Source organism: Sulfobacillus thermosulfidooxidans DSM 9293 (assembly GCF_900176145.1).
Classification (GTDB): domain Bacteria; phylum Bacillota; class Sulfobacillia; order Sulfobacillales; family Sulfobacillaceae; genus Sulfobacillus; species Sulfobacillus thermosulfidooxidans.
This window is the reverse complement of sequence record NZ_FWWY01000001.1, coordinates 3,019,011-3,134,353: the sequence shown is the minus strand read 5'-3', so window position 1 is coordinate 3,134,353 and position 115,343 is coordinate 3,019,011. Positions and strand designations below refer to the sequence as shown.

Below are 115,343 nucleotides of genomic sequence, written 5' to 3'. Positions count from 1 at the left end.
GATATTTGCCAGCGAACAAAGATTCCGTGGGAGACACTGATTAACACCTATTGTCAGGGGCTAGTGGGAACTATTCCGTCAACATCTGAAGTCGTCGTGCTAAGAGCTCACGATGACCATCGGATTTTGCGTTTTCGTTCCAATTTGGTGCCCATTCCCAATCGCCCCGATCTTATTATTACGCATTACTATCCGATTGATGTCGTCACAGAAAAATGGTGTTGGCAGGACTTTAGCGGATAGACAGCCATCTGTCCGTGAGAAAAGTCTAAGCATTTTAGGACAAGGAGATATTTATCCATGTTTCTTAATTCCCAACAAGAAAAGGCCGTAATGGACAGTCTTTCCACATTACCAAATCCGGTCATTCTTACCGTACACAGCGAGCAGTGGGAGAGTGCAAAAACGCAAGCTACCCTCGATTTGATAAATTATACGGTTAGTCTTATGCCCCAAAAAATTATGCGTCAATTGGCTAACACCGATCACGCACGATTTTTTGATCCGACGGTGACCATTAGCAATACCCAAGGTAACATCTTTGGTGTCCAATTTGTTGGAGCGCCTAGCGGCATGGAATATGCCGCTTTTGTGGAATCCATTGCCGCATTCAGCCGCGTTTCAGGGTTTGACCACCCATCATGGGAACCTCTTTTGCATGAAATTCAGCGACCAGTGACGACTAAAATTTTTGTTTCCCCAACATGAACCAGGTGTCCCCATGTCGTGAACATGGCCATTGCATTTGCTATTCGGCAACCCTTGATCCAGGCCCAAATCATTCAAGTGGAAGAATTGCCCGAGTTGGCACAAAAACACCACGTCATGGGTGTTCCCACAACGTGGTGCGAACCCGGACCCTATGTGTTTACAGGCACGGTGTCGCCAGAATATTTTGCGGCTTATCTCATTCAAGCATCGATGTCTGCGACTCCTTAACGGTCACAGGCACGGTGCGAGAAAAACCCGCTCCGACGGCACCGGCGACAACAATCAATCCTCCCTCTAATTGGGTGGCACTTAACGTCTCATGCAGCAAAAGAACCGCCAACAAGGCGGTAAAAACTGGTAATAAATTCATGTAAGGAGCCGCTGTGCCACTGCCGAGTCGGTTTACCCCTGCACTCCACATCATAAAGGCTACCACCGATGCCATGGTACTCACATACAACAGGGCCAGCCCACTATTTATGCTTAACGTCACCGGGTGGGTAGACAAATTCCATATGCCAAGCAATGCTGAGGGAATCGCTCCCCATACCGCTGCCCCGGTGGTTAACACCAAGGGGGAAAATCGGTAACGGTAACGTCTTCCCAACGCCGTATAAACTCCCCACGACAATGCAGCAAAAATCAGTACAACGGCCCCAAAAATGCTGCCCGTTTGGGTACTGGCCCCTCCACCCAGTAACAAGATTTCGCCACCAATCGAGACCGCGACCATTAGCCATTGCCACAAGCGGACTTTGTCTTGAGCAATGACAAATCCCGCGACCAGTACCGCAAGTGGGGTAAATCCTGACAATAAACCCGCTTCCCCAGCAGGCACCATCGTTAATCCCCAATAGGTCAAACTCGAAAACAAAAACATACCAATAAAACCTAAAAGCAAGAACGCTTTCCACTCCTGTAGCAAGGGGACAATTTCTCCACGCTTCCGGACGATAAGCCATAAGACGACCGCCGAAATAATCCAGCGGACGCCATTGAGGGTAAATGGGCCCATGCTAAAACGTAAAACCCGCCCAGCTAAATAATTGCCAGCCCATAAAACATTAGCCGCAATCAGATACAGAATAAATTTCCACCGCATTATTCAGCCACCTTATGCCGTACATAGACGCGCCGAATACCTAAATGCCACACTTCCACAGGAGGTCCTCCGGGATTCACATAGACTTCTCCGGTCGGCTCGTAACCCGGCGGAGGGTCATCTAATACGCGTTCATACCGGGCTTTCCATCCTATCGTGAAGGCTAAAAAGACGATGCCAGCAGGAACCAGATAATACCCGATTTGAGGGACACCAATAGCAAAAAAAATGATACCGCCCACAATAGCCAAGACCCCAGCGCCGCGGACAATAATTTGATCAACAAACATGTCGCTTTGGTCCACCTTTCTGCATGATATTCACTGTCTTCCCGTTACTTGACAACTTTCCCGGGCCATTTCATCATGCCCCCCACCATATTGCGAACGGTGAAGCCTTCAGCCCGCAATAGCCTGGCTGCTTGTGCACTCCGTCGACCTGAGTGGCACACCGTGATGATGGTGGCATCCTTTTTCAACTCATGCAGGCGCTTATTTAATTCCATCAAAGGAATCAATTGGGCTCCTTTAATATGACCACTGCGATACTCATGCTGTTGGCGAACATCGAGGATGACAACTTTCTCACCTTGTTCGAGTAGTGCCATCACTTCTTCAGGCATAATCGTAGCAGGGACTCGCGGCGTCGTATTTTCCCGCCTTTTACCAATAAGCCATTCTAACATGTCCAACCGTCCTTTCCCTTGGATTTTATTCAATCTGCTCTTTCCTATCGAATCTTTAAATCTCATTGTATCATTCAAGCAAGCGACTACGAAACGGTGCTATTATTGAGAAAACGTATCGGTATTGCCATGATTATAGAAAATGCTACTAAGATAATTACGTCCCGTATCCGGCGCAAGAGCCACGATTAAATCGCCGGGATTTAATTCCTGTGCAATCCTTAGGGCCACATGAACCATCGCTCCCGAAGAACCTCCTGCCAAAATGCCTTCTTCCCGGGCTAATCGCCTTGTCATGGCAAATGCTTCTTCGTCGGAAACTGCCATCCAGCGATCAACCACATGCATGTCCAGGGTTTGAGGATAATAATCCTCCCCCATACCTTCTAACTTAAACGGTGCTACCGGCCCTGTAAAAATCGAACCGACTGGGTCCGCACCGATTATTAAGATGTTCGGATCTTTTTCTTTCAAATAGCGCCCAATGCCAGTAATCGTTCCACCAGTCCCAGCACCAGCTACAACCGCACGAACCTGTCCTTCCGTTTGTTCCCAAATCTCAGGACCCGTTGACATATAATGGGCGTGGGGATTGGCCTCTTGTTCAAACTGACCCATATAGCATCCACCGGGAATTTCTTCCGCCAACCGCTTCGCAACATTTTGATAATTGTTTTCGTCGTCACGACCGACATCCGGAACAATTTTCACTTCGGCGCCGTAAGCTTTGAGGATCGCAATTTTATCTGCGCTCATCTTATCCGGGACAACAAATAATGCGCGGTAGCCCTTGACGGCGGCTACCATCGCTAAAGCAATGCCGGTATTACCCGCTGTGGCTTCGATTATCGTCCCGCCAGGCTTTAGGCGGTGTTCTCGTTCTGCCACTTCGATTAACGCCGGAGCAATTCGGTCTTTGATACTGCCACCAGGATTTACTGCTTCAAATTTCACGGCAATGCGTACGCCGTTGTCCGGTACGAGGCGTTGTAATGCAATCAGGGGCGTATGCCCTATTGCCCCAAGGATATTCGGTAAAATGCTGCCCTTATCAGGCATCTGTTGATTTCCTCCTTTACGTTCTTTCCCATTATACGAAATTTCCTTTTCGTCTTTGGCATTTATCCTAAAACAGAAGGACTTTTCGCCAGCGTTGCCGAATAGCCATCATAATTGTTAGAAAGGCGGCGGAACTCGTGCAACACCCTCAGCCCGTAAAACCGCGCTTGTCCTTGTCACAAAATTTAGCATTGAGCTTCTATTGGCTAACGTCGAATATTCAATGGACCGCTTTAATCATTATTGTTGTGCCGCGCGCCGTTTTGTATATTGTTGGCCGTAGTGCATCAACTAGCGTTTTGTCTTCGCTTGTCGTATTAGGCTCCCTCATTGCCACCGTCGTACAACCGTGGGCGGGTTGGATTAGCGATCGCGTACGCCATGCATGGGGCCGACGCCGCCCCTATATCCTGTGGGGCACGGCAGGCAATGTGCTCGGTCTGATTATCATGGCGTACTCCGGCCACTTTTTGCTTATTTTTGCCTTCGGTTACTTGATGGTGCAGTTTTTCTCAAATCTTGCTCAAGCCGCGTATCAGGCTCTCATTCCCGATTTGGTCTCCGAGGAACAACGAGGTGTCGCATCAGGCTGGATGGGTTTCATGACGCAACTGGCCATCATTTTTGGAGCGTTAGCCCCCAATTATTTTGGTGACCCGGCGATTTATTGGATCCTTTCCGCACTATTAGTTCTTGGTTGGGGCGTCACACAGTTTGGGGTTCATGAAATGGATTCGCGTCATTTTATCGTGCCCCGGGTAACCTTTGCCCAAGGACTTCGCCAATTATGGATCTCTCCTCGAGCCTTTCCTGATTTTTGGTGGGTATTTGTCACACGACTTATGATCATGTTAGGATTTGCGACTTTAGAAAACTATTTATTTTATTACCTCAAATTTACCGTTGGCCTGAATAAACCAGAATCCACCGTCTTTCGGTTATTGGCATTGTTAACTTTAGGATCATTGATTTCTGTGCTCACTGCCGGATGGCTATCGGATCGGCTGCATAAACGCCGAATTTTAGTCTTTGTAGGTGGGTTGTTAATGGGGGCGACGGCCTTAACGTTTGTTTTCACTCATAGCATGTTTCTTATTTTGACCATGGGGTTAGTTTTTGGCGTGGGCTACGGAATTTATTTGTCGACAGATTGGGCATTGGCAGTCGATGTATTACCACCGGGACCAACCCAGGGTCGTAGCATGGGATTATGGCAAGCATCTTTTAATTTGGGCCAAGTCGGCGCTGGTTTCATTGCCGGCCTCTTCATCGGCTCTTTATCCCATGTTATGTCCTTGGGCGAGGCCTACCGGTTACTCTTTTTAATCACGTTTCTCTATTTTGGTGCTGGTTCCATACTCATTTACCGCGTGCGTAAAGCGGCATAAAATTCCCCATACCCTAGGAAAATTAGCAGGAGTTTTGATAGACCCTCACGAATTATTTAATTCATTGTTATGCTATTGGAGGGACCGTTTTACATGACCACACGGAAACGAACATCACAGCATCTGGTGATTATGATGATGACGGCCACCCTCCTCACCTCCGTGCATCACATCGTGCCGTCAGGAAATAGCCGCACACCCCGCCGATTATTGGCCTATTCAAACCAAACCCATCCGGGTCTTTACACGATCGAATTGCGCAATGACACGGCTATTTCCAATATTTACTTACTCCAAGCGGGAACAACCGTACGTTTAGCCGGCGTGTTAAAGGGCCATACCATAAGCGCTACGCGCATTGACGTGCTTATCCATGATAAGATGGGTCAGTGACGAAAAGGAAAGACGACGGATGGAGGAGAGCATGACACAGCGTGGATGGCTTATTACGCACAAAAATTGTCTAGATGGGGCCACTGCCGCAATTGTCGGCGAGCAATGTGGTTTGACCCCCATTTTTATCGAGCCAGACCGTGTTCTTGACGGATTTGCCCTGATTACCCATGATGCGCCTATTTACTTGGCTGATGTGTCTCTTAAACCTGAGCATTATCAAGGCGTTTCGTCCCGCATTGCAAAGCTATTGGATCATCATCAATCTGCCTTGCCACTAAGCCGTTACCCCAATGTATTGATTGACCTTAGTAAATCCGGGTCCCATCTTTTTTACGCCTTCGCCGTCGATCAAGGATGGTTAAAGCCCACACCCGAATGGGAACGGCTTGTATACGCTGTCGAGCGATACGATTTGTGGAAACCTGCGCATGAACCCGGCCAAAATCTAAACCGATTGTTTCACACATTGGGCTATGACTGGTATCGGGAACGCTTTGCCGTAGGCTGGAACCCCTATCAGTCCCATGAGCAAGCCCTATTAGCGGATCTCATTTTCCGCGAAAAACAATACATGAGAGAACAACTCAAGCGTTCTGTTAAAGTCTGGTCGCCACTGCCCATGATTGCTATTGCTCTCAGTGAAGAAGGAGCCACCAATGAACTCGCCCATCAACTACTGGGGCAAGGAGCCGCCCTGGTAGTTTTCATCAAGCCCGATGGCCGTTTATCCGCACGCAGTGATGTACGGATCGATGCTGCCAAACTGATGGAGGATGTATTTTCCGGTGGCGGTCATGCCCGCGCCGCAGGCGGACGGCTCGATCTGCCAGGGCCCTACGACCAAGAAACAGCCCGAGCCGTCCTTGAACGGATTGCTAACTATTTGCGTCTTAAATCTAGGACACTGTCAAAATAATCTTCCCGACATTCTGGTTGGTGACCATGTATTGGTGGGCTAGGCCTGCCTGTTCTAAGGGAAAGGTTTTATCGATAACCGCCCGTAATTGACCCGTGGCAAAAAACGCCATGGTTCTTTCTTGAAATTCCTGAATTAAGTGCATCTTGTCATAATCCGGACGCGACCGTAGAACCGTTCCACGAATATTGAGGCGGCGACTTAAGACCTCTCGCAGGTTGATTGATGCATCACCGCCGCTCAAAGTCCCGATTATGACAAGCACCCCTCCCGTTTTCAAACTCGCTAAATTCCGGGATAAATAATCTTGGCCGATAAAATCTAATACCGCGTCGACGCCCGCGCCGTGAGACCACGCACGCACATCTTCAACGAAATCTCGTTCCCGGTAGTTAATCGCTCGTTCCGCCCCAAACTCTAACACACGTGGAACCTTCTTCGAGGAGCCCACTGTGGTGACCACGTGTAAACCGGCCCGGTGGGCAAGTTGTATCGCTGCTGAACCGACCCCTCCCGCGCCGGCATGAATTAAAACCCTTTGCCCCATTGTGAGCTGAGCCTTATCAAATAACGCATCATACGCAGTCAAAAAGGCTTCGGGTATCCCTGCCGCTTCAATATCGCTCAACTCTTCGGGAATAAGCCAAGCGTTGTCCTGAGGACAGGCGACATACTCAGCATAGGCCCCTCCTGAAACCAGAGCCATCACCCGATCGCCTTCACGAAAACGAGTCACGCGCTGGCCGACTTGCACGACAACTCCTGCACATTCCAATCCCGGAATTTGGAATTCAGGTCGAGGATCTGGCGGCGGATACAGCCCTTGACGCTCCAATAAATCGGCGCGGTTGACACCCGCGGCGTGAATGCGAATTAAGATGTCGCCTGGTCCGCATTCAGGGACGGGAATCTCTTGTACCCGTAAGACTTCCGGACCTCCAAATTCAGTTAATACGATCGCCTTCACCTAAATTCCTCCTATTCTTGGGCCCTAAGACCGGTGGTTGGCTAAGGCCAAAACAGTAGACTGATTGAGGCCCCTTGGCCTGCCATTAATGCGCCTGGTTGGCCTTTTTATTGAGTGTGCACCTTCTTGATCAAAATCCTTTACAATGCTAAGAAGAACAAAATCATAATACAGAATTTATCAGGAGGATACCATGTCCCTATCTGGCCTGGTCCTGGTAATGGCTGTCGCCACCGGGGCAAGTGTCGCTAATCTTTATTACAATCAACCCCTGCTCGCCTTGATGGCTCGGACCTTTCATGTCGGTCCGGCCGCTATTGGCGTCGTAACGATGTTGACACAAATTGGATACGCTACTGGCCTGTTGCTGTTTGTTCCATTAGCCGATTTATGGGAACGGAAAAAATTAATCGCCGCATTATTTGGACTAACAGCGATGACATTGGAAATCGTATCGGTGCTGCCGCAGTTTTCAGCATTTTTAATAGCCAATTTTGCTTTGGGAGCGGTAACGGTGGTACCCCAAGTCATCGTGCCTGTGGCTGCAGATTTAGCTCCTGATAGTCAACGGGGTCGTGTGGTAGGGATTGTCATGAGCGGGTTATTAGTCGGAGTTCTGTCGGCACGCATGATTAGCGGCGTCATCGGAGATTGGCTAGGATGGCAGGCCGTTTACCGATTCGCCGGCATATTAATGGTGCTGTTTGTGATCATCGTAATAAGCATTTTTCCCATCTCTAGACCGCGCTCACGTCCTTTGAGTTACGGACAATTGCTGTATTCTTTAGGCCCCATCATCCGTAGTGAACCAGAACTGGTAAAAGCTTCTTTAACGGGTGGTGCACTGTTTGGCACTTTTAGTGCATTTTGGACCACATTAACATTTCGTTTAAGCACGACGCCTTATCATTATACGGCGTCTGTCATTGGGTTGTTTGGCTTACTTGGTATTGCTGGGGCCAGTGTTGCCCCTATTGCGGGACGCTTGGCGGACAAACGGGATCCGCGAGTCACCATCACCGGGGCTATTGTCTTAGTGAGCGTGGCGTGGCTCTTGATGTGGCCCTTGTCATCCCATCTATGGGCCCTCATCGTTGGCATTATTCTCCTTGATCTAGGGGTCCAGGCCGGACAAATCTCGAATCAATCCCGAATTTATGCGCTGCGTCCAGATGCAAGAGCCCGGGTAAATACCGTATATATGGTCACCTATTTTTTAGGAGGATCGATAGGTTCAGGAATAGCCAGTTTAGCTTGGGCCCATGCCCAGTGGACAGGAGTCACTTTCACCGCACTAGGACTACTTAGTGTGGCGATCATTACCCATCTTGCCAGTCTAAGACAGCTTCCCCTCATGAAATCGGTATGAAGAGGGACCCCGAACATGGTACAATGAGCGGCGAAAATATGTCTTTGGAGTGAATACGTTGACAGCCAAATTCTTTCGTTTCTGGAGCATTATCGGTGTATCAGGCATTTTGGCCACCGTTACAGCCGGGTGTGGACAGCAAGCAGCCAAAACCCCCGCTCACACCAAACAGATAGCCAGCGGGCGAAATCTGCGGTGGAATGCTCCACCGAAAATGTTCATAAATCCTAATAAGCAGTATACGGCAACAGTTGATACCACCGCAGGAAAGTTTGTTATCTCGTTATTTGCTAAGCAAGACCCAGTAGCCGTCAATAATTTTGTCTTTCTAGCTGATCACAACTTTTTCAATGGTGATGAAATTTTTCGGGTGATTAAACCCTTCATGTTCCAAACAGGTGATCCGTTAAACAACGGAACCGGTGGACCAGGGTATCAATGGAATGGAGAAAAGCCCACATTTCCCTATCAACCTGGAATCGTCGCGATGGCTAATGCCAACAATCCTAACACCAATGGTAGCCAATTTTTCGTTTGTACCGGGCCAGAAAGCACCAGTTTGAATCAAGATCCCATCTACACGGAACTCGGACGGGTCACCCAAGGGTGGAATGTTGTTCAAAAAATTGCTAGCGGCGCCGTAAAAACCAATCCTATGACGGGTGAGGATTCATTACCCATCCACCCCTATTACATTACGTCAGTGACTATTTCCGTCGGTGCATCACAATAATCGCAGCAGTAAAGGACAGGTATGTGGAGTGAATTCTAAACAACCGATTCGTGTGTTATTTGTCTGTGCAGGAAACATTTGTCGTTCTCCAATGGCGGAAGCTATTTTCCGCGCCAAAGTGCAAGAAAAAGGATTAGCGGACCAATTTATTATCGATTCCGCTGGAACCGGTTCATGGCATGTTGGAGAACTCCCTCACAAGGGAACGCAGGCGATATTAAAATCACATAATATCGCCTTTGATGGCATTCGGGCCCGGCAAATTCAAGTCGCTGATGCCCGCAATTTCGATTGGATTTTGGTCATGGATCAAGACAATTGGGACGATGTGAAAGCCTTGATGCCAGAAGCCGAAAACGTTCACAAGGTCCTCGAATTTTCCTCAACCACCGAACGCAATGTCCCCGATCCGTTTTATACGGGGGGATTTGAGCACGTTTATAGCCTGTTAGACGAAGCGCTCGATAACTTTTTACAAGTGGCCGTCGACCGGGCAAGGCAAAATTAAGTCGGGACTATCATTTTGAGCGTTATTAACCTTCTTTGACACAGGATAAACATGCCATGACTTTGACACAACCGTTAACGATTGATAGGCATGACTTTGACGACCTAACCACACAGGCACCTGTTCGTCCGTTAAGACCCATGGCATCCGGTCATGTATAGACTGGATGACGCCATCAGCTTGTGTGGTGAGAAGCACAACATACCAAAAATCACGAGCGGGCGACGCGATTAAAATGCCAGCGATGGCAAAAAGAGTATCTAAAGTAAAACGGAAAGGTTGACGTGTCGACCTTTCCCACTCATAAAATCCATCCGCCGGAACAATCACTCTTTGGTGGTGATAGCCCTCACGAAAAAGAGGTTTGTTCTGCACTGATTCTCGGCGGGCGTTGATCAACAAGGAATGGTGAACAGACACTCCCCAGTGAACCCATGCCGCTTTCCATTGTCCGTTCATGCGTTGACCAATCGTCAACACCTGCTGACCGGGAGCAACATTAAAGCGTGGGCTCCATGGCGGAGTGAGGTCCTGTTCAATTGGCCACCGATTTGTTAAATCTTGCCAAGTAAATGTCGCGCTAAACCGTCCACACATGCTAGACTCTTCCTTAAAGGGTCGTGAATCACGTCGCTTAATGATGCATGTCATATTACGAATAAATCGATTCCAAAATCCGTCTTGCCTCCATGTTACACTAGAAGGCGGAAACTCCCAAGAGAGATGGAGGTGAACCATGAAAATATCGTCTGAATGCGCGGCGTGTGTATTCTTGCAATTAATGCGCACATTGGACCATCAAAAAGAGAATAACCCTGTGCCCATTCAAGCCCAGGTCATGGGTCACTTAGCTTCTAGGTGGGAAACATTAGATAATCCCGGGATTGCCGTTTATCTCATGTATGAAATTGCGCAGAAAAACACCCATGAGACGGATCCGTACCACGAAGACAAAAGAACCGCAAACACCATGGCTGAGGCTTACTGGCAACAACATCCCCTGCTCATAGATGACTTGGAGAACCGATTTTTATATGCGGCGGCCGCCAACATTATTGATGCCGGATTGGGCGATAACACCCAGCGCCTTTTTCTTCAATTAGATCAGGCAATCCAACAAGGGTTTGCTCGCAACGATATTCGAAACTTTGTCCAATCCATACCCGCATCAGGAAAAATTCTCTATATTACCGATAATGCAGGGGAAATTGTTTTTGACCGCGAATTAATTCGGAGTCTACGCCATAAGGGATGGCATGTCAGTATTCTCGTGCGGCATCATCCTTTTTTAAATGATATCACTCGTGATGATGTGAATGACATGGGGTTGTCGATGGTCGCAGACAATGTCCTCGATTTCGGGGAGGATTTTACCATGTGGAAATTATCTGATGATGACCTTCAAGCATGGCAAAAAAGATATGACGGGGTCATCATTAAAGGGATTGCGAATCTCGAAGCCTTGTCCCACCGAAATCTTCCGATCCCTGCTTTGTTTTTATACCGTGCCAAGTGTCCCCCTTCTGCCCGCCTCGCAGGGGTTGAGGGGAATACCAATGTCGCCTGGTTAAAGGAATAAATTCCCTCGATTTTGGAAATTCTATAAGGACGACTTGGTGCTTTTTGGACCACCCCGGAATCCCATACGCTTGCGTACAATTCGTGATACAATTTAGTCTTGTGTACAGGACCGATATGAAGTGACTGACGTATTACATCGAGAAAAGGATTGGATGCCAATGCAAACGCGGACTGAAAACCCAGCCATAGGTTTTACCCCTCGTCAGCGATGGATTACTGGCATTCTCGCCGTTTTGGGTGCAATGTTTGTGGCCTTGTCCGTAGCTTTGCATGCACGAATCCATAGTCGAATTAGCACCATTTCCATCAATGAAAAACAACCGGTTAAAGTTCTGGTAGGGGTTCGAGGGACAACGACGGCACCTGCCTTTATAGGTTTTTTAGCGGTCGTCAAACCAAACAGTCAAATCCTTACCGTGGTTCCATTGTCGGGTGATACGCCTATTTTGGGTCCCAATGGAAAAATGATGCCATTATACACGGCCATCAGTGGTGAAAGTCCTCAAGTGGTCACCAAAATGGTATCCGAAGCCACAGGAATTCCAATTCATCATTATTTTTATTTCACGACAAATGATTTATTGATGGTCATGAACGCACTATATTATCATAGCGATCATCATTGGCCGAAGTTGTTGACGCCTTCTTCAATGCTAGCAACCTTTGGATATCCTGATGGCGTGTCCAGTCCCCAAGGCCAGGTTAAATTATTGTCAAAAATGGTGGACACATTGCCTGAGGTCAACCCACTGGTCGCCGGAGAACTTTTGGCTATGACTAAGAATTCCAGCACAAACTTAACGGCATACCAAGTTTTTTCCCTAGCCAATTACATTCGTGGCGACGCATTACAATTAGGCTCCGTAAAGCAACTAAAACATTCCGTCAGGAGGTCGCATGGCTAAAGACCTGACATCCGACTCGGCAGTCATTGTCAATCCCAAAGCCCAACTTACGCATTTGACACCCCATGTGAAATGGCCTGTTGTTCGGCTCTTGCTTTGGCTTTTTGTCATTTCTCGGGCGTTCTTTATGGAAATTGGCGGCTTAGCTTATATCTATTTGCCACATGCTTGGATTGAATCCCCTCCGGGCACACTTCCCCCTACAGGTCAATTGCTTTATCATGTGACTTTCGGTTTGTGGGCTCACTGGGATGGATTATGGTATTTATCCATTGCCAATTTCGGATATGCCAATCGTCCGACTGCCACAGCCTTTTTTCCCCTTTATCCGTTTTTGATCCACATCTTCGGAGGTGGTGTCATTGCGGGTGTTCTCATTAGTTTAGTATCCTTTTCTTTCACATTGTGGTTTTTGTTCCGGTTGACCCAATTGGAGTTTGGTCCCCAGATTGCCTGGGATACGGTATTGGTCTTAGCCTTTTTCCCTACCGCTTTTTATGCTAATGCCGTTTACTCGGAACCATTATTTATGGCGCTCGCGATAGGGTCCTTATATTTTGCGAGAACGCGTCGCTATTTTATCGCGGGACCGCTAGCGATGGCAGCCACACTGGTAAGCATGTACGGTCTTCTCTTGTCCGCTCCGTTTTTGCTGCTTCTTTGGAAACAAGAACATCACCGGATTAAACCGTTGTGGCATACTTTATGGGCACCTTTAGGTTTAGCCATTTATATGGTATTTCTTCTCATCCGCTTTGGCGACCCGCTGGTGTTTGAACATGCACAAAGCAATTGGGGAAGACATTTTGAATGGATCGGAGGCACATTATGGGTCGCCACCATAAAAGCCTGGAAGGTTCTCGGACAGGCCCTCAACATCCATCAATTGTTTGCCACGGGAATGCCTTCATTAGATGCTAGCAATTTTTATAATTGGTTATTTGCCGTATTTCTCATTGCCATGTTCGTGTTATCTCTAAAATATTTGCCCTCTTATTTGTGGCTTTATGAGCTGCTAGCCATCGCCGTCCCGTTTTCCTATCCAGCAACGGGAAACCCGCTCATGTCCCTGCCCCGTCTCGTGATGGAAGCCTTCCCCGTATTTATCGCCTTGGGATTATTTATTAACCAAAGTCGGCTCCGGCGCATAATATATTTTGCCGTTGCCCTGCCGCTGGGGATCTTATTTGTCTCGTTATTTGCTACGGCTCACTGGGTAGCATAATGAAAAAAACACCGCGCGGACGCGGTGTTAATGGCTTCCACAACTACAACCATTTTGAGCATGGGGATTAGTCAACACAAAACCTTCTTGCATCGAATCGACTTGATAATCCAATACGCCTCCATCGATATATGGCCGGCTATTAGCATCCACCACCAGCGTCACTCCGGCTGCCTGGAACTGTTCGTCATCGGCCGATACATGCTCTTCCCACGCCATGCGGTACCCAATACGACCACAGCCACAAGCCTGCTGGGCGCTAACCCTGACATAATCCGCTTTCTTTTCCGTGCCTAATTCGGCCAGTTTGGCAATCGCTTGGGGCGTCACTTCAATTTGTAAACTCATTCCTTAGCCCTCCTTTTATCCCATCATAAAGGGCTAGTGAGGGTGTGTAAAGCCCGAACCAATTTTGTTGTAATAAATAGAGTCCAGCCGCTATCACAATCACGGTGGTCATCCACCGTGTACGTGATGATGGATTTCTAAACCGGAATAACATCCGCATGATCAAAAGCCCCAAAATAGAGCCCAGAAGAAAGGGAATGAGTACGCGCCAATCGATGCTCGCTCGTACCATATTGGGTATCGCCGACGTGAATGCAAAACTCGCAATCGTCAATGTCGAGCTACTAACCGCAACATTTTGCGGTAAACCACTCATTAACATGCTAGGAAGCGCTAAGAAAGCTCCGTTGCCTCCAAAATATCCCGCCAATAATCCAACGCCCCCACCCATCATGGCCAATCGTTTGTGGTGAATCCTCCGAGAGCGAACCAAAAACTTTGATAAGATGAGGGATAATAGAGTATTTGTCACTAATAACAGGCCGATTAAAGCCAAACGCAAACGCGTCGTCAAATCATGTGGCATGAGCTTTGTGACCATCATCGTCAAAAGTCCAGGACCTGTAAACCACAAAGCTGGCCTTATTGCAACCCTTCGTTCCTCCCGGCGCATAAGAAACAACGCGACAGCAAGAACGAACGTCAGTACGGCCGCTGTCCCGAATAATTCGGCATGGGTCAAACCAAACAAATAACGCAGCACAATGATTGATAATATAAGTGTGCCGCCTCCAGCCGCTGCTAAAAGGAAGCCAATGCTTAGACCGGTGGAAAAAGCGAGCACACTGGCAACAATGGCACCAGACAGCACCGGCGCATCCTCCCTGCATCCTCATAATCGAAGTGATGCACAATAGGATGCACGGACATCTTGAAAATCATGTATTTGGGGGACACTCCGTGGAAAATGTACTACATTTCGTAAAATTATTGATGGAACGCATGAGCCGCGACGATATGACGTCCTATGCAGCAGCTCTAGCATATAAATTTTTGTTTGCGCTCTTTCCGTTGGTCCTGTTTTTAACCGCCCTCCTAGGATTTATGCATTTGCCTACAACCATTAAGGATATCGTGGGTCCTTTGAACAGTTTGGTGCCAGCATCGGTTATAACCTTATTACGCAGCGCAATCGCTGTGGCCATTCATCATGAAAACCCCACAGTCCTGTCATTAGGGATTGTGGGGTTTGTATGGGGCATGTCCGGTGCTTTTATGGAACTTATCGATGCGTTTAATCATGCTTATGAATTAACTTACCCATTCAAACGCGGCGCTATCAAGCGGTATCTTTTAGCCGCCGGAACCGGAATCATCTTTGGACTTCTTTTCGTTGCGACCCTTCTAGTCGCCACAGGGGGCACGCTATTTACCCACTGGTTACTCAATTCCGTACTCCATTGGCCCATCGATCACGTCGCGTCTTTTTTTCTGCATTGGTTGATGTTGCTCGTTCTCCTTGTGTTTAGTCTTGACATGTTATATACCATTCTGCCTGATCTACATCTTCCCTTTAAGTTTCTCAGCCCAGGCACCATCTTGGCTACCACCGTCTTTATTGTGCTGTCCTGGGGTTTCTCTCTTTATACCAGCCATTTTGATTCCTACAATAAAATGTATGGAAGCTTGGGAACTGTCATTTTGCTTCTTCTCTATTTATATTTGTTTGCCCTGGCGATTTTACTGGGAGCAGAAGTGAATGCGTTACTATACCATCAGCGCCACAAGTCTTCTCAGAAAAAATGAATCAGCACGGCTAAAATTAAACCCACCAGGCCACCGACAATGGCACCATTAACACGAATCCATTGAAGGTCCCGACCAACGTACCATTCTAGTTTATCAATCCATTCCCGTTCGTCCATTTGATTAAGATTATCGCGAACCAGTCGGCCGATAACGGGATGGTATCGTCGCAGGAGGGACACGGTGAGGCGTTTAATCATATTTTCCAGTTGTGCTTGCTGTTCCGGATACGCACGCAATATATCTGCCATTTCATGCGAAAAATGGCCAACACCTTCCCACGTTTTAGCGTCATGCAGATGGGTTCTCACTTCCGTCATCAACCACGTCACGGCGCGGTCCCATGGCATGTGATGGGCAAGATCATTTTTGGCGTTTTCAATCTTGAGCCGGAGATCATGATCATCGCGTACCGTAATCATAATGCGCACAATGGCTAGCTCAAATTGCTCAAAGGCTTTCTCAGATTTTAACCAATCAATCAGTTGGGTCTTAACCGTTACACTCAAATCTTTATAATCAACAGTCCCCAACGATTCTAATAAACCTAATACCAGTTTTTGAGTGGTTGTTTTCGTATACTTTTCCAGCATATCCTTCAGCCGGTTTTCCATATCCTCGGTAAATTCCACACTATTTAAGACATCAACGACATGACGTGCCAAAAAGTTAAAAAGAGCCCGGTCATTTTCTGATTGCACTAACCATTTGATGAAGCGCACAATGTAATCGGAAACTTGTAAGTCCTCAATTTTTTTGGTACTAAAAGATTCTAGATAGGCAGCTATCCGGTCTTCTGGGATGAAGTCCATCATCTGATTGAGTGCCTCAGTAATTTGCTGCTGTGCGACAGGGCTCAGCGGTTTATCCAAAAACTCGACGATTTTTCTGCCAATCTGCAGTTTCTCAATATTCGCTTCAATAAATGAGACCGACAATAACTCCGTCTCCACTAGTGTTGAAATGGCATCCACAATCCGGTCCCGATTGGCCGAAATAATTGAGGTATGTGGCAACCACTTTATCCCTAGGGGATGACGAAACAAAGCGGTGACGGCATACCAATCTGCAACGCCACCGGCCAAGCCTGCTAAGGCCATCGACTCTAGATAAGGCGCCCAAAATTGGCGATGAAACGCCAGGGCAATTAAAAATAATGCCAAAGCAATTCCTAATGTGATATTGGCCCACCGTCGCTGCACACTGTTCCCTCCCGCCTCATCTTACCGAACCCCGTCATAGAACGCAAAGCATGCCTGGGGTTTTGAAGACAAATCCTCCCTCTTTGCTAATTCTGCATTGATTTTTGTAAGGTCTTCTCGCACAATGGACAAAGACACCAGCACTTGATCTGGCTACGCTAAGTTCACGCTGTTGTGTTACATATGAGAAGATCCAGGCTCAAAAAAGGAGGTCCCTATTATGGTGGTTGATGTTGTGGTAGAAATCCCTCGGGGCAGTCAAAATAAATATGAAGTGGATCATGAAACGGGTCGCATCCGGTTAGACCGGGTGTTGTATTCTCCCTTTCACTATCCGACCGAATATGGATTTGTAGAGAATACTTTAGGTGAAGATGGGGATCCCATCGATGTGATGGTACTCATGTCTCAAAGTACCTTCCCTGGTTGTATTATTCGGGCCCGCATCGTGGGACTTTTGGAGATGCGGGATGAGAACGGCATTGATAACAAAATTTTGGCTGTCGCCGCCGATGATCCCCGTATGGATGGCATTAAGACCCTTTCCGATGTGCCCGCCCACACTTTAAAAGAAATTGCCCATTTCTTTGCAACATACAAAGAGCTCGAAGGCGGTAAGGAATCGCACGTTGGCGGTTGGCGGGACCATGAAGATGGAGAACGTGTGCTTAAGGAAAGCCAAGAGCGTTTTGCCAAAACCCAACACTAACAGAAAATCGCTAAAATAGAATTTTCACGTGCTGGGAAACACTAAAGGAACTAGCAACCTGGCAGACACTAATAAGTCTTCGGTCATTTTTTCAATGTCCGCTAAAACCGCTGCCAGGTCTAGCCAATCCCCTGCCGAAACATGAATTTCTTGTAATAACAGGCGTTGTCGTTTTGACGCCTGTTTCAGTGTTTTTTCAAGTTGGTAGGCAGCATCCGGATGCACTCCGACAATGATGCGAATATAAGTCTGCAAGGCCGATCCCATTAATGCTAATAAGTCCGCCAGTTGAGTTGCAATCGATTCCGGTAACGCCAAATACGGATCCTGGGTATCGCGCTCCACGGTCACAAACAAACTCCGGGCGATGCCCCGGGCTTGAGATAAGGTATGTTCCAACACGATAGCCACTTGACGAAGTGTTTTGAGGCGCCGACGCCTTCTCACCATTAACACGTTCCATTTTAGACTTTTTTCTGCACGCCGAATCGCATCGCGTACAGTTTCCAAAGACTCATCGACATGGCGGGCCCGAAGTAAATGTTGATTGGCTTCGGCCGCACTTAAGCCATCGATTAAATCTTGACGGATGGATAAAAGGACATCGGCCACCGCATGCGCCAGCGTTATTATGGCGGTTTCTGCTGCCTTAGTGGCATCAGGAGGCCAAATTAAAGCATTGACTAAAACCGCCACCATAACACCAATTGCTGTATCGACAACTCGCACCCATGCATAACCTGACGCCGAACGCCCCACGGTCATCACCAATAATGCGGTGATAGCGGCCTGGGGAATGCCTTGAGGTCCCATATGCAACCGCGTAGCCAAAAATACAGCAATATAGACGACAATTCCAACGGACAAGGCCGACAAACGGAAAAAATGCCCGGCGAAAATCGCGACAGCAATGCCTGCCCCGACACCCGCAACCCGTTGTATCCCCTTAGATATGGAATCAGCCACGCTCACCTGCAAAGACAAAATCGCAGCCAATGGGGCAAAATAGGGACGAGGCGTCTTAAACAACCACTGAGCTAAATACCACGATGTTCCGGCCGCTATCCCTGTTTTTAAGACTTGTGCATCAATCCCCGTGGCTAATAATCTCCGTAATGAAGACCATAGGTGCTGACTCATGACTGTAGCATGAGGTTCTTGTTAATTCTCTATGCGGACAGCACATCTTGCCACATTTTTGCAACCTGCAACAGTTTTCCTTCTTGATCGTAGTTCCCAACGATTTGCGCCGACGCAGCAAAACCCTGATCATTGTGGCCGACTGGCATGGTCAACGCGGGTAATCCGAGCAGATTAAACGGTGACGTCATCCACACCAATAAGTTCCGGACATCAATCGGTTGTCCGTCGTAGCCTGGTACTTCTTGGGTCGTGAGATCAGGTGGATAAATGGGAACGGTGGGTAAAATCATGACATCGTAGCGATCCAATATCTGCTGATACATGACTTGTAATTCCTGACGAGCACGCAAGCCCTCAATATACTGAACCGCAAGATAGGAGGCACGGGAAATTAAACGTTCGCGAACATCTTCCTGATAATCTAAAGGTCGTTCCTGTAACCACTTCCAATGGTAATTGGCCGCTTCAGCACCAATGATAACCAATTGGGCTGCCCGAATACGCTCCAATTCCGGCAATGGACTCGTATCGATGTGAACACCAGGGAGCATAGATAACCTCTCTAGGGCTAGTTCGAACCGGTGCTGTAAGTCTTGGTCTACGGCTCTGCCAAGAGTACCGCTAGGCACGAGAATGTTTAACGACGAGCACGGAGCCATCATATGTTCTTGGAAGCGTTCTTCGGGAAATATGAGATCTAAAAACAACGCAATATCCTCTATATCCCGGGCCATGGGTCCCACATGATCTAAAGTCCATGACAAAGGAATGACACCTTGTCGGCTAATTCGGTCGTACGTCGGTTTTAATCCAATAATCCCACACAGGGCTGCAGGAATACGGACAGATCCTCCGGTATCCGTTCCTAGCGCGAGAGGCATGAGTTCCGTAGCGACTGCCACAGCTGATCCGCCACTCGAGCCGCCAGCCATTTTTGATCCGTCTAGAGGATGTCGAACAGACCCATAAAATGAACTCGTGCTGGTTGGACCAAAAGCAAATTCGTGAAGATTGAGTTTGCCTAAATCGAGATTAGCACCCAATTCCCGTAACTGTGACACAATAACGGCGTCATGATGGGGTCGGTAATCTTGAAGGATTTTGGACCCCGCTGTCGTCGGCATATTTGCGGTTTCAAATAAGTCTTTAAGGCCAATGAGCACACCATCTAAGACACTTAAACTTATCGCATTGCGGTAGCGTCGCCATGACGCTTCGGCCGTCATCCTCGCGCGCTCTATATCTAAATGGATGAATGCATTGGTTTGCTCCTGGACCTGACGAATTTTGTCTGTTAACTGGTCCAACCAGGCCACAGGATCATGCTGCCCCGTCACAAAAGCTTGATGGATGGCCTTTATCTGCGATGGCATCATCGCACCCCTTGCCGAGAGCTTCGCGGGGAACACGGCTCATAAGGATTCAATGCTCTGGGAATTAACCCATGAAGTAGAATCTCCATCCCAGAAGCCTTCCAAAGAGGTTGTAAACACGTTTCGCTATCGAGAAATAAAATGTCCCGTAACAGGGTCCGAACTGCCTTCTCGTTATCCACCGTCTTCCATCAACTCCCGATGTCTTGATGATTTTGATATTTTTAGTATACAATGCCAATGCTTAAGGGCAGACCATGTGCTTGTAAAAATATTCATGGAAAAGCCACAAATAATCAGGAAGGATGACAACAACAATGGAATGGACGGAGGATCTCATTGGACGATGTTCATCCCCCAAAATGTATCACATTGACCGTGACACGCTGAAACAATTTTCCCGATCCCTCGAACTCACCTATCCCCCGTATTTTGATCCAGAAGCCGCACGGTCTGAAGGCTACCGTGATATCATAGCTCCGCCGACTTTTGCGTTTACCTTAACGGCAGGAGATATTCCTGGTCTTGAGCTTCCAGACGCAGGAATCATTCACGGCGAGCAGCAATTCGAATATGCTCTACCTCTCACAGCTGGCGATGAAGTTCATGTCGTGGCCTGCATCGATAATTTGAAAAAACGGGGATTAACCGTGTTTCTGACTTTAAAGACCATTGCCCACAATTCACAAAATGAGATGGTATTTGTGTCCCGGTCGCTGTTCATCATTACTCTAGATAAGGAGTCGGCCCTATGATTCCAGAAAAACTTGGTCCATGGACAAAAACCATAAGTCGCGAACAACTCATCCGATATGCAGCAGCCTCGGGGGACTTCAATCCCATTCATTATGATACCGAGATCGCCAAACAGTACAATTTGCCTGGGGTTATTGTTCACGGCATGCTCAATATGGGTTTATTCGACAACCTCTTAACGCCGCTTTATGCTCAAGGCTTTGTGCTCCAGGAATTTTCTGCTCGTTTCCGTCAAATTGTCCGTCCCAATGAATCCCTGATCTTCTCAGGGACAGTCAAGCGCAACGAAGATGAAACGCTTCACGTGACCTTAAGCATCCAAGCGGCTGATAGCGACAAACCCGCTGTCATTGGTCAGGCAATTTTACGCCGTTTAACACGCCAGTCTTGATAAAGAGAGTGACCCAAACCCAAGAGAATCAGACCAATTCCCAAAAGCGGCCACAATAAATGGATTATCACGCTGTTAGGTGGCGCAAAAGTTGAAATCATGGCAATCACGTCCATCAAAATATGCGCAATCAGGGGCACGAGGATATCACCTGTCGCCATCATATATAGCGTCCATGGTAAAACGCTCAATGAAATGGTCCACATCGTCCATCCGCCCCAGAATGGGACATGCCATAATCCAAATAAGGCCGCACTTAAAACAGCGACACCCAATCGATTTCCTGGCGATGTGGGCCGCAGAAATTTCCAAAGCCACGCCATGGATCCAATTAACAAAAGATTTTCAACCGGAAGAACCAAAGGAAACTGCCACAATAAATGAATAGCGATTGGCCAATTCATATGTTTCATGCCTTGGGCCTGTGGGTTAAAGCCCAAAATACGCTGGGCCACCTCTCCTAATCCAATGCTGGCAATGAGCAATAAGAGGGATTGCGCTATCGTCATATCTGTCCAATGAATCGTTTTGAGCAATTGCGGTACATAAGGCCAGCTCAACGCTGTAAATAATACCGCTCCATATCCATAGCCCGCCATGCTGCTTTTGGTAACGTTACCCAAGATCAGGACCGCACAGCCCCCCATTACGGTGGCGAGAAATACACGCCAGGCTGCAATGGATGCCATGGGTTGGAGAAAGTTTTGGGCTGGCGGACTGAACACACCTGGCCAAAATTTCTGAAGCGATCGCAGTTTCTTCACAATAATTCACCCTGTACATGCATAATCTGCGGGACACGATTCTATGACAATAAACTGCGTACGGGCTTATTCCTTCACGTTGTAGGTCCGAAGGGAATCGATTAACATCCTTGGCAGAAGCTACTTTGGGGGTTGGTAGCCGCTGTACGATCAGAACGTAAGTTGCTGATCATCACGTCTCCTGATTGTATTGAGCAATCCACATCAGCGCATCCATTAAATTTACAGGTCTTGTTGTATCGACACGAAGCACAGGATAAATTGCCAGGGGCTCCCCGGCTTTTTCTATCCATTCAGAAAAATTTATACCGCCACGGATATGGCCCTCATGGCGTGAACGCATCTGACGTGCTTGGAACCGCTGTTCTGCAATAAATGGCGGGCAATCACAATAAATTTCCACCATAGGTCCTTTCAATTCAGCTAAATCGCGTGGCGCCAGATGGCGATCAAAAACACTATCAAGAATGGCATGAGGCATCGTCTTTGCAAGACGATACATTAATGTAATGCTGATCATGCCAAGCTTACGAGACCATTGCCGATCGTCTATACCCAATTCATCAAACAATACCTCTTTAAACACATCTTTTTCAAGGACCGGCCACTGTAAAGCGTGCCCTAAGGCTGCCGCTAATGTGCTCTTTCCCGATCCGGGGAGACCGTTGACGAGGATATACATTATAGTCCTCTTTCCCGAATTTAATAAATTCCGACGAATTAATGCCAAGGACAAGGGCAATTAATCTCAACGAAAACTCTGAACTTTAATCAAAAAATGTTATGGACTCCCGCCATTTAATTCGTCCGGAAGACCAGTCTCATGGGTGGAAATCTCAAACTATCTTAATTTCCGACAACTTTCTACGAGATGACTGCCTTAGTGATACGATTGCTTATTGGGGATAAGCGGGACTCTGACTCATCGCCACGCGGATTTCCCAAACAACTTGAGGCCTTGCAATTATAGATAAGTGCAGCGCTCTCCCGTTCATTCCGGAATAGGCATTGGTGAACAACCCTGATCCCGTACAAGGTCCTACAGTCGTCAAGGGCTTGATTTGGAGAACACCTCCACCGGTACAGCCCACTTCTACCATGAGCTGTGCATTATGAGCAACCAATACCGGAAGATTTCGCGAGCCATGTCCTCGTTCCACAATTAAAGTGGATACGGGATTCGTACCCTCAAGTGGTAACAGTAGAGGTAATTGAGCGGGTTGACTATGGCTTATAGAATTGGGCTTCATATGCTGTGTCACGGCGACATGATGTGCTCCGCATCCTGTTATTAGCGTGATCAGTCCTAATATTAGGGCCGCATGACTCCAACGATCAATGTGCTGTCTCATGGTTTGCATTCGCTCCCTACGCCGCCTTTAATATATTTCCGCCACGATGAGGTTCTCTTATCCCTATTTATTGTATTAAATATTTTGTACGTCATGGATTTGGTCCGAGAAGATGTCAGCATAATATTCACCAGACATGCCCCAGTGCGGCCCAGACCATGATGACAATGCTATTCCTTTTGTAAACTGCGAGAGTCTACCCGAATGAAATCGTGAGATACTCTAAGACATCAATACCGAAAAGAGCTTCTGTCTCATGCCTCTGAAGGCTCTACACTCACCAGATCTATGGTTACCTAAGAGGTCATGACCGCCAACGGATTCGGCCGGGAAAACGCTGCATGACCGGGATTGGGTAACTCTTGCAGTAGCAACCCATGATGGAACGGTATGGATGAAACACCACGATTGAAAAAACCGCGCATTGGACATACGAAATGAAAACGATCGCCCATTTCTGAGTTAAATTGCGTAAGCATCCCACGAATGGCTAAATTGAAGGAGCTGTCCCCAAAAGGGACAGCTCCGGCCGAGAAAACACATAATCGTGGCCATGATGTCAGGAATTACTGTAAAATCTGATCAATGCGTTTTAATATGTCCAGAGGTAACTCGACATCTACAGCCTTAACATTCTCTACCACTTGTTCGGGTTTAGAGGCCCCAATTAAGGCACTAGAAATTGCCGGTTGGCGTAGTACCCAAGCTAAAGCCAACTGGCTTAAAGATATTCCCAAATCGTTAGCGACGGACAACAGATCTTCCACTTTGGCAAAGTTTTCATCAGTTAGATACCGGGTAATAAAATGGCTAATTTTTTCGGTCGTTGCCCGCGAACCCGGAGGCAATGGCTGACCTTTGCGATATTTTCCCGTCAAAAGACCTTGAGCTAATGGGGAAAATACGACCACGCCAAGTCCATACTGTTCGCATAACGGTAATACCGCCTGTTCGATATAGCGGTTAAACATGTTATAAACGGGTTGACTGGCACGCAATGGATGCGTTCCTAACACACTTTGCACTTGCACAGCCTCAGCAATTTTCTCAGCTGGCCATTCACTAACCCCACCGTAACGCACTTTACCTTGCCGCACAAAGTCGTCAATCGTGCTTACAATTTCTTCCATTTCGGTATCCGGATCATATCGGTGACAGTAAAAAATATCGACATAGTCGGTGTTGAGCGCTTTGAGACTCTGCTCTAATTGACTGGTCAGGTGCTTTCGACTCAGGCCCCGGTCATTGACTCCCGGTCCCACGGGCCAGAAAGCTTTGGTCGTTAACACATAGGAATCACGAGGAAAGGGTTGCAAGGCTTTAGCCAAAAATCGCTCGGCTTCGTGCGGTGTACTACCATAGACATTGGCACAGTCAAAATGATTAACACCGAGCTCATAAGCTTGATGAACACAGGCTTCAGCTGTATTCTGTTCCGTGACTGTTCCATAAGTCAGCCAACTTCCTAAGGCAATTTCTGAGACTTTGATTCCGGCCTTTCCTAACCGCCGATATTTCATTGAATAATCCCCCTTAAGTGTCCATCAACCCGATTATGACAAATACGGCGAAACCAATAACGATGACTCATGCAGTCGCATATTCGTGTGTTTTTCTTGCAAACGTGCCAAGGTATATTCATCTTCCACAAGTAATACAGGTTGTTCATCCGCGTCTAGTACGACCCGCGCTCGGTCGAACCGACCTAGCTCAGGCAATGTCCCTTCTATCCACCGTGCAATCGAATAATTCAGGGGACGAATCGTAATATCGACCCCGTATTCCATTTTCATCCGGTATTCCAACACTTCAAATTGTAGGGGTCCGACGACGCCCAAATAGATCTGGGGCCCTAAATCTGTAGGATGGAAGACCTGAATCAATCCTTCTTCCGTTAATTCGCTGAGACCGCGTTGATATTGTTTGTGTTTCAACGCATATTTGAGTTCGATTTCAGCGAAGTGTTCCGGGCTAAACCGGGGAAAACCGGTAAATTCGAACTGTTCGCCTTCCGTTAAGGTATCTCCAATATGGAAAAGGCCAGGATCATGAAGCCCAATTACATCGCCCGCAAATGCTTCTTCCACAATAAACCGATCTTGTGCTAAAAATTGCTGAGGTTGACTTAATCGGATAACCCGTCCTGAACGGACATGATTGACGGCCATGCCGCGTTCAAAGCGTCCCGAAACAATGCGAACAAAAGCGATGCGGTCACGATGCTGGGGATTCATATTGGCCTGAATCTTAAATACAAAACCGCTGAAACCCTCACGGCTTGGATCTATAGGTCCTATCGTGCTAGGCCGTGGTGTGGGAGGCGGCGCGAGTTGCAAAAAGGTATCTAGAAAAGATTTCACGCCAAAATTCGCAATGGCACTCCCAAAAAACACAGGGGAAAGGAGACCTTGAGTGACTTTCTGTTCAGAAAAAGGCTCTCCCGCATCCATAATCAACTCTAAGGCTTCTTCCAAGGCGTGCCGTTGATCGTCGGGAATCTGATCATGCATTGCAGCATAATCCACGATTCGGTAATCCTGGTTAGCTCGGTCAAAATGTTCAAACCGCCGATGATGAATATCATAAATGCCACGAAAATCTAAGCCCATGCCTACAGGCCAGTTCATGGGATACGTTTGAATCCCCAAGACTTGCTCAATTTCTTGAAGGAGATCCCAGGGATCCCGCCCCTCCCGATCTAACTTGTTAATAAATGTAAAGACCGGAATATGACGGCTCGAGGCGACTTGAAAGAGTTTCACTGTCTGCGGTTCGACGCCTTTGGCAGCATCAATCACCATTACGACACTATCCGCAGCCAAAAGCGTCCGGTATGTATCTTCACTAAAGTCTTGGTGGCCAGGAGTGTCCAACAAGTTCACCCGGTATCCGTTATAATGAAACTGCAAGACGGTCGATGTGACAGAAATTCCTCGTTGTTGCTCAATAGCCATCCAATCGGAACGAGCATGAGCTTGTTGCCGGCGAGCTTTTACCGCCCCAGCCTCACGGATGGCTCCACCAAACAAGAGAAGTTTTTCGGTCAAAGTTGTTTTTCCGGCATCCGGATGTGAAATGATGGCAAATGTTCGCCCAGACACAATGTTATCTCGCAACGTGCTCACAATATTCCCGCTCCTTCTGATGATTACCGGTAAATTATATCATCCTAAACGCCGCTTCACACATCGACAACAAGCAAAAGTGGTTTACAATAGTCATGGCTCTTTCTGTCTACAGAGTTCAAAATCGAGGTGACAGACATTGAAAGACAGGCAGCATGATGAATTTAATGCCCGCGTTAAGACAGTTTTCGAAGGCCTCCCGATTATTTATTATCGTCTTGATGCGCTGAACTCAGAAAATTCGACCTCCATTAATACCCTTCCCTTTTCCATAAAAATCTTGTTGGAATCTTTATTACGTCAAATGGATGGTCATCAAATCACCAAAGATGATGTCTTGCGTCTAGCCCACTGGGATCCGCATAATCCTTCCGCTAGTGGTGACATTCCTTTTAAACCGGCTCGCGTTGTACTGCAAGATTTCACAGGTGTGCCGGCCGTTGTCGACTTAGCAACCATGCGTGATGAGGCGTCTCGTCTTCACAAAGATCCCACCCAAATCAATCCTTTGGTCCCGGTTGATTTAGTAATAGACCACTCCGTGCAAGTTGACGCGTTCGGTACACCCACGGCATTGCAAATCAATACAGAACGTGAATTTCAACGGAACAACGAACGATATCGCCTGTTGAAATGGGCGCAACAAGCCTTTCATAATTTCCGGGTAGTTCCTCCCGGGACAGGCATTGTTCATCAAGTGAATTTAGAATACCTCGCATCGGTCGTGGCAACCCGTAAGGATGGAGAGCAGATTGTGGTCTTCCCGGATTCCGTCGTTGGCACCGACTCTCATACAACCATGATCAACGGTTTGGGTGTTCTAGGCTGGGGTGTTGGCGGCATTGAAGCCGAAGCTAATATGTTAGGCCAACCTCTATCATTTGTCGCCCCGGCCGTGATTGGATTCCGGCTGACGGGCCAACTTCGCGAAGGCGTTACCGCCACCGATTTGGCCTTGACGATTACCCAGATTCTCCGCCAGCATGGCGTTGTCGGCAAATTTGTGGAATTTTTCGGTCCTGGTGTCGCGCAAATGAGTATTGCTGATCGCGCGACCGTTGCTAACATGGCACCCGAATACGGAGCGACTATGGGGTTTTTCCCCGTCGACGCGGAAACCATCCGGTATTTGCGACAAACCGGCCGAGATGATCAGCATGTTCGCCTGACCGAATGGTATCTCAAAGAACAAGGATTGTTCCGCACAAACGATACGCCAGATCCCGAATTTTCAGAAGTCATCGAACTTGATCTGGCCGATGTCCGTGCCAGTTTAGCTGGTCCCAAACGTCCCCAAGACCGTATTGATTTGACGGCAATGCCTGAAGCCTTTGAACAATCCCTGCGCCAAGATGTTAGCCAACGAGGGTTTGGTCTGACTCCTGACCAAATCCACAAAACGGCCACCATGACGTGGGAGGATGGGCATCAAGAAACGATTGGTCAGGGTTCTGTGGTCATTGCCGCCATAACCAGCTGTACCAATACCTCTAATCCTTCCGTCATGATTGGCGCCGGGCTTTTGGCCAAAAAGGCTGTAGAGCGTGGATTAAAGGTCAAGTCTTATGTCAAAACGTCATTAGCCCCCGGCTCCCGGGTCGTTACAGCCTACTTAAAAGCGGCTGGCTTATTACCCTTTCTGGAACAATTAGGCTTTGACATTGTCGGTTATGGGTGCACCACGTGTATTGGTAATAGCGGACCCTTACCTCCATTGGTCTCTCAAGCGATTCAAGAGCAAGATTTGACGGTAGCCGCCGTCTTAAGCGGGAACCGCAACTTTGAAGGCCGCGTTCATCCTCTTGTCAAGGCCAATTATTTAGCGTCGCCGCCTCTCGTGGTGGCCTATGCCTTAGCGGGGACCATGCGAATTAATTGGAATGACGATCCTTTGGGTTATGACGCCGAGAACCATCCCATTTTTCTCCGGGATATTTGGCCCAGTAATCACGAAATTCAAGAAACCCTGGCCAAAGCCCTCCAACCATTACTGTTTACCGAACAATATAACGAAGTGTTTGGCGCCAACCCATTATGGAACCAGTTGCCGGAAATCTCAGGCAGTACCTATGCCTGGGACGAATCCTCAACCTATATTCAAAAGCCCCCGTTTTTCGAAGCCCATGACAGCACCCACGAAGATATTCATGGTGCCCGCATTCTTGCCATTTTCGGGGACTCGGTGACAACAGATCATATTTCGCCAGCTGGAAGCATCCCTGTGAATAGCCCTGCTGGACAGTATCTGTTATCCCATCAGGTCGCTCCGCAAGATTTCAATTCGTACGGGTCACGCCGCGGGAATCACGAGGTTATGATGCGAGGGACTTTTGCCAATATCCGGATTCACAATCTCATGGTGCCAGGCAGTGAAGGCGGAATCACCCGTGTCTACCCATCCGGTGAGGTATTACCAATTTTTGACGCAGCCATGGCCTATAAGAATCAAGGCACACCTCTTGTCGTCATCGCCGGTAAAGAATATGGAACAGGTAGTTCCCGGGATTGGGCAGCTAAAGGACCCAAATTGCTTGGGGTACGTGCGGTCATTGCGGAAAGTTTTGAACGCATTCACCGAAGCAATCTCGTTGGGATGGGTATTTTGCCGTTGCAATTCGAGCCCGGCCAATCCGCACAGTCGTGGGAATTGACGGGAGACGAAACACTGGATGTGATCTTGCCATCACCGCTAACTCCGGCAGCCAAGGTCACTGTGCAGGTTCACTCCCCGCATACTCAAACGCCAAGGAGTTTTCATGTCATCTCCCGTTTAGATACGCCCGTGGAGATTGAATATTTCCATAACAATGGCATTCTGCAAACTGTGTTAAATCATCTGGCATAAAACCGAAAAAATCCGGCGAAGATCGTTATCCCTCTTCGCCGGATGCATTAGAATGGCCACAGGTAAATTGATATTGATCCACTTCACGCACAGCCTGAAAACCCGTCTGTTGATAGACACGATTAGCCGCTGGATTAGCTTGGTCAGCAAATAAATAAATGTCCGTATATCCAAGGGCGAGAAGCGCTTGACAACTAAATGCCACAAGACGACGAGCATAACCGTGGTTGCGCCAATTTGGTGGAGTATACACAGGCGCAATGCGAATCCCATGCGGGGTAGGATGAGCATAGCCAACGACACTCCGCGGAACCCCGCCGTCTCTTAAGATAAAAAACCCGCCTTCACGATAAGACCCTTGTAATCGGTTCTGAACTACTGAGCGGGCATGTTCCGGAGTCGAAACCATTTCTGGCATGGCTTCTCGTTCAAATTCAACGATCCAGGAGACTAACCAGTCGGCATCGTCTTGGTCGGTCAACTGAACCATTTCTTCCCCTAAAACAGGCGGTATAGCATGCAAGGATGCTGCCGTTAACTCATAAATCTGTTCACGTATCAGGCGTTTAGATTGACATGCCCTCAGCTCCGCCCAGGTGTCACTAAACCTTTTGGCCAATGTTACAGGACCAAGAACCCCGGGCAAATCGATATGACGCTGATAAAGTTCACAAGCTAGTTCGTAGACCGCTTGTTCGTCGCGAAAATCGGATAAAACAAGTTGATGGCCGCCTGTGCGCAGCGCCACTCCACAAATAGCACCCGTATCATCCTCAATACTCATCCAATAAGCGTTTTCCGTTAGTGAAGGGTTTCTATCCAACTGAGCGATTAATCCCAATAGTAAATTATGGGCGGATTCTGATTTCATTAAATAATCGTTTACCCGCCGGGTAAAGTCATGATACGACAGTTCTTCAGGCCCTTGAAATCTTGTCATCATCCTCCCCTTCTTTCCCAGCCAAAAATTCTACTCATTGTGGTCTCAAATTCCGATGTTGTCGTGAATCATATCAAACGATGAATCTTATAGAAAGCTTGCGATGAGCCAAAGCACAAAATACAGACCTTAATTCTACGCCACTACAACCGAACTACTCTGATAATGACGATATGAAGGATTAAGCGGTTCAAGATGATTGTGTTAGTGCGTGATTGTCCAATTGCAGAAAAAGGCCTTGAGAATGGAATGGTAAACGGCTGATTACGGAAGATACCGCGGCTGAGATATCCTAGCTGCGCGAATAGATGGCACCCGCCCTAAACGGATTTCGCGCATTTTGACTTTCCTGCAACGTATCCCAACGACATAAAATGAATATAAGGAGGCGAAATTAATGGAGCACATCACCATCAATGGACAAGAGTGGTTCTCTCGACCCGAGTCGAGTTTCAAGACTTACGCCGCGTTTATCAAGGCGAGACCTCTGAGAATTAATTCCACTGGCAACTGGTCTTCATATCGCCAAGTTTCCTTGTATTTCGCCCATGCGCCACAAGGTTTAAACGATCAAGCATGGTGGACTTGGAATGTCGATGTGGAACAGTATCTCAATCTTGGTATCGTTTTTCTCGGTATCGCAGAAATTCGATCCGGACATTTTTCCTGGTCTGGTAACTATCCCCTGTTTGTGCGCTCAAAACAGCTTTATTCGATTCTTGCCATAGCGGATGATCACAGCTATGGAGTGTGGGGCACGCCGTTTGGATGGTGGATGGGACCTTTACGAGGAATTCCCGACAGTCCTGATCAGGCGTCATGGTAATGACAATAGAGACCCCAAGTGATCTTCCCATGACTTTGACGGCTCAAGTGCGCCATTTCACATGGGGCAATGATGCCCGGAATGGGTGTCGATTTCTTACCACATATCGCCAATTGATCAAGAAAGCTCACGAAGTCTGTTGATGTTAAGACCGCATAATGGCCGTTACATTATCAGTGAACGGATAAGCCGAAATGTAAATGTGCTGGGAGATGAAATGAGTTACCAATCTTCTTCCATCACGCCTTTATTCACCGGTCGGCTGGAAAAAAACCGTCGTCAACGAAACGGCTGAAAATTCTTCTTCCTCGGCAAGAATTTCTGCACGGAATGAAGGGATAGCGCCGGCCAAGACCCGCAAGGGCAATTCGCCGCCTTCGGGAGCAGCGTGCTCTCGCCAACTGATTGGAGCATTCCAAAGAAGTTCCCACTGTCCTTGCATAAAGGCTTCTTTCGCAGTCCTTAGATATTGGCGAGCATCCTCCGGGTAACTCACCAAATCCTGATTCCATAAATCCAAACGATGAATCAACGATCCCGTCGCTATGACCAAAAGATGAAATTTCTCGGCCAATTGGTGAATTTGATGTCCCAATGTCTCGTGGACTGCTGGACCTAATTCGGGGCAAATGGAAATTGGAACCACAGGAATTTTTGCGGCTGGGAAGAGATGATGTAATGGGGCCCACGCTCCGTGATCCAGTCCCCATTGGTCTGTTACTGCGATAGGAACATCGACTTGCCGAGCTAATTGCTCTAAGGTCTGCACGACCTCAGGGGCGCCAGGTGGTGAATAATGCACGTGGTAGAATGCAGATGGAAATCCTGTAAAATCAAAGATCTGCCGCAACGGCGAAGAATTGACGAGGCCAAAACCTCTTCCTGTCACAAAATGCGGCGAAATGACCAGAATCGCATCGATGGATGACAAATCCTGAAGACGCTGGCCCAGATCTTTCAAGGCCCGTTCCGTAGCCTCGTGACGGATTCCCAGATCGCCAATCAAAGTTGGCGTGTTTGGGGCATAAATTCCGCCTAATAGTGCCATTTGCTTTCGACCTCTTTTCCCGATCATTCGTTAGAGGACCACCCGCCCAAGATCTAGCGTTATGGCTCCTATTTTATGGCATTAAGAATGCGCTCCTTCAGGATTTGTGGGTCATTAATCGCCGGATCATCATCGACCCATTGCTGTACTTGTTTTAGCCACCTGCCGACCTCGGGCCCCGGAGAGAGATGGAGCCAGCGCATAATATCCTTTCCATTGATGGCTAAGCGTGTTGGCGACGAGGAGGGACTAAGCGCCTCGTTCCAGCGGCGTTTCACCCTTTCTTCAGCGGCCCAACGCGTGTGATATCCTGCTCCAATAATATCCATTTTGCGGAGTATCCACAATTGTTGAACATGCTCGTCTCCCCATTCTCGAGCAATACGTCTTAAAGTTTTGGCTTCCACTTGTTCCCATGGATACATATGATGAGCAATTAACGCGGTTACGGTCCTAATCGTTTTGTGGTCAAAATGAAGGGATTCCAACAGGTTTTTGGCCAAAACCGCTCCTGTTTCGGCGTGACCATAAAAATGCCCGTGTCCTTTGGCGTCCAACGTATAGGTCCATGGTTTTCCGATATCATGTAAGAGCCCGGTTAATCGCAATAATGGGCTTGGACCTTCTTGAGCGGTGTATAATAAATGGTGGTTTAATATATATCGGTGATAAGGATTTCGCTGAACGAATCCTTGCGTCATTCGCCAATGGGGCCATATCACCACAAATAAGCCAAAGCGCTCCGCTTCCCATAACGCCCGTCCAAAATGCGGGGTCTGTAACAGCCGCCATAACTCGTCTCGTTGGCGCTCGACGCTGATTCTTTTCAATTGCGGCCATAAGCGCTCTATGGCAGATTGAAGGGATTGTGCCAGTTGAAAAGGTTGGCCGTGATGGTCCATTCCCACAAAGCGCACCGCACGCCAGATTCGTAATGGATCCTCAGACAAACGGCGGTGGGCATCCCCGACACAGGCAATAATCCCTCGGTCCAAATCCTTCTGCCCTCCGTAGGGATCAATCAAACGCCCTTCCCAAGTGAGGGCAAGAGCATTGATCGTAAAATCCCGCCGAGCTAGATCCTCTTCAATATTATCTGTCCAGTCAACCTGGTCAGGATGGCGCCCATCATGATACCGCCCTTCCCGTCGCAAGGTTGTGTGCTCGATAATACACTGAGGCGCACGCGGGTCATACAAGCTAACCGTGCCAAACCGCACTCCCGTAGCGATCACTCGCCACTGATGCTGATGTGCCCAAGCTATTACCTGTTCTGGCGTTCTTCGGGACGCCAAATCGTAATCATGCGGTCTCACACCGCGCAACAAATCCCTTACAGCCCCTCCGACTAAATACGTCGGCACCGAAGACTCCCGTAATGACGACCATAAACGTCTCACGGTCGAAGGAATTTGCCTGCGCCATGGCTGCTCCATGGTGCTCCTCCTTACCTTGGTCATCTGTCTTCTCATCTTATCCTCTAACGCCGCCGCATTCTAGACTTTGTTTCATCCTAAATCGTGTCCAGTTGACATCTTTAGTGTTCGCAGAAAATCGTTCTTATCGCGGTCATTGAGCGTTTGCAGTTTTTCCTAAAATCTTGTAACATTCATTTGATTTGTTGTACTAACGGATTATTTGAAGATATTACCCCGTCCCATTGGTCCGACAGGGTTGAAGGAGGGTCTATTATTTACCGACTGACGAAGGCCGCACTGAACAACGTCACCTTTATCATCCTCTTGGTGGTTATTGGTATTGCTGGAGGCATCTGGTCCCTCTTTCAGATGCCGATTGAAAGCTTTCCTAGTATTAGCGCACCCGTTGTCAATATCGTGACACAATATCCTTCGGCACCGCCGAAGACCGTCGCTGAAGACGTCACAGCTCCTATCGAAGAAGCGTTAATCGGCCTGCCTAACATCTCTTCAGTCAATTCGACATCCAGTGAGGGCTATTCGGTCGTTACCGCAGAATTTAATGTCGGCGTCAATACCTCGCAAACCGACAGTGCCGTCACGCGTGCATTACAAGGTATCGCCTTACCACAAGGCGCCTCTACACCTACCATTAATACATTAGATTTAAATGCTTTACCCATTATGATTGTGTCTTTATCCGGGCCCTCGTTGTCTCAACTCGGACAGATTGCTAACCATGTCATCGCTCCCGCCCTATCTTCGGTGAGTGGCGTATCTTCCGTGACGGTGGCTGGTGTGGACAGTCCGGCCATTCAAATTACCTTAAATCCTCAAGCGCTCCAAGCACACCATTTAAGTCCCGAAGAAATTTCCACCGATGTGCAAGATGCCTTAAAAACGTTTCCGTTGGGGCAAGCTGTAATGAATAACAAAGGGATTTCCATTGTGGCCGCCCCTGCCGCCAATACGCTAGAACAATTGGCTAACTTGCCGATTGTTTCCTCAAATCTATCACTTCCAAACACGTCCAAGATATCTCATTTCTCCCCATCAGCGAATTCATTGACACTAAAAAATCTAGCCACCCTCAACACCGTAACGGCCCCTGCAAGCACGATCAGCCGTCTTGATGGTCACCCCAGCGTCACCCTGAATGTGATCGAAACCTCTGATGCAAACACCGTCGACGTCGCGCATAATGTTTTGCAACAAATCAATACCTTGCAGTCTCAGTTGCCCAAAGGTGTGACATTATCTGTTTTACAAAATCAGGCAACCAGCATTAAAGCCTCGGTCAACGGTATGGCCCGGGAAGCAATTTTAGGAGCGATTTTGGCCGTCATTGTGATTGCCTTCTTCCTATGGAACGGCCGCTCGACCTTGGTCGCGGTTGTCGCTATTCCCTTGTCGATCTTTATTAGTATGATTGTGCTTCATGCCATCGGGATAACCTTGAATATGATGACTTTAGGCGGCATGGCTGTGGCCGTTGGACGTGTGGTGGATGATAGTATCGTGATGTTAGAAAGCGTTTACCGCAGAATGCAAGCCACGGGGCAACGAGGAGCTGACGCCATCATTCACGGGGCCAAAGAAGTGGCTTCAGCCATTACCGCATCGACCCTTACCACGATTGGCGTGTTTTTCCCCATTGGGCTGGTAAGTGGGATTGTCGGCGAATTTTTCCGGCCATTTGCCTTGACAGTGGTTTTTTCTCTCATTGCATCGTGGTTCGTGGCTCTAGTGGTCAATCCCATCCTGATCCATGTCTTTTTGGGCAAAGGACACATAGACACCAAACATGAATGGGCTCCCGCTCGTCTTTACCGCAAAGTCCTCAGATGGAGTCTTCACCACCCATTCGTGGTATTATCCTCTGCGGCTATTTTGCTGGTGGGAAGTCTCGCATTAGTTCCCACCATTGGTACTGCCTTTTTACCGCCCACGTCAACGCCTTCGCTTAATGCCAAAATGATTTTACCCGCAGGTACCACTCTCGCTGCGACCAATGCCGATAGTCTGCAGGTAGAAAAGGTGATTCGCCATTTGCCAGGAGTTCTCCAATATCAAACCACGGTAGGAGCCCCCACCAAAGCTTCAAAATCCATCGTGCAAAGTAACGTCGCCAATTTCTTCATCAGTTTGGCGCCGACGGCTGATCCTCAAAATCTTTCTACCGAACTGGACAATCGCTTAAATGCCCTGCATCTATCTGGAGCCACTTTTTCCGTCGCACCTGGCAGTTCCTTTGGAGGTGGGTCAAGCACCAATCAACTCCAAGTCTTAGTCCAATCATCCAATCCCGCGCATTTAGCGGCAGCCAGTCAAACGGTTGCCCGGATTATGCAGCAGCAACCGGGGGTTAGCCAGGTACAAAATCAATTATCCACCAATCAACCAGAAATTACGGTGCAGATTAAACCGTCCGCCGCAGCGGCCCTAGACTTGACATCATCCGATATTTTGGGCCAACTCTCCCCGTATTTCGTGAACAGTCAAGTGGGCACCCTATCTTCTCAAACGTCGACGATCCCGGTTTATCTCCAACTGCCTCATAATTCGACCATGTCTTTGTCCGCTCTTAAGAACGTGCCCATTCAAACTCCTCTTGGCCATAGGGTTCCCCTAAGCCAGGTAGCAACCGTGTCGATGCAATCGGTGCAAACCACAATTACCCAAACTAACGGCATTCCCACGGCTACAGTGTCCGCAGTGATTACAGCACAAAATGTCGGAAAGGTCACCCACTTGATTGCACACGCCATTGCTCAAGCTCATCTTCCTTCGGGCGTTTCCACCGTCATGGGAGGAGTGTCGCAATTACAATCCCAGGCATTTAGCCAGTTAGGCGAGGCCATTGTCGCCGCCATTATATTGGTCTATCTGATCATGGTCCTAGCCTTTGGCGGCGGCTTGGCCCCGCTCGCAATTTTGTTTTCCTTACCCTTAGCCGTCATCGGCGCCCTCATGGGTTTATATATTAGTCACCAACCTTTAGGCATTCCGGCCCTCATTGGGTTTTTGATGTTAATTGGCATTGTGGTGACTAACGCGATTGTGCTTGTTGATTTAGTGCAACAGCACCGCCATGAGGGTATGGCGTTAGATGACGCCCTGCTTCAAGCGGGCTCTACCCGTCTTCGTCCCATTCTTATGACCGCCTTAGCAACCATTGGTGCGCTATTACCTTTAGCCCTTGGTGCTAACGAAGGCAGTCTCATTTCGGCCTCTTTGGCGGTTGTGGTCATTGGAGGTCTTTTCACATCAACCCTATTAACCTTAGTTGTCGTACCCATTATGTACCGCATTTTGCATCACGGACGGCGACATTCTGGGAATTCCCAGATCAAAACTGCCTAAGGCTACGATCTGGCGGCTTAATTTCCGCCCTCACCGGACACTTCTATGGCTTCCGGTGAGGGCTCTTTCAAATGGGACTCTCCCAGACTAATAAGGTCTCGACTTTTTCGCCGGGTTTTAAGACGCGCCAGCCGGTGAGCTTTGGGGGATACGGCAGATGAGGGGCATTGTGAACCCAAGTATACGGTTCGACGCTAATAAAGTCGGCGGTTTTGTGAGGTCGGTATAAAACCCAGTGACCAAATGGTGCAAAGGCGTGAAGCCAAATCTTTTGATGCTGATCGGCATCCTCGAATCCCACAACATGGTGTTCGGGGCTATTGACGGTGTAACACATATCGCACACCAGATCCCTTGGATTCCATTGCGAATGCAACCATTCAGCATGGGGCAATTCGCCGGGCCTGGCCAAGCGAACGGGCATTAAATCGGGACCCATAATCCAAGCGCGTCCGGGTGGCAGCGATAACTGCCACCCGGTTGCAAGACAAATATTGAGGTGATATCCAAAACCAAATGGAATCTCTCGTCGACCTAAATTGGTAAACGATGCGCGCATCTTAAGAAACTGTTGCGTTAAGGCATATTCCACACGTACCGCTAGAGGTTGGTGCATATAGTGAGTTAATAGGGATAGGGTATCCGTCGCCGGAGTCAGAACACATTGAGTCTCTGATTTCATTTGAATGTCAAAAGGCTTATTCCATAAGAAACCGTGTAAATGATTGGGTCCCGCGGTGTCATTACGCGGCCACTGCCAGTGTTCGGTCCCATAATGGCATTGTCCGTCCGCAATGCGTCCCGCAGGAAACAATAAGGGCATGCCAAACAAATAGGGTTCACGGTCGAGATCTTGCTGAGTCAAAGGGCCCCGGATTAATGCGTGTTGGCTAGGTACGTGAATCAGTTGCCCGATAGTGGCTCCCCATTGTGGCCAGAGCGTTACTGCCCAATATGAATTTTCGAGATGAACTCGATCATGCATTCATCCATCCTCTTCTTTCTGACTCATAACACCTTATGCAACCCATCGGCTGGGCGCAAAACGGTCAATACGCGGGGTAATGCCCAGCGGTTCTCCTGGTAGCGGCGGATTAATAGGGCCTCAATGTCGGCTTGTTGTTCACAATCGCCGAGTGCCACGACTGAACCACCAAATCCAGCCCCCGTCACTCGAGCTCCTACCCCCATGTCTTGTAACCATGCCACCGTTTCATCCAGTACGGGTGTCGAGACCATGAAATCTCGCGACAAGGACTGGTGACTATCCCACAATAACTGATTAACCCGACTCCAATCGCCCCGTTCTGCCGCCTCGATCGTGGCTTGCACCCGCTGATTTTCCCCAATGACATGCCGCGTGCGCGCTTTCAGCACGGGATCAGTCAGTTGATCGATGTTTTTGTCTGAGGCAAAACGCAAGCAAGGGATGCCTAATATGTCACTAGCTTCTTTTGTTTCTTTAACGCGCTCATGATAACCACTGCCTGCTAAAGTTCTCGGTGTCCGTGTATCAATGATAAAAAGTGATTTCCCGGCTTGCGCATAATTAAAAGAGACAGGCTGTCCTTCTTCCGCAAGAGCATCGACGCGTATGGCACAATCTCTTTGTCCACACACAATAGCCAAAGGGTCTAAAATTCCTGACTCTACACCTAAATAGACATTTTCGACTTGCCGGGCGAGATGAATCAGCGTCTTTGCATCATGAGGGCGTTGGCCAAGATCGGACAAGGCGGCTAATAGCGCTAAAGACAACGAAGCCGACGACGAGAGTCCACTCGCTACGGGGAGGGTCGACATCAAAAGAATATTCGCGCCTGTTGTCACGCCTAATAAGTCCCATACTGCCACGACAAATCCCAGAAGACCTGACAATGGCGTCTTTTGGGCAAGTCGAGACACAGTCTCAAGGGGAAGATCAACCCTTTGATCGGGAAGATAGTCACTATATACATGAATTTCCTCATCAGGGCGTAACTGAGCTGCAATCCAGGTGCTGTAAGGCACTGCAATCGGTAAGGCAAATCCGCCTTGGTAGTCGGTGTGGTCGCCTATTAGATTAACGCGTCCAGGAGATTCCCACACACTTTGAGGGGGCTCCCCAAATAACTGCGAGAAGTGATTGACTAATGTTTCGGCTCTCACGGGCACTTAGTTCATCCTCTTTTCTTGATGAATCCGTTGAAAAATCGGTTCGAGGGTAGACTGGACAAATTCTGGAGTCATGTCGACAACGAACGCATCCATGGCAAGCTCTGATCCCGCCAAGTATTTAATTTTTCCCTGCCCTCGATCAATCGGCAGAAAATCCCAGCGCAAATGGTAGGCAGAGGACTTCTGCACTTCTTGATACAAGGCCATCACCAACGCGGTGCGAAGGCCAAAGTATGTGTCATAGGTGCGCACGATATGCTGCATCAGCCGCACACCCTCCCCAACTTCTTCCTCAGTTAATTCCGCGAGATGGGCGACATGCCGCTGAGGCACTAACCACAATTGATACGGCATCCGTGGGGCATAAGGCACTTCAATGCGCCACAAGTCATTGGCCATAATATAGGGACCATGAGGCTCATGAAAATGACATAGTGGGCAGGTTGACAAAAATTGCTGCCGTTCCCGCTGTAACCGGGGCGGAATATACGGATATGCATAAATTTGGCCATGAGGATGAGCGATACTTGCTCCAACCTTACTCCCACGGTTTTCAAAGACCACGATGGCTTGAATGCTCGCATCTTGCATCAATGCTTTGGTCCTATCCATCCACACATGCCAAATTAATGTCCCGTGTTCAACTGACACATAGGCTAAATCATCGTGATGGTGCGGGGAATAGACCACCACCTCGGAGGCGCCTGGGGCATGAAATGCTGGGAATTTATTCTCAAACACCGCGACATCAAACGGTACCGTTCCTACTTCAGTTCCCTCACCCGGGCAAAAAGGACAGCCCATTAGGCGTCCCGCCGTCAATGGGCGTTCCTGACGGTCAGCATTTAAACTGACCCATTCCTCAGTTAACGGATCTTGTCGCAGGACAATCATCCTGCTCCCTCCTTCGTATAACGGGATCACGTAAACTTCTTCGAAGGCCCCGGCACGAAAATTTCTACCGCCTCTCTCATGGCAGGGTCATCAATGGGCCATGAGAGTGAAGAGTCTGTCCCCTGATTTATGGTCTGGTTCAAACGCTGCCCCACCTCTTTACACGCGCGGACGACCTCCTGGGCACCTGCGGACCCGTTGATTCGATCTTCTTCACCACACCAAGGCCAGCGCAATAACGCATATGGCCATAATTCGCTTTGTGCCACATAAACAATTTGGCGTTCTAGTTGACCCATGGCTTCGGTGAACGCCTTGTTGCGCACACCAGAACATCCATTCGTGTCAGGAGTGATGATAAATAAACCACCCGTCGCCAAAGATTTAACTATCGTCATCAACATTGAGGTTCCTGACACAATTCGCTCAAAGAGTGTGGCCGGATCTTTGATATCGACCATATCCCAAGGTGCCAAATGATAAATCGTGTGAATCGTGTATTGATGACTAATCAATTCCCACACTTCGGGTGTTGTCCAGGCATTGGGCAGGCACCAGACCGGTGATTGGGCCATGGGCTTCGCTCCAACAAGAATTACTGGCTCCGACGAACCCAAAGAACGTGCTAGCTCTCTGGCCAAATGGTGGGATCCGGTTACAACTGTCGCTAGCGGTTTGCTTGGGTTAGCAGGCGCAATCGGCGGCACTGCCGTGTAATACCATATTGTCCGTCCATCCTCATGATTCTTAGTCTCACATCTCCATAATGACGTCACACATCACGCCCTTCATAGACCTCTTTGGGAGCATCTTGATCATGGCTGTTGGCCATTTCTTCTGTATTGACTGGAGCCAGAATCATTTCCACGCCTTTTTCTGCTACGCGCGGGGCAAAAAGGCGAGACGATGGACTATCACAGGTAATGATTGTCTCAATGTCCTCAATGGGAGCGATATGTGCCAAGGCTTTGACTCCCCATTTGGTCGGATCCATGACAACGACCACTCGCTCGGCATGATGGATGAACACGCGGTCAATGGCGGCCTCTTGAATATTCGGCGTGCTCATGCCTTCCTCTACATCTAGACCATGAACGCCCAGGAACAACAAATCCGTGTGTAAGTGGCGGGCCGTATATTCCGCAAAAGGTCCTACCAAAGCGTCAGATGGCGTCCGAAAATTGCCCCCTGTCAAAATAATGTGAGACCATCCTTGTTGTTGCAATTCCAACGCGATATTCGTGGAATTGGTCACAAACGTCAAATGGCGAAATCCCCGCAGAGCATGAGCAATAGCCCATGTTGTGGTTCCCGCAGAAAACGCAATGGTCATGCCAGACTCAATCAATTGAATCGCTTGTCGGGCAATCGCCTGTTTTTCGGCCTGATAGAGGCGGCGCTTAACTTCAAAGGCCAGTTCCGTGGCACTGCGCTTGACCTCAACGCCTCCTGTGACATGTTCCAATAAACGGTGCTGCTGTAGTACTCGCAGGTCCCGTCGAATGGTCATCTCGGAAACGCCCAGTTCCCGGGCTAGATCTTTGACCGATCCGCTCCCATGTTTGGCAATCCATGTTAAAACCTTTTCTTGTCGTTCACGGGGTCTCACGGGTTTAGTGCCTCCTTCGTCATATCATAACATGCTTCTAACAGATAATCACATTTTTTTGTTATTTAGTGTGATTCAAAGAATGAACCGGGCACCTATTGAGCCTTTTTGTTATCATAAAGCCATTATGACGAATTCATGGCATCTTGCATGGAACGGGAGGACAAATCGTTGAAATTTTGGTTACTCACCACAGAGTACCCCCCTTTTTTCGGTGGAGGGATTGCCACCTATGCGGGCTTGACAGCTCAGCTTTTTTCCGATTATGGCCATGAAGTCACGGTCATTGTGTATGATGAACAAGCACAGGGCAGGAAAGAACTTGTCATCGAGGGAATTCGTGTTATTCGATTTTCGTCTTTGTGGGATTCCCATCTCATGCTCGGATATCCGGCCCAACTTAGTTATGCGTATGCGAAGATTGTCGAGGATTTGATCGTCCGTGAAGGTCCTCCGGATCTCATCGAGAGTCAAGAGTATCTGGGAATTGCCGCGCATTTATTGCAGCGTAAACGCACGTTGGATCCACTTTTTGTGAACATTCCGGTGATCATCACGGCGCACAACCCAAAATTTCTTTTAGATCCGATTGACCGGGCTCCCACGTATCAATTTCCCGACTATTGGACGGGTGAGTTAGAGCGTTTTAGTTTACGAGCCGCTGATGGGGTCATCTCGCCTTCTGCGTTTTTACGGACGGCCTTAACACACAGTCTTCCTGATCTTTCGGTGGAAGTCATTCCCAATCCATATCGCGTACCGCCACAACCCGCTAAAACCTCACGCCAAGAACGCTTATTATATGTTGGCCGGCTCCAATTATTTAAAGGGATTTTAGACTTGTTAGAGGCTTTAGTGCCCTTATGGAATGACGGATTTACCTGGCCACTGGATATCGTCGGCCATGACAGTCCTTATTATCCCAAAGGTACCAGCTTTAAGTCCTATATCGACACGCGATATCAACCATATCTGCGAAAAGGGCTAATCCGTTTGCATCCGGCCATTTCTTCCGAAGAACTGGGGGCTTTTTATGCCCAAGCCGGTTGTGTGATTTTACCTTCCCGTTTCGACAATTTGCCGTACGTCTTGTTAGAAGCCATGAGTTATGAATGTGTGGTTGTCGCGACCCAAAGTGGAGGGCAAAAGGAAGTCATTATCGACGGTGAAAGTGGCTTTTTATGTCAGGCGGAACACTTAGGGCGAACCATTAAAAGGGCCACGGAACTTTCTTTGGATCAGCAATCCACAATGGGACATCAGGCCAGAACACGGGTGGCGTCATGGACCGATCCAGAGTCCATTTATGAAAAGAAAATGGATTATATCCGCTCGCTCCTTCATGGAGATCAGCCCAGGTCCTTTCCCGTGATCCGTCCTACTCCATCGTCCGAATTGATACCGGTTTCCAAACAAGGGCACCTAAGTATCGTCATTCCCTTTTATAACTTGGGGCCTTATCTTTTAGAAACTTTAGATAGTCTCATGCAACTTCCCTCATCGTTAAACAAAGAAATCATCGTTGTTGATGACGGTTCAACAGATGGTGTAAGTATTGCTACCTTGCGCAAAGCCGCCCGCACCTATCCCGATACGACAATTTATCGCACACCTAACCAAGGACTCGCTAGGGCCCGTAATTTCGGTGCCTCAAAGGCAACGGGAACTTTTTTGGCCTTTCTTGATGCCGATGATAAAGTCGATCCGCGATATTATCCCCGGGCCATCAAAATTTTACAGCATTATGATAACGTCAGTTTTGTTGGCTGTTGGGCTCAATATTTTGGAGTCGATCATCATATTTGGCCAACATGGAATCCTGAACCGCCCTATGCCCTCTTCCATAACCCTCTCAATACGAGTGCCTTGGTTTATCTTCGGGACCATTTCCTCGCCTATGGCCAAAACGATCCGGAAATGGAGTATGGAATGGAAGACTACGAAAGTCTGATCCGGATGTTGAGTCACGGATGCCATGGTGTAGCCATTCCCGAACCCTATTTCTTTTACCGGGTACGACCCCATTCCATGTCCCGTGAATTTAATCAGGCTAATCAACAATATTTATACCGGTTAATTGTGCAAAAAAACCGGACTCTGTACATGCAATATGCAGACGAACTCTTTTTTCTGTTTAACGCGAATGGTCCTCAGTATTCTGTGGATAATCCTACGGTCCCCCCTCCCCTGATGGGTGCCTGGCGTTAGAGTCCCAACGCTCCTATGCCACCATTGCCCAACAATCGCAGAAGAGAAGAAGAGAACGGAACAAAGAGGGAAAAAGGGCACAAAAAAACCGTAGACACCTCTGAGTTTAGGATGCCCCTGCCAACATGCCGGGGCAACTCGGGGGAAGGGGAATAACCCTGGCTAATAGACCGCTATTTAAATCACCAAGAATAAGGGGTTAATAATCTCCCATTTCCCGTATTGGCCGGTCCATTCTTTCTTGGCGTGTGTCGCAAAACACATGGTCAAACATAATTTTCTAAGAAAGGTTAGCGAGACACCAGGGTTAGTTGACCCAGCGTTTGCGGAAAAACCAAACGGCAATACCACCGCCACAACAAATATTGTCGCATAATCAATTGCGCCTGCGAAATATTTTTTGACGCAAACTGTAAAAGTCGTCGTTCTAAGACATAAATAATTTGACGAAAATTTCCTCGGTATGTCGTAAGCGTTCTCCTTTGCCCATGAAATAGGCATCTGTATTGATAATTGTAGAATTATTATGCCATATTTCGACGTCAGTCGTCTTGCTTTTGATGCTGAAAAATACAGGAAATTCTCGTATTCTATCTCCCGTTCTTATAATGGAAACATGCGAATCATGGTACCAATAGGAGCGTACAGTGCCTGGGCCACCATGGCTTCGTGGGCTTCCCAAGTGTTAGTGACCCGGGCGGGTTGTTGTTCAAGATAGCGTTTTACCAGTGTCGTTGGAATGTGTTTTGGATCGGTCCGTAAGGTCTGTTCGATGACTTCTAGCATTTCCACGAAAGACTCCATCATGGCTATTAACTGTCCCGCCTGGTTCGTGTTATTTGGTACACGTAACGATTTTTGCACACAGTATGTATGAAAGACCTGCAGCGCCTCGCCAAATCGGTGCAGCGCCGTCAATAGACCTGAGGCGGCCTCAACATCGACCGGTCTTTTATCTCGCCGACTTAAAACATGATTCAAAGACGATAGCGCATTGGTGCGCGCCAGCTGTATTTGCAACCGATAAAAAGCCGTTTGGTCCAACGTTAAAATATTACTGTCACAATGCATAATTAAGAATTGAAAATAGAGGCGCTGACTTTGAACGAGGTCAGCAATTGCTGTGGGCACTGACGTTCTTTGCCAGCGGGGCCATAGTAAATACGAAGCTAAAGCCAATGCCGTGCCCATAAGCGTGTCGATGACCCGTTCCTGCACCGTTTTGAGAGGAGATAAGTGATCAAAAAATGACAATAACACGACAATCTCCGCCGTCATAAAGGCACTAAACAATGTATAGTTGTAGGAAAAAACCGCGTATAATCCCACAGCCAACACCACTAAAACGCTGAGAGTCAAAAGAAGCGGATGAAAGGGCAACGCGATTAAACCACTAGCCAGCACGACGCCGGCAATCGTCCCTAAAACTCGCGCAACTCCCCGCACAACGGTTGAAAAGAAATCAGGTTTCAGAATGACTAATGTGGTCAACGGTACCCAGTATCCCCGTGGCAATGCCAATGTTCCATAAAGCCACACAGCAAACCCCAAAATCACCGCCATTCTTAGAGCATGACGAAATGCCGCTGAATGCCCCGTCAGGTTGGCTTTCAACGTGGTCACCATCGCCAAAATGGGTTCAACAATCGGCTCAACAGGCACATCAAGAACGATACTGTCATCCTCAAGAATATGATCCGCTGGCCATTTAGCCAATGCCACCAGTTCGTCCACAGCTTGCGTCACATTGTCTTGATTGGATAAGGGATGGGACGGTATTAGGCTCTGAGAAGAGGATGAGTGGAAAAGTCGCCTTGGGCCTAGGATATTATTTCTCAAGGTAGGTCGATTGAGTCGGTGATTTTGGGATTTGCGGCGAAGTTCTTGTGCCACATTGTGAAGACCTGAGATCACGCTTTCCACGTTAATCGGCGCCATAGGAAGAGCCACAGTCCCGTCTCGGACTTTAGTCTCCAAAATTTGATCCACAAACAATAAACGGATGTGTTGTATGCGGCGCAGCACATCCCATAAATATTGTCGGTAACGCGGCGAAATCAGGGAGTCACTCACTTGTCCCTCGGCCATGGCTAGGGCATAGGATAAGGTTAAATCATATTGCCGAGTGGGATGTTGAATATAGTCTGTCAGCGCCTTGATGACGGCCACCACACTGTCCGTTTCGGTGCTCTTAGGCACAATCAGCGCTAGTGTTATCATCAGTATCAGTTGCAATAGGCCGCCGGCGATCACGAGTAACGTCTGAATCCCCGCAAAATAAGGCGTGGCCGGAAATCCTGAAAAAATCACTAATCCAATCGTCGCTAAAGTTCCCACTTGTGTGGCCTGAGGAGACAGTGCGACCATCATGCCCGCAAGAAATCCGCTAGCCATGGTCACGATCATGATGCCCAGAAGGGAATGGGCCATAACACTCCCCAAGAACGACGCTAGGCCAATCCATAATACCGCAAAAGTCATCGTCCGCAATTTTTGACGGATCGTGCCGGATAAACCGGCCAGACCGGAAACCAAAGCCCCCACAGCCATCACAACGGCCGTTGAAACATGGCCTGTCAGGGTCCCGACAAGAAGCGGCAAGGCAATGCCTAGGGCGTTGCGAAATCCTGCCGAGAGGTGCAACTGGGCCGGATCATGCGTCGCCAAATTGCTTAAAATACGTTTGGTATCGAGCGTGTTCACATTGGAATCTCCTGTGTCATTTCCCTGTATGATACCAGAACCGGATAACAGCATATACTGACTGGATTGACCATTGAACGGTCCAAGGATAAACACAAAAAAACACACGCTTTAGACCAATCGATTATCGGTTAATGACCCAGCGACAGCATTAAGAAATCGCTTATCATAGTTAGTAGGGATGGATTTTCATCATATGAATTCACCAAGTTCTTACCGGTCAAAATCTTTTTAAGCGGAAAAGGGCCTAAAGATAATGGACAGGAAATTATGGTTCTGGCAAACTCCACAAAATGTATATCGCGGGTTCGGACTGGTGGTCGTGCTTGTCATCATCTGGCTATGGACTCTGCGATTATCCATAGGTCTGTTCTATCTCCATGTGCTGTTTGCGAGTCTCTGGCTCGGAACCGACACGTTCGTTACCCTCTTTCTTATCCCAGGCTTCTTACAAACACCCTTGGCCGCCCAAGCCTCTTTTTTTCGGTGGTTTTTGCCGCGCATGATGACTTTTAATCCATCGGTTGCCTTCCTAACCGTGCTAAGTGGCGTCGCGCTGAACAGCAATACGAATAGAACCTTGGCATCCCTTAAGAATCCTGACTTTGTTGGACTGGGTTTTTTACTAGTCGTGATGTTCGTAATTGGTTTTTTTAAAATTCGCCCGGTCAATCAAAAAATCCTACAGTTATGCCAACAACCATCGGTAAACTCTCAGACCATTACCACCTTACATCAGCACGTCTTAACCTTTATGCGCCTCCAACTCATAATACTGGTACTCATTTTCGGAGTCATGATATTAGCCTCTTGAACCCAGTCCCTTGGGGTCATGAGACACAGACACAGAAGCAAAGGGAAAGATGATAAGGGAAAGATGATAATTGTTGTGACGCACTGATTGCCGTGATTGGACAATCAAAATCACCCTAGAGGAGAGGTCTTTGAACATGTCACACAATTCTTCAACGGCAAGACTCATCGTCTGGATGACAATGGGATTCTTGGCTCTCGTTACGGCTAGTGGATACTGGTTTTGCTACCGAATCACGATCTCGCCTGCAATAGCCCAGCGCATCGGGAAGCGTTGGATGGGACTGTCACGTCCGGGTACCGTATTAACGCATTGGACGATTACCTGGGTCAATTACCACGGATATTTTCATCGCGACTACGAAATGCAAGGATTTTGGTGTGTCGGCACACAGGGACGGTGTTATGCAACCTATGATATCACGGTTTTTGTTAACGGCCAGTCTCCACACGTCGATCACGCCTTGATCAGCATTATCCCATCGTCTCTCACTGCGATCCAAAGGCATTCAAAGGACGGGCACTAATGTTACCCCAAAGACAGCATAGATGGTGGGGAATGGCGATAGTCCTAGCCATCGTCGGAGGATTGAGTTGGCTTTTGAATAATTTTTACTATAATGAGTACGTCATGCGCGTTCCGATTCAACCTCTTTATCACACGGTTCTCACCATCGTCCGACCTGATTTTCAGCATATTAGCCACAGTGGTTACCAGGTGGTATGGACCCAAATTTCCGGAGAAGATAACCCGGCGCAAGCCCCTTGGCATCGGGACTGGCTAATCACCATCACGGGTACCGTCAAAAATCCCTGGGGTTTGCATCACGTACATTATGACATCTATATCAATGGCCAACACGGGGGCATCGAAGGATGGTTTATTCCTCTTTCCCATCCCCTCCTCTCGTCTCATCCATAACCTCCATGCGCTACACCCTTTAAACAAGATACGACCGCTGTGCCCCGCCGTCCATTGTCAAAGATTCGGTCTTAGATGTCGGCGTTCTTTACCCTTTGGTAGCATCATGATATAGTCAAACAATGATTGACTTCGCCAAGCAGATATATCAGGAGACAGGGGATTCATTGAGCACACGGTATGATGTCATTGTGATTGGTGGCGGTCCGAGTGGGTTAATGGCAGCAATCACGGCCCAAAACGCTGGGGCCAAGACTCTATTGGTGGAAAAAGGGCACAAGCTCGGACGCAAATTAGCCATATCGGGTGGAGGGCGCTGTAATGTCACCAACGCCAAGCCCTTGGATGAACTGATAAAAAACATTCCGGGAAACGGCCGATTTATGTATTCCGCCTTGTCGCAATTCGGTAATCGTGAGATTATCCAATTTTTTGAAAACCTTGGCATTGCCTTAAAAGAAGAAGACCGAGGACGCGTCTTTCCCCGCTCCAATAAGGCCTCCACTGTCGTAAAGGCTCTAATCGACCAGCTGTTAACGGCGGGTGTCGAAATACTCCAAGACAGTCCTGTCAAAGGGTTACGGGTTCAAGACGGAAGGATTGACGGAATTGAGTTAGTTTCCGGTTCGGTTCTATTAGCCAAAGCAGTGGTCGTGGCCACTGGTGGTGCCAGCGTTCCCGCTACGGGTAGCACGGGCGACGCTTATCCTTGGGCCCGTGCTTTAGGACACCACATTGTCGATCCATATCCCACCGAAGTTCCTCTCACCAGTAATGCCACCATTATTACACAAAGGCGACTGCAAGGCTTATCTTTACAAAATGTTACTGTGCGTCTCACGGACCACAGAAAAACCTTAACCACCGAATCTGGGGATTTACTCTTTAGTCATTTTGGATTGACCGGGCCGGTAGCGTTACGGCTCAGTCATTATGTGTCCACGGCGTTGCGCCACAATCCGCACACCGCTTTGACAGCATGGATTGATTTAGCACCTCATAAGCTTGCCAATAGCCTCATGACGGCATTTTATCAGGCCAGAAATCAGGTCCCCAAGCGGCAGGTGAAGACGATTATGAACCAGAGCTGGCCGGAGAGATTAACCGAGGTTTTGTTGGAAAGCGCAGAAATTTCCAGCTCGCTTCCGGTCGCGCAATTATCCAACGCCCAAATTCACACTCTGGTGCAAACCATCAAGAACTTTCCCATCACCATAACAGGCACCTTGCCCTTAGAAAAAGCCACCGTCACCGGTGGGGGTGTGTCCATAAAAGATATCGATCCTCGCACAATGGCCTCTAAACGATGTCGCGGACTCTATTTTGCTGGAGAAGTGATTGACGTCCATGCCCACACCGGAGGTTACAATATTACTGTCGCTTTTTCCACGGGCTACGTGGCGGGTCAACATGCTGCGTTGTTTGCCCATTCCCCAGACACCGTGTTGTCATAACTTACTTGGATGATTGCCCCCAAAATTGCGCTAAGAAAATATCTCGCCCTGACGCTTGGCGGTAGCGTTGATAATGTTCGGGGTGGGTTTGATAAAAATCTTGATGATAATCTTCAGCGGGATAAAATTTTCCAGCCGGTAGAATGGGAACAACAATGGGAGCGGGAAACCGCCCACTCGCATTCAAACGGGCTTTGGATTGCTCGGCTAACGCACGCTGCTGTAAATCGTGGTAAAAAATGGCTGGACGGTAGGACGGACCACGATCGTAAAACTGACCTTGACTATCCATGGGATCAATTTGGCGCCAAAATACTTCTAAGAGTTGCTCGTATGTGATTTGACGCGGATCAAACGTAATTTGCACAGCTTCATAGTGACCCGTGGTCCCTGAACACACTTCTTCATAAGTAGGATTTTCTGTGGTGCCCCCTGTATAACCCGATACGACTTCCAGCACCCCGGGCATTTGATCAAACGGATGTACCATACACCAAAAGCATCCCCCCGCAAAAGTCGCGAGGCTCACCTGTTGCATATCACCTGCTGCCATTCACACCGCTCCTCTCTTTATGAGGTCTTGTGCTTTTGAGTATATCATGGCGACTTAGCAATAATTGCCCTGAGAATGCCCAAGGCATTCAATGTGAGCGATATCCCGATAATCCTAGACCACTGCTTGGAGGAGAGGCGAAAAGACCTCTTGAAACAGGGATAATCCCCGAATAAACCACGCTCGTAATTCCTCAAGATTATCATCGTGAATCCGCCCAGGACGGTACAGGGCAATTCGGCATGACCGTCGGTGGTCATGATCATCCCAGGTCAAGGCCCGTGGAAAATGCTGTTCGATCTCGTGACGTTGGGCCTTTAAAGCGTCAAATATCCGGTGATTAGCGACTTTATCCCCCGTGTCAATCGACAATTCGATCCGAATCCGGCCATCGCGTCCAAAGGATAGGGTATAGCTAATGCCTTTATGTCCGGAAGCGAAACTATACCATGACTGGGAAAGGGGGGTACGCTCAATGCCCATATCGCGAATCACAGCCGCCCAAAATTCCTTATATCTTTCCGCGCGGGATTCCGGCGAGGAATGATCGCGCAATTCCTCTTCAATCAAATATTGCACCGCTTCATCCATCGATAAGTTGAGCTGGCTAAGATAGACTCGAAATTGGTGCGCGAGCACTTTGGGAAGACCAATGACTATCTCTTCTTGATCCTCTGTCTGTTGCAAACGTGCATATCGCTTTAAATAACCTGCCATATCCTCTCTCTTTCCTTGTCGACCTGTGATGTTATAAAATATACTACTCATTTATTTATGACATAATTTTATATTAATTCTATCTTAATTGTATCTATCATGGTTATCATTTTTCTGTTTATATTGCCCAATCATTGTCATGATTTATTGTTCTAGCAAGAACTTATTGCAACATCCGCATTCTTTTCCCGGCACTATGCTCAAGGATACGCAGGTCGTATTCCTTGTCCATTCAAAACTCACCAATCATAAATTCATCCATGAATAATTGATGACTCCTAGCCCAACGATCAAAAACGTCCGATCAGATCCGCGTTAAGGGAGGTCCCATTTATGAGACGTGTTACAGTCCTACCCATGATTGCTAATGTTCGACATTCTTATGCTTCACCATTGCTAGTAACTGGTTAGAATCATCTCACTTATTGACTTCCAATAATGTTTGTTCATTGTCTTCATTATTCTTAATATATTCTTAGGATATTTGTTTCAAAATGTGAGAAGCCATAATGTTTCCATTATGGCTTCATGAATTTTTCTCTATAAACTAAGATAGATTGTCGATGCGGTTGATACGAAACAAAGACAAGTCATCTTCTATTGGCTCTTGCATCACCATATTGACAAGCCATTGCCCGACTAACGGCGCATATTTAAAACCCCGTCCTGAAAATCCTGCTCCTATAACGATGTGTTTACTCCCCGGCCAATAATCAATGTAAAAATTTTGATCCGGCGTCATGCTCATAATACACGGCTCATGATGTATCAAGGGAGCCCGGTCAATTCCGGACCAAATCGGTCTAATTTGATCATTCACCGTCAAGATATCCTCCACGGATATGGCACTACAGGTCTTCTCACCTGCTGTCAGCGGGACATCAGCAATAATTTTGGTTCCCCACCGTTCCTGGGGCTCCGGAAAAAATGCGATGCGGATATCTTCTAAAAGGTCGATGTTGACCATTGAGGAAAGAGGTAATGAGCTTTTAGGAACCCATAACATAAGCTGGCGAGACAGGGTGATGGGAATATTCAAGCCCCATTGGGACAGCCATGGTCCTGGTGTCACAATCGCTCGGGCGGCCGTATAATCAGTGTCCGCGGTCTTAATGGTAACATGATCAGGATGCGCTTTGACAGCTAGCACCTTCTCATTAAAATGCCATGGGATATTGTGTTCCTGGCCCCAGGCTATCATGGATCTTATGAAAGGTTCTACCGCGATCATTGCCGCACTGGGTTCCTCAATGCCGATCACATGACGGGAAATCGATAACTGAGAAAACCGTGAGCGGAGAGAAGCGGGCCCCAAAATTTTAAAGGGAACATCCAAATTCTCAGCCCATGTTTGTAGTTGAGCAATTCGGGGATCGGTTTCAACCAAAATTGTCACAGCCCCCGTCACAGCAAGCAGATCTAATGGAGCAAATGTCTGATGCATGGACCGCCATAATTCCCATGTTCTTTGTATCCATGGCAAGTACTGTTGACTAGGTTCCTGGTAGATATATTCGATGGCGCGGTTCAGACCGTGAGATGAGCCGTAACGGTGCGGAGGATGATGCTGATCAAACACAATAACGTGCAGTCCTTTTTGTCGAGCCCAATACGCAGCAAAAAGGCCGATAATTCCGGATCCGATGACCGCCACATCAAATCCTTTGATCATTTTCATGAGAGTTCACCCTGTGCGACATTTGTTGTTCTCCGTCATCGGTCTGGTTCTAACCCCAACCTTTAACGTTACCGAAAGCATGTCCTCCCGCCTACTCTACCATCCATGAAATCGTAAGACAACGCGGGTTGCCTCTTCGAGATTTCCGTCCTAAAACAATGGTTAGACTGCGAGTTGCTCCTTGAAACCGGAGCTGTACCAAAAGAAACACGATGACAGGCGGAATATCTCTGGGCGCCCAAAGGGATTTTAGTTTATCATGAAATTAATGTCGTCATTTCAGAAGACATGGAGGAAGGCGTTATGTCAGACTGGACGTTTCTCACCAACCATTCTCAGGTTCTCTTGTGTTTGGCGCGTAATGACAAGAAAGCGTTGACGGCAAGAGAAATTGCCACGATTGTCGGCATCACGGAGCGGGCGGTGCAAAGGATTCTCGACGATTTGGAAGAGGCCGGCTATATCAGTCGGTTTCGGGACGGCCGACGAAATCGTTATGAAATTCATCCCGAACTGCCCATGCGCCATCCTGCGCAGCGCGGACGGGCCGTTAAAGATCTTTTGGCAATCTTAGCTCTATCCGAAAATGGTCACGAACTGCCTTTGCATTATACGCCCCGGAAAGAATAGACCAAATGCGTGATCTAGCATGACGGCAGCAACGAGTGTTCCCAATCCCTAGGCCATGCACGAGGGGCGGGTCACATCCTGGGTTTATCATCGACCGAGAAGGTGCCCCCAGGTAATGGCAAATGACTAGGGATTATGAGAGTTCGCTGGAAAATCTTCTATAGTCGACCACAAGGCCCCCATTCAGCGAACTCTTTACGATACCGAACTAAAAGAACCGTGAGCATCAGAAGAGCGGCGTCTTATAATCCAGGGACAAACCCGGTCCTTTACTCAGCTGAGCATACGTCTGTAACTGTCTTGCCTTCGTCCTTTCCATGCAGAACCTCAACATCTAGCTTCTCGTATTGCCCACTATTTCGAATGCGCCAATAGTGACCATCAACAGGATCTCGAGCGACTAGATAGAGCCATTCATTCACGACCAGGCGTTCCACTAACGCCTGGCGGCGAAGAACCGCTGCAACCCGGGAATGAGGGGATTCGATAATCACAAAAAGACGCATAGGTTCATGACGTAACTGAGATCCATCCATCACCGATTGTCGGGGCAGACCGGTTTGCAGATCACTCTGACTTCCTTGCATGACGCCCACGAGCCCCACAACATTTTGAGTGACTTTGCTGCCACTGCCATATCCGGGATTGTGACAGGTCGAAAAGTAATATTCCATATTGATCCAATATGCGACAATCATAGGACCCGTCATGATAGCCTCCAGCGATTGTCCTTCAGCATCCTCTTCGAAATCATAGGATTGCAAAAATACTCGCCCATCCAAATCGATGTCTTCGGTGAGTGCCCGCCGCCCAATAATCATGGCCGCATTACCCGCTAATCCCCATTCGGGCTGCGTCTCTGCCCAATTTTCACTCAGGTATTGAACGGTTTGCACAGCGCGGGAACCATCTCGTCGGCTCGACGCGCCTGGCAGCGTTAAACACCGTTCTCGCGCGTTTTGTACTCCCGCCTGATGTAACGCCCAGCGTAACCGGTCAAATTCTTGACGATGGGAGTGGGGCACCGCGTCTTGATCATAAAGAGTGACCTCATCGGTGGTCGTATTATGCTCTCCCGCCAGAAATAGCGTATCATCCGGTATCACAAGACCTTGCTGTTTGAGCAAGCGGCGGACATCTGGATTATTGGCCATGGTGGCTAGAGCCCTAGCATTATTCCCGCCATGATGTCCGCCGACTGCACCACAATTCAGGGCACTAGCATAGGGGTTATTTTCCGAATGACTGCCATGCCCCATAAATAAGACCAGACGGCTAAAATTCCGGGTCATTCCCATCACGCTCAGGGCATTGCGGACCATTTGTGCTTGTTCCTCCAGGGAAAAACCCAGGTGCATACCGGGAGCCGTTGACAGATGATGACCATCTTCTCGACCCTGCCCGAGGTTCAGAAGAGTTTTTACGGGTGGATTTATCCGTTGTCCAAGCCAATCGCGCATTTGAACGGTAGCCCGAGGCCATAATGTTTTGCTAACGGCTTTAACTCCCCACGTCCATCCGCTGGCCTCGATAAATGTGAACGGGGCCATCAAATTGTACTTCAACACCGTCGTGAGACGTTCTAGCCACTGCTTGCCCCAGATAAAGTTCATATGCCGATCGACAGACTTAACCTGACCAGGTTGTGGTTCTTCGACAATCAGGGTATTCGATGACAACAAAGGCGGATAAAGATGGCGCACCTCATCTTTTGAAAACGGACGAAAGCGGATGGGCACGCCAAAAAATCCCGCAGTCCCCAGCGTTTCATACTCTCCCGTCTCTTCGAGATGACGGCGAAATCCTTCAGAGCGCACATCGATACAAAACACGACATGGGCCATAGGGCGATCCTTCGACCCCTGTCGAACCGTGCTCGACGTTGGGGGTAATCTTTGTAATAGATGATATCGAAAATGCTCTTCATAGGCTTCAAGCCATATTTGGGCCCGGGTCTCATGGTTAAAGAGCTGAATCCACGAAAGCAGTTGATCTAGCTCGTTCGTTGATAATTTCTTTATCTGGTCAAGGTCCAAATGTAGATCCTTGACTACCCGAAACACCTGTTCCACCTGCCGGAATTGCTCATAAATGAATTGTTCACGGTAAATTCCCATCGCCAGGAATTGCCATTCGTGCTCCGGTGTTTTCTTACTACGCCGATCTGTCTCTTTGCAGTGTTGGATCAATAGACGCTTCAAAGAAGGCGATGCAATCCATCTTGTCCCTTCGCGTCGATATTCCCGGCGGACATAATATTCGGCAGCATGTTTTTGAAAAAAATCCTTGATACCAGAAAGAGATCCTTTTATACCCCAGGTCTCAACACAGAGGGTCTCGACCAAGACCGCTTCATAAAACAGGCGAATCACTAAATATTCCACAAGATTGGCCGGATACTTCGTTTGCCAGACATAGTCGGATTGGTTAGCACGCCATTTAATAAAGCTCGCCCACCCAGGCAACTGACCCAAATGACGGGCTAAATAAACTGTCCAGTGTTCAGAGGGAATCCCCATTTGCATTAAAAGGGTGATCAAAGCTTTCTCGGCTTGGTCCGGCAACTGCTGAATTTTTTGTGAAAAATCACGAATTCCAACAGTCCGCCCCCAAAGATCGCGAGCAGCCAAGTCCTTCCACGCTAGATAAAATCCCTTCTCTCGGCCGGGCATGGGCCAGGCTGCCTGACCCTCATCCAAAAATGCTGCAGACCACTTGATGATTTGCGCGTTAATTTGTTCCACCGTATCCGTGTCAAGCAAGCTCTCGCACCATTCGCCAAGAGTCATTCGAGGCCCAATTTGATGGACGTCGTCTTCAACGATTTGGGCAAAGAACGCATTCCATTCTCGCCCTCCAAAATGATGATGGGACCCGTCCTCCCCGTTCTCTTTTGCCATGTCTTGCAAAAAAGAGGCAGTTCGGGAGAGCTTTTCCACAAGCACCGTCCAAAGAACATTATCGTGTTCTCCCTCAAGGGGCTGAGGGTTGCGACCTGTAGCGGAACCCGGAAACGTAACAGGTAGAGTCTCTAGGAATGAAGAATACGAAACGGGGACATATTGATTGCTGAGAATGAAAAACAATCGGCGCATCCATTCCCGAAGTCCCATGGTCGCTATCCATGGTGTATTGGCCTCATGTCGTGATTCTTGGGACAGCCGATGGTGCCACGCTTCTAAGGCGCGGTCGAGGTCATCATCTGTAATGCGTCCAGCGTGATAAAATTCCACAAATTGCTGCTCAGACAGATAACCTCGCCGTCCTAAAAGTTCGTATCCCTGATGAACCGCCTCATGAAACGGTCGGTCATCCAAACCCATTAAGGGATTACGGGCAATAAACGTGCGAATCGGCCACAACGGTGCAAGGATTTTCGCCGCCTCATCGACCATAGGGCCAATGTGCTGAGGAATATTAGCTTGGAATTCGTCCCTCGTTATGGTCTTGATTTTAGACCCACCTTTCCTGACCTGGTTTGCCATCTTGTTGCCCTATGGTGGCCCAGCCTATTTCGTGAAAAAGCATTGACATATGAAGTTTATGTCGTGAATAATAAATCGTGATTATTATAACGAAGCAGCATCACGTGAGGCAAGTACCGATAACATCCGGTCTTACGGTCTTCCGGTCTTACCTTAAGGTCAAGGAGATGGTGGCATTTTGGTTTTTGATACCCTGTGGCAATGGACCCATATTCTAGCGTTGATGATTCCCGTTCCTTTATTAGTGGCTTTTGCCATCCTGCGTCTGGTTGTGGCACCCTCGGATTTCAAGCGGTCTTCCATAGCCATCGCTGCCGTTGTCCTCTCATTCACCCTATCATGTGCCGTTTTGCTGGGGACCATTAAAGCCCCGGTCACCCTTAACGCATCTGTTTCTCTAGGTCGGTTTTTGCTGTTGCCATTGGGATTTTACGTCGATCGGTTGACAGCAGTCATGCTCTTGTTGGTAACCTTCGTCAGCACGCTTGTGCATATCTATGCCTTGCGTTATATGCGGGGCGAGCCCTACGTTCACCGGTTTATTCCGGCTCTAACCTTAACCACCTTGACGACGGTGATGTTGGTTATGGCCAATAATCTTGTCATGCTTTATGGTTTTTGGGTGCTCACCGGGCTGTCGGTCATCTATCTCGTCTCGTTAAACTGTTCGCGCCCTTGGTTCTCGTGCCGGGCAACACGCCGCATGATGGCAACGTACTTGCTCGGCGACGTGGCTTTCGGGATCGGTGTGCTAGTCATCGCGTTAACCTATAATACGGTCAATGAGCCTCAACTCTTTCACCTCGTAGACTCTTCCCGGGTTCATCCGGTGCACTTATTATCCCTTCCTCCTACCGTTCTTTTGACCCTGTCTACCCTGTTAATATTCGGCGGAATTATGGCGCGCACGGTTCAATTTCCTTTACATGCTTGGCTTGTGGACACTCTGGAGGCTCCGACACCGGTGTCCGCTTTGATGCATGCAGGGGTTGTGAATATGGGCGGATATTTGCTGGCGCGCTTGAGCCCAATGTTTGTCCTCGTCTCTCCGGTCATGTCTATTATCTTTTTTGTGGGTTTTGTGACGGCCTTTTATGGAACCAGTGTGATGTTAACCCAAAACGACATCAAACGGAGTCTCGTGTTTTCTACGATAGGACAAATGGGGTTTATGGTCATGGAAGCCGGACTGGCCGCGTACGCCTTTGTCATTTTCCATTTGGTAAGTCATGGAATCTTCAAAGCCACGATGTTCTTAGGCTCGGGTAAAGTGTCCCATCCCCATTCAAATACGCCAATGCGTCCCTTATCATGGCCTATTTGGACACTAGGTTTAATCTTTCCCGCCATCGTGTTTTACGGTATTTCTCACATTACCGGGCAAGCCATTATCGACTGGCAGCGACAAGGCATTTTGTTATTATTTGCTTGGGCAGCTATTACCCAAGCGAGCCTGAGTATTTTTCGCTTCAGCCGTTCCTGGAAACAGACGCTCGCGCTTTCCTTGCTATTAGCTTTGGTTGTAACAGCCTATCTGAGCGCCGTCAACGCTTTTCACCGTTTTCTTTCATCGACAATTGCATCGCCTTCCCATTTTGGATGGCCGGGCGGTTATGGCATGCTGGCCCTCATGATAGCCATTCTCATCCTAAGCTCATTAGCTCTCAAACTCCCTTTATCCCAGCGCTCGAGCCAAAATGCCCTCGCCTCCCAAATTGACGAACTCAAAAAGACCTTATATGTTTTTGCCGCTAATCAGTGGTATATCAATGAAATGAGTCACCAATTTCGATTGTTCACAGGAAGAATATCTTTACGTCTTGCCCCGCATCTTGGTCGACGGTCATTAACACTCTCGCCAGCCTCCTTCGGCACATCCGGGTCCAGTGCCCATACGGAGTCCCAAGAAGGAACCGATCAGATATCAGGGCTCAAATCCCGATAACAACGAAGAACGCATGCGCACAGCTCAGGCTGAAGCTACAATTCTATGGGAGGTGTTAGCGCCACGTCTACCAGAGTTGTCTTCTTTACCGGAATATGGACCGAACTGCCCCGTTTCCCGTCGTCTAACGGCCATCCAGACCCACAATCCGGGTTCGATTCCCGCCACGTCTGCCAGTTTGTAACACGTTGGTATACGTTCCCATCCTTCCGCCTACAATAGCCGTATTCGATGGTTGACAAGATCGGAAAGATAACACATGATGCGCAATAAGAAGAACGTTAAAATGAGAGAACAAAAAAAACGGAATCATTCGCTATATTCTAAAAAACCTGGATGCCATATTGATGCCACTCGCAGACTGTTAATGGGCCAGCAAGCCATTTCAGTCAATAGTCTGAAAAAAACATGCACATCTTGGTTTATCGAACATACGCCATGAGGAAGGGGGATGTGATATGCCGCCGCGCGTGGATATTCCTGAACACTTGCCGATCTCAATCGATCCTAACAGGTTGACAATCCTTTGCCGTCGCTATGGGATTCGGGAATTGGCGCTTTTCGGTTCGGTATTACGGGACGATTTTACGTCTCAGAGTGACATCGACGTGCTCTATGACGTGGAACCCACGTCACCCATCCGATCGCTGTTTGACGTGGGACGTTTGGTGGTAGACTTGGAAGAACTATTGGGCCGGCGCGTCGATGTCTCCAACAAGCAACGACTCTATCCCGTGTTGCGGGACGAAATTCTTTCGACACGGCGGGTGATTTATGCCGAAACGTGACAATTTCAGCGCGTTGACTCATATCGAGGAAGCGGTCCAACGTATCAGGCGCTGGACGGAAAGAATCTCGTACCAAAAATTTTTGGATGATGAAATCCGGCAAAGCGCCGTCATACGCCAGCTTGAAATTATCGGGGAAGCGACGGGGCGGCTGACGGCGGAATTTCTTCGTGCTCATCCTAATCTGCCATGGAATGTCATGAAAAGCATGCGCAACCTGCTCATACATGGGTACGACGAAGTCGACATCGATATGGTATGGACGACAGCCACCGAGGACATTCCCCACATTCATGCACCACTCCAGAAGCTTATATCAGAGGTGCGCAACAGCTAATCTCTTCTCGTCCACTACTCGTAGTGGATCTATGTCAATCGGTTTAACCCCCAATTTCTAGACAATAGTCCTGTTCACATGACATTTGACTGGATATCGATGCTTTGGTTAAAAATTCCAATCCAGTCAGGGGACATTTCTCCGCTTCGCTCCCCGCGTCGAGGAGACCGCCCGGCGAGCCGGACGTCCCAAGCGCGCTAGGCCGCTTCTCCGCAGCGCTTGGGACCACCTCGGCCTCCAGGCAAAACCCGCGGTCAAGAGTGAAGCGACGAGCCCGTCTCGGGCTGGCTCCTTAACACCGCACCGGGTGCATTGGTGGTGCGGTGCCCGTTTGGCACTGTGCATAATACACAGCGGGAGCCCAATTCTGCAAACTCCCATGCATGCGGCGTTCATTGTAAAAACGGATCCACTCGGCGGTCACCGTATACGCCTCCGCCAAGGTCTGAAAGACCTGATTCCGCCAACATTCCCCTTCGAGCAGACTGTGTCAGGATTCGATGTGCGCATTCTTGTTGGGAGTCGCCACCGGAATGCGTTCGTGAGTTATTCCTAAGACCTGACACCCCGCCCACCGCTGAGCCACAAATTGGGGCCCGTTGTCTCTCCCGTGGTTTCACATCCTTTCATGATGGAAATGATGCCAGAATTTTCGGCGACGATAATTGCATGGAATCGTATCGCATCACGGAGGGGATGTCTAGAAGCATTTGGGGACTTAATAGAGTCCATCACGTCTTCACACCATGCTGTCACGGACGGATCCCTTTTTTGCAGCCGATCGTGAAGCATAGCCATCGGCAGATCTTTTTCCCCGAGTCATTGTTTTAACCGTTCATTTTCGTCTACCAGACTCATGAGATCGTGGGGATGGTGCGCTGCTTTGACAGCCTCACGCACCCCACGACGCACCATCGACGGGCTGAGTGGATGGCGACGAGCAACTCATGGCGCATTTTGCGTGTCTTGAGCTTCTTGAACAATCTGTTGCTTGAATTCCGATGAATAGGTGTGATGCATCGTACACACTCTCTCTTCTGAACTGATCATGACCCTACCAGGAGAGATCGCGATTGTCTCGTCTTCTTAAGGGGCTTAAAAGATTGCCCTTTTCGTTCCGTAATACACAAACCCCTTGATTAGCCGCCTGACCATCCACCAAATGACGCCGTTAAGGGCGAAGAGACAAGGCGCTGACCCCGAAGGGGTCAACTAGAAGTGTCCTGTTGCTCGAGTAGTGGGTAATCCCATTGATTTAGAACAAGACGAAAGCAGGAGTGCCCGAAACTCGCCGACTCACGAGGGCATTCACCGCCAATCCTGACGGCGAGGCATCTCTTCGCCCCTTTGCTAAAACTTCTCGGATCCGGAACTAGACATCTCGTCGGATTCGGGTTGAAGCGGCTGAGATCGACGAACCCTCACCCCCAACAACAGCACCCCTAACCCGAAAACGACTTCGCCCATGCCACCAATCAAAAAGAGTTGGGATACCGTAATGGACGATCCCAACACCCCATACAGCAGCAACCCCACCGGGTGAGCGATGGCAAACAATAACATCAAGCTGCCTAAAAATTGAGCGCGACTCGAGGCGGGGGCCTGGGCTTGCCAATACGCTGTGAGATAAGCCTCCACGAAAAAGTTCCCCAACCCAGCCAGAAGCAGGCCGACTCCCGCCGCGAAGAACGCACCGCGTGTCAGAAAGCCGAGAAATCCGTAGCCCACTCCCATTACAATCCCCCCCGCAGCTGATCCCAAAAGGGCGCTGTAATGGGCCCCCAATTCGGATCCCAGCACTGCAATGATGTTGCCGACGGGTCGAGCCGCACTGATCAGGCTGTAGAGAGTCCCATAGGCCCCGATACGAGATCGCACGAGGGTCGGCAACCCAACCGCTAGCGGCGCAAGACTCATGTTAGCGAGCAACGCCAAGATGAGGACCCATCGCACCGGCGGGATGCGCCATAACCGTTTCAGCGTATCGAAAAAATATCGGAGATTCGGAGACGATCCTGACGGAGGGGTTTGGGCAGAGCGCCGCAACGCGGGCGCTTGTAAAATGGGTATGAGGTTGAAAAGTCCCAAAAGAAGAAGCCCAAGCTCGATGACCATGGCGGCGTGAAACCAGTCGCGGTACAGGAATAGCACCGCCGCGATTCCGAATCCGGCAAGAAAACACCCATTCTGTACCGCAAACAATCGTCCGTTGAGTTTGACCTTTTGCGCTGAACTGGCTTCCGCTGCCACGATGGCCTTACCCGTCAGTCGGACTTCTTGCCATAGCGTGGTAATCAAAAATAGAGCTCCCAGCACCAATCCTTTGACGACCACAGGATGTTGACTGAACAGGATGGTGGCCCCGATCGTCAAGAGTCCCAATCCATTTAGAACAACGAATGCCGGGGCGGGACCGGACCGATCAATCAGCTTACCGAGGTACATCAAGACGAACCGGGGAGCAACGAGACTCAGTCCCGACAACGTTATGAGCCACGGACTCGTACCGGTTCGCTGAATGGCCCATAGCGCGACGGTCGTGAAAAGACCGTCGCTCACGCCTGATATCCCATACCACATGCCTAACCACAGGGTTGGCGTTTTCATGCCCATCGTCCCCTTGCCACGATAATCATCCCGTCCGCGTTTTGTGACGAAATCCAACGCTATTTTGGGTTATTCCAACCAATGCTTCGGACCCTATGACGGGATATGACTCATTCTTAGCGTAAACTAAACGGCTTGCTTCTTCACGGACGGTATTTCGGGCAGCCTCAAGGAGTTGTTCGAATTGGGGAGAATAAAATCCGGTCAAATTCCTCGTCCCTTCGCGACAGAAGAACTCAAGAAGAAAGGCTGTCGTTATTTCCCGATACATATAAAATTAGAGGCAGTGGGAACACGAAACAAGGGGGTAACGATGCAATCTTACCCGCTCTACGGAGAAGCGAAAATATAATGTTGGGAGGCGCGCCATTCCCACCATGGTGAAAAATGAAACAGCAGAAAATCACGCTGGCTACTACGGTGGGGGCGGCGCGGTTAGAACGTAACCGCCCCATGAGGGCCGTCCACCGATTCGTGTCCACGTCCACCATAAATGCCATCGAACATGACCGAATGTGTCCTTCGGTTTCGGTTCTTGATACCCTTGCCACCGGGCTTGGCCTTCCTGTTGGTGTATGGGATGATCTCTATTTGGACCGTACAACGGAACCCAGGGAAGCTGTTACAATTTGTTATGGATTACTAAATCGCTCCGCTCCCCCGTTTGCTTGTGTAAAACGCATTGTCCGTCGATTAATTGAACTGTCTAGGGCACGGTACCAGCGTATGACGGCCGAGCTGTGTTTGTACTTGCCCATGCGGCGTGGCAACAAAATCAACCGCAACGGGCTACCTGGATTGGTCGAGCAATCGTGAAGCGTGCACTCAAAGAGGAATGGTTGGACCTCGAAATTGATACCGTGGCCATGCTAGGCAAGCAGTATCTTAAGTTAAACCGGCCAGCGCGTGCTGTGTCGGCCCTAGAAGTTGTTATAGGATTGCCAAGGCACACATCAAGGGCATGGGCCGCTGCGGCGTACAACTTAGGCGTGGCACTGTGGCGGGACGATACGACGAAGCGGAAGTAAAGTGGCGTTTCGTCGAAAGGCTAACGACGGATAGAATTCTTCGTGCTCACGTGACCATGGGGTTAGGAAACATTGCGCTTGCGCAACAACAGTATCGATCAGCCTGCAGTTGTTTCGCAAAAGCCTTTACTTTATATGCCGACATTCCATACTGCGAAACGAAGGTCATTGGTGCTCTCAACAACTGCCTCTAAGGCGATTCAGTTTCCCGGAGGTTGGATGGATCACGCGTTGTGCGACGAATGAACAGCCCGACGGTGGGTGCATGAAATCCGGCAGCTCCTTGCCCTCTTAACAGCCAAAACCCTCAAGTGTCATACACTGCCCCAGTAAGTGTGCCGGTCCAAAATACCGACACACTAAAAACTTCTATTTAAATTTATGGAACTTTTATCCACAGAGGTTTAATAACGCGCTATACTATAAAGAGTGAAAGGATTAAAAGATGAAAGAAAAATAAGGGGGTGAGAATTATGCGTTGGTGTAATATCGGTCTTATCGTGTTTGGAGCGGTGATTGGGTTTGATGTTTTGGCTATGGATCCTTTGCATCTCTTGTCTTATGTGATTTTAGGTCTTGTCATATCAGCCGCTATCACTGTTTTAAGCATTATGGCCATTATGGACAAAAAGCCTTTGATGTCCCGAAGCCTCTGGCGTGCGGCACTCGGAGCTTTATGGATGGTGTCCCCGTTATACATTGGTTTTGTGCGTTCTCCCTCGATGACAATTGTGACAGTAATGGCGGGCATTGATGTGATTAGTGTTGCCCTTTGGCAATCGCTACGGCTGTCTCATCATCGAAAACAAGATTTTACTGAAAATGCTGCCTAACGCGGTCACAAGCAGACGATATGAGAGAGCATTTTTCCCTTCGTATCTTCTTTGCTTGCCACCGCCCTCTCACTAGGGCGAAGCGTTTTAACCTTTGTCGTTTGTCCCTCACTTTTCCTCGCTTAGACCAACTTTAAGGCAATTGAACCGTCTTAGCCTCCAAACCTTTTTCTTCGCTGCGTATTAGAAAAATGGCCAAATTTTGTTCGATATGCTATGAATGGTAATGAATCACCGCTACACTATAGGAGGGGTTATGATTCATGGACCAAGAAGCGAAAAAGAAAAGTCTACGCATGATTACCTATGGTCTTTATATTCTCGCGGTGAAGGATGGTGAGGAATTAGCTGCAGGCACTGTCAACTGGTTGTCTCAAGCCTCATTTACTCCGCCGCTTATTATGGTTGGGGTCAAGAAAGATAGCCATTTGCACACATTAATTGAAAAAACCCAAAAATTTGCGATTAGTGTACTGGCACAGGATCAAAAAAATATTGCCTCAGATTTTTTCCGTCCCACCCAGCTCGATGGTGGTCAATTAAATGGCCATCCCTTCGAATTTTCACCCGACTATCAGTATCCGTTGTTAACCGAATGCCCTGCATGGTTTGAAGCAAAAGTCACAGCTACCGTGCCCGGAGGCGATCACACGGTTTATGTGGCGGAGGTTACAGATGCCGGCGTCCGGCAAGCTGACGCTATTCCGCTCATGATGCGTGACACCGGCTGGTTTTACGGCGGTTAACAACAGGTCCGACAACAACTCGGACCTGTTATTCTTTATCTTTCGGACACCAACAGGTTCCCATTTCACCCCAAAGGAGGGCGCACCGATTATGAAACTCGACACCGAGCACCACCCAACCATTACCCGTGAGTGGCTTGAAACTTTTTCAGAGCGTTATCATAAGAATCCATTACGCACGCGTGTAGCTAATGCCATCCAACAACATGGCATTCAAGCGGCCGCCCTCAATACACAACATATCACTGAGATCCCCTTTACCTTTTCCCACGAAATTTCATCTGGGCCCATCACCCATCAGCGTCAAAGTGGGCGCTGTTGGATTTTTGCTGCCTTAAACACCCTACGTATCCCGTTAATGCGACAAAATAAAATTAAAGAATTTGAAATCTCCCAAACTTATTTGATGTTCTGGGATAAATTAGAAAAAGCGAATTACTTTTTGGAGAATATCTTAGAAACATTAGACGAGCCCACGGATGGCCGTCTTATGGCATGGCTGCTCCAAGCTCCGGTACAAGATGGTGGCCAATGGGATATGTTGGTCAACCTGATTCAGAAATACGGGGTCGTGCCCAAATATATCATGCCGGAAACGTTCCATAGTAGCCAGTCCATGCTCATGAACCGTTTATTAACCCTTAAACTCAGGGAAGACGCTTTTATCCTGCGGGAAAAATACCGGACAGGGGAAGACAGTTCTCAACTCTCTGAACGCAAAATGCAAATGGTCGCGGATATCTATCAAATGCTTGTGCATTTCTTAGGAGAGCCTCCCCAAAAGTTCACCTTTGAATACCGTGACGAGGACAATCAATTTCATCAAGACGTGAATGTGACGCCCCAGGCCTTTTACGACAAGTATATTGGCATTGATCTTGACCAGTATGTCAGCTTGATTCACGCTCCAACGGCGGATAAGCCGTTTGGGCGGACGTATACGGTCCAATTCTTAGGCAATGTCAAAGGAGGGCGCCCCGTTCGCTATCTCAATGTGGAAATTTCCGTACTGAAAGAGGCTGCCAAAGCGCAAATACTTGACGATGAACCCGTATGGTTTGGCTGTGACGTGGGCAAGATGTCTGACCGGACAACGGGGATTATGGATCCGGCCCTATTTGATTACGATCTTACTTTAGGGGTGCCTTTCACCATGGACAAGGGAACGCGGCTGGAATATGGAGAAAGTCAAATGACCCATGCCATGGTACTAACCGGCGTGAATCTTTTGGAGGGCAAACCGAACCGCTGGAAAGTGGAAAACAGCTGGGGAACGGAACCGGGCAATCAAGGATTTTTTGTCATGAGTGATACGTGGTTTGATGAATACCTTTATCAAGTGGTCGTTCACAAAAAATACTTATCAGACGAACTGCGCGGAGCACTACATGACGATCCGATTGTATTACCGCCATGGGATCCGATGGGTTCGCTAGCTTATTAAGCGTAACAACTTCGTGAAGCCGTAGCAAATCGCTACGGCTCCCTCTTTCTTCCTTATTTCGAATTGGGGCGGTTCCAAAACGCATGATTAGCTTGATCGCGGGCTTCCAAAGCTTCGAGACGTTGTTGTAGTCCCGGGGTCAACGCTGCAACCTGACGAATAATGTAGTTAATAAGAACAAACGGCGCGGCATAAGAATCAAATAACGAGGCACTGGCCACGGGAACCACGACCACAGGATCGGCCAAGTGAACCGCTGGCGACACCCACCGATCGGTAAACGCAGCCACTTGAATATTTTGCCGCCGCAAGCGTTCCAACCATGTCACTAACGATAAAGGATACCGTGGAAAAACCCATGCGACCACCAGCGAATCCGGATCCGGATCGAGACCAAACGTCTCCCAAACAGGTGTATTCGGAGTCGCCATTTCCACACCGTCTTTGACCTTACTCAAGAAATAGGCGGCATAGGGAATAATCGTGGACGATGCACGGGCTCCAGCCAGAATGACCCGTTTCGCCGAGGCAATGGCTTTCGCCATCGCTGCGACATGACTATCGGCCATGAGATCAGGAAGGCCTTCCAAATTTTGAATTTCCTGTTCCACTAATAAATCTTTTTGGCCTGCCCATTCGGAATGGACATAGACGGCACGTTCTGGCGTATGCCATTCTTCCCGAACCAGCCCTTGCAACGTGCGTACAAAGTCCGTAAATCCTGAGAATCCCATGGCGACACTAAAGCGAGTGATGGATGCTTGGCTCACACCAATGGCATGCGCCAGTTCACTCGCTGTCATAAATGAGGCTTCCCGGTAATGTTCTGAGACGTACTCCGCAATCTGTTGGTTAATTGATGATGTTTGTGCTGCCGCTGCTACTTGCGCATGGAATGTTTCCAAGGTGATAGCCTTTGTCCGCACGATGTTGTCTCCTAAATGTGTTTGTCAATGCCGTAATTCATCCGCATTTATTATAGAGAGCAACCTCCATAGCAGCAATCACTGCGCATCAATTTCCCGCAAAATTTGCTGCCAATTTTCATATCGCTCGCAAGCGAATACTAAAAGGGATACTCAGCAACAGTAACAATGCCGTGGTATTGAGAGCGATCTCCGTACTCGTGTGTTTTGCTAAAATGCCTATCACGCCGACAGCCAGTGCCCCTAAGGTATTGCCCACACCTAAGGTGAGTCCTGACGCCATGCCTTTATTATCCGGAAACAGGGATTGCCCCGCCACCATGACTACAGAACCGGTCGAATACAAGGCAAATCCGAGAAGACCTATCGTAATCCAAATCCATATTCCTTGTGCATGCAAAAACCACAGCAGAAAGATCGTCGACGCCACGGCTGATCCAATAAGGACGGGTTTGGCTCCAATGCGGTCGGAAATGGCACCACCTGTCATATTTCCGAGGCTCCCCACTATAAACAGGACGGATAAGAGGGCCGCCGCTTCACTCAAGGAACGATGTAGGGAGTGCCACAAAATGGGAACCAAGGTCACCGTCGCCATGCTGGCCAAATTTCTTAACATGACCACCACCAACAAGTTTCCTGAGTGCTTTAATCCTTGTCGAAACGCCGGTGTCCAAATGTGCACGGCTCGGCTTTGAGGACGAGGAGCAGGACGCATAACCCACCACATGACTCCCGCCATAACCACCCCAGGTATCGCCAGAATCCATAGCCCATGCCGGCCCCAGTACAAAAAGGCGGTAGTCGCAGCAATAGGGGCTAAAGCCCGCCCGAAGTTTCCCCCGATCATAAAGAAACTCATACCGAGGCCTTTGCGCGATTTGGCTAATTCCCCGACCAACGCTGACGCGTGCGGATGAAATGCCGCATTACCCAGTCCTGCTACTAGCAATGCCATCACAAAAATTGCGTAGGAAGGCGAAAACGCTAAGGCTGCCGCCGAGACGATGCTGCCCACCATGAGTCCCCCAACCACGAAATACCGAGTACCCACCCGGTCCGCCCATAAGCCCATCACAGGTTGTAACAGCTGCGTGGTCAATGCAGCAATCGAACTTAAAAGTCCCGCTAATGCGACAGAGAAGTGCATAGCCACCATCAAAATCGGTAGCAACGCAGGATATAAATTGGGATAAGAATCGTTTAAAAAATGGGCAAACGTAAAAAAACCGGTTTTCCAAACGCCGCGTTTTCGACTTGGTACGGCCATCGCCCCTGTGGTCACCATGGGACCGCCTTCTTTCCTCTTTTTACTGTCATTATCAGTATACTGAACTTTTTATTTCAATCAAGTCTGGATGCTAGTATTCTAAAATTATGTTTGGTTATTTGTTATGTTGTTTAACGGACGCGCAGCATTTTCCAACGCCATTCTACAACCATGACCGCTTGCTTATGAACCATCATCCCTAACCATGACCAAGACGTTGACGATGGACACGATGATGGCAATGAAAGGATAACGACTTTTTATGATTATCAAAGAAGTCTGTACACCAGGCGAATGGCAATTGTTCCGGGAACTTCTCGAAGAGTATGCCAGCACGCTAGATTTTTCTTTGGAATTCCAAAACTTTTCGACTGAAATTACCAATCTTTCCTGTATGTACGGCCGACCCTACGGCGTGGCCATATTAGCGCTGGAAAACACTGCTGCGTTAGGGTGCGTGGCTTATCGTCAGCGGGCGCCAAAGACTTGTGAAATGAAACGGCTCTTTGTACGCCCCGCATATCGCCAACAGGGCGTAGCCCGACAGTTAATTTCAAGAATGATGACCATCGCTAAGAATGACGGCTATAATGTGATGCGCCTTGATACCGTACCGTCTATGACAGCTGCCATTCATCTTTATCTCTCGTTGGGATTTCACGATATTCCGGCCTATTATTCTAATCCCGTTTTCGGCGCTCGGTTTATGGAAATCACGCTCAATCATCAGAAACATGACGGCTAAGTCATTAGCAGGCAAAAGTTTTTGGATTTTAGCCGTGATATTCAGGAAATCTTCAGATTGTAACGCGCAAAACCCTATATAATCAAAAATGAATTTTTGATGAATTTTTGATGAAACTGTCCCGGTATCAGAAAAACAAAAAAAAGGATCGTGTACATGAAGTCTCTACGCTTATTGGCTCTAGGTATTGTGGGTACAAGCGTATTAGCTGGGTGTGGACTTTTTGCCGGACAACCCGGATGGCCCACGGTGGCAGATACCCAAATTGGAGCATTAGACTGGACAAGTTATGGACTGGGCGGCACACATAATGCCGTTATCGCACCCCAAAGTCATTTCACCGCCAATTGGATTCGACAGTTCTCTCAACCCTTAATGCAACCGGCCGTCGTGCGGGGAACGGTATATGTTGGCGGGATCGGCCAAAATCCCGCGGTGTATGCTCTAGATGCGAAAACAGGGGCAACCATCTGGAAAACACCGGTCAATAATCAAATTATGACCACCCCTATTGTCGTTCATGGCGAAGTCTTCGTGGGCTCAGGTAATCATAATTATCCGATTAGTCATGTTCCCCAATATGGCACGGATATTATCCGCGGCAATGGTGCCAATGCGATCTATGCGCTCAGCGCAAAAACTGGACAAATCATTTGGGAACGCAAGACCGCTGGCGAAAATATGCCAACCTTTGTCTATAAAAACAATACGTTATATATCGCCAACGGAAGCGATGAAGTATTGGCCTTAAATGCCACCACTGGCCAAACCATATGGCGATTACCCATCGGGTCTTATGTCAGCATGTCCTCTCCTGAATTGTCGGGCAATCTCTTGTATTTCGGCGGAGCGCATCCTTTTGCGATGTATGCCGTGAACATTCAAACGCACAAAATTCAATGGATGCATCCTTTTTCTCACCCGCTAGGAGGGTCCGATGATGTCTCGCCTGCCGTATACGGGAACAGCGTTTATGCGGATGTGGTCGTAGCCCGAAATGGACAACCTCACGAAATTTTTTACGCCTTTAATGCGCAAAACGGTCATATCGAGTGGGAATTTGATGAAGGAACCGGTCCTATTCCTGAGGGACCTCATGGCGGTCCCCGAGATGAAACAGTGGCACCTTTGGTCTATAACAATACCGTCTATGTTGGCAGTCCGCTCAATAACGTCCTCTACGCCTTGAATGCGCAAACAGGGCAGTTGTTGTGGAAAGATCATTTGACCGGAACTCTGATGCAGTCTCCGATTGCCTACAATGGCGTGCTCTATGTGGGCGATACCACCGGTAAATTTTGGGCAATTAATGCCTCGACGGGAAAACAATTAGGCTATCGGCAGTTTAAAGGGCCTTTTATGCCTTCGAGTCCGGTCTTAGTCGGTCAAACGATTTTTACAGGCACCCGTTTAGGTCAGTTCATGGCCATTCCGTTATCATCCATCCGATAACGGTCCCCATAATGATAATCACGGTCGCAGGAACAGGGACACCTTTTTGCCGTTGGGATCCCTGTTCCTAGCTCTTATGGCATAATGAATACAACACAGGCTCTCATCGATCACCCCATTGACTGAGTAGGGGGTAAAGCGATAGTGAAAAACAAAAAACTGACTTCTTTGCGGTTTCATCCGTTCTTCCCCGATTTTGAACGGCCGTGGCATTATGTTGACGAGCTCATTATTAAGGCGATGAAACAGGGTGTTTTCGACAACTTGCCAGGCAAAGGGATGCCCCAATTCATCGAATCTAGTCACCATCCCGAGTATTGGGCGAATAAGCTTCTTAAAGACCACGGATATCTTCCAGAATGGGTGATATTGGGAAATGATCTAGACCGTTTTGATGAGGAACTACAAACCATTCGCGAACAGGTTTTGCAAGGAGAACCCATCACACCCGCATTACGCGATCACGTGAACACATTATGTACTGCTCGGCAAATCTTACTCCGTCTATATAATGAGAAAGTTCCAGCGCCGTCGTTGCAACGAGGCCCCAGAACTCCTGATCAATTTTTGCCGGAAGAATAAGCATGTTTGATCTAAAAAGTACGATCCCGTTCTAAATCTAGGACTACTCTATACTTAGAATGTTGCTTTGATCTATGCGTTTTGTAAATAACGTCAGAATCAACGAGACCGTACTGGATAATCCTAATGTGACGACGCCTGCTACAACAAATCCGTGAGGAAGCAATAAGGCAAATAAGGGGCCACCTAATAACGCTCCAATATTAAAGACCAGAAAAATCCAACCTGTTACCGTGCCTGCAATAGCATCGTCCACCGAATCTTGGGCCATCGTCGCAACCAAATCGACATAAATCCCCCAGCCAGCACCAAAGGAAAATGTCAAAACCGTTAAGAGTCCAATCTGTTTGGCGACCAGAAACATGCCTAAACTCCCTATCATAATGAGAAATGCCGCGGCACTCACTAAATACTTACGACCAAATCGGTCGGCTAAGTATCCTAAAGGGAAAGCACAGATTAACCCGCCTAAGCCTCCCATCGAAGCCACTTCGGCCGCTTGACTAGGAGCCAAATTTAGCCCTTTCAAGAGATAGTCCGAGTAATAGCCCAAATAGCCGAATAGGGCAATCCCAAAGAGAAAAATGGATAAGGATAAAATGACCACATTGCGGTGAAAAATGCCAGAAAATCCAATCCGCCGTTTTTCGATTTTTTTATAGGTCTTAGGAATGACCCCATAAAAGATCACCAGGGCCACAGCACTAGCGATACCTGAAATAATAAAGGGAATCTGGTAGTGGGGTAAAAACGGGGTGATGAGATACGGTCCTACGAACAGCCCTCCACCAAAAAATACCGCGAAGGCGGAAACAGCTCGGCCCCGGGTTTCGAAGAAAATGTCTCCAAGCAAAGCAATAATGGCAGGTTGAAAAATGCCGATGCCGACTCCTACTAATAAACGAGCGAGCAATAATTCCACCGGGCTCGTCACAAATCCGGTAACCACCGTAAACACTGCGAAAATAATGACCGAGCCCATTACGGTATACTTTACCGAGAATTGGTCAAACAAGTAGCCTCCGACCATACTAAAGATGGCAATGCCCAGGGCAAAGCCTGTTCCCACCTCCCCTAACAACGCACTAGACCCATGGACATTTTGTACAATATACGGAGAACCAAAGGAATACAAATTCGTATCAAAACCTTCCAAAAATGCCGGAATGGCGGAAACGAGTACGATAATAAAAAAATACAATGGGCTTTGCCGTGCGACCGAACGCACAGTTTTTTCTTTCAGATTCTTTGCGGCATGGCTCGTGTTCGTAGACATTTCGCAAACCTCCTGGCTCTTTATTCATTTTTCATCATCGCAATCAGTAACGTTCAAAACGCTTCTTGCCCTTGCGTATCACTCAGTGATAGGGATGCTGCACTGAATGCTAAAATCGTTTGCACCATAATCCATACGCCTAAGGGCATCACCGATTCCGCAAAATTGAATTGGTTATGATGATGGGGATAGGGATACTGGGGATCATGCGCACCTAAATTCCAAAACACTCCTGGCCGTTGTTGTAGGTAATAAGCAAAATCTTCCCCACCCATGCGCTCGTCGACATCAATCCAGGCATCACGCCCGGCAAAGTTTTCGACAACAGCTTTAAAAATCTTCCACTCCTCTTGGCTGTTCACTACCGACGGATAACCTTTCCGGTACTGTAGTTCCGCATGGGCTCCAAACGTTGCGGCCGTGTTCTCTACGATTTGTCTAAGGCGTTCGATGACCTTGTCTTGAACATCTGTCTTAAACGTGCGTACCGTGCCTTTGAGTTCTGCTCGACTGGGGATGGCATTATATGCCGATCCGCTCTTTACGGCACTAATGGTCAGCACGGCAGCATCTGTAGGACTGATTTGACGGGACACAATGGTTTGCATAGCCATAATCATCTGCGCCATAACCGGAATCGGATCAATGGTATGGTGTGGCGCGGATCCATGTCCGCCTTTCCCTTCAATGACAATGTCGAAGCGATCCGAGTTTGCTGACTGTACACCAAGGCGAGCGCCAATTTTTCCAGCAGGAAGTTCCGACTGTAAGTGTAGTCCCGTCACGCGGACCACGCCATCCAGCACGCCATCACGAATCATCTTCAAAGCTCCACCGGGATGCCGTTCTTCGGCGGGTTGAAAAATCAAGCGGGCCCGCCCGGAGTGCTTACCAAGGTAGTAGGGCAAAACCCGCGCCACCCCAAGTAACATGGCCGTATGTCCATCATGACCACACGCATGCATGGCTCCCTCACGCTGTGAACGGTAATCTACTTGGGAATCTTCGGTGATCGGCAACGCATCAATGTCTGCTCGCGCCAACACCATCGGACCACTTGTCCCAATATCGACAACCACTCCGGTATCTCCTGCAACCTTAGGATGATGGCCCATCGATCGTAACGTGGAAAGGATAAATTGTTGGGTGTCATACTCCTCATATCCTAATTCGGGATGGGCATGGAGATGTCGGCGCCATTGAATTATTTCTGGTGCTAAAGCCAGAATATTGTCAGGGATCATACTGTAGCCTCCTTAGGTTCTACAGGATCTACGGAATCCAAACGTTTCACAAGTTGACCTTGTTTGATCACCTGCCGACGCTCACTTGTTGTCCATAACGTGGGGGGATGATCAATAGGGTTATCAGGCAATAAAATCAGATCTGCCAAGTAGCCGGGTGCAATAAGCCCACTAGGAATATCCAATAATTCGGCGCCGTGTATCGTTGCAGCTTCCAACGCATCCCAAATGTTTAGGCCTAAATCTAAGAGATGACGGATTTCTTGCGCATTGTCTCCATGATAGTTAAAGGGCGTTCCCGCGTCGGTTCCCATGGCAAAACGCACCCCAGCACGAAATGCCCGCAACAAACTATTTTGGTGAGCTTCTTGTGCGACTTTGGCCTTTTCCACGGAATCCGGGGCAATTCCCGATTCCACACCGTGGTCAATAATTTGCTGTACAGCGGTTAAGGTGGCAACTAACGTGACGTCGCGTTTGATCATTTCTTCAATCGCCCAATCTGAGAGATAGAATCCATGTTCAATCGAATCAACCCCGGCTTTGAGGGCATTTTCAATGCCTTCTTGGGCCTGGGCATGGGCCATTGTTTTCTTTCCCCGATTTTTCGCCTCGGCGACGGCCGCGGCCATTTCTTCTACCAATAATCCTCGTTCGGTGCTTTTATCACCTGTTGACATGACGCCGCCAGATGCCATGAATTTCAAGACATCAACCCCATCACGCAACTGTCGCCGGGCTTCTCGCCGTGCATCATCCGGGGAATCGACAACAGCACCTCCTTGCCAGTGTATGTGCGGAGGAAATCCATTAGCGGGATCGGCATGCCCCCCAGTGATGGAAAATGGCGTTCCAGCCACGCGCATATGGGGTCCCACATGCCAGCCGTGCTCAATAGCCCGGCGGACGCCAACCCCGATCCCAAAAGGCGAGCCGGCGTCGCGGACACTGGTGATACCGGCATATAGAGTGCGTTTGGCGTGAACCAGGGCGCGAGCCGTCATTTCCGGAACAGATAGAGTCAAATCGTCCCATTTACTCGGATGGCCTGCTGCCGAAAAGTGCACATGACAATCGATCAGTCCCGGTAACACATAGGAGTTTTTTCCGTCTAACCGGGTTGCGCGCGGATAACGAAGAAGGACAACCTGTTCGGGCCCACTGTCACGGATAATACCATCTTGATCCCATACAAGAGCCCAAGGCTCAACACGCACTTGACGCTGAGCCACATCAACCAACCGAATGTTGTACAGTAAATAATCCACCGAACACCTCTCCTATTCTTCTCTGACTCGTGTTGTAAGTTTGAGGAATAGCCTAAGCGTACGAAGAGAATGCCTTTGCTTCCTATGTGCACGGTTACAAAAATTCCGGAGCCTTTATGTAAATCCCTACAAAACCTCAAGGGTTCACGAGGGCCCACCACAACGTTGCTCCTTATTTGTCTTGTTGTTGGTACTTTTTGGGTTAAAGGTCAGGCATGAGCTCCGGCAAATGGGAAAGACTATCCAAAAACATGGGAGATGAGTCATGCGCAAGATACCGGGAATCCTGATTGTCATCCTGCTGGTCAGTGGCTGTGGAGCAGCTGTATCGTCGCCGCATACGAAGCTTTACACATATCAACCGCAGTTGATAGCTCATGGCCAGAAAATCTTTGAACAAACCTGTGCACCCTGCCATGGACAAAATGGACAAGGGATTACAGGTCCGGCTTTGTGGGGCCCCAATTCGGCAGCAGCGGGCTTTACCCACTTTTCCGATCTGGCCTCATTTATCCAAATAAATATGCCCCAGGATAATCCAGGCTCGTTATCGCCCAGCAGCGCTCAAAGTGTCGCATCTTTCATTTGGCACCAAAATCACCGAACATGATTATTGCGAAGAGCAAAAAGCGACGATTATTTTATGAAACGTTGACCCTATGTCCCTGTGCTACACTGAATCGTAAAGGGTTTTCTAGAAAGGGTTTATCATGAATACGAAAAAACTCATGCCTTATGGTTTTTGGCCCAGTGTGTTAACCCCCGAACGGATGGTCGAATTGACGAAAGTTTTTGACGTACAGTGGGACCAAAGAGGCCATGATGTGGTGATATTTGAGAAACGAGAAGGACAGTCCCGTCTCCTTCGTATCAATCCCAATTATGGGTTCCCGCGCGATTTAATTAGTACCAATCCCGTGGTAGTCCGCGTAAATTACGGCGGTGGAGAATATACGGTCGGAAGCGATGCCGTATTTTTTGTTTCTAGAGGCCGCATTTACCGGAAACCCTTGGATGACGGATTAGCTGAAGCGGTAACCAAAGGCAATTTCCAACCAGCGTCGCCCACCTTATCACCCAATGAAGAGTGGATTTGCTTTGTATACAACAATAAAGAAGAAGATGGGTTAGCTGTGGTGCCTGCCCACCCAGGTCCCCATAAACCCGTTGTGCTATTAACGGGCTATGATTTCTTTATGCAACCTACGTGGCATCCCACCGGGCAGCAGCTAGCGGTCATAGCGTGGAATCACCCGTCCATGCCCTGGGATAGTCCGTACTTACTTTTGTTAGATGTTTCCACGGATTCACAAAGTCTTCGACTCACCCAAGTGACCGTACTGCAAGGGCCGGATCAGGGGATCTTGTTTCAGCCAGAATTCTCACCTGATGGCCGGTATTTGGCGTATGTCGGGGAAGTTGACGATCTCACCCAACTCTTCCTGTATGATTTACAAACCCATCAAACGCGCCAATTGACTCACCAAAATGGCGAATTGGCTATGCCCGCATGGCGTCAAGGAGTGCGAACCATCGGGTGGCATCACGATAGTCAGCACATCTATTACATCGTCAACGTGGAAGGCAAAATGAATGTGTGGCGCACCGATATTCATGGGCAAAATCAGGTTTGTCTCACCGCAGATTTACCGTTTGACGTTTACCGTCAAATCGCCGTCTCCCCTAAAGATAACCAGATTGCCATGCGCGCAGTCAGCACGACCCAGCCAGAGCGCATAATTGTTCTTCATGACGATATAGACACGCCCTGGCATGTCATTCGCTACACGACATCCAATGAAATTCCACAGTGTTATTATGCGCGTGCGCAAAGACTGAGATGGGGTCACGAATCTCATGTGCGATATGGCCTGTATTATCCGCCAACCCATCCTCAGTACGAAGATCAGGGTCCGCCGCCCATGGTTGTGCTATTACATGGCGGACCTACCGGCCAAGCCTTTATGATGTTTTGTGCCCAAGCTCAGTTTTTAGCCACGCGCGGTTTTGCCGTATTATTAGTCAATCACCGAGGCAGCACGGGCTACGGCAAAGCATACCGTGAAAGTTTGCGTCATCAATGGGGAATTTATGATGTGGAAGATAGCATTTCCGGGGTCGAGTACTGTATCCAGGAAGGATTGGCGCGCCGTGATGCCATTTATATTATGGGTGCCAGTGCAGGCGGTCTCACAGTGTATAATGCCTTAATTCATTATCCCGGAGTATTTCGGGCGGGAATCACTCTTTACGGGGTCGCCAATCTCTGGACTTTTTCCAATGAAACACACAAATTTGAACGGCATTATCAAGACTTTTTAATTGGCCCATTGCCGGAAGCCACCGCTGCCTACAATGACCGCTCCCCTGTGCTTCATGCCGATAAAATTCAAGATCCGGTGGCGATTTTCCAGGGCAGCCAGGATCCAGTTGTGCCACTATCTCAAACTTTGGAAATGATTGCGGCTTTGAAGTCGCATCATGTTCCGGTATTTTACCGTGTCTTTGAAGGCGAGGGTCATGGATGGCATAGTCCAAAAACCGTCGCACAGTTTTATCACGATCTTGAAGATTTTTTGCATGATTCGCTAAAATCCCCAACCGATTAAGGGATAGAGGGCGGCGCAATAACCCCGCCCTCTTTATTGTCACCTCTCGTAATCTCGTTCCTATACAATGAGAGGTCTTATCGCCTTCCAGAGGAACGAGGATAACGAAGTAAAAAGTCATGAATCTGTTTAGCGACTTCTTCGGGCGCTTCTAACATGGGATAGTGACCGGCACCCGGTATTTGGATAAATTCCGCATGAGTAATACGCTCTAAAGGTTCAACATTCGGCGATAACATCCGGTCATGTTCCCCGCGGATGACTAAGGTCGGGCAATGAATTCGAGGTAAAAGCTGATCGATATTCGTCGTCAAATTCGTATGAAGCGTTTGTTCTAAAACATGGGGATAAATCTTCTTAATAGCCTGACGTTGGATGTCGAGCACATCCGCACTGGGTGGTCTATGAAAGGCTTGCAGCCAAATTCTCTGCAAAACTTGCCCTTGCTTCTGTTCAGGAGTTCTCTGAATCAATTCTCGAACTCGTTGGAGGTGATGCTTGGTTTTGGGATCCACAGATGGGGCTCCACCACCCGGAAATGTGTCCAAAACAACGAGCGAATCAATATAGTGGCGAACCTTTGCCGCCACATACAACGAACCCGCGCCACCAAAAGAATGACCAATCAGGGTAACCGGTTTGATATTCCACGCCCGGATCAATCGCACAGTATCCCTGGCATAATCTTCAATCGCATAGCCGTGAGGTGGTTTGTCGCTATCGCCAAATCCACGCACGTCACAAATAAAAGCCTGATATTCATTCAGGGGGAGATATTTCAGCAAGGGATACCAGCTTTCTTTGGACATTAACCAACCATGTAAAAAGACCAGAGGTCTTGGCCCGTGACCGACAACGTCGAAAGATACCGAGATGTTACCTACGTACACATCCATTCGTGTTTTCCCCTTTTTCCACTCCTATTATCAGAAGGACTCGTGCTTACTCCCTAAAAAAACCGTGATGTTGACGCATTTTTCCGTTACCTGTATTTTACTTCCCTCATAGGGTGGCTTGTATCTCATCTCGTCCTAACATGTTTATGTAACCCGAGCTTCTCGTAAGGCGTTATATTCAATAGAAGACAGAGGAGGAACAAGACATGAAACGACGTTCGTTACTCATCCCAGGCAGTGCTTTAGCACTCCTCTCGTTAACGGGTTGTGGGTTGTCAGGTGCGGCCCAAATCACACCGACCCATAATGGCAGTTATAATATTTCTGGCACTGTCACGACATCGGGTGGGACCCAGACACAGCATCATTCTCCCGAGACGAGTTCCTCAGCTAACCGAACGGCACCAGGTGCGAGCAATGCCCAAGACGCTGCCTCGCCACCATCCACAACATTTTCCGCCACATCGAGTATCACCTCGCCATTCAATCCTGTGGTTCAACAAGCTATGGGGGATATCAAGAAATTTACAGCGCTCCCGTTAGAGGCCCCAGAGGTGATTCCCTCTTCGATCTATCATTTTGCTGGCGGTTATTTAACGGCTCTGACATCGACAGGACCGAATCACTGGACCGTTCATTTACGGGATACGACCCAACAAGAACCCGTCAATTCGCCCAATATCGGGCAGGTGTTAAGTTCCCTACCGAATGTCGGATCCTTTGGCATCCGGCAATTAGCGAGTAATCAAGTAGGAACCCCATCACTAGATATGACGACCTTACGTCAATTTAATCCTCTGTGGCGTCCCAATCAAAGCATTCTCAATGCAACCGGCAAGGAACACATCATCGTCGGTGGACGAAATGCGGCTTTAGAGGCTGTCGCTTATGGATTTCATGGCACTTTTAACGATGCCAAATTGACCTGGCAAGAAGGGGATTGGACGATCGAAATTACGGGTGGAAGTCCACGCTATGAACAGGACATCGCATTTAACCTGGTTAATTACTTACACGCCCATTATCTTCCCCCATTTCCCGGTCTCATCATGATTGATGTCATTAACCAAGGTCCCCAAGGCAACACCACGGCTGTGACACATATGGACTGGATTGATGGACGTTATTTAATGCATATTGATAGCCGAATTCCATCATTTCAAAATCCCGTCGATACGGCTAAAATGGCCGTTTCGTGGAATCATTATTAAGATCGTCTCGGCCGTAAATTTTGTATAATCAACTCAAGCCATGCAACAAGGGTCTTGGGAGGACATTGTGGATACAGAAGAAATTTGGGTGACGCCTCGACATGGCGCTGAACTCGCCCACTGTTCACCAAAGATTGTAGAAAATCTCATGGCCGAAGGAGTCCTTCCCATTCGGCTGGTGGCTAATCCCCACGGGTCACAATATGCGCCCATGCGGCTGATTCCGCTCAACCAATTAATTTCGTGGGTTCATACCCATCCCAAGGCGCTGAATACACGCTCAACCGTGCGGAAAGGACCGGCCACACGGCTCAGGGATGTGGCCCAGCGCCTCAGAGTACTGGATGATCAACGTCCCTGGATTAGTTTATTGCTCATCTTGCTCCACTGGGAAGGAGATTCAACGCAAATACGCGCTTCTTTAGATCAGGTTCTTCCCCTATTGTGGGATTTAACACCCCCAAGCGAACGGCAAATCCGCATGAGCCTTCATGGTCCCCTCATCCATTTTAGCTTTCCGCACATTGGTTATGCCCAGTTTGTGCATGACTGGCAACCACAAGACATATCCCTGGGTTCTGACACCCAATCAGCAAAGACGGAAGGACGATATTATGATCGCTATGTGGCACAGCGTGAACCCGCCCGCTATCCGCCAGACTTACTTTTGGCAGACCTCAAATCGGCTTTAAACCAGTTGCAGCCCAGGTGGTTTTGACATATACCCGATATTTTTCAAGAACTCGGAAAGTTCTAGGACTTGCTGGAGGAACTATCATCGCCCAGGAGATTGGCCGCAGGAATATGTCCCATCCGTCCCGATTGGAAATCCTCAATGGCTTGCAAGATTTCAGCACGCGTATTCATGACAAAGGGTCCATAAGAAAAAATGGGTTCACGAATCGGGAGTCCCCCAAGCGCTAAGATTTCCAGTCGCGGGCTCTTTGCACTTTGGACCTTATCAGCTCGCATTTGCACCACATCGCCCGCGCCAAAAACCACGGCTTCCCCTTCCTTGATGGGTACATTCTCATCCCCCGCGGTTCCCTTTCCGGAGAGGGCATAAACTATCGCACTAAACCCCTTTGGCCACAATAGACGCAACTGGGCATCAGGCTGAAGACTAATGTGCGCATATGTAATCGGGGTCCGTGTTTTCCCCGGACCGTGATAGTCTCCTAATTCCCCGGCAATGAGGCGGATAATGGCGGTGCCATCGGCAGAAGTCAATAAGCGCACGGCACTGGCCTCGATGCTCTGATACTGGGGCGGTACCATTTTCAATTTGCGCGGCAAATTCACCCAAAGCTGCACGCCGTGAAAGAGGCCGCCTTTTTGGACCAGATCCTCGGGAGGCATTTCATCATGTAAAATGCCACTGCCAGCCGTCATCCATTGTGTTGCTCCATTTGTGATCAGTCCCCCTCCGCCATGAGAATCTCGGTGCCGAAAGGCCCCGTCTAAAATATAGGTGACGGTTTCAAATCCGCGATGCGGGTGCCATGGTGCCCCTTTTGCTTCCCCCGGAGCATATTCAACAGCTCCCATGTGGTCCAGTAATAGAAACGGATCACTCATGGTAAACGGGATGTCACGAGAAGGGAACGGTCTTCTAACAGGAAATCCGGCTCCCTCTAAAAGGCTAGGTGCAGTCGTGCGGACAATCACAGGCTTGGGTCGTCCTATAACATCGGGCTCTTCAAGGCGAGGCAACAACCAAATATTGTCAGGTTCCACTGCTGGCATGACGGATCAGGCTCCTTTTCGAATTTCCGCTCTAAATCCTATTATAGACTAAAGAGCCCAATACTCTGCGAACACGCACATGGGGTTTGCTTGAATCCTGAGTGAAGCCAATAGGGACTGCCAGCGGCACATAGCCGGATCCTACCGATGAATTGACCACCGCGGTCTGATTCCAACCAATCCACCAACCATTACGCCATCCTTGCCCGATTAGATACCGTTTTACTTAATCTCCGGTCTCTTCGTCCCCGTTTGCCACAAGACACGGTCCGGCTCGATGCTGGGTACCCACTGAAGAAACCTTGACCAATTCCATCGACCAGCTTGTCGGCACTCTCCGAACCCTTAAGCGACCACCGCCACCACTATCCGCATTTCAGTTTCCGCCCGTCTCGGTGGACGGCGTGGGAATTGCTTCGTGGCACACCGCCGCGGTCGGCAGCAACTTTCCCGGATTCAAAAGTCCCACCGGATCCCAGGCGTATTTCACGGCCTCTTGAGCTGCCAATTCGCCGGGACCGAATTGTTTGATCATGTCGTCCCGCTTCTCGATGCCCACTCCGTGCTCGCCAGTAATGCTACCACCCAATTCCACGCAGACTGCCAGGATTTCCGAACCGGCCTTCCTCACCCGTTCGACCATGGCTGCATCTTTCCCGTCATATAACAACAAAGGATGCAAATTACCATCGCCAGCGTGAAATACGTTGGCAATACGGATATTGTAGCGCCGGGCAATGGTATCGATCCGAGCCAATGCTTCCGGCAGCCGGCTTCTGGGAATCACCCCATCTTGAACGTAATATTGAGGGGAAATGAGGCCCATCGCCCCGAAAGCGGTTTTCCGGTTTGCCCACCACCGATTGCGCTCCGCTTCCGACTCGGCTAAGCGGACCGCGCGCACCTTATGGGCTTGCAACACCGCCTCCACCCGACGAGCAGTCTCTTCCACTTCATGGCGTTCCCCATCGACCTCGATCAACAACACCGCGTCCACGTCTTCTGGATATCCCACCGGGTATGGTCCGCGCTCAACCGCATAAATCGCCAACCGGTCCATCATTTCCAAGGCCGCCGGAATCACCCCGGCCGCTACAATATCCGACACCGCCTGACTGGCTTCGGCAACGTCATCGAACAGGGCCAGCACGGTCTGACTGGCCGCCGGTTTTGGTGTCATCCTGAGCCAGAGCTTTGTGGCAATCACCAAAGTCCCTTCCGAGCCGATGATCAGCCCTAACCAATCGATGCCTTCAGGTTCACCAGCTAGGTTGCCGAGCCGCATCACATCGCCCTCGACCGTCACGACTTCTGCCATCACGATATGATTCAGGGTAACGCCATATTTCAAACAATGCGGTCCCCCGGAATTTTCCGCAAAATTTCCGCCGATGGTACACGCCTGTTGTGAGGAGGGATCAGGCGCATAAAAGTGGCCGTGACTCTCTAATACGCGGCTAATGACGGCGTTGACCACGCCCGGATCTACCACCACAACGCGGTTTTCCGGATCAATTTCCCAGATCCGGTTCATCCGCGATAAATGCAAAATGACGGCTCCGTTTACTGGGGTGGCCCCACCGGAGAGACTGGTGCCAGCGCCACGCGCCAAAAAGGGGATGCTCTCCCTCCGCAAAATCCGGACGATGTTGGCGACCTGTTCCGTCTCTTGGGGCAAAACTACCGCTCGCGGGGTTTCTTGCGACAAAGTATATCCATCGCAGGCGTAGGGAAGTAAGGCCATTGGGTCGGTTAACACGAATTCCGGTCCCACCATGGCTTTCAGTTCCTCAATCCAATCCAGATCTCGATTCATAGTCGTCCTCTCCTATACTAAAACGGCGTCCGGATCATACGCCTGTTTCAATCGTTGCCAGGGTCCTGTCACGATCGGGGACCTCGACGCGTCATCGAGATCCGGCCCGGAAACCACCTCGACTCCACCAAAACGTTCACGAATCCAGTGCATAATGCGGCGACAGTCTTTAGCCGGCAAGCCACCCCAAAAGGCCCCGCTTTGCCACTCCACCGCCAAAGGGCCGTCCTCCCAGACACGCATAAGATCGCCGATAACCCGACGCGGCACTGCTCCTTTTAATGTCACATCGCGTGCCAACCACCCAGGTGAAGACCACCAGGGAAGATCCTCCGCCCCGGGTCCCACCTCCCGCTGCAAAAACTCCACTGTCTTGGAAATCCCGTGCCACTCCGCCCAAAGTTTCCATGTGTCCATCTCCGGTTCTTTCAGTAGGAGGATGCTAGCCCACGGCGAAGCCCAGTTCAATAATTGATCGGCCTGACGACTTAGGGTCTCCCAATCCCCCTTCCAAATCCAGACGCGGCGGACGGAAGGACGCGGACTAACTTTCAAAGTAACCCGCGTAATCACCCCGAAAACGCCACGGGAGCCGAGAAACAACCGGGGCAAGTTGTACCCCGCCACATTTTTCACCACATGGGCCCCGGCCTCTATCGCCCCAAACCCGGGGGTCAGCACCCGAAGACCGAGCACGCGATCGCGGAAGGGACCATATCCGCCCCGCCAGATACCGTCAAGGCCGGCCGCCACCACGCCGCCGATCGTATCATCAAAGCCATCGGCCATGGTCAGTGGAATCCATTGACTGCAAGCCGCCAGATGATCATTTAATGCGGAAATCGTCATCCCGGCTTCAACGGTTACCACCAGATCGGCTGGCTGGTAGGCCACCACGCGGTCCCAGTTTGCCAATGATACGATCTCTTCAGTCGCCGCACTCTGGCTAGAGCGGATACGAAATCCCCGTCCGAGCACGCGTATACGGTAATCATGTCGTTTTGCCTCGGCAAAGCGAGCCATTAACGCCGCTTCCCGTTCTTCCATTGCTGCTGTTAATTCCACTATTTCCCCGCCTTTTCGTTACCCGATGTCGACATTCGCTCGCCGAGCCAGTTCGTAAATTAAGATGGAGTGATCCTTATCGCCAAACCCCTGCGCCAACAGACTGTTCATCATATCGTGAACCGTGGCTGTTAAAGGAATCGACACGTCGAGTTGCTGGGCAGCCTGAAGAGCAATAGCCAAATCCTTTCGGTGCAGCTGGACCCGAAACCCCGGCTCGAACCGTTGCTCCAACGCCCGTTGACCATGGACGTCCAATACCCGACTTTGAGCAAATCCGCCCAACAAAGCTTGTCGTACGCGGCCGGGATCCACGCCTGACTTTTTAGCCAAAACCAGCGCCTCTCCAACCGCCTCAATCGTCAAGGCTACGACAATCTGGTTACACGCCTTAGTGACCTGACCAGCACCAGCATCCCCGGTGTGCACAATATTTTTCCCCATGGCCTGAAATATCGGTCGGGCCCGTTCAAACGCCTCGACACTGCCGCCCACCATAATGGATAACGTGCCCGTCTTGGCCCCGATATCCCCGCCCGAGACGGGGGCATCCAAACTATCAGCACCGCGTTCCACGGCCGCCTGATGGATCCGGCGGGCAATAGCTGGGCTGGCGGTCGACATATCAATCAGTAGATGTCCTGGCCGTACGCGGTTAAACACTCCGTTCGCCCCAAAATAAACGGATTCGACATCGGGCGTGTCAGGCAACATGGTGATAATGACATCGGCAGCATCCGCAGTGGCCGCCGGACTGTCTGCGGCCACTGCGCCTTCCGACACCAACGACATCTCTTTGTCACGGGTTCGGTTGTGTACAGCGAGCGGAAATCCGGCCCGCAACAGATTCATTGCCATCGGGGCTCCCATAATCCCTAGTCCGATAAACCCTATTCGCGGTTCTGTCATCATTTTCGCTCCTTACCCTGCAAATTGTCCGTTTTGATAAAGCCGCCACCACTCTAGACTGTCCTCGGTTCTTCCCTGCGGAATATACTCTAGTCCGATATAGCCGGTATACCCCGCCTCGTCCAGGGCCGAAAAAATCCGCTTGTAATTTAGCTCGCCGGTTCCCGGCTGATGCCGACCCGGATTGTCCGCAATTTGGATGTGCCCGATATGTTCCCTTAATGTCCGGAATGTTCCGATAATCTCCCCTTGCGTCCTTTGCAGATGATAGATATCATATTGAATCTGAATGTTGGACCGGCCGACCTCGCGAATCAGATCAATCACTTCTGAGGTCCGGTTAAGAAAAAATCCCGGAATATCGTACGGATTGATGGGCTCCAGCATCAGCGTAAGATGAGCTTTAGCCAGCTCGTCCGCCGCATAGCGCACATTGTCCCGCAAGACAGCCCAAGCCTCAACTTCTGGCAAATCGTCCGGTCGGCGGCCGGCTAGACAATTTAACCGCTGCACACCGAGTGCCGTTGCATAACGGATGGCCTCCGCCACCCCCGCACGAAATTCCGCACGGCGGTCTGGCAAAATCGCTATGCCACGTTCCCCGTGTTCCCAGTCACCGGCCGGCAAGTTAAACAGCGCAATGGTCACTGCCGCTTCCCGGGCAACTGTTGTGACTGCGTCCAACCCGTCCGAATATGGGAACAAAAATTCCACGGCATCGAATCCGGAGACCCGGGCCCGGCCGAAGCGCTCCAAAAACGGTACATCGGTATATAACATCGTTAGATTCGCGGCAAATTTCAGCATAATATCCTCTATCCTCCTCGTTGGTTATTCCTTCTGGGGCGTCAGGAGTTCCGGTTCACGATCAATGACCGGCCCAAATTCTCGGATCTGATCCAACGCCGGGCCCATGGCGGCATCCGCTTCCCGCTGGATGAAAACTTCCACCAGGACTGGCAATCGGTGTGCTTCGGCTTCCCGCCGCGCCCAAGCTAATGCTGGCTCTAGCTCATGGGGCGCGGTCACTCGCCGGCCTAGGCCGCCCATCGCCTCGACCATGGCCACATTATCCATGCCCATCCCGTCGTTATGGTCGTAACTGATATCCACCCCATAATTCATTTGGTACTGATATTTGGACGGCTGGCGAATCAGCCCCAGGTACCCGTTGTTAAGCATCACCATCACGAAAGGAATGCGATATTGGACGGCTACAGCAATCTCTTCTACCAAAAATTCGAAGGAATAGTCACCGACTACCGCGACCACTTCTTGTTGCGGGCGCGCCAACTTTACCCCGATGGCCGCCGGAATTTCCCACCCTAACGGTCCTGCCTGACCACACACCAGATAGTGACGCGGCCGGTAAACGCGTTGAAACTGTCCAGACCAAATTTGATACAGACCAATGGCGGTCGTGAACACCGTATCGGGACCGAAAGACAGATTGATTGCCTTAAAGACGCGTGCGGGATGAATGGGGACCGTTTCAATATCCATGACTCGGTCATAGCTATCCCGGAGCACCTGCACACGGTCTACCCAATCACTGGGACTCTGCGGAGAAACCCGGTCACGAACTTCGGTCAATAACGCCCCCAAGGCCAGTTTGGCGTCGCTCACAATTCCCAGCGTCGGTTCGATAATGCGTCCAATTTGCCCCGGATCGACATCAATCTGAATAAATTGCCGGTCTCGGGTGTAGATCGCCAGATCGCCCGTGTGACGCTCCGCAAATCGTGCCCCGACCGCCAGCACGAGATCAGATTCCAGAAAGACGCGGTTGGCTGACCGCGTGTGGGTCTGAATGCCCACGGTGCCGACGGCCAACGGATGATCGGCGGGAATCACTCCCCATGCCATTAACGTCGGCGAAACGGGAATTTGAAGATATTCGGCCAATTGGCGCAAAAGATTCTCCGCCTTGGCAGTGATGACCCCGCCACCGGCTAAAATGAGAGGCCGCCGGGCTTGAAGTAATAGGTCAACGGCGCGGCGAATAGCTGCCGGATTTGGTGGTGTGCGAAAGACTGGCAACGACTGGTCAATCGACGGATCATAGAGAATTTCCGCCTTTTGCACGTCAAGTGGCAAATCAATATGCACCGGACCCGGTCGGCCTTCGCGGGCAATTCGGAAGGCCTCACGAAACACCCAGGGAATCTGGGCCGGCTCCATGACCAAAAAACTTTTCTTCACCACGGGTTTGACGATATTGACGATATCGACTGCTTGAAACCCTTCACGGTGTAATTGTGACCGCGGCACCTGGCCAGTAATCGTGATCATGGGTATGGAGTCAGCCCACGCCGTATACACTCCGGTTACCATGTTGGTTCCCGCGGGCCCGGAGGTGCCAATGGCTACGCCCACCCGGCCAGTGATCCGCGCCCATCCATCGGCCATATGGGTCGCTCCTTCCTCATGTCGGGCGGTGACCGATTGAATACGGTCTGAAACCTTCGATAAGGATTGATAAAGAGGTAATATCGCCGCACCCGGAATCCCGAAAACGGTCTCAACCCCTTCATCGATTAAAATTGAGACCACCGCGTCCATTGCCGGCATTTTCCGCATGATTACATCCCGCCTTTCTATGATTCCCCTGTCGGGGTCAATCCCGTGTCAGATACCCCGCTCGTTGATACGCATGCCACACCAAATCAACCGGATGAACCGCGGACGGCCTCTCTGTCCCCCGTTGAAGACCGGATTGGATATGCATAAGACATCCAGGGTTGGCAGCCGCGACCCACTTTACACCTGGGGGGATATCTTCGAGTTTTCGTTCGAGCAATTTTTGCGCCATGTCCGGATGCGTCAGGTTATAAATCCCCGCCGATCCGCAACAACGATCGGAATCCGGCATCTCCAAAATGGCGTATCCGGCCCGTCGCAAGAGTTCCCGTGGTTGCTGGCGGATGCCTTGGGCATGGGCCAAATGACACGGATCGTGTACCGTCACCCGTTCCGGGCCAGGCTTCTCCTGGGGCAACGGCAAATCGGCAAGCACGACCGTCGCGTCCACCACCGCGTCTTGAAACCGCCGTGCCCGTTCATGCCAGGAATCGGACGGAGGAAAGAGTTCGGCATACTCTTTCAACATTGCGCCGCATCCGGCTGCATTTACCACGACCGCATCAGCGCCCGACTCCTCAAAAGCTCGAATATTTTCGCGGGCCCATTGCCGGGTGACTTCGGGGACGCCACCATGCATGTGAAGCGCCCCGCAACAACGCTGCTCTTGGGGAATGACCACCCGGACGCCGCCCATTTCTAGCAGGTCTTGGGTATGACGATTGGTGTCGGCATACACCGCATCCATGATGCATCCGACAAACAACATCACCTTCCGGGTGGCAATCGCCCTTTGGGACACTGGTCTAATCCGGCTCAAGCGTCGCGGCAACCGAACTGGCACGCCTCGGGCAAGCGTCATCACGGCCGGAGGCATAAGACGAAGGCGTGCAATCAACGCCCTGACGCCGGGTTTTTGACTTAAGCGGACCAGCCGCTGAAACCATCGCAATCCGGCTGGTGATCCGAGCAAAAACGTCATAGGCCGTGCCAACCGGCGAAATAAGCGCATAGCTTCAGGTCCCCGGTCTCCGAGAATTGGAGCCGTTTGTGCCCGCCACGTCTCGACCATATGTCCCGTCGCGACATGGGAGGGACAGACCGACTCGCAGGCCCGGCAATCCAAACAGTCATCCAAATACTGCATGGCATCAGGATTGAGCAGACTCGGATTGTCCCGAATGTGTTCAAGCAAGAACACTCGCCCACGCGGCGATTCGGCTTCCATTCCCGTTATTTGATAAGTCGGACAAGCCGATAAGCACAATCCACAGTGCACACACTGGCCCGTATCCACAAGAGACCCCCTTCCGTTTCATCATACGAAACGACGTTTTGCTAAATGGATATTCGTCAATTATCACAAAAGTCCTGCCCTTTTCTCCCGTCGAATAACTTATTTTTTCCTCAAGTAGCCTAGCCGTTCAGACACTTGTTGTGCGGCTTTTACAATCTCCGGACCCACTTCCATCGCCCGTTCCCGCGACAACCGTGCCGTCGGCGCCGATATGCCGATAGACGCCACGATATGATTACGGTGGTCCACAATTGGCGAGGCAACGCAGCGAGCCCCCACTTCTTGTTCCTCGTCATCAATCGCAAATCCAAGTTGGCGCACTAGAGCCAGTTCATCCTCTAAGGCATCCCAGTCAGTAATGGTATGATCGGTAAACGGGGTCAGCTGAGGATGTTTTTCCTTCATCCGCTGCACCAGTTCCGGTCTAAATGCCAACAGAGCTTTCCCCACTGCCGTACAATGAATCGGCGCCCGACGACCGACGTTTAATTGCATCCGCAAAAGATTGTAAGCATCCACGGTGGCGATATAGACCATGTTCAGTCCGTCTTCCACCGCCAGATTGACCGCTTCCCCCAGCGTTTCCGCCAGTTGGTCCATCACTGGTTCAGCCGCCCGGTGCAGGGGCCATGACCGGGTGGCGAGTCCTCCCATTTCCACCATGCGAATGCCGACACGATAACTGCCTTGTTCTCCATCTTGCTCCACGTAACCGAGCTCCATTAATGTATGCAACAACCGGTAAGCCGTACTTTTATGCATACCAACCGAGTCAGCCAATTGCCCAAGGGACATTTCGTTGTGTCGCACTAATTTTTCCAATAATCGAAACGCCCGTTCCACCGACTGCACCCGAACTTGCCCGTCTGATTCGGGAGGGAGTGCCCCTAGTCCCACCAAACTCACCCCTAATCCCCTTATTGCTATCTCGCAAGATTTTAATCCATCATACCCTAGCCGCTGGCTATAAAAAAGCGGCTCTGATCGTGTTCTGATCGTGTAATGATGGAACCGGGGCACCTCCGGCTCATGAAACGAGAAAGTTGAGGTGTTTTCTATTGATGTAGCCTACAGCAAGGTCTTAAAGCGTGTCGTAATTAGCTAGATATATGCGCGTGCAAGCCCATAGCAAGAGACCGTTTCCCTACCCAAACCGCGATGAGCATTGTCATTATCATCGATAACCACGTTGTCACACAAAGCTCCTTCGTACGGTATTAACGTTAACATGGCCGTTAATCCGAGGTTGTGGTCCGGGTTTAAGAATTACGCCAACACAATCTTTCCTATCATTGCGTTGGTTTCGAATATTCGGCCAATATTTATGCGGCTCACATCTTCCTCGGGGTTATTAGAAGATAATTTCCCCCAAACCCTTGCGATACTCCTATGCGAATTGATGATATCCCTCTCCTCTGTCTGATTGAGAGAAATGTAACTGCATAGTCAGCGTACCATCCCTACAACCTGGTGACTAATACCAAAATACAAAACGAACTATAAGTTTTAGGAAATATATCCGTATAGCACCATTCCATGCTCCATCAAAAAATGAAATCCAACGCTCGACAAAGTCTCTTTATATCACCAAACCATCTTCTCCGATGCATTGACTCTACTATTTGGGATAACCATCATTAGAAGAATGGTCAGAAGAATGGTCATCCTTTGCAAATCCTTATAACACCAAGACTAAGAGGATTTTTCTATCTCTTTTAAAATAGGTTTTGTCCCGGACAGAACCTATACGTATCACGAAGTTGTTATAAATACTTTCGTATTTTTGTATTAGTCGATGTATTCAGTTGATGCTATCCTCAAATTGCAAACCGTAGAAATCCAGTATTACAAAACCGTTGATTGCTGAAGATAAATTTCAATGACCGAGACAGATTATCTTTCACATGGCAGGATGGGGGTCCCGTCTCAAAGGCTGTATCTCGGCATGTAATCCCGGTCAGCTTGATATCACCCAAAGATGTAGAAGATGTAAGTGGTAAAGGAGGTTATGGTCGTTGTCACGTTTGTTTGATGCGATCCCAGCATCTGTGCAGTCCACATTTGTCAAAGAGAAATTAGGAGCCTTATTGGAAGACCGAACTTATAACCGCGATTTGCTATGGACCTTGAAGGTCTACCTCGACAGTAACGGTCAGGCACAAGAAGCAGCGAAACGTCTTTATGTGCACCGGAATACATTGGCATACCGGTTAGCACGATTGCAAGCACTGCTGGGGTGCGATCTCAAAAATTTAGACACCGTCACGGATTTACGATTGGCCCTAGCCTTTTATCATAACGGAATGCAAGAGAACGGAGGAAACGATAATGTCGAAATCGAGAAGACCATCCCTATTCCTTAAATCGTCACCGACAATCTGGGAAGAATGTACGCAATGTTTCGGCTATGGTGAAGACATTTGTCAAGAATGTGAAGGCGAAGGGTGTGTACACTGTGATCACCGCGGCTATAGCGTATGCCGAATTTGTCACGGCATGGGTGAAGTGCACATAGATGACTTTACCTGGATTGCCGTACAATCCTAGAAGAAAATCGCCAAATCCAGGCAAGCCGCTCAAAGCTTGCAGAGTTCTTTCTCGGTTGGTGTTAATTTAACGGCAAAGGGTGCGCACCGTGTCCGTTGTAGCAAATCTCGATCTTGTTAAAGAAATCACGTTGTGCTGGGTCCCACAGTTGAAATTTCGTCGGGTAAATTCAAATCCTTTTATAAAGAGAGTTTAAGGTGGAAGAGCCGTTTGCTCGTCACTATTTTGTGGAATTCTCAGAAATGTTTTGCTAAAATAGTTATGTGAAGACAATGCTGACCGCCAAGCTCAAACTGCATACGACATGCGAGACCGGTCAAAGGCTCCGGGACACCGCCAACGCCTATCAAAACGCCCTCAACTATCCGAGCCATGTGACCTTCGAGAACGGGAAGATGTCCAATCCGTTGAAACTCCACGGACTAGTCTATCGAGAATTGCCGGAGCGTTTTGCGTTGCCTTCCCAACTAGCTTGTTCGGTATCGAAACAAGTAGGAGTCACCTTCAAAAGGTTGTGGACCGAAGTCAAGCAAAATGCCCCGCACCGAAAGAACGGCTATAGCCAGAAGTGGTACAAGAATCCCAAGTTCACCGCCCAAGGTTGTCCTCATTGTGATGCTAAGAACCGCCCTGACCAGGCACTGACTTTCCGTTGTCAAAAATGTACCGTGACCCTCGGTGCCGATCTGCTAGGGGCTCGTAACATGACGCTCCGAACACTCCACATTCGGCAGGACTGGATCGGGAACGGACTTTTTTCAACCGCGCCTGATGGGTCGGACCCGGAAGCCAAAGCTAAGCGCTTGCCAGGTTGTTGGGATTGCAGTGGAGTCGAGATCCTGGGCCCGCCTTTCGGACGGGGTGGTTGACATATGGATTTTCTCAGTAATGATGCATGGTGCGCCTGATTAGGCGTCACCGGATGCTAAAGCGAGGCCAAATTATGCTGGTATCCTTATCGACTGTTCCCCACCAACCCATCAATAATCAAATTCTTGGGCCAGATGCCCAGCAAAAAGAGGAATGTCTTTGTGCGCTCACACAGCGCTTTGGTGATCGTATCATTCGCGATGCCGATCGCCTATTAGCTTATAGTTACGATGCGACCTCGCAACGACATCGGCCTGATGCGGCCTTTATTGCCGAGAGCGAAGAGGAATTGCGATATGTACTGCAAATTGCCAGCCAATATGGCATGCCCGTTATTGCCCGAGGATCAGGCAGCAACATCAGTGGCGGCACGTTGCCCATTTCAGGAGGCATCGTGGTCTCTTTAACGCATTTTAAAAGGATTAAATCCATTGACGTCCGATCACGTCAAACGCGTGTGGAACCGGGCGTTGTTAATGCCAGGTTACAGGAAGCATTAGAACCTTATGGCTTCTTCTTCCCCCCCGATCCCGCGAGTCACCGGATTTCCACTTTAGGCGGCAATGTTTCAGAGGGCTCAGGCGGTCCCCACTGCGTCAAATATGGTACAACCAGCCACTACGTTACGGGAATAAAAGCTTTACTCGCAGACGGAACCCCCATCATATGCCAAGAAAGTTTGTCGATTATCGATTGGCCCGGTTTGTTAACCGGTTCTGAGGGCATTTTGGCTATCATTACCGAAATAACATTGCGAATATTACCCAAAGCCCCTAGTACAGGAACACTATTAGCGGGATTTCAGTCGGTAATTGATGCCGTCTCGGCGGTTTCCGGCATTGTTCGGGCACAAATGATTCCCTCTACCCTAGAGCTATTAGACAAAGCCACCTTAGATACTGTCAGACCCTTTATGGACGCAGGATATCCCCATTCAGATGCTGTGCTCCTGATTGAAGTCGACGGTTCTCCCTTATCGGTGCAAGCTCAACTGCAGCATCTCGTCAACGTGTTACAACAATATCATGCCGATCCCGTGATTATTGCCGAAAACCCCGAACATGCTCATCAATTGATGGCGGCTAGACGCTCCGCTTATGGCGCCGCCGCACGGCTTGCCTCTCATGTCTGGACCCAGGATGTGACCGTTCCCCGGCCGCTCTTAGCAGAGATGATGAGTCATGTACTGACCATATCTCGCCGTTACGCGTTGGCCATTAACACCGTGGCCCATGCCGGAGATGGTAATTTGCATCCCTTAATTCCATATCATCCGGATGATGCCGACGAAGTGGAACGTATGAGGAAGGCCGACCATGCGATCTTGCAAAAGGCAGCGGAACTAGGCGGATCCATTACGGGAGAACATGGTATTGGCATTGACAAACTGCACGAATTACCTCTAATGTATTCGCCCGACGAATTAGCCGCCATGTATGCCATTAAAATGGCCTTTGATCCCGAGAATATCTTAAATCCCGGTAAGGCCGTTTACCCGGTTCAGAACACGTCTTACACTCACGATGTGGGCCCAGAACAAGCACTTAATAGGCTTATTCAACCTCGCTCTGTCGATGAGCTGCGAGATACCGTCCGCCAAGCCTATGTGCAGAAAATACACCTAACCCTGGACAAACATGGGGTTCATAAAGATGCGTGTCGTGTCAATCTGAGTCATCTTCAAGATATCCTTGATTTTGACCCGGATAACATGACGATTACCGTGCAAGCTGGGCTTTCTTATACGGCCCTTCAATCCTTTCTCGATCAATACCGCCTGATGTTTCCCGTAATTCCGCTACAAAAAGACCAAACTTTGGGCAGTTTAGTTGCCGAAGGACTGCCTCACCTCGCACATTTGGGATATGGCCCCTTAAAAAACTGGATTCTTGGACTGAGCGTGATCGACGGAACTGGACGGCAATTACAGTTCGGTCGCAAGATTATGAAAAATGTCGCGGGTTTGGACATGCCCAAACTGTTTATTGGCTCCTTGGGCCAATTTGGTATGATTACCACGCTGATTTTGCGCTTACTACCCAAATTTCCCGAACAGGTCATTTATACGCTAGACCATCAGCACATCAATTCAGAGCAATATGAATCCTTGGTCCATGCCTTCATAACGACTGCTCCAGGACCCCAGGGCCTATGGACTATGGGAAATCATCTTACCATCTATGTGGATGGACATGATCTGCCGAGTCAACATCAATACATTGAACAGATATGTGATCGTGGTGGTATCTCATATCAACGCCATGATGCCTTAGATATTCTTGCCGTAACACAATCAAAACTTGACACACTCTTCGATCAAGCCCGACGTGAGCATTCAGGTTATGTATTTGGAGTGGGACCATTACCCCATTCCATTACGACGGCTTTTCACGCTCTCGATGACAGTTTATGGATTGTACCAGAAGCATCAGATAATGGAGTTCAGCAACTCCACCTGAATGGGTGCCGCGTGTTAAATCACAACGGGTGGCAGGTGATCAACCTTGCTGATTCATCCTTGACCAAGATCACCGAGCGACTTAAACAATATTTCGATCCTCAAAATGTGTTTGGACATCCATAATCTGGCGAATTCAAGATTGCAATCTTTAGGGAAAGGGGACGTGCCATGCTAATCATTGCGGACGATTTAAGTGGAGCATTAGATACGAGTGTTATCTTTGCTGAAGATGCCCCAACGAAGGTCCTCCTGGAACTGCCTAATACCACCTTCGACACGTCAGCCGTCCTCGTCTTGACAACCGAATCGCGTCATCTAACGGCTGATGCGGCCCGGCGCAAACTGCAACAGCACTTCCCCTATCCTCTTAAGATCCGGCCCTTATACAAAAAAGTCGATGCAACGCTTCGGGGGCCTGTCGGAGCTGAAATCGAAACCTTGTTGCACATCACGGGGATGCAAACCGCCGTGCTCTGTCCATCATTTCCCACAGTCAACAAAATTGTCAAAGACGGACATCTTTATGTGGAGGGAAAACCGTTAGAGATGACGGCACTTCGCACGGACCCTCGAAATCCTTTGATTACTGGAGACATTCAGACAATCTTGCGAACCACTACCAGCCTGAGACTAGAACACATTGCCTTAAACACATTACGCCATCACCCTGATCAGGTTCATGATCACATCACTCACCAATCTAGCAAGCAAATCCTTGTGGTAGATGCGGAAACGGATGACGACTTAGCACGAATCGCGAAGATTTTGTCGAAACATCCAAACGTTTTACCCTGTGGTTCGTTGGCCCTTGCTCTACAGTTGCGGCCCTTTCTTGTGCCGTCTCGATCTTTAACTGTACCGGAAGTTGCCAAGGCAGATAAGGCTCTCATAATGAGCGCCAGCTTGCACCCGGCCACCCAACAACAAATCAGCTATTTTCATACACGTTTTCCAGATCATTTTTGGGAGATAGACAGTACCTTACTGTCACACAATGCGCCCGAACTAATAAATACCGTAACGGCTAGGCTTTTGCACGGGTTTTCGACCTCACATTTTGCCCTGCTCTCGGTCAGTCCAAAGCCCCGCATTGATCCCGATGCCGTGACGGGATTTCTTGGACAAGTTGCTAAAAATCTCCTCGATCACGTGAAGGGTGTCTTTGCTTTCGCCACAACGGGTGGAGACATGACGTCCGCTTTGTGTCGGGCCTTAGGAATAACCGAACTCGAGCCTTTGACACAGTGGGACCCTGGCATTGTGCAAAGTCGCATACGTTTTCACAATAGCCCGTGGACCTTGGTGTCCAAATCTGGGAGTTATGGTTCTGCCCCATTTTTTATCGACTTTGTTCAGCGCTTGCTATAGCATAATGAAAAGAAAACCCAGCGCCGAATGTGGCAACACTCACACATTCCGCGTAAGCGTCGTCATCGACAAAGGAGAACATCATGTCATCTTATCTATTGCAGACAGCCATGATTACCCCACTAACCGACGATGGTCAGCTCGATACTCTGGCCCTCAAACGATTAATTCAGCGCATTTTAGCAGCTCATCATATTGGCCTATCTATTTTAGGTTCGACCGGTGAAGGCGCCAGTCTCCCTCTTTCCTTAAGACAGCAAGTGCGTGAAACCGTTTTGGAACTTGTGGGCGGCAAACAACCAGTCTATTCCGGTGTTATGGGCACCGTTCAAGATGATATCATCAGGGATTTAGATGCGTGCCTTAACCTGCCATTAGCGGGATTGCTGATTCCCCCACCGTCTTATTATCCGATGAATGCCCAAGATGTTGAGGTCTTTTATTTGTCATTAGCTGACCGCTCTCCCTTCCCCATCATGCTCTACAATATCCCCCCGTATACCAAAATCAGCATTCCAGCAGAGGTGGTCGCCAAATTATCGACCCATCCCCAAATTATGGGCATTAAGGACAGTAGCCGTGACTTCGACTATTTCCTTCGGGTTTTGCACCTCACACGCCATATTCCCGACTTTAAAGTCTTAATCGGGACGGAAACACTCGTCCTTCCCGCTTTGGCTGTCGGAGGACATGGCGCTGTAGTCGGGTCAGGCAACATTGTGCCTCAATGGATTGTTGAATTAGCGGAGCATGTGGCCAATAACCATTGGGCGGAGGCACGTCAATTAGAATACCAACTGATTGACTTAGCAACGGCCTTGCGTCAAACCGACGGAGTGCGGGGCTTTAAATTTGCGGCTGCCGCCATTGACCACCACCCGGGTTATTTAATGGCGCCATATCAGCCCTTAGCCAAAGATGCTCCCGCTGCTCTGGCCATTTCTGCGGTTCTTAAGCGTTATCATCTTATGTCGGAATGAGCACGGAGCGAGCATGATGTGGATGCGATGAATATGAAGGAAGCCCTCTTTAGTGCTCGTGGGCTTCCTTCATTATTCCATTACCCGGACCCGTGAATTCCTTGATGCACGTTACCGAAGAGAATTATTCTTCAAATGTCCACCATTGGCGGGCGAGATTCTCAATAAGTTCGGGATATTCCCAACCGAAAACTTGGGCCGCGTAAGCGACTAGACTTTGGGCTTGTTCCCGTCCCGGACGATTTCCACCGGCTAAATCCGGCACAAAATTTGCATCAAAAATCCGAAATTGCCCTGACGCATCTTGACGAAAATCCACCGTAATCACACTGCGGCTCTGTACTAAATCGGCAAGTTTCATTGCTTGGGCTGCGGCTTCGCGAACAGTCACCTCGTCCGTTGGTTCAAACGGTTCTACTGTCTCCAATAAGGGCACATCCGGTGGCAAGATCTGATCGACATGATGGATGCGGTGAACCGGCGGCAACGCCCAATACCTTGTCTTATGTATCTCCGTTTCGTCAATCTGATAATCGCCTGGGGGAAATACCACGATGGTAATTTCCTCACCGGGCAAGAAAGCTTGAATCATGACCTCATCACCCGCACTGGCACGGTCCCAATGTTCCACGATATCCATTAATTCCTCACGGTTATGAACGAGCCGCACATTGCGTCGACCATAGCCACGAACTGGCTTAACAATCAAAGGAAAATCCATTCCATAAGGAGCTGAATAAATATCGAATTGGCTAATAATGTCTTTGGCATCCGCTGATGTGGCTAAAGGCATAACAATGCCACCATGTTGAATAACATTATGGGAAAAGGCTTTGCTTTCTAACGGGTCAATTAACACGGGCATTTGCCCCGTAATCCCCATCCCTTCTTCGAGTCGGGATGACAATGGATGCTCTGTATCCATGGGCACATAGGGCCATAAAATACGAGCTCCTTGACTTAGCGCCTGGTTGATCCCGTCATTGGTATCCGGAAAACTCCATTGATACGCGTCATGCGGATCAGGTTCAGCGACGGGCGTAATAATGGGAACACGGCACTCTTTGAGGGCGTAGGCAATATCGGCAGTTGTTTCCCGGGCTTCTGGCGGTTGCCGCAAGATCGACTGTGTCTCTTGTTCGGCAGGATACAATACCGCAATGGGACCGAGCCACTCTTTCATACTTATCCTCCTTATTGAGTTCATCCTTACAAATCCCATCTATCGTATCATTCCTTATCCGTGACTTAAAGCGACACCATCAGTTCAGATAACTCTCGAATTTTCCCCGTAGCATGGAAGCTTTATGTTCTGTCACGTCGCAGGTATCTTCATTTATAATGGGTTAAGGGCATGACAAGGGTTCGCGATAGATTAAGGAGCTAATTTCGCCTCATTGAACATATTCTTTCTATCAACCAGGCAACACGGCAACATGACTTGATCGTCAGGAGGTCATCATGAAACCCTTTGAGGGACTTCGCATTATTGACTTAACGCGCATTCTCAGTGGCCCTTATTGCACAATGTATTTTGCGGATTTAGGTGCAGAGGTCATTAAAATTGAACCCCCTCAGGGCGATGATACTCGGCACTGGGGTCCTCCCTTTATTGACGGCGAAAGCACCTATTTTCTTAGCATCAACCGCAATAAACGTAGCGTCATGCTTGATTTACGGACCGATACCGATCGTACGCGTCTGTGCGAGCTCATTCGACACGCCGATATCGTCGTTGAAAATTTTCGCCCAGGAACACTCGAACGATTGGGACTCGGTTTTAAGACTCTCAGCGAACTTAATCCTCAGATTATTCTCGCATCCATTTCGGGATTCGGCCAAACCGGACCGTATGCTCAAGAACCCGGCTATGACGTCATTGCTCAGGGTATGGGAGGATTGATGGCGGTCACCGGAGAAGTAGGAGGTCCACCACTGAAAGCAGGGTTTTCTCTAGCCGACATTAGTGCAGGAATGTGGGCGATTATCGGAATCCTTACCGCATTACATCGGCGAACCACTTATCCCGAACCCCAGTGGATTGACATCTCCCTATTGGAATCGATGATGGCTTTTCAAACCTATTTAGCAACGAATTATTGCGCCACCGGGCAAGATCCGAGAGCAATGGGTAATGCGCATCCTAGCATTTGTCCCTATCAAACCTTTCCCGCACAAGATGGGTATTTTAATCTCGCTGTTGGTAATGAAAAATTGTGGCAAAAGTTCTGCCAAGTCATCAACCATCCCGAATGGCAGGATGATAGCCGTTTTCGCACCAATGCCGACAGGGTCGAACATCGTGATGAACTGGTTAACGCCTTAGAGCTAATTTTTCGTGACAAATCAGTCAAAACATGGGTCGATTTGTTTCGAGAATCGGGAATTCCTGCTGGCCCTATTTATCACCTTTCTGATCTTTATCGTGATCCCCATGTCACACAACGTCATGATATTTTCACGGTCGATCATCCTGTAGCCGGCAAACTGTTGCAAATTGCACCCCCTGTTCGATTTTTGGCGGGACCGGATTCATCACCCAATTGCAATCCTCCGCCATTGCTCGGAGAGCACACCCAAGTGATTTTGGAACAATTCGGCCTAAAATTATCGCCGTCTCATGACACTACTAAGCATCGCTCATCAGATTAACCATTAACCCAACATGTAGCTACACGCGTTCCTATTAGTATTCGGATGGAGTGGTTATAATTGTCCCACACCGTCATGACACCAAAATCAAATGAAAATCAGAGAATACAACAAATAATTTGGAAGTAGCACATGGCTTATATTTATTCGAGTTGTGGGACATAAGAAAACCCCTCACATTTTTAGGAATTTATCAACCGCTTGTAGAATATGCAAGCCACCTGTTACAATGGCCCTTCCCACCGTTTACGATTCTCAATACGAAATCTATCATTGTGTTAAAGCGTGGTTTCAGAAAACCCACCTAAGTCGCTCCAGCAACATGCTAAAACACCTCATTATGATTGTTTTCATAAAATATTTGGAGGAGATGCTTTTCACTATGAAGGATTCGAGCGTTGAAATCACACAAATTACTGATTCAGTCTTTGGTATTGCCCTATGGGATCCTTCATGGCATTCATACAACAACTGTTATCTAATTAACCGAGACGGTAAGTTGTTACTGCTGGATTGTGGTAAAGAAGACCAAGGCAACTTGTTAATCAAGGCATTGACGCAACTTCATGTTGAGTCAGATAGTATTGATGTTTTCATTGCAACGCATGGACATTCTGATCACATTGGAGCAAGTCACCTTTTTCAAAAAGCCGAGAAATGGATTCATAGAGATGATTGTGATCGCCTTTCCCATGAGCAAATCGAAGGATTTAATACAATGAACTCTCCCGCCACCTAACCCTATCGGGTTGAGGTGGGGGTTTCCCGGATCACTCCGCGAAGTTCCTGGTTCTGCGACCTGTGCATGTCCGTCTTTGACGGAGCACGTCTTATGTGAGTCTCCCCAGGCGTGACTTCGGACCGTTCCGGCCCTAGTGTCCGAAAAATCCGCGTCGTTTTACGCGATGTCGTAAGCGGTTCTCCGGACAGGAGTTTCTGAATCCCGCGTTTTTTGATCACGCGGGCGGCATTGTGGTCCGCATTGTCCCTGTGTCCGCAGCGTTGACAGACAAACGCAGCCTGGGAAGGCCGATTGTCCGGGGCAGTGAATGTACACTCAGCACATTCCTGCGAACTGTGTTGGGGCGGAACCGTGATGACGAGTTTGCCTCGGCGCCGTGCTTTATAGCGCGTGAACATGACCACCTGGCCCCATGCCGAGGCGAGAATAGCCCGGTTCAGGCCCGCTTTCGCGGCCCGCCCGTTGGGCAGAAAATGGCCTTGGGCGTCTTTTTTTGCTTTGGGCCGTTTGGTCATCTGCTGGATAGGCAGATTCTCAAAGACGTACAGGTCGTAGGCTGCGTGGACCACAAGCGCGTGACTGGTCTGATGCGCATACTCGTGTCGGACGTTCTTTTCGTACTGGGGGTAGTGAGCCACTTTTCGGTAGGCTTTCTTCTGATTTTGCGATCCTTTTTTTCTGCGGGCAGCCCGTCGTTGCCAGCGTCGGTGCTGCCGCCGCGCTTTCTGGATTCGGGTTTGCTGCACCGGTAGGAGATCAAACACGTGACCGTCGGAGGTCATGAGGGGCTTGGCAATCCCGCGATCTCCGCCGAGCGTGCGCTCGGCGAGTTGGTCAGCAGAGAGGTGCCGTAAATCCTCGGCGATGCGTTCGGTTGCCGCGTCTCCCTCCTTGCCGGGAATCGTGACGGTCAGATCCTCCGCCGCAAACGAGAGCCACCACTGCCCCCCTTCGATGGCAAGATATATCGAAGCCGGCACAGCGTGCGGCCGATGGGCCACATACGGGATGATCCCGACGGGAAATTTGTCGGTACCGACATGCAGGTGATACCCGCACACCGCGCCGGGGGTGTCATCGACTATCGGACGAAATTCGAACAACTCCGAGGTCAGCCAGACACTTTGTCGCCCGGATTTCCGCTTCATCTTTGGGCGACCACTCAGTTTCTGAAAAAACCGTTGATAGGCTTGTCGCCAGCGCACCGCGCCATTGCGCAACACTGGGGAGGGCACTTGGCGGAGGAATGCGGTCTTTGCCGTAATGAAGCGGCTGTACTGTTGGTCGACAGGAATGTCTTCGCCCACAGTCCCGACCATCCGCCGCTGAAATCGGCGAAAATAGCGATCTTCTTGCACTTTGGCGTTGTAGATGAGGCGTTGACACCCGATCCACTGGAGCAAGATCGGCTCCTGCTCTGGACTCGGATACAGGCGAAACTTATACCCGTTCAGCATGCCCTCACCTCCTTGCGTTGATTCGGACATCTATTATATCATTAAGCTACTATGAATGACACAGAAATGATGTCTGCCTCACATGCAGTGTACTCTCTTCGGCTACATATCGTCTTCGTGACCAAATATCGAAGGAAGACATTAACGTCAGAACTCCTCGCGGCCTTGCGAGAGGCGTTCGCAGAAATCCTGAACGACTGGCGCTGTACCCTGATTGAGTTCGGGGGGGAAGCAGATCATGTCCATTTGCTGGTGGGTATCCATCCTGCGCTGAACCTGTCTACCTTGATTAACAATCTTAAATCCGCCAGTGCGCGGCGGATGCGCAATCGATTTGCCGATCATTTAGCGAAATTCTATTGGAAGCCATACTTCTGGCATCGCGCATATTATGTCGGGAGCGTCGGTGAAGCCTCGCTGGAGACGGTGAAACGTTACGTCGAAGCCCAAGGGACGCAAGAAAAACCCCGCAAGGCGGCCAAGAGGCCGCCGCCCGCTTGACCCCCTCTTGGCTATCGCCTAAGAAGGGGCATGCGCGGGCATTGTGTTCAACTCCAACATAGGTGAACTGTATGGCCTGTCTTATTTGTTGTTGGGACACCATACCCAAGGATCCATAGCGTTATATGACACCACCACACATTGTTTGTTTTGTGGAGATTATATCTGCTTTTTTGGAGATAAGCTGCCTCATAATGGGTTATTAACGTTTGGCCAAGACTTACGCGATAAAACTCGGGCTTTTATGGTCTCGTGGTCGCAAAACTCCACGGACCGTCACAAGTATCAGTTTGAAACATTTGTTCAGGGGATAAAGCTGCTATCTTCCTATAAAGACGCGATGTTTTTAGCCACAGGTCATGGTCCTATACTGCACAAGCAAATTGCCGACTTCCTTGATGAACTCGTATCAATAGATGGATAAGAAGAAGTGCTCCAAGTTATAGAACCGCTGATATCAATTACGCATATCACGAAGTTGAGTATTGACCAAAGACATTAAACTAACTTCTTCGGTCAAAGCCCTAGAACTGACCGATAACGCAGGGGCCGATCAGCAATGTCCTCAATGATTCCTGCAGAGATCCAACTCATAATCAGAGTAATACGCCGTACAAATGGAGATCCGATATTGACATATAGTTGTTCCCTTTCCACCTCATCCGTGTACGACTTAGTCAATCTGTAGAGCTGATTTCGCCAATAAACGGTACGCCGGTTGACTTGTGTTGTCCATGATTTCCCCGTCTGCTTCATCAATGTTCCGCGCGGAATGATGGTTACGAGCTCATTCTCGGTCCTTCTTTCAAGGCAGGCTTCCCACCACCGGTAAGGTACCCCGTCGTAACGAGAGGCAACTACCTTGACATATTTGTGGAGTGCATAGATGTTTATTTTAAACCCTCCGTTATCCTGATTTTTTCTGTTGGGTTCTGCTAACGAGTGATAATACCCGAATCCTCTCCCGCTTGAGACAAGAAAGGAGCTTCCAGCGAGAAACGACTCAAGTCTGTGAAAATAAACAGTTCGCGAATGCCGACCCGGCCGTTTATTTGAACGTCCCGTTATCCCAAAGGGTTAATTGAGAGGGAAACTTTGAAACAAAACACAAATGCCATCTTGTGCTCAATCCTGTTGTGATAATTCTAAAATAACTGTTTCTCTAATGCCTCTAACTTTCTAGAGTCGCAGAAGAAATGCATGACCATCACACTCTATAACATCAATGTATAAGGCCCCCATGGAACTCGAACAAATTTCGTCCACCAACAACCGAGAAATGATATGGAGAACGATTTAAGGCGCAATCATAAACATTCGTCAGAGTAGCGGTATACTTAATTTAGTACACTAACGAAGCAAAGTGCATTATACTTAGCAAATAGGGTTTTGAGAAGAGAGGATGCGAGCGGATGACCGTCACAGCTGTTGTTGGTGCTAATTGGGGCGATGAAGGAAAAGGCAAGATTACCGACTATTTAGCACGGAATATGGATTTTGTTGTGCGTTTCCAAGGAGGAAGTAATGCAGGTCATACAATCCTAAATGAATTTGGAAAATTTGCTCTGCATATGTTGCCGTCGGGAGTATTTTATCCGCACGTTCATAATGTTCTCGGGCCGGGAGTGGCGTTAAATACGATAGGACTGGCCGAGGAATTGCAAAATCTTAAAGACCGCGGAATTGTTCCCTCCCATTTACATATCTCCGACCGGGCGCAAGTCATTCTTCCTGTTCATATGTTACTAGACCAAGCTGAAGAAATGCGTCTTGGTGCCAATCAGTTTGGTTCCACTCGTTCAGGAATAGCCCCATTTTATGCGGATAAGTTTCTTAAAATTGGGGTACAAGTCGCCGACCTGTTTGTCAAAGATCGGTTGGCACAGCGTATTGAGCGAAATTTAGCGTTAAAAAATTTCTTATTGCCTACGGCTTATCAACTGCCGATTCAAGATCCCCATGAAATCACCGAACTCGTATCACATCATGCTGATGCCATAGCGCCTTATGTTTGTGATACCACGTCGATGCTTCACGAAGCTTTAAACAATAATCGAGCGATTTTGTTAGAAGGTCAACTCGGCGCATTGCGTGATCCTGATCACGGAATCTATCCTTTCACCACATCCTCATCGCCATTGGCAGGCTTCGCCAGTGTCGGAGCGGGACTTCCGCCCTATTCGATCACCCGGATTATTGCCGTCACTAAAGCCTATTCGACCTGTGTGGGAGCGGGGCCGTTTGTGACTGAATTGCATGGTCAAGACGCAGACGTGTTACGGGCACGAGGCGGCGATGCTGGTGAGTATGGGGCAACCACAGGACGTCCCCGGCGCGTCGGATGGTTCGATGCCGTCGCCACACGTTATGGGTGCATGATCCAAGGCGCTACGGAAGTCGCCCTCACGAATTTAGATGTTTTAAGTTATCTTGACAATATTCCCATTGCCACCGCATATGCCCTAGATGATAATACCATCACACAATTTCCTCCGACGGCCGAACTTTCCCAAGCACAGCCTGTGTTCGAAGAGATGCCAGGCTGGAGAACAGATATTACCAACATTCGACATTACGAGGATTTGCCTCAAACCGCCAGGCAGTATGTAGAGAGAATTGAAGCACTGATTGACACGAAAATTCGCTACATCTCAGTAGGTCCGCAGCGGGAGCAAATCGTTGTGAAGCCGTAATCCGAGCATTCTCACCACTTTATGGACCTTTGATCTTTTTACGTCTCGAGGTATAGGAAGTGCGTTGTCAATTGGCTTATAAGTGCCATCTAGGAATCGTTCGGCTAACTGTCCCAGGGAAAAGTCACTATCGCCGCTGTTCACGTAGGATTCCTGCCTAAAAAGTGGTATCCTCACCATCCTCTCATGGGCAGAATGATACAATAAGACCGTAGGTGTTGGGGAGAGATATCTCAAGGAGGGATCGTGATGAAGTTCACGTTTAACGATGACACCATTTTTGATTTTGATCGGCTCGATGCAGGAATCCAGGATTTGTTACATCGCTTTATTCCCTTTGCGTCCTTTTCACAAGACACCCTAGGCAAACTCGATGATTTTACATTAAGATCCATGTTGAGACGTTTAACGGCCCGTCGTGATACCCTCAATGATGCGATTGATATGATCCAGCAAGAACTCACTAGACGCCAAAGCCCTCCAGGCAGTGAACCGCCTGCCACGCTTTAACGTTCCAGCCAACAAGCTAAACGGCCGAACTGGCTGTTTAGCTTGATATGACCTGGCTCCGTTCCTTCCACCATGCTTCGGCTTGTTGCATCAACTGGACAACAACATGGTGAGCCGATTCGCGGTCTTGAACAAATTGCACACTTTCACCGGCATAAATCGGAATTGTATCGGGATCATAAGCCTGTACGCCTTCCGTTAATTCCTTTGCCGCATCATCTGTAATCTCTTGAGATAACCAGCGACGAACAAACTGGTTACTCACGACCCGCCCGGGATATTTGGATGGCCAGGGAGCGTGAAGGATTTGGTCATAAAGACGGGTTATCACGGTATCTTCCGCATGGCTTTCGATTAGACGCGAGATGATACGATCGACTAACAGTGATTCGTGGCACGCTTCAAACCGGGTTCCCATCCAGACTCCTTCAGCACCCGCCATTAAAGCCGCACAAATGCCTTGAGGCGTCGCAATGCCTCCAGCCGCCAAGACGGGAATGTGCATTATCGGAACAACACTCTGCAAGAGTGTAAGAGTCGATAATTCGCCTGTGTGTCCTCCGGCTTCTCGCCCCTGAATCACTACCGCATCGACTCCGCATTCTTCGGCGCTGCGGGCATCCTCAAGACTGTTCACTTGCGTGACAACAAGTGCTCCAGCCTCATGGACGCGATGTACGTACGGTTTTACGGACCCAAAGGAAATCGAAACCAAAAAGGGCTGAAGGCTTAACGTCTCCTCCAATATTTGTGGACGGCGTGCCACATCCCATTCAATAAAACCCACACCAAAATGTAGGCCCGGTGCGATCTTTGCCACTTCACTTTTTATCCAATGGCCATCCTGGGCCGGTCCTACGGCAATCATCCCCAAGCCACCCGCAGAACTTACCGAAGACGCCAATGCGCCCCCTGACACCCCCAACATGGGAGCTGAAATCACGGGATACCGTAAATGCCATTGTTGAGTCACCCTTGTCGAAATCATCTGAGCAGCCTCCTTTCCGCCGTCGATGACATTTCTTCCCGAATAGATTATGGGAATAGTCATCGTTCGTGGTATTCTTTGACATAAGACTAGCACTAAGAGTCGGTAAAATGCCATGTGTTGGTTGATTTCGCCAAACAAATAGGGGATCTGAATGGCGGATAACGACCCTTTGAATGATTCGTTAATGCTGCCCTACGACAAATGACAGTCCATGTTGGCCATGCATTTTACTAACGAGTTAATCAATCCTCGTCTGATCAATAACGGATCTGATCTATTAAACAAAAAGTCCGGTGGTGTCGTGAGGATCCCCTATAATGTGAAAAATAAAGAATGTCACATCACATGGATCCACCCGAAGTCGACCATCAATACACCAAGAACATATGATACGCATAAAGCAAAAGCCTAGCGAACAGAGAAAGGAACAAACAGATGCCACGACATTTAGTCATTGGAAATGGACATATTGCTATCGGATTCGATGATACTGCACAAATTCGCGACATCTATTATCCCTATGTGGGTGAACTCAACCATGTAGGGGGCCACCGTTGTGCCATTGGCGTGTGGGTTGACGGAAAATTTTCGTGGTGGCGCGATCCGGAATGGCAATTTGACCTCGGTTACCATGAAAAATCTTTGGTCACTAATATCCGCGCAACGCATCCCGGTATGGAGTTAAGCATCACATCGGAAGACGCGGTCCATCAACGTCTTAACGTGTATCTAAAACGGATGACCATTACTAACCTCGCCCCTGAAGGGCGCGAAGTTCGCGTCTTTTTCAATAATGATTTAATGATTTCGGAAACTGAAGTGGGAGACACAGCGGTATATGATCCGGAACGCCACGTTATTTATCATTATAAGCGCGGTACCTACTTCTTGTTTAACGGTGCCACCGAAGGCACCCGATTGTTCCAGTATTCCACGGGCGTTAAGCGGTTCAATCACAGTGAAGGAACGTGGCGGGATGCAGAAGACGGGGAACTGATGGAAAATCCCATTGCCCAGGGATCGGTCGACAGTGTCATCAGTTTTCGATTGTTTCTTAAACCTGGAGAAACCCAGCTCCTAAATTACTGGATGGCCATTGGTTCGACTCTTGACGAAGTCACGGATCTTGATGAATATGTCAAGGATAGCGGGGTCAATATGCTTCTTGATCGGGTAATTGTCTATTGGCAGCGCTGGGCAGAAAAATCCGGCACATGGTTTGCAGACTTACCCTCTCGAGTGCGTGACCTCTTTTATATGAGCTTATTAATGGTGCGCGTCCACACCGATGCCAATGGAGCGATCGTGGCCGCTTTGGACTCGGATATTCTTCAGTACAACCGGGATCATTATAATTATGTTTGGCCTCGCGACGGGGCACTAGCGGCCATTACGATGTCGGAAGCGGGTTATCATGGAATGGTCCGGCCGTTCTTCCGGTTTTGTGCGGATGCTCTCACCGACGAAGGATATTTACGACATAAATATAATCCGGATGGAACTGTCGGTTCGAGTTGGCATCCTTACGTAGTTCAGAAAGAACGGCGGTTACCTATTCAAGAAGACGAAACTGGCTTGACCCTGATCGCTCTTTGGCGCGACTTTGTCCATCATCAAGAAATTGACTTTCCCCAGTCTGTTTATGATACGCTTATCCGGCCCGCTGCAGCGTTTTTGGCCCGGTATATTGATAATGCCCTCGAATTGCCCAAACCCAGTTATGATCTGTGGGAAGAACGTTACGGAATCTTTACGTTCACAAGTAGTGCCGTCTATGGGGGGTTAATCGCTGCCGCCAACTTCTTCCGCCTTTATGGTAATGACTATCTCAGTGAGCGTTACCATAAAACGGCGCAAATGGTCAAACGAGGTATCCTATCCCGGCTCTATGATCAAGAACGCGGCATTTTTGTTAGGGGCTTAGTTCGGGAAAATGGTCGGTGGGTCTTTGACAAGACCATTGACAGCAGTGTCTTTGGCTTGTGGGCCTTTGATGTATTACCGGCCGATGATGAGCGAATCGTTCGCACTATGGAAGCCGTCGAATCGACGTTAACCGTCAAAACTGAGGTGGGCGGCATTGGACGATATGAAGGCGATAGTTATTTTCGCTCAGGAGACGATGACGCGCCGATTAATCCCTGGTTCATCTCCACATTATGGGTCGCGGATTGGAAAATTGCCAAGGCTCGTACCATTGGTGATTTGCGTGCTCCCCGCGAGACCTTGATTTGGGTCGCAAATCATGCGCTTCCCAGTGGCCTGCTCCCAGAACAGTTGCATCCGGTCACGGGAGAACCCTTGTCTGTCTCCCCTTTAACGTGGTCTCACGCCGCATTAGCTTCGACCGTCTTACATTATATTGACCGTTACCGGTCACTCGTTAACGCCAGTTTTTAGTGATTGGCTCGGGTATAATAAATAATTATCGCGGTTTTCCGAAAGGATCGATATCATGCTCACACGTCCAAATTGGCAATATCTGCTGGCTGCAGTTATCTTAGGAATTATTCAATTTCTCATAGGTTTAATCGCACCCTTTCACACCCTTGTTATTAGCTACATATTAGATTTCTTAATTCTGGTGGTGGCCTTCATCGCTGGACAGCATGCCAAAATATCATCAGGCCATCCTGGGTGGTTTGCCTCCGCGACCGGCGCCATCTATGGGTTCTTAGCTGGGATTACCCCATTCTTTGTTCATGTCACAGCCAACGATTTGAAAAGACAATTGCACCATCATGTGCTATCTTCAGCGCAACTCCAACAAATTGTCAAAATCGCCAATTCGCCAGTAGCTCATTTTACAGATTGGCTATTATCGGTGTTAACCTATGGGATTCTCACGCTCATTATTGGATCCATTGGGGGATTGGTCATCAAAAAGCCGAGTGATCGTGATGCCATTTAATTCCGCGCCTACTTCATCCGAACCATTGGTTCGCCTCAGTCATGTCGAAAAAGTTTATCGTCGTGGCACAGAAAACGTGATCGCCCTTCACGATGTGTCCTTTGCTTTTTCCTATGGTACTGTGGCGGTCGTCTTGGGGCCCTCGGGTGGCGGAAAGTCGACCCTTTTGCACATTCTTGGAGGCATGGATCGACCGACCTCTGGTGATATCATCATATCTGGACAAGATATCAGTCACTGGACATCAGATGAATTGGCCAAATACCGGCGTGAAACCGTCGGCTTTATCTTTCAGTCCTTTCATCTCATTGCCAACATGACCGCGTTAGAAAACGTCGAATTACCACTGATGCTGGCTGGCGTCTCTAAAGAAGCTCGCCGCCGCCGTGCTATCGAACTTTTAAACCGCGTGGGGCTCGGTGAACGCTGGAATCATAAGCCCGGCGAGCTTTCTGGTGGACAAGCACAACGCGTCGCTATTGCCCGGGCATTGGCAGCCAATCCGCCTCTCATCCTGGCCGATGAACCGACAGGTAATTTAGATAGTGCCAGTGGGCAAGAGATTATGGATCTGCTCACATCTTTGGCTCACGAGGACGGTCATTGCGTGGTGATTGTCACTCATAATGAGGAATTTGTTCGGTATGCCGATCGGGTTCTTCGCATCCGTGACGGCATCGTTCATGAAGAAAGCCGCCATGACAGCAGCTCGTCTTTAAATATTCAACCCGAACGACTTGGTCATATACGCCTGTGGACGTTATATCAGTTAGCCTGGCATTCTCTCGTCAAACGGTTAACACGCGGATTGTTAACGGGATTGGGTATTGCCATAGGTGTCGCCGCCATGGTGTTATTGATTGGCCTAGGAACAGGATTACAGTCGAACGTTGTTCAGGGGATTGTTTCCTTGGGACCCTTAACCGCGATTAATGTTTCACCCCAAGGCAATAAATCCGGCTCAGGGCCTTTCGGACCTCAAGTTGTTTCCGGCCCTTCACACGCCATTACCTCTCGTACTTTGCACCAATTTGCTCATCTACCCGGAGCACGAGCGGCCTATATCAATGCGACCTTTTTAACGGGCGTCACTTATCACGGACGATCGACCACTGCTGCCCTAAGTCCCCTGCCCCCAAGAAACTTATGGTCCATTTCCGGCGTTCTCCCGACAGTTGTACAAGGTCATTTGTCAAATGACCTACGACATATCGTCATCCCCTTGAGCGTTGCTAAAGCGCTTATAGGCGGCCACCATCCCCGTATTGCCCAACTTTTAGGCAAGCCGATCACCCTGCACATCGAAACCATGAGTGGTGGTCTTTTTGCGGGAGAAGGCTTATCCGGTCCTATTCATCCACTTCCCCCTCAACGGGTAATAATTACCGGATTTGTGAATTCTGGAATCGGATACGTTTCTTATCCTACGGCCCTCAACTGGATTCAGAGCTTTTCGGCCAATCCTCATGATGTGCATTATCCCGGAGCAACCGTTCTGGCGGACAGTTTGTCGCAAGTCTCGTCTTTAGCCAATCGCATCGATGCCATGGGCTATAGCACAACCACCCTACAACAGGCTCTCCACTCGATTAATAAAAGTTTCAGCCTCATCGAAACAGGTTTAGGCGCGGTTGGAGGAATTGCCTTGGTTGTCGCTGGACTCATGATTGGCGTAGTTATGAGTATGGCCGTATTAGAACGGCGGCGTGAAATCGGCATTTTGCGTGCCATTGGCGCGAGACGTCGCGATATTTCTCGTTTATTCTTACTGGAAGCCTTATCTATTGGCCTTATTGGAGCCATCGTGGGCATTGCACTGGGAGGTGGTGTGGGTGCCATCATCAATGTTGTCATCAAGCAAAATAGTCAAGTGAGCCATGGTATTTTTAGTTTGCCCCTATGGCTCGGAGGCCTGGGTCTCTTATTTGGCGCAGGTGTTTCCATTGTTGCTGGGGCCATTCCTGCCTCGCATGCGGCCGCTTTAAATCCCGTTGATGCTTTACGTCAAGAATAATAGTTCCGATGTCCTGCCTTTGCACGTGATCCATCCTGAACTGGACGAGTTAATGCCAAGCCGAATTAACAAAACTCTGTAGGATTAGGGTTTCGGATAATATAGGCCCATCCAGACCAACCGGATCATTATGGAAATTATTGCACTTGGCCCAAGGGACCGGGATAAAGTTTATACCTTGGCTACCAAACGATTAAAGGACGTTCTCCTTGAAATGTCGGCACGTAAAAACTGATGGGAGAACCGGGGAGATCAACACGAGGGTGTCATCCAGTCAATATCACCGCTTCCTCTAACCGAAACTTGCGTGGATGACGATTGTGCCCCATTATGTTATCATAGAGGTGATCTATTATGCGACTCGTGTCGGTCCGGGCATTGCGAACCAAGACGCGTAGCCTTGGTGAATGGCTGTCGGCGACTGAAGACATCGTCCTGACCTTTAACGGGAAGCTTATTGCAATCTTGTCGCCGGTGACTGAGGAAACGTTCGAGGTCGACCTGATGGCGATGCGTCAAGCGCGGGCCGGTCGGGCCTTGAACCGTTTACAGGAACTTTCTCACCTATCGGGCAGGGATCGGTTGTCTGATGAAGACATTAACCATGAAATCTCTGTAGCCCGGCGTACCCCCATGGGGCACAAAGAGTGTAACTGATATTCTCGTCATTGATACGAATGTGCTTGTTTCGGCCCTATTAAAAAAGCTGATAGGGCCCCGCCCACGGTCATTCGGTCTCTTGTTGTTGGCGATGCGCTGTTGGCCTACGGTGCACGGATTCTTCTCGAGTATCGCGACGTGTTAGCCGGGCACATATTTAGCCTATTGGCTCTCTCTTAAGCACGAGCGCGCGTCTGACGAACGACGGAAGAGGCATTTGTCAGAGGCGCTAGCTTATCAGATTATGTACCAAGTTCAAGTAGACATTTCCTGTATCGAAGCGATAATGAAGATCGCAAAAGACGTAGGAATTCCTCCTCATATGCCGGAGACTAGAAACGTTTTTTATCCCATGTGGCAACGCTCAAGGAAAATGAGCACTTTACCTTACCGAGAATTTTTGCGCCAGGCTTTAGAGCTGGATTGGAACGAAAGCCTTACCACAGCATTGAGTGATTCAATCTTTGTGATTCAAGAACTTATGACATTGAACATCTCAATCTGTTGCTTGAATTCCGGTGAATAGGTTTGACTCATCGTGCACACTCTCTCCTCTAAACTGATAATTATCCTACCAGGAGAGATCGCGATTGTCTCGTCTTCTTAAGGGGCTTAAAAGCTCATAGCGTCCTAAAGCAGACCGCCCTCCAAGGATGATCAGGGACGCTTGTTGCCCTTCGCATGGTGTCTCCCTATCCCACAGGAGCCACCCTTTTGAGACAGCCCCATAGCCTCCTGAAAAAGGAGCTCATTCACCTGACGAAATTTCGAAGCCGAGAGGAAGCCGAATGGGCGGATCTTTGCCTATATTGAGATTTTCTATAATCGGCAGCGGATCCATGGTGCCCTGGATTATCAGACTCCGGCCGAGGCCGATGCGACGTATCATGCGCGACACGGCTAATGTCTCAATTTCGGGTGTCCATTTTATTGACATAGGTTCATTCCTGTCATCACGGTCCCCCGCGTCCGCGTCAACGCCATAGAAACTGCATGCCTCCTGTGTCCGGATCAAACTGCCACAAGGATCGATGACCATAGGTCAAGACGTCTTCGTGAAGGCGCATGGGGAATTGATCCCAATGTTCCGGCTGATCCACAATCTCTTGGGGAATCAGAATACGCAACCAATGCGTTGCAGGAAATTTGTAATACCAGACGGTGATCTGCAACCCCACAATAGGTTGTGATATGATCACTACATCCTTTAATGCCGGGTCAGCGGAATTCGGAGACTCGCGTTGGAAGGAACCCCATCCCTGGGTTAAGGCATGGCGCAGTTCACGGCAGGCCGATGCCAATCCCGACGCGGTCTGGGCCGATAATGCCTGACAATCACCCCAGGCGCGAGGCACAGGATATTTCTCCATCGGTTGGTGGCCAAGAACCGTCGCATGCACCCACATGCCGTCCGTTCGTGGGTCGTAAAGCCATTGCCCTTGATGGGAGCTGGTATCGAGTTCGGCCCGGATCATGTCGATCCAGTCATCAAAGTCCTGATCGGCGTGCGCGACCACCATCGTTGACGGAAAGAAAAACGTAAGACGATGACTGGCGGGGAGCGTGTCATCCATCACTTGTACGCGGAGACCCGCATGTGGTACATCGGTCTCCTCAACAGCTTCACACTCATAGGGCGAACGCCGAAGAATCCACGGTGACGGCCTCAAAGACGACTTCAACCGACGACTTAATTCTTCCACGGCACACGACAACGTCGCCATTCTTCGTCCTCCTACCTCAAGGTTTTGTCTTGGTTCCTTACCTTTATGGAGTCTTTCAAGGCTTTTCCCTTCGCCTCTTTTGCGAGCGGTTTTTCTTCACTATCATCACATGAACGAATCCTCCCAAGTTTCGCGGGGTCAATGCCCAAATTGTCCGTCATTCCGCTTGGCAGAAGATAGGAAAGACATGGGAGTCAGACGCGGTTACAGGGTCATTTCCCACGGAGAAGCGTCGTGCCGCATCGTTCCCCGCTTCAATCGTTGTGTGCGCCGCTGACGGTTGTCAGCTCCGAAGATAAGCGTCATGTTGAAGATACGCCGTCACTTCCCATAGAGTCTTCCGTAGAATGGTGGGGTAGGACCCGCTCAGCGTCTACCGGCTTGGAGGTCGCGGGTTTAAGCCGCCCCATCACCAAGTCTCCGGATGGAGTCACACCATGTCAGCGTGGGCAGAGCATCCAATACCATCCGCACGGCTTGTAGTCCCACGTCTTAAACCCGGTGCGGCATTCCGGACAGTACCGACGTAATGATCCGGAAAATCCCGGTCCACCACCGGATGGGCCCTTGATGATGATGCCCCTGGCATCTTTGACGGCCTTCTTGGTCGAGATCTTGTCGTTCAACTCGTTTAGACAGCAAACGCAGGGCAGATGCATCAACACCTCCGCGCTTGCGTACGGAGCCAACGGCGAACCCGACTCCATAAGGGTTTAGTGAACTCCATCTCACTGCGCATAGCGTGAGATGGCCGCAACTACTCTACCCTGTTCACAACTATAATGCGGATTCTCATGAATTCGGTTATGATATTGCCCCATCTGAAAGGCTCTTTTGTGTTCAGACTTCCCAATTCCCCCTCTCACTTCATTACCGGATTCTATCTAAGAGATCTGAGAAAGTCTTGACTTTGCAAATGTTATCC

103 protein-coding genes and 1 pseudogene (1 of these 104 only partly in view) are annotated in these 115,343 nt (G+C 49.1%); 55 read left to right on the top strand and 49 right to left on the bottom strand.

Going from position 1 to position 115,343, the window contains the following annotated elements; translation table 11 throughout:
• The 3 genes and pseudogenes from B8987_RS15510 to B8987_RS15500 all read left to right on the top strand — a co-directional run.
• Positions 1 to 243, top strand: partial view of a helix-turn-helix domain-containing protein gene (locus B8987_RS15510; RefSeq protein ID WP_157782343.1) — the end only. It extends 621 nt beyond the left edge of the window; 243 of the gene's 864 nt are visible here — the last part of the coding sequence; its start codon lies off the left edge, out of view; the stop codon is at positions 241 to 243.
• Positions 244 to 300: 57 nt separating this feature from the next.
• A complete protein-coding gene (locus B8987_RS15505) occupies positions 301 to 708 on the top strand; it encodes a thioredoxin domain-containing protein (protein ID WP_020374088.1) in 408 nt (135 codons plus the stop codon).
• A 15-nt stretch (positions 709 to 723) separates the two neighbouring features.
• A pseudogene (locus B8987_RS15500) lies at positions 724 to 939 on the top strand (thioredoxin family protein); the annotation flags it as partial.
• On the opposite strand, the gene B8987_RS15495 reads toward B8987_RS15500, so the two are convergent.
• The 4 genes from B8987_RS15495 to B8987_RS15480 form a co-directional block, all read right to left on the bottom strand.
• Positions 908 to 1,813 carry a DMT family transporter gene (locus B8987_RS15495; protein WP_020374086.1) on the bottom strand — a complete coding sequence of 302 codons (906 nt, stop codon included), beginning with the start codon at positions 1,811 to 1,813 and terminating at the stop codon, positions 908 to 910. The pseudogene B8987_RS15500 and the gene B8987_RS15495 overlap by 32 nt on opposite strands.
• Entirely contained in the window at positions 1,813 to 2,103 is a 291-nt protein-coding gene (locus tag B8987_RS15490) for a hypothetical protein (RefSeq protein WP_037914203.1), read from the bottom strand. The genes B8987_RS15495 and B8987_RS15490 overlap by 1 nt, the downstream gene beginning before the upstream one ends.
• Before the next feature lie 44 nt (positions 2,104 to 2,147).
• Positions 2,148 to 2,498, bottom strand: a complete 351-nt coding sequence (locus B8987_RS15485; RefSeq protein WP_051005389.1) for a rhodanese-like domain-containing protein — start codon at positions 2,496 to 2,498, stop codon at positions 2,148 to 2,150.
• A gap of 102 nt (positions 2,499 to 2,600) precedes the next feature.
• Positions 2,601 to 3,557 (bottom strand): PLP-dependent cysteine synthase family protein, encoded by a 957-nt coding sequence (locus B8987_RS15480; protein ID WP_020374083.1) that lies wholly within the window; start codon positions 3,555 to 3,557, stop codon positions 2,601 to 2,603.
• A 137-nt stretch (positions 3,558 to 3,694) separates the two neighbouring features.
• On the opposite strand from B8987_RS15480, the gene B8987_RS15475 reads away from it, so the two are divergent.
• The 3 genes from B8987_RS15475 to B8987_RS15465 all read left to right on the top strand — a co-directional run bounded on the left by B8987_RS15475 (position 3,695) and on the right by B8987_RS15465 (position 6,257).
• On the top strand, positions 3,695 to 4,945 hold the full coding sequence (locus B8987_RS15475) for an MFS transporter (RefSeq protein ID WP_020374082.1): 1,251 nt from the start codon (positions 3,695 to 3,697) through the stop codon (positions 4,943 to 4,945).
• A 93-nt stretch (positions 4,946 to 5,038) separates the two neighbouring features.
• Positions 5,039 to 5,338, top strand: coding sequence for a hypothetical protein (locus tag B8987_RS15470; RefSeq protein ID WP_020374081.1), 300 nt, complete (start codon positions 5,039 to 5,041; stop codon positions 5,336 to 5,338).
• A 31-nt stretch (positions 5,339 to 5,369) separates the two neighbouring features.
• A complete protein-coding gene (locus B8987_RS15465; protein ID WP_020374080.1) occupies positions 5,370 to 6,257 on the top strand; it encodes a DHHA1 domain-containing protein in 888 nt (295 codons plus the stop codon).
• Here B8987_RS15465 and B8987_RS15460 read toward each other — a convergent pair.
• Complete coding sequence (locus tag B8987_RS15460) at positions 6,238 to 7,224, bottom strand: NAD(P)H-quinone oxidoreductase (protein ID WP_020374079.1); 987 nt, start codon at positions 7,222 to 7,224, stop codon at positions 6,238 to 6,240. The two genes, B8987_RS15465 and B8987_RS15460, sit on opposite strands and share 20 nt — an antisense overlap.
• A 193-nt stretch (positions 7,225 to 7,417) precedes the next feature.
• On the opposite strand from B8987_RS15460, the gene B8987_RS15455 reads away from it, so the two are divergent.
• The 3 genes from B8987_RS15455 to B8987_RS15445 are packed head-to-tail and all read left to right on the top strand — an operon-like array spanning position 7,418 to position 9,834.
• Complete coding sequence (locus tag B8987_RS15455) at positions 7,418 to 8,593, top strand: MFS transporter (protein WP_020374078.1); 1,176 nt, start codon at positions 7,418 to 7,420, stop codon at positions 8,591 to 8,593.
• A gap of 58 nt (positions 8,594 to 8,651) precedes the next feature.
• Positions 8,652 to 9,326 (top strand): peptidylprolyl isomerase, encoded by a 675-nt coding sequence (locus B8987_RS15450; RefSeq protein ID WP_020374077.1) that lies wholly within the window; start codon positions 8,652 to 8,654, stop codon positions 9,324 to 9,326.
• A 28-nt stretch (positions 9,327 to 9,354) separates the two neighbouring features.
• Positions 9,355 to 9,834, top strand: a complete 480-nt coding sequence (locus B8987_RS15445) for a low molecular weight protein-tyrosine-phosphatase (protein WP_020374076.1) — start codon at positions 9,355 to 9,357, stop codon at positions 9,832 to 9,834.
• Here the strand turns inward: B8987_RS15445 and B8987_RS15440 are convergent.
• Positions 9,799 to 10,431 carry an SOS response-associated peptidase gene (locus tag B8987_RS15440; RefSeq protein WP_020374075.1) on the bottom strand — a complete coding sequence of 211 codons (633 nt, stop codon included), beginning with the start codon at positions 10,429 to 10,431 and terminating at the stop codon, positions 9,799 to 9,801. The two genes, B8987_RS15445 and B8987_RS15440, sit on opposite strands and share 36 nt — an antisense overlap.
• 139 nt (positions 10,432 to 10,570) lie before the next feature.
• Between B8987_RS15440 and B8987_RS15435 the strand changes: the two genes are divergently transcribed.
• From B8987_RS15435 to B8987_RS15425, 3 genes are all read left to right on the top strand, one after another.
• Entirely contained in the window at positions 10,571 to 11,413 is an 843-nt protein-coding gene (locus tag B8987_RS15435) for a damage-control phosphatase ARMT1 family protein (protein ID WP_020374074.1), read from the top strand.
• A gap of 160 nt (positions 11,414 to 11,573) precedes the next feature.
• Positions 11,574 to 12,320 (top strand): hypothetical protein, encoded by a 747-nt coding sequence (locus B8987_RS15430; protein WP_020374073.1) that lies wholly within the window; start codon positions 11,574 to 11,576, stop codon positions 12,318 to 12,320.
• Positions 12,313 to 13,545 carry a glycosyltransferase family protein gene (locus B8987_RS15425; RefSeq protein ID WP_020374072.1) on the top strand — a complete coding sequence of 411 codons (1,233 nt, stop codon included), beginning with the start codon at positions 12,313 to 12,315 and terminating at the stop codon, positions 13,543 to 13,545. The genes B8987_RS15430 and B8987_RS15425 overlap by 8 nt, the downstream gene beginning before the upstream one ends.
• A gap of 27 nt (positions 13,546 to 13,572) precedes the next feature.
• On the opposite strand, the gene B8987_RS15420 is transcribed toward B8987_RS15425, so the two are convergent.
• Together B8987_RS15420 and B8987_RS15415 are read right to left on the bottom strand one after the other, a co-directional pair.
• Positions 13,573 to 13,893: a HesB/IscA family protein gene (locus B8987_RS15420; protein ID WP_020374071.1), complete on the bottom strand. Its 321-nt coding sequence runs from the start codon at positions 13,891 to 13,893 to the stop codon at positions 13,573 to 13,575.
• Positions 13,877 to 14,704 carry a sulfite exporter TauE/SafE family protein gene (locus B8987_RS15415; protein WP_028963599.1) on the bottom strand — a complete coding sequence of 276 codons (828 nt, stop codon included), beginning with the start codon at positions 14,702 to 14,704 and terminating at the stop codon, positions 13,877 to 13,879. The genes B8987_RS15420 and B8987_RS15415 overlap by 17 nt, the downstream gene beginning before the upstream one ends.
• A gap of 89 nt (positions 14,705 to 14,793) precedes the next feature.
• Between B8987_RS15415 and B8987_RS15410 the strand changes: the two genes are divergently transcribed.
• Positions 14,794 to 15,639 (top strand): YihY/virulence factor BrkB family protein, encoded by an 846-nt coding sequence (locus B8987_RS15410; RefSeq protein ID WP_157782342.1) that lies wholly within the window; start codon positions 14,794 to 14,796, stop codon positions 15,637 to 15,639.
• Here B8987_RS15410 and B8987_RS15405 read toward each other — a convergent pair.
• A complete protein-coding gene (locus tag B8987_RS15405) occupies positions 15,627 to 16,841 on the bottom strand; it encodes a DUF445 domain-containing protein (protein WP_020374068.1) in 1,215 nt (404 codons plus the stop codon). The two genes, B8987_RS15410 and B8987_RS15405, sit on opposite strands and share 13 nt — an antisense overlap.
• A gap of 220 nt (positions 16,842 to 17,061) precedes the next feature.
• On the opposite strand from B8987_RS15405, the gene B8987_RS15400 reads away from it, so the two are divergent.
• On the top strand, positions 17,062 to 17,550 hold the full coding sequence (locus tag B8987_RS15400) for an inorganic diphosphatase (RefSeq protein ID WP_020374067.1): 489 nt from the start codon (positions 17,062 to 17,064) through the stop codon (positions 17,548 to 17,550).
• A gap of 24 nt (positions 17,551 to 17,574) precedes the next feature.
• Here B8987_RS15400 and B8987_RS15395 read toward each other — a convergent pair whose 3' ends face one another.
• Together B8987_RS15395 and B8987_RS15390 are read right to left on the bottom strand one after the other, a co-directional pair.
• Positions 17,575 to 18,690 carry an FUSC family protein gene (locus tag B8987_RS15395; protein WP_020374066.1) on the bottom strand — a complete coding sequence of 372 codons (1,116 nt, stop codon included), beginning with the start codon at positions 18,688 to 18,690 and terminating at the stop codon, positions 17,575 to 17,577.
• A 29-nt stretch (positions 18,691 to 18,719) separates the two neighbouring features.
• A complete protein-coding gene (locus tag B8987_RS15390) occupies positions 18,720 to 20,069 on the bottom strand; it encodes an amidase (protein ID WP_081503195.1) in 1,350 nt (449 codons plus the stop codon).
• A gap of 314 nt (positions 20,070 to 20,383) precedes the next feature.
• Between B8987_RS15390 and B8987_RS15385 the strand changes: the two genes are divergently transcribed.
• Both B8987_RS15385 and B8987_RS15380 read left to right on the top strand, forming a co-directional pair.
• Positions 20,384 to 20,821: an FAS1-like dehydratase domain-containing protein gene (locus B8987_RS15385; RefSeq protein WP_020374064.1), complete on the top strand. Its 438-nt coding sequence runs from the start codon at positions 20,384 to 20,386 to the stop codon at positions 20,819 to 20,821.
• On the top strand, positions 20,818 to 21,213 hold the full coding sequence (locus B8987_RS15380) for a MaoC/PaaZ C-terminal domain-containing protein (RefSeq protein WP_020374063.1): 396 nt from the start codon (positions 20,818 to 20,820) through the stop codon (positions 21,211 to 21,213). Before B8987_RS15385 ends, B8987_RS15380 begins: the two co-directional genes overlap by 4 nt.
• Here the strand turns inward: B8987_RS15380 and B8987_RS15375 are convergent.
• From B8987_RS15375 to B8987_RS15355, 5 genes are all read right to left on the bottom strand, one after another.
• Positions 21,177 to 21,977 carry a CPBP family intramembrane glutamic endopeptidase gene (locus B8987_RS15375; protein WP_020374062.1) on the bottom strand — a complete coding sequence of 267 codons (801 nt, stop codon included), beginning with the start codon at positions 21,975 to 21,977 and terminating at the stop codon, positions 21,177 to 21,179. The genes B8987_RS15380 and B8987_RS15375 overlap by 37 nt on opposite strands.
• 172 nt (positions 21,978 to 22,149) lie before the next feature.
• Complete coding sequence (locus B8987_RS15370) at positions 22,150 to 22,659, bottom strand: P-loop nucleotide/nucleoside kinase family protein (RefSeq protein WP_020374061.1); 510 nt, start codon at positions 22,657 to 22,659, stop codon at positions 22,150 to 22,152.
• A 214-nt stretch (positions 22,660 to 22,873) separates the two neighbouring features.
• A complete protein-coding gene (locus tag B8987_RS15365; protein ID WP_020374060.1) occupies positions 22,874 to 23,338 on the bottom strand; it encodes a hypothetical protein in 465 nt (154 codons plus the stop codon).
• Positions 23,339 to 23,895: 557 nt separating this feature from the next.
• Positions 23,896 to 24,849 (bottom strand): aldo/keto reductase family protein, encoded by a 954-nt coding sequence (locus tag B8987_RS15360; RefSeq protein WP_020374059.1) that lies wholly within the window; start codon positions 24,847 to 24,849, stop codon positions 23,896 to 23,898.
• Between the two features lie 33 nt (positions 24,850 to 24,882).
• Complete coding sequence (locus tag B8987_RS15355; RefSeq protein WP_020374058.1) at positions 24,883 to 26,454, bottom strand: peptide chain release factor 3; 1,572 nt, start codon at positions 26,452 to 26,454, stop codon at positions 24,883 to 24,885.
• A gap of 139 nt (positions 26,455 to 26,593) precedes the next feature.
• On the opposite strand from B8987_RS15355, the gene acnA reads away from it, so the two are divergent.
• Positions 26,594 to 29,299, top strand: coding sequence for an aconitate hydratase AcnA (acnA, locus tag B8987_RS15350; protein ID WP_020374057.1), 2,706 nt, complete (start codon positions 26,594 to 26,596; stop codon positions 29,297 to 29,299).
• A gap of 25 nt (positions 29,300 to 29,324) precedes the next feature.
• On the opposite strand, the gene B8987_RS15345 is transcribed toward acnA, so the two are convergent.
• Positions 29,325 to 30,242, bottom strand: coding sequence for a GNAT family N-acetyltransferase (locus B8987_RS15345; protein ID WP_081503193.1), 918 nt, complete (start codon positions 30,240 to 30,242; stop codon positions 29,325 to 29,327).
• A 394-nt stretch (positions 30,243 to 30,636) separates the two neighbouring features.
• Here B8987_RS15345 and B8987_RS15340 point away from each other — a divergent pair, with 394 nt between their 5' ends.
• Entirely contained in the window at positions 30,637 to 31,065 is a 429-nt protein-coding gene (locus B8987_RS15340) for a hypothetical protein (RefSeq protein ID WP_020374055.1), read from the top strand.
• A gap of 247 nt (positions 31,066 to 31,312) precedes the next feature.
• Here B8987_RS15340 and B8987_RS15335 read toward each other — a convergent pair whose 3' ends face one another.
• The gene (locus B8987_RS15335; protein ID WP_020374054.1) at positions 31,313 to 32,113 is read right to left on the bottom strand and encodes a dioxygenase family protein; all 801 of its coding nucleotides are present in this window, start codon (positions 32,111 to 32,113) and stop codon (positions 31,313 to 31,315) included.
• A 68-nt stretch (positions 32,114 to 32,181) separates the two neighbouring features.
• Complete coding sequence (locus B8987_RS15330) at positions 32,182 to 33,549, bottom strand: CCA tRNA nucleotidyltransferase (RefSeq protein ID WP_020374053.1); 1,368 nt, start codon at positions 33,547 to 33,549, stop codon at positions 32,182 to 32,184.
• Positions 33,550 to 33,726: 177 nt separating this feature from the next.
• Between B8987_RS15330 and B8987_RS15325 the strand changes: the two genes are divergently transcribed.
• Positions 33,727 to 36,894: an efflux RND transporter permease subunit gene (locus B8987_RS15325; protein WP_157782341.1), complete on the top strand. Its 3,168-nt coding sequence runs from the start codon at positions 33,727 to 33,729 to the stop codon at positions 36,892 to 36,894.
• Between the two features lie 67 nt (positions 36,895 to 36,961).
• On the opposite strand, the gene B8987_RS15320 is transcribed toward B8987_RS15325, so the two are convergent.
• From B8987_RS15320 to B8987_RS15300, 5 genes are all read right to left on the bottom strand, one after another.
• A complete protein-coding gene (locus B8987_RS15320; RefSeq protein ID WP_020374051.1) occupies positions 36,962 to 37,879 on the bottom strand; it encodes an aldose 1-epimerase in 918 nt (305 codons plus the stop codon).
• A 23-nt stretch (positions 37,880 to 37,902) separates the two neighbouring features.
• Complete coding sequence (locus B8987_RS15315) at positions 37,903 to 39,042, bottom strand: galactokinase (protein WP_176213249.1); 1,140 nt, start codon at positions 39,040 to 39,042, stop codon at positions 37,903 to 37,905.
• A gap of 6 nt (positions 39,043 to 39,048) precedes the next feature.
• A complete protein-coding gene (locus B8987_RS15310; RefSeq protein ID WP_020374049.1) occupies positions 39,049 to 39,945 on the bottom strand; it encodes a galactose-1-phosphate uridylyltransferase in 897 nt (298 codons plus the stop codon).
• A gap of 26 nt (positions 39,946 to 39,971) precedes the next feature.
• Positions 39,972 to 40,520: a hypothetical protein gene (locus tag B8987_RS15305; protein ID WP_020374048.1), complete on the bottom strand. Its 549-nt coding sequence runs from the start codon at positions 40,518 to 40,520 to the stop codon at positions 39,972 to 39,974.
• A gap of 197 nt (positions 40,521 to 40,717) precedes the next feature.
• Positions 40,718 to 41,554 (bottom strand): DeoR/GlpR family DNA-binding transcription regulator, encoded by an 837-nt coding sequence (locus tag B8987_RS15300; RefSeq protein WP_020374047.1) that lies wholly within the window; start codon positions 41,552 to 41,554, stop codon positions 40,718 to 40,720.
• Positions 41,555 to 41,725: 171 nt separating this feature from the next.
• Between B8987_RS15300 and B8987_RS15295 the strand changes: the two genes are divergently transcribed.
• Positions 41,726 to 43,762, top strand: a complete 2,037-nt coding sequence (locus B8987_RS15295) for a glycosyltransferase (RefSeq protein ID WP_020374046.1) — start codon at positions 41,726 to 41,728, stop codon at positions 43,760 to 43,762.
• Positions 43,763 to 44,365: 603 nt separating this feature from the next.
• Here B8987_RS15295 and B8987_RS15290 read toward each other — a convergent pair.
• A complete protein-coding gene (locus B8987_RS15290; protein WP_020374045.1) occupies positions 44,366 to 46,465 on the bottom strand; it encodes an FUSC family protein in 2,100 nt (699 codons plus the stop codon).
• Between the two features lie 256 nt (positions 46,466 to 46,721).
• On the opposite strand from B8987_RS15290, the gene B8987_RS15285 reads away from it, so the two are divergent.
• The 4 genes from B8987_RS15285 to B8987_RS15270 all read left to right on the top strand — a co-directional run bounded on the left by B8987_RS15285 (position 46,722) and on the right by B8987_RS15270 (position 49,654).
• The gene (locus tag B8987_RS15285; RefSeq protein WP_020374044.1) at positions 46,722 to 47,279 is read left to right on the top strand and encodes a hypothetical protein; all 558 of its coding nucleotides are present in this window, start codon (positions 46,722 to 46,724) and stop codon (positions 47,277 to 47,279) included.
• Positions 47,280 to 47,415: 136 nt separating this feature from the next.
• A complete protein-coding gene (locus B8987_RS19440; RefSeq protein WP_139793566.1) occupies positions 47,416 to 47,805 on the top strand; it encodes a hypothetical protein in 390 nt (129 codons plus the stop codon).
• Positions 47,805 to 48,200: a hypothetical protein gene (locus tag B8987_RS15275; RefSeq protein ID WP_020374042.1), complete on the top strand. Its 396-nt coding sequence runs from the start codon at positions 47,805 to 47,807 to the stop codon at positions 48,198 to 48,200. The genes B8987_RS19440 and B8987_RS15275 overlap by 1 nt, the downstream gene beginning before the upstream one ends.
• Before the next feature lie 167 nt (positions 48,201 to 48,367).
• Complete coding sequence (locus tag B8987_RS15270) at positions 48,368 to 49,654, top strand: BaiN/RdsA family NAD(P)/FAD-dependent oxidoreductase (protein ID WP_020374041.1); 1,287 nt, start codon at positions 48,368 to 48,370, stop codon at positions 49,652 to 49,654.
• Between the two features lies 1 nt (position 49,655).
• Here the strand turns inward: B8987_RS15270 and msrA are convergent, their stop codons facing one another.
• The 3 genes from msrA to B8987_RS15255 form a co-directional block, all read right to left on the bottom strand.
• Positions 49,656 to 50,207 (bottom strand): peptide-methionine (S)-S-oxide reductase MsrA, encoded by a 552-nt coding sequence (msrA, locus tag B8987_RS15265; protein WP_020374040.1) that lies wholly within the window; start codon positions 50,205 to 50,207, stop codon positions 49,656 to 49,658.
• A 114-nt stretch (positions 50,208 to 50,321) separates the two neighbouring features.
• On the bottom strand, positions 50,322 to 50,924 hold the full coding sequence (locus B8987_RS15260) for a DUF4268 domain-containing protein (RefSeq protein WP_020374039.1): 603 nt from the start codon (positions 50,922 to 50,924) through the stop codon (positions 50,322 to 50,324).
• A gap of 547 nt (positions 50,925 to 51,471) precedes the next feature.
• Positions 51,472 to 52,602, bottom strand: coding sequence for an FAD-dependent oxidoreductase (locus B8987_RS15255; RefSeq protein ID WP_020374038.1), 1,131 nt, complete (start codon positions 52,600 to 52,602; stop codon positions 51,472 to 51,474).
• Positions 52,603 to 52,905: 303 nt separating this feature from the next.
• Here B8987_RS15255 and B8987_RS15250 point away from each other — a divergent pair, with 303 nt between their 5' ends.
• Entirely contained in the window at positions 52,906 to 53,232 is a 327-nt protein-coding gene (locus B8987_RS15250) for a helix-turn-helix transcriptional regulator (RefSeq protein WP_020374037.1), read from the top strand.
• A gap of 269 nt (positions 53,233 to 53,501) precedes the next feature.
• Here B8987_RS15250 and B8987_RS15245 read toward each other — a convergent pair whose 3' ends face one another.
• Complete coding sequence (locus B8987_RS15245; protein ID WP_020374036.1) at positions 53,502 to 56,717, bottom strand: DUF2309 domain-containing protein; 3,216 nt, start codon at positions 56,715 to 56,717, stop codon at positions 53,502 to 53,504.
• Between the two features lie 178 nt (positions 56,718 to 56,895).
• Between B8987_RS15245 and B8987_RS15240 the strand changes: the two genes are divergently transcribed.
• The 4 genes from B8987_RS15240 to B8987_RS15230 all read left to right on the top strand — a co-directional run bounded on the left by B8987_RS15240 (position 56,896) and on the right by B8987_RS15230 (position 59,787).
• A complete protein-coding gene (locus B8987_RS15240; protein WP_020374035.1) occupies positions 56,896 to 58,662 on the top strand; it encodes a proton-conducting transporter transmembrane domain-containing protein in 1,767 nt (588 codons plus the stop codon).
• A 13-nt stretch (positions 58,663 to 58,675) separates the two neighbouring features.
• The gene (locus B8987_RS19715; protein ID WP_157782340.1) at positions 58,676 to 58,846 is read left to right on the top strand and encodes a hypothetical protein; all 171 of its coding nucleotides are present in this window, start codon (positions 58,676 to 58,678) and stop codon (positions 58,844 to 58,846) included.
• Positions 58,847 to 59,120: 274 nt separating this feature from the next.
• On the top strand, positions 59,121 to 59,450 hold the full coding sequence (locus B8987_RS15235) for a nucleotidyltransferase family protein (RefSeq protein WP_020374034.1): 330 nt from the start codon (positions 59,121 to 59,123) through the stop codon (positions 59,448 to 59,450).
• On the top strand, positions 59,437 to 59,787 hold the full coding sequence (locus B8987_RS15230) for a HepT-like ribonuclease domain-containing protein (RefSeq protein ID WP_020374033.1): 351 nt from the start codon (positions 59,437 to 59,439) through the stop codon (positions 59,785 to 59,787). Before B8987_RS15235 ends, B8987_RS15230 begins: the two co-directional genes overlap by 14 nt.
• A 292-nt stretch (positions 59,788 to 60,079) precedes the next feature.
• Here B8987_RS15230 and B8987_RS15225 read toward each other — a convergent pair whose 3' ends face one another.
• Both B8987_RS15225 and B8987_RS15220 read right to left on the bottom strand, forming a co-directional pair.
• Positions 60,080 to 60,211: a hypothetical protein gene (locus B8987_RS15225; protein ID WP_242823920.1), complete on the bottom strand. Its 132-nt coding sequence runs from the start codon at positions 60,209 to 60,211 to the stop codon at positions 60,080 to 60,082.
• A 926-nt stretch (positions 60,212 to 61,137) separates the two neighbouring features.
• A complete protein-coding gene (locus B8987_RS15220) occupies positions 61,138 to 62,394 on the bottom strand; it encodes an MFS transporter (protein WP_084661686.1) in 1,257 nt (418 codons plus the stop codon).
• 740 nt (positions 62,395 to 63,134) lie between these two features.
• Here B8987_RS15220 and B8987_RS15205 point away from each other — a divergent pair.
• From B8987_RS15205 to B8987_RS15190, 4 genes are all read left to right on the top strand, one after another.
• Positions 63,135 to 63,422, top strand: coding sequence for a hypothetical protein (locus B8987_RS15205; protein WP_084661684.1), 288 nt, complete (start codon positions 63,135 to 63,137; stop codon positions 63,420 to 63,422).
• A 473-nt stretch (positions 63,423 to 63,895) separates the two neighbouring features.
• Positions 63,896 to 64,255 (top strand): hypothetical protein, encoded by a 360-nt coding sequence (locus B8987_RS15200; RefSeq protein ID WP_020372986.1) that lies wholly within the window; start codon positions 63,896 to 63,898, stop codon positions 64,253 to 64,255.
• Between the two features lie 263 nt (positions 64,256 to 64,518).
• Positions 64,519 to 65,001, top strand: coding sequence for a flavin reductase family protein (locus B8987_RS15195; protein WP_020372987.1), 483 nt, complete (start codon positions 64,519 to 64,521; stop codon positions 64,999 to 65,001).
• A 91-nt stretch (positions 65,002 to 65,092) separates the two neighbouring features.
• Positions 65,093 to 66,445: a C1 family peptidase gene (locus B8987_RS15190; RefSeq protein ID WP_020372988.1), complete on the top strand. Its 1,353-nt coding sequence runs from the start codon at positions 65,093 to 65,095 to the stop codon at positions 66,443 to 66,445.
• Positions 66,446 to 66,498: 53 nt separating this feature from the next.
• Here the strand turns inward: B8987_RS15190 and B8987_RS15185 are convergent, their stop codons facing one another.
• Both B8987_RS15185 and B8987_RS15180 read right to left on the bottom strand, forming a co-directional pair.
• Positions 66,499 to 67,371, bottom strand: coding sequence for a MurR/RpiR family transcriptional regulator (locus B8987_RS15185; RefSeq protein WP_020372989.1), 873 nt, complete (start codon positions 67,369 to 67,371; stop codon positions 66,499 to 66,501).
• Between the two features lie 118 nt (positions 67,372 to 67,489).
• Positions 67,490 to 68,659: an MFS transporter gene (locus tag B8987_RS15180; protein ID WP_028963630.1), complete on the bottom strand. Its 1,170-nt coding sequence runs from the start codon at positions 68,657 to 68,659 to the stop codon at positions 67,490 to 67,492.
• 244 nt (positions 68,660 to 68,903) lie between these two features.
• On the opposite strand from B8987_RS15180, the gene B8987_RS15175 reads away from it, so the two are divergent.
• The 3 genes from B8987_RS15175 to B8987_RS15165 all read left to right on the top strand — a co-directional run bounded on the left by B8987_RS15175 (position 68,904) and on the right by B8987_RS15165 (position 71,420).
• Positions 68,904 to 69,386 (top strand): GNAT family N-acetyltransferase, encoded by a 483-nt coding sequence (locus tag B8987_RS15175; RefSeq protein ID WP_020372991.1) that lies wholly within the window; start codon positions 68,904 to 68,906, stop codon positions 69,384 to 69,386.
• Between the two features lie 156 nt (positions 69,387 to 69,542).
• Entirely contained in the window at positions 69,543 to 70,838 is a 1,296-nt protein-coding gene (locus B8987_RS15170; RefSeq protein ID WP_084661683.1) for an outer membrane protein assembly factor BamB family protein, read from the top strand.
• A gap of 144 nt (positions 70,839 to 70,982) precedes the next feature.
• The gene (locus B8987_RS15165) at positions 70,983 to 71,420 is read left to right on the top strand and encodes a DnaJ family domain-containing protein (RefSeq protein ID WP_020372993.1); all 438 of its coding nucleotides are present in this window, start codon (positions 70,983 to 70,985) and stop codon (positions 71,418 to 71,420) included.
• A 43-nt stretch (positions 71,421 to 71,463) separates the two neighbouring features.
• Here the strand turns inward: B8987_RS15165 and B8987_RS15160 are convergent, their stop codons facing one another.
• Genes B8987_RS15160 through B8987_RS15150 form a run of 3 tightly spaced genes read right to left on the bottom strand, consistent with a single transcriptional unit; the run spans position 71,464 to position 75,208 of the window.
• Positions 71,464 to 72,696: an MFS transporter gene (locus tag B8987_RS15160; protein ID WP_020372994.1), complete on the bottom strand. Its 1,233-nt coding sequence runs from the start codon at positions 72,694 to 72,696 to the stop codon at positions 71,464 to 71,466.
• 53 nt (positions 72,697 to 72,749) lie between these two features.
• Entirely contained in the window at positions 72,750 to 73,940 is a 1,191-nt protein-coding gene (locus tag B8987_RS15155; RefSeq protein WP_020372995.1) for a M20 metallopeptidase family protein, read from the bottom strand.
• Positions 73,937 to 75,208 (bottom strand): metal-dependent hydrolase family protein, encoded by a 1,272-nt coding sequence (locus tag B8987_RS15150; RefSeq protein ID WP_084661682.1) that lies wholly within the window; start codon positions 75,206 to 75,208, stop codon positions 73,937 to 73,939. Before B8987_RS15150 ends, B8987_RS15155 begins: the two co-directional genes overlap by 4 nt.
• A 265-nt stretch (positions 75,209 to 75,473) precedes the next feature.
• Between B8987_RS15150 and B8987_RS15145 the strand changes: the two genes are divergently transcribed.
• Entirely contained in the window at positions 75,474 to 75,818 is a 345-nt protein-coding gene (locus B8987_RS15145; protein WP_020372998.1) for a c-type cytochrome, read from the top strand.
• 100 nt (positions 75,819 to 75,918) lie between these two features.
• The gene (locus B8987_RS15140) at positions 75,919 to 77,817 is read left to right on the top strand and encodes a S9 family peptidase (RefSeq protein ID WP_020372999.1); all 1,899 of its coding nucleotides are present in this window, start codon (positions 75,919 to 75,921) and stop codon (positions 77,815 to 77,817) included.
• A 77-nt stretch (positions 77,818 to 77,894) separates the two neighbouring features.
• Here the strand turns inward: B8987_RS15140 and B8987_RS15135 are convergent, their stop codons facing one another.
• Positions 77,895 to 78,713 (bottom strand): alpha/beta fold hydrolase, encoded by an 819-nt coding sequence (locus B8987_RS15135; RefSeq protein ID WP_020373000.1) that lies wholly within the window; start codon positions 78,711 to 78,713, stop codon positions 77,895 to 77,897.
• 206 nt (positions 78,714 to 78,919) lie between these two features.
• Between B8987_RS15135 and B8987_RS15130 the strand changes: the two genes are divergently transcribed.
• Together B8987_RS15130 and B8987_RS15125 are read left to right on the top strand one after the other, a co-directional pair.
• On the top strand, positions 78,920 to 79,924 hold the full coding sequence (locus tag B8987_RS15130; protein WP_020373001.1) for a hypothetical protein: 1,005 nt from the start codon (positions 78,920 to 78,922) through the stop codon (positions 79,922 to 79,924).
• Positions 79,925 to 79,991: 67 nt separating this feature from the next.
• Positions 79,992 to 80,642 carry a hypothetical protein gene (locus tag B8987_RS15125; RefSeq protein WP_084661681.1) on the top strand — a complete coding sequence of 217 codons (651 nt, stop codon included), beginning with the start codon at positions 79,992 to 79,994 and terminating at the stop codon, positions 80,640 to 80,642.
• A 35-nt stretch (positions 80,643 to 80,677) separates the two neighbouring features.
• Here the strand turns inward: B8987_RS15125 and B8987_RS15120 are convergent, their stop codons facing one another.
• The 8 genes from B8987_RS15120 to B8987_RS15085 all read right to left on the bottom strand — a co-directional run bounded on the left by B8987_RS15120 (position 80,678) and on the right by B8987_RS15085 (position 90,243).
• The gene (locus tag B8987_RS15120) at positions 80,678 to 81,670 is read right to left on the bottom strand and encodes a pirin family protein (protein WP_028963636.1); all 993 of its coding nucleotides are present in this window, start codon (positions 81,668 to 81,670) and stop codon (positions 80,678 to 80,680) included.
• A 376-nt stretch (positions 81,671 to 82,046) separates the two neighbouring features.
• The gene (locus B8987_RS15115) at positions 82,047 to 83,486 is read right to left on the bottom strand and encodes an FAD-linked oxidase C-terminal domain-containing protein (RefSeq protein ID WP_020373004.1); all 1,440 of its coding nucleotides are present in this window, start codon (positions 83,484 to 83,486) and stop codon (positions 82,047 to 82,049) included.
• A gap of 12 nt (positions 83,487 to 83,498) precedes the next feature.
• Positions 83,499 to 84,551, bottom strand: a complete 1,053-nt coding sequence (locus B8987_RS15110) for an FAD-binding oxidoreductase (RefSeq protein ID WP_020373005.1) — start codon at positions 84,549 to 84,551, stop codon at positions 83,499 to 83,501.
• Between the two features lie 18 nt (positions 84,552 to 84,569).
• Positions 84,570 to 85,463, bottom strand: a complete 894-nt coding sequence (locus B8987_RS15105) for a 2-hydroxy-3-oxopropionate reductase (protein WP_100217794.1) — start codon at positions 85,461 to 85,463, stop codon at positions 84,570 to 84,572.
• A 9-nt stretch (positions 85,464 to 85,472) separates the two neighbouring features.
• Positions 85,473 to 86,267: a hydroxypyruvate isomerase gene (hyi, locus tag B8987_RS15100; protein ID WP_020373007.1), complete on the bottom strand. Its 795-nt coding sequence runs from the start codon at positions 86,265 to 86,267 to the stop codon at positions 85,473 to 85,475.
• A 24-nt stretch (positions 86,268 to 86,291) separates the two neighbouring features.
• Positions 86,292 to 88,040, bottom strand: a complete 1,749-nt coding sequence (gcl, locus tag B8987_RS15095) for a glyoxylate carboligase (protein WP_020373008.1) — start codon at positions 88,038 to 88,040, stop codon at positions 86,292 to 86,294.
• A gap of 37 nt (positions 88,041 to 88,077) precedes the next feature.
• Positions 88,078 to 89,337, bottom strand: a complete 1,260-nt coding sequence (locus B8987_RS15090) for a (Fe-S)-binding protein (RefSeq protein WP_020373009.1) — start codon at positions 89,335 to 89,337, stop codon at positions 88,078 to 88,080.
• Between the two features lie 99 nt (positions 89,338 to 89,436).
• On the bottom strand, positions 89,437 to 90,243 hold the full coding sequence (locus B8987_RS15085) for an IclR family transcriptional regulator (protein ID WP_020373010.1): 807 nt from the start codon (positions 90,241 to 90,243) through the stop codon (positions 89,437 to 89,439).
• A 1,109-nt stretch (positions 90,244 to 91,352) separates the two neighbouring features.
• Between B8987_RS15085 and B8987_RS15080 the strand changes: the two genes are divergently transcribed.
• The 5 genes from B8987_RS15080 to B8987_RS15060 all read left to right on the top strand — a co-directional run bounded on the left by B8987_RS15080 (position 91,353) and on the right by B8987_RS15060 (position 97,563).
• Positions 91,353 to 91,700, top strand: a complete 348-nt coding sequence (locus tag B8987_RS15080) for a PucR family transcriptional regulator (protein ID WP_020373011.1) — start codon at positions 91,353 to 91,355, stop codon at positions 91,698 to 91,700.
• 456 nt (positions 91,701 to 92,156) lie between these two features.
• Positions 92,157 to 92,753 carry a zinc ribbon domain-containing protein gene (locus tag B8987_RS20270; RefSeq protein ID WP_051005337.1) on the top strand — a complete coding sequence of 199 codons (597 nt, stop codon included), beginning with the start codon at positions 92,157 to 92,159 and terminating at the stop codon, positions 92,751 to 92,753.
• 53 nt (positions 92,754 to 92,806) lie between these two features.
• Positions 92,807 to 95,338, top strand: a complete 2,532-nt coding sequence (locus tag B8987_RS15070; protein ID WP_176213248.1) for an FAD-binding oxidoreductase — start codon at positions 92,807 to 92,809, stop codon at positions 95,336 to 95,338.
• A 45-nt stretch (positions 95,339 to 95,383) separates the two neighbouring features.
• Positions 95,384 to 96,583, top strand: coding sequence for a four-carbon acid sugar kinase family protein (locus B8987_RS15065; protein WP_020373013.1), 1,200 nt, complete (start codon positions 95,384 to 95,386; stop codon positions 96,581 to 96,583).
• Between the two features lie 83 nt (positions 96,584 to 96,666).
• Positions 96,667 to 97,563, top strand: coding sequence for a dihydrodipicolinate synthase family protein (locus tag B8987_RS15060; RefSeq protein WP_084661680.1), 897 nt, complete (start codon positions 96,667 to 96,669; stop codon positions 97,561 to 97,563).
• A gap of 124 nt (positions 97,564 to 97,687) precedes the next feature.
• Here the strand turns inward: B8987_RS15060 and B8987_RS15055 are convergent, their stop codons facing one another.
• On the bottom strand, positions 97,688 to 98,746 hold the full coding sequence (locus B8987_RS15055) for a D-alanine--D-alanine ligase family protein (RefSeq protein WP_020373015.1): 1,059 nt from the start codon (positions 98,744 to 98,746) through the stop codon (positions 97,688 to 97,690).
• Between the two features lie 278 nt (positions 98,747 to 99,024).
• Between B8987_RS15055 and B8987_RS15050 the strand changes: the two genes are divergently transcribed.
• Positions 99,025 to 100,215: a CaiB/BaiF CoA transferase family protein gene (locus B8987_RS15050; protein ID WP_020373016.1), complete on the top strand. Its 1,191-nt coding sequence runs from the start codon at positions 99,025 to 99,027 to the stop codon at positions 100,213 to 100,215.
• Positions 100,216 to 100,597: 382 nt separating this feature from the next.
• Complete coding sequence (locus tag B8987_RS15045; protein WP_020373017.1) at positions 100,598 to 100,954, top strand: MBL fold metallo-hydrolase; 357 nt, start codon at positions 100,598 to 100,600, stop codon at positions 100,952 to 100,954.
• Between the two features lie 2 nt (positions 100,955 to 100,956).
• Here the strand turns inward: B8987_RS15045 and B8987_RS15040 are convergent, their stop codons facing one another.
• On the bottom strand, positions 100,957 to 102,414 hold the full coding sequence (locus B8987_RS15040; RefSeq protein ID WP_084661941.1) for an RNA-guided endonuclease InsQ/TnpB family protein: 1,458 nt from the start codon (positions 102,412 to 102,414) through the stop codon (positions 100,957 to 100,959).
• A gap of 66 nt (positions 102,415 to 102,480) precedes the next feature.
• On the opposite strand from B8987_RS15040, the gene tnpA reads away from it, so the two are divergent.
• The 4 genes from tnpA to B8987_RS15020 all read left to right on the top strand — a co-directional run bounded on the left by tnpA (position 102,481) and on the right by B8987_RS15020 (position 106,118).
• Positions 102,481 to 102,915, top strand: a complete 435-nt coding sequence (gene tnpA, locus B8987_RS15035) for an IS200/IS605 family transposase (RefSeq protein WP_020373697.1) — start codon at positions 102,481 to 102,483, stop codon at positions 102,913 to 102,915.
• 43 nt (positions 102,916 to 102,958) lie between these two features.
• Positions 102,959 to 103,339 (top strand): hypothetical protein, encoded by a 381-nt coding sequence (locus B8987_RS15030; protein ID WP_020373019.1) that lies wholly within the window; start codon positions 102,959 to 102,961, stop codon positions 103,337 to 103,339.
• A gap of 988 nt (positions 103,340 to 104,327) precedes the next feature.
• Positions 104,328 to 105,608: an adenylosuccinate synthase gene (locus tag B8987_RS15025; RefSeq protein WP_020373020.1), complete on the top strand. Its 1,281-nt coding sequence runs from the start codon at positions 104,328 to 104,330 to the stop codon at positions 105,606 to 105,608.
• A gap of 249 nt (positions 105,609 to 105,857) precedes the next feature.
• Entirely contained in the window at positions 105,858 to 106,118 is a 261-nt protein-coding gene (locus tag B8987_RS15020; protein WP_020373021.1) for a hypothetical protein, read from the top strand.
• Between the two features lie 37 nt (positions 106,119 to 106,155).
• Here B8987_RS15020 and B8987_RS15015 read toward each other — a convergent pair whose 3' ends face one another.
• Positions 106,156 to 107,106: an NAD(P)H-dependent flavin oxidoreductase gene (locus tag B8987_RS15015; RefSeq protein ID WP_020373022.1), complete on the bottom strand. Its 951-nt coding sequence runs from the start codon at positions 107,104 to 107,106 to the stop codon at positions 106,156 to 106,158.
• Between the two features lie 438 nt (positions 107,107 to 107,544).
• Here B8987_RS15015 and B8987_RS15010 point away from each other — a divergent pair, with 438 nt between their 5' ends.
• From B8987_RS15010 to B8987_RS14995, 4 genes are all read left to right on the top strand, one after another.
• Entirely contained in the window at positions 107,545 to 109,509 is a 1,965-nt protein-coding gene (locus tag B8987_RS15010; protein WP_020373023.1) for a glycoside hydrolase family 15 protein, read from the top strand.
• A 55-nt stretch (positions 109,510 to 109,564) separates the two neighbouring features.
• Positions 109,565 to 110,020 (top strand): hypothetical protein, encoded by a 456-nt coding sequence (locus B8987_RS15005; protein ID WP_020373024.1) that lies wholly within the window; start codon positions 109,565 to 109,567, stop codon positions 110,018 to 110,020.
• Complete coding sequence (locus tag B8987_RS15000) at positions 110,010 to 112,034, top strand: ABC transporter ATP-binding protein/permease (RefSeq protein WP_020373025.1); 2,025 nt, start codon at positions 110,010 to 110,012, stop codon at positions 112,032 to 112,034. The genes B8987_RS15005 and B8987_RS15000 overlap by 11 nt, the downstream gene beginning before the upstream one ends.
• A 354-nt stretch (positions 112,035 to 112,388) precedes the next feature.
• Complete coding sequence (locus tag B8987_RS14995; RefSeq protein ID WP_020373026.1) at positions 112,389 to 112,691, top strand: hypothetical protein; 303 nt, start codon at positions 112,389 to 112,391, stop codon at positions 112,689 to 112,691.
• Positions 112,692 to 113,668: 977 nt separating this feature from the next.
• Here B8987_RS14995 and B8987_RS14980 read toward each other — a convergent pair.
• A complete protein-coding gene (locus B8987_RS14980; protein WP_020373029.1) occupies positions 113,669 to 114,418 on the bottom strand; it encodes a hypothetical protein in 750 nt (249 codons plus the stop codon).
• Positions 114,419 to 115,343: the final 925 nt, after the last annotated feature.

Bases quoted from the DNA above. Each gene is read 5' to 3' on its own strand.
- B8987_RS15245 (WP_020374036.1), bottom strand. From the start codon at position 56,717: ATGGCAAACCAGGTCAGGAAAGGTGGGTCTAAAATCAAGACCATAACG.
- B8987_RS15395 (WP_020374066.1), bottom strand. From the start codon at position 18,690: ATGAGTCAGCACCTATGGTCTTCATTACGGAGATTATTAGCCACGGGG.
- B8987_RS15220 (WP_084661686.1), bottom strand. From the start codon at position 62,394: ATGAAAACGCCAACCCTGTGGTTAGGCATGTGGTATGGGATATCAGGC.
- B8987_RS15065 (WP_020373013.1), top strand. From the start codon at position 95,384: ATGCTAATCATTGCGGACGATTTAAGTGGAGCATTAGATACGAGTGTT.
- B8987_RS15195 (WP_020372987.1), top strand. From the start codon at position 64,519: ATGGACCAAGAAGCGAAAAAGAAAAGTCTACGCATGATTACCTATGGT.
- B8987_RS15505 (WP_020374088.1), top strand. From the start codon at position 301: ATGTTTCTTAATTCCCAACAAGAAAAGGCCGTAATGGACAGTCTTTCC.
- B8987_RS15060 (WP_084661680.1), top strand. From the start codon at position 96,667: ATGTCATCTTATCTATTGCAGACAGCCATGATTACCCCACTAACCGAC.
- B8987_RS15380 (WP_020374063.1), top strand. From the start codon at position 20,818: ATGATTCCAGAAAAACTTGGTCCATGGACAAAAACCATAAGTCGCGAA.
- B8987_RS15005 (WP_020373024.1), top strand. From the start codon at position 109,565: ATGCTCACACGTCCAAATTGGCAATATCTGCTGGCTGCAGTTATCTTA.
- B8987_RS15155 (WP_020372995.1), bottom strand. From the start codon at position 73,940: ATGATCCCTGACAATATTCTGGCTTTAGCACCAGAAATAATTCAATGG.
- B8987_RS15120 (WP_028963636.1), bottom strand. From the start codon at position 81,670: ATGCCAGCAGTGGAACCTGACAATATTTGGTTGTTGCCTCGCCTTGAA.
- B8987_RS15045 (WP_020373017.1), top strand. From the start codon at position 100,598: ATGAAGGATTCGAGCGTTGAAATCACACAAATTACTGATTCAGTCTTT.
- B8987_RS15440 (WP_020374075.1), bottom strand. From the start codon at position 10,431: ATGTGTGGACGGTTTAGCGCGACATTTACTTGGCAAGATTTAACAAAT.
- gcl (WP_020373008.1), bottom strand. From the start codon at position 88,040: ATGCGGAAAATGCCGGCAATGGACGCGGTGGTCTCAATTTTAATCGAT.
- B8987_RS15320 (WP_020374051.1), bottom strand. From the start codon at position 37,879: ATGCATGATCGAGTTCATCTCGAAAATTCATATTGGGCAGTAACGCTC.
- B8987_RS15360 (WP_020374059.1), bottom strand. From the start codon at position 24,849: ATGAAATATCGGCGGTTAGGAAAGGCCGGAATCAAAGTCTCAGAAATT.
- B8987_RS15365 (WP_020374060.1), bottom strand. From the start codon at position 23,338: ATGCAAACCATGAGACAGCACATTGATCGTTGGAGTCATGCGGCCCTA.
- B8987_RS15425 (WP_020374072.1), top strand. From the start codon at position 12,313: ATGGCTAAAGACCTGACATCCGACTCGGCAGTCATTGTCAATCCCAAA.
- B8987_RS15495 (WP_020374086.1), bottom strand. From the start codon at position 1,813: ATGCGGTGGAAATTTATTCTGTATCTGATTGCGGCTAATGTTTTATGG.
- B8987_RS19715 (WP_157782340.1), top strand. From the start codon at position 58,676: ATGCGCACAGCTCAGGCTGAAGCTACAATTCTATGGGAGGTGTTAGCG.
- B8987_RS15275 (WP_020374042.1), top strand. From the start codon at position 47,805: ATGTTACCCCAAAGACAGCATAGATGGTGGGGAATGGCGATAGTCCTA.
- B8987_RS15385 (WP_020374064.1), top strand. From the start codon at position 20,384: ATGGAATGGACGGAGGATCTCATTGGACGATGTTCATCCCCCAAAATG.
- B8987_RS15020 (WP_020373021.1), top strand. From the start codon at position 105,858: ATGAAGTTCACGTTTAACGATGACACCATTTTTGATTTTGATCGGCTC.
- B8987_RS15130 (WP_020373001.1), top strand. From the start codon at position 78,920: ATGAAACGACGTTCGTTACTCATCCCAGGCAGTGCTTTAGCACTCCTC.
- B8987_RS15160 (WP_020372994.1), bottom strand. From the start codon at position 72,696: ATGTCTACGAACACGAGCCATGCCGCAAAGAATCTGAAAGAAAAAACT.
- B8987_RS15200 (WP_020372986.1), top strand. From the start codon at position 63,896: ATGCGTTGGTGTAATATCGGTCTTATCGTGTTTGGAGCGGTGATTGGG.
- B8987_RS15260 (WP_020374039.1), bottom strand. From the start codon at position 50,924: ATGGCAGGTTATTTAAAGCGATATGCACGTTTGCAACAGACAGAGGAT.
- B8987_RS15015 (WP_020373022.1), bottom strand. From the start codon at position 107,106: ATGATTTCGACAAGGGTGACTCAACAATGGCATTTACGGTATCCCGTG.
- B8987_RS15335 (WP_020374054.1), bottom strand. From the start codon at position 32,113: ATGGCACTATTAGGCGGAATTTATGCCCCAAACACGCCAACTTTGATT.
- B8987_RS15000 (WP_020373025.1), top strand. From the start codon at position 110,010: ATGCCATTTAATTCCGCGCCTACTTCATCCGAACCATTGGTTCGCCTC.
- B8987_RS15340 (WP_020374055.1), top strand. From the start codon at position 30,637: ATGGAGCACATCACCATCAATGGACAAGAGTGGTTCTCTCGACCCGAG.
- B8987_RS15470 (WP_020374081.1), top strand. From the start codon at position 5,039: ATGACCACACGGAAACGAACATCACAGCATCTGGTGATTATGATGATG.
- B8987_RS15190 (WP_020372988.1), top strand. From the start codon at position 65,093: ATGAAACTCGACACCGAGCACCACCCAACCATTACCCGTGAGTGGCTT.
- B8987_RS15235 (WP_020374034.1), top strand. From the start codon at position 59,121: ATGCCGCCGCGCGTGGATATTCCTGAACACTTGCCGATCTCAATCGAT.
- B8987_RS15255 (WP_020374038.1), bottom strand. From the start codon at position 52,602: ATGAAAATGATCAAAGGATTTGATGTGGCGGTCATCGGATCCGGAATT.
- B8987_RS15390 (WP_081503195.1), bottom strand. From the start codon at position 20,069: ATGATGCCATCGCAGATAAAGGCCATCCATCAAGCTTTTGTGACGGGG.
- B8987_RS15285 (WP_020374044.1), top strand. From the start codon at position 46,722: ATGGACAGGAAATTATGGTTCTGGCAAACTCCACAAAATGTATATCGC.
- B8987_RS15050 (WP_020373016.1), top strand. From the start codon at position 99,025: ATGAAACCCTTTGAGGGACTTCGCATTATTGACTTAACGCGCATTCTC.
- msrA (WP_020374040.1), bottom strand. From the start codon at position 50,207: ATGGCAGCAGGTGATATGCAACAGGTGAGCCTCGCGACTTTTGCGGGG.
- B8987_RS15105 (WP_100217794.1), bottom strand. From the start codon at position 85,463: ATGATGACAGAACCGCGAATAGGGTTTATCGGACTAGGGATTATGGGA.
- B8987_RS15250 (WP_020374037.1), top strand. From the start codon at position 52,906: ATGTCAGACTGGACGTTTCTCACCAACCATTCTCAGGTTCTCTTGTGT.
- B8987_RS15025 (WP_020373020.1), top strand. From the start codon at position 104,328: ATGACCGTCACAGCTGTTGTTGGTGCTAATTGGGGCGATGAAGGAAAA.
- B8987_RS15490 (WP_037914203.1), bottom strand. From the start codon at position 2,103: ATGTTTGTTGATCAAATTATTGTCCGCGGCGCTGGGGTCTTGGCTATT.
- B8987_RS15430 (WP_020374073.1), top strand. From the start codon at position 11,574: ATGCAAACGCGGACTGAAAACCCAGCCATAGGTTTTACCCCTCGTCAG.
- B8987_RS15175 (WP_020372991.1), top strand. From the start codon at position 68,904: ATGATTATCAAAGAAGTCTGTACACCAGGCGAATGGCAATTGTTCCGG.
- B8987_RS15465 (WP_020374080.1), top strand. From the start codon at position 5,370: ATGACACAGCGTGGATGGCTTATTACGCACAAAAATTGTCTAGATGGG.
- B8987_RS19440 (WP_139793566.1), top strand. From the start codon at position 47,416: ATGTCACACAATTCTTCAACGGCAAGACTCATCGTCTGGATGACAATG.
- B8987_RS15115 (WP_020373004.1), bottom strand. From the start codon at position 83,486: ATGAATCGAGATCTGGATTGGATTGAGGAACTGAAAGCCATGGTGGGA.
- B8987_RS15330 (WP_020374053.1), bottom strand. From the start codon at position 33,549: ATGGAGCAGCCATGGCGCAGGCAAATTCCTTCGACCGTGAGACGTTTA.
- B8987_RS15480 (WP_020374083.1), bottom strand. From the start codon at position 3,557: ATGCCTGATAAGGGCAGCATTTTACCGAATATCCTTGGGGCAATAGGG.
- B8987_RS15435 (WP_020374074.1), top strand. From the start codon at position 10,571: ATGAAAATATCGTCTGAATGCGCGGCGTGTGTATTCTTGCAATTAATG.
- B8987_RS15455 (WP_020374078.1), top strand. From the start codon at position 7,418: ATGTCCCTATCTGGCCTGGTCCTGGTAATGGCTGTCGCCACCGGGGCA.
- B8987_RS15420 (WP_020374071.1), bottom strand. From the start codon at position 13,893: ATGAGTTTACAAATTGAAGTGACGCCCCAAGCGATTGCCAAACTGGCC.
- B8987_RS15040 (WP_084661941.1), bottom strand. From the start codon at position 102,414: ATGCTGAACGGGTATAAGTTTCGCCTGTATCCGAGTCCAGAGCAGGAG.
- B8987_RS15135 (WP_020373000.1), bottom strand. From the start codon at position 78,713: ATGGATGTGTACGTAGGTAACATCTCGGTATCTTTCGACGTTGTCGGT.
- B8987_RS15010 (WP_020373023.1), top strand. From the start codon at position 107,545: ATGCCACGACATTTAGTCATTGGAAATGGACATATTGCTATCGGATTC.
- B8987_RS15180 (WP_028963630.1), bottom strand. From the start codon at position 68,659: ATGGTGACCACAGGGGCGATGGCCGTACCAAGTCGAAAACGCGGCGTT.
- B8987_RS15145 (WP_020372998.1), top strand. From the start codon at position 75,474: ATGCGCAAGATACCGGGAATCCTGATTGTCATCCTGCTGGTCAGTGGC.
- B8987_RS14995 (WP_020373026.1), top strand. From the start codon at position 112,389: ATGCGACTCGTGTCGGTCCGGGCATTGCGAACCAAGACGCGTAGCCTT.
- hyi (WP_020373007.1), bottom strand. From the start codon at position 86,267: ATGCTGAAATTTGCCGCGAATCTAACGATGTTATATACCGATGTACCG.
- B8987_RS15305 (WP_020374048.1), bottom strand. From the start codon at position 40,520: ATGGCCCAATCACCGGTCTGGTGCCTGCCCAATGCCTGGACAACACCC.
- B8987_RS15370 (WP_020374061.1), bottom strand. From the start codon at position 22,659: ATGTATATCCTCGTCAACGGTCTCCCCGGATCGGGAAAGAGCACATTA.
- B8987_RS20270 (WP_051005337.1), top strand. From the start codon at position 92,157: ATGCTGACCGCCAAGCTCAAACTGCATACGACATGCGAGACCGGTCAA.
- B8987_RS15310 (WP_020374049.1), bottom strand. From the start codon at position 39,945: ATGATTGTCCTGCGACAAGATCCGTTAACTGAGGAATGGGTCAGTTTA.
- B8987_RS15070 (WP_176213248.1), top strand. From the start codon at position 92,807: ATGCTAAAGCGAGGCCAAATTATGCTGGTATCCTTATCGACTGTTCCC.
- B8987_RS14980 (WP_020373029.1), bottom strand. From the start codon at position 114,418: ATGGCGACGTTGTCGTGTGCCGTGGAAGAATTAAGTCGTCGGTTGAAG.
- tnpA (WP_020373697.1), top strand. From the start codon at position 102,481: ATGATGTCTGCCTCACATGCAGTGTACTCTCTTCGGCTACATATCGTC.
- B8987_RS15170 (WP_084661683.1), top strand. From the start codon at position 69,543: ATGAAGTCTCTACGCTTATTGGCTCTAGGTATTGTGGGTACAAGCGTA.
- B8987_RS15485 (WP_051005389.1), bottom strand. From the start codon at position 2,498: ATGTTAGAATGGCTTATTGGTAAAAGGCGGGAAAATACGACGCCGCGA.
- B8987_RS15230 (WP_020374033.1), top strand. From the start codon at position 59,437: ATGCCGAAACGTGACAATTTCAGCGCGTTGACTCATATCGAGGAAGCG.
- B8987_RS15400 (WP_020374067.1), top strand. From the start codon at position 17,062: ATGGTGGTTGATGTTGTGGTAGAAATCCCTCGGGGCAGTCAAAATAAA.
- B8987_RS15345 (WP_081503193.1), bottom strand. From the start codon at position 30,242: ATGATGACAAGATTTCAAGGGCCTGAAGAACTGTCGTATCATGACTTT.
- B8987_RS15140 (WP_020372999.1), top strand. From the start codon at position 75,919: ATGAATACGAAAAAACTCATGCCTTATGGTTTTTGGCCCAGTGTGTTA.
- B8987_RS15055 (WP_020373015.1), bottom strand. From the start codon at position 98,746: ATGAAAGAGTGGCTCGGTCCCATTGCGGTATTGTATCCTGCCGAACAA.